The 80,830-nt window shown below is 66.9% G+C and carries 76 protein-coding genes and 1 riboswitch; of the genes, 30 read left to right on the forward strand and 46 right to left on the reverse strand.

The window, feature by feature from the left end:
- The 6 genes from PUN71_RS18450 to PUN71_RS18475 form a co-directional block, all read right to left on the reverse strand.
- On the reverse strand, positions 1 to 177 hold a 177-nt coding region (locus PUN71_RS18450), incomplete at its 3' end, for a putative quinol monooxygenase (RefSeq protein ID WP_277799632.1).
- A 54-nt stretch (positions 178 to 231) separates the two neighbouring features.
- Positions 232 to 1,245, reverse strand: a complete 1,014-nt coding sequence (locus PUN71_RS18455) for an aldo/keto reductase (protein WP_277799570.1) — start codon at positions 1,243 to 1,245, stop codon at positions 232 to 234.
- 61 nt (positions 1,246 to 1,306) lie between these two features.
- Positions 1,307 to 1,933 carry a nucleoside/nucleotide kinase family protein gene (locus tag PUN71_RS18460; protein ID WP_277799571.1) on the reverse strand — a complete coding sequence of 209 codons (627 nt, stop codon included), beginning with the start codon at positions 1,931 to 1,933 and terminating at the stop codon, positions 1,307 to 1,309.
- A gap of 9 nt (positions 1,934 to 1,942) precedes the next feature.
- Positions 1,943 to 2,305: a DMT family transporter gene (locus PUN71_RS18465; protein ID WP_043455771.1), complete on the reverse strand. Its 363-nt coding sequence runs from the start codon at positions 2,303 to 2,305 to the stop codon at positions 1,943 to 1,945.
- On the reverse strand, positions 2,305 to 2,628 hold the full coding sequence (locus PUN71_RS18470; RefSeq protein WP_277799572.1) for a DMT family transporter: 324 nt from the start codon (positions 2,626 to 2,628) through the stop codon (positions 2,305 to 2,307). The genes PUN71_RS18465 and PUN71_RS18470 overlap by 1 nt, the downstream gene beginning before the upstream one ends.
- Before the next feature lie 10 nt (positions 2,629 to 2,638).
- Positions 2,639 to 2,704: riboswitch (guanidine-III (ykkC-III) riboswitch) on the reverse strand.
- Between the two features lie 51 nt (positions 2,705 to 2,755).
- The gene (locus PUN71_RS18475; protein WP_277799573.1) at positions 2,756 to 3,937 is read right to left on the reverse strand and encodes an ROK family transcriptional regulator; all 1,182 of its coding nucleotides are present in this window, start codon (positions 3,935 to 3,937) and stop codon (positions 2,756 to 2,758) included.
- A 126-nt stretch (positions 3,938 to 4,063) separates the two neighbouring features.
- On the opposite strand from PUN71_RS18475, the gene PUN71_RS18480 reads away from it, so the two are divergent.
- From PUN71_RS18480 to PUN71_RS18505, 6 genes are read left to right on the forward strand one after another with little or no spacing between them, the layout of a single operon-like run.
- Entirely contained in the window at positions 4,064 to 5,392 is a 1,329-nt protein-coding gene (locus PUN71_RS18480; protein ID WP_277799574.1) for an ABC transporter substrate-binding protein, read from the forward strand.
- Positions 5,392 to 6,306, forward strand: coding sequence for a carbohydrate ABC transporter permease (locus PUN71_RS18485; RefSeq protein ID WP_277799575.1), 915 nt, complete (start codon positions 5,392 to 5,394; stop codon positions 6,304 to 6,306). The genes PUN71_RS18480 and PUN71_RS18485 overlap by 1 nt, the downstream gene beginning before the upstream one ends.
- The gene (locus tag PUN71_RS18490; protein ID WP_277799576.1) at positions 6,303 to 7,187 is read left to right on the forward strand and encodes a carbohydrate ABC transporter permease; all 885 of its coding nucleotides are present in this window, start codon (positions 6,303 to 6,305) and stop codon (positions 7,185 to 7,187) included. The genes PUN71_RS18485 and PUN71_RS18490 overlap by 4 nt, the downstream gene beginning before the upstream one ends.
- Before the next feature lie 23 nt (positions 7,188 to 7,210).
- On the forward strand, positions 7,211 to 8,299 hold the full coding sequence (locus PUN71_RS18495; protein WP_277799577.1) for an ABC transporter ATP-binding protein: 1,089 nt from the start codon (positions 7,211 to 7,213) through the stop codon (positions 8,297 to 8,299).
- Positions 8,296 to 9,651, forward strand: a complete 1,356-nt coding sequence (gene ggh / locus PUN71_RS18500; protein WP_277799578.1) for a glucosylglycerate hydrolase — start codon at positions 8,296 to 8,298, stop codon at positions 9,649 to 9,651. The genes PUN71_RS18495 and ggh overlap by 4 nt, the downstream gene beginning before the upstream one ends.
- Before the next feature lie 3 nt (positions 9,652 to 9,654).
- Complete coding sequence (locus PUN71_RS18505) at positions 9,655 to 10,971, forward strand: Gfo/Idh/MocA family protein (protein ID WP_277799579.1); 1,317 nt, start codon at positions 9,655 to 9,657, stop codon at positions 10,969 to 10,971.
- Here PUN71_RS18505 and PUN71_RS18510 read toward each other — a convergent pair.
- Positions 10,955 to 11,524 carry a HutD/Ves family protein gene (locus PUN71_RS18510; RefSeq protein WP_277799580.1) on the reverse strand — a complete coding sequence of 190 codons (570 nt, stop codon included), beginning with the start codon at positions 11,522 to 11,524 and terminating at the stop codon, positions 10,955 to 10,957. The genes PUN71_RS18505 and PUN71_RS18510 overlap by 17 nt on opposite strands.
- Before the next feature lie 104 nt (positions 11,525 to 11,628).
- Between PUN71_RS18510 and PUN71_RS18515 the strand changes: the two genes are divergently transcribed.
- Together PUN71_RS18515 and PUN71_RS18520 are read left to right on the forward strand one after the other, a co-directional pair.
- Complete coding sequence (locus tag PUN71_RS18515; protein WP_043455752.1) at positions 11,629 to 12,240, forward strand: phosphoribosylanthranilate isomerase; 612 nt, start codon at positions 11,629 to 11,631, stop codon at positions 12,238 to 12,240.
- A 91-nt stretch (positions 12,241 to 12,331) separates the two neighbouring features.
- Positions 12,332 to 12,748 (forward strand): YccF domain-containing protein, encoded by a 417-nt coding sequence (locus PUN71_RS18520; RefSeq protein ID WP_043455749.1) that lies wholly within the window; start codon positions 12,332 to 12,334, stop codon positions 12,746 to 12,748.
- Here the strand turns inward: PUN71_RS18520 and PUN71_RS18525 are convergent.
- From PUN71_RS18525 to PUN71_RS18535, 3 genes are all read right to left on the reverse strand, one after another.
- Positions 12,745 to 13,128: a VOC family protein gene (locus PUN71_RS18525; RefSeq protein WP_043455748.1), complete on the reverse strand. Its 384-nt coding sequence runs from the start codon at positions 13,126 to 13,128 to the stop codon at positions 12,745 to 12,747. The genes PUN71_RS18520 and PUN71_RS18525 overlap by 4 nt on opposite strands.
- A 74-nt stretch (positions 13,129 to 13,202) precedes the next feature.
- The gene (locus PUN71_RS18530) at positions 13,203 to 14,012 is read right to left on the reverse strand and encodes a 2-phosphosulfolactate phosphatase (RefSeq protein ID WP_277799581.1); all 810 of its coding nucleotides are present in this window, start codon (positions 14,010 to 14,012) and stop codon (positions 13,203 to 13,205) included.
- A complete protein-coding gene (locus PUN71_RS18535) occupies positions 14,009 to 14,878 on the reverse strand; it encodes a DUF4031 domain-containing protein (RefSeq protein ID WP_277799582.1) in 870 nt (289 codons plus the stop codon). The genes PUN71_RS18530 and PUN71_RS18535 overlap by 4 nt, the downstream gene beginning before the upstream one ends.
- A gap of 116 nt (positions 14,879 to 14,994) precedes the next feature.
- Between PUN71_RS18535 and PUN71_RS18540 the strand changes: the two genes are divergently transcribed.
- The 6 genes from PUN71_RS18540 to clpB all read left to right on the forward strand — a co-directional run bounded on the left by PUN71_RS18540 (position 14,995) and on the right by clpB (position 21,502).
- Complete coding sequence (locus tag PUN71_RS18540; RefSeq protein WP_277799583.1) at positions 14,995 to 15,405, forward strand: TOBE domain-containing protein; 411 nt, start codon at positions 14,995 to 14,997, stop codon at positions 15,403 to 15,405.
- Positions 15,402 to 16,220, forward strand: a complete 819-nt coding sequence (modA, locus tag PUN71_RS18545; protein WP_277799584.1) for a molybdate ABC transporter substrate-binding protein — start codon at positions 15,402 to 15,404, stop codon at positions 16,218 to 16,220. The genes PUN71_RS18540 and modA overlap by 4 nt, the downstream gene beginning before the upstream one ends.
- 121 nt (positions 16,221 to 16,341) lie before the next feature.
- Complete coding sequence (locus tag PUN71_RS18550; protein ID WP_277799585.1) at positions 16,342 to 16,776, forward strand: SRPBCC family protein; 435 nt, start codon at positions 16,342 to 16,344, stop codon at positions 16,774 to 16,776.
- A 29-nt stretch (positions 16,777 to 16,805) separates the two neighbouring features.
- The gene (locus PUN71_RS18555; RefSeq protein WP_277799586.1) at positions 16,806 to 17,648 is read left to right on the forward strand and encodes an ABC transporter permease; all 843 of its coding nucleotides are present in this window, start codon (positions 16,806 to 16,808) and stop codon (positions 17,646 to 17,648) included.
- The gene (locus PUN71_RS18560; protein ID WP_277799587.1) at positions 17,645 to 18,721 is read left to right on the forward strand and encodes a sulfate/molybdate ABC transporter ATP-binding protein; all 1,077 of its coding nucleotides are present in this window, start codon (positions 17,645 to 17,647) and stop codon (positions 18,719 to 18,721) included. The genes PUN71_RS18555 and PUN71_RS18560 overlap by 4 nt, the downstream gene beginning before the upstream one ends.
- A 138-nt stretch (positions 18,722 to 18,859) precedes the next feature.
- A complete protein-coding gene (clpB, locus tag PUN71_RS18565; protein ID WP_277799588.1) occupies positions 18,860 to 21,502 on the forward strand; it encodes an ATP-dependent chaperone ClpB in 2,643 nt (880 codons plus the stop codon).
- A gap of 46 nt (positions 21,503 to 21,548) precedes the next feature.
- Here the strand turns inward: clpB and PUN71_RS18570 are convergent, their stop codons facing one another.
- Positions 21,549 to 22,280, reverse strand: a complete 732-nt coding sequence (locus tag PUN71_RS18570) for a septum formation family protein (protein ID WP_277799589.1) — start codon at positions 22,278 to 22,280, stop codon at positions 21,549 to 21,551.
- A gap of 272 nt (positions 22,281 to 22,552) precedes the next feature.
- Between PUN71_RS18570 and PUN71_RS18575 the strand changes: the two genes are divergently transcribed.
- Both PUN71_RS18575 and PUN71_RS18580 read left to right on the forward strand, forming a co-directional pair.
- Positions 22,553 to 22,786 carry a DUF3073 domain-containing protein gene (locus tag PUN71_RS18575; RefSeq protein WP_082007139.1) on the forward strand — a complete coding sequence of 78 codons (234 nt, stop codon included), beginning with the start codon at positions 22,553 to 22,555 and terminating at the stop codon, positions 22,784 to 22,786.
- Between the two features lie 242 nt (positions 22,787 to 23,028).
- On the forward strand, positions 23,029 to 23,802 hold the full coding sequence (locus PUN71_RS18580; protein WP_277799590.1) for a VOC family protein: 774 nt from the start codon (positions 23,029 to 23,031) through the stop codon (positions 23,800 to 23,802).
- Positions 23,803 to 23,875: 73 nt separating this feature from the next.
- Here the strand turns inward: PUN71_RS18580 and purM are convergent, their stop codons facing one another.
- Genes purM through PUN71_RS18595 form a run of 3 tightly spaced genes read right to left on the reverse strand, consistent with a single transcriptional unit; the run spans position 23,876 to position 27,057 of the window.
- Positions 23,876 to 25,021: a phosphoribosylformylglycinamidine cyclo-ligase gene (gene purM / locus PUN71_RS18585; protein ID WP_043455725.1), complete on the reverse strand. Its 1,146-nt coding sequence runs from the start codon at positions 25,019 to 25,021 to the stop codon at positions 23,876 to 23,878.
- Positions 25,018 to 26,685 carry an amidophosphoribosyltransferase gene (gene purF / locus PUN71_RS18590; protein WP_043455722.1) on the reverse strand — a complete coding sequence of 556 codons (1,668 nt, stop codon included), beginning with the start codon at positions 26,683 to 26,685 and terminating at the stop codon, positions 25,018 to 25,020. The genes purM and purF overlap by 4 nt, the downstream gene beginning before the upstream one ends.
- Positions 26,686 to 26,742: 57 nt before the next feature.
- The gene (locus PUN71_RS18595; RefSeq protein WP_277799591.1) at positions 26,743 to 27,057 is read right to left on the reverse strand and encodes a hypothetical protein; all 315 of its coding nucleotides are present in this window, start codon (positions 27,055 to 27,057) and stop codon (positions 26,743 to 26,745) included.
- A 321-nt stretch (positions 27,058 to 27,378) separates the two neighbouring features.
- Here PUN71_RS18595 and PUN71_RS18600 point away from each other — a divergent pair, with 321 nt between their 5' ends.
- The 3 genes from PUN71_RS18600 (at position 27,379) to PUN71_RS18610 (ending at position 31,564) form a co-directional block, all read left to right on the forward strand.
- A complete protein-coding gene (locus tag PUN71_RS18600) occupies positions 27,379 to 28,485 on the forward strand; it encodes an S-(hydroxymethyl)mycothiol dehydrogenase (protein ID WP_277799592.1) in 1,107 nt (368 codons plus the stop codon).
- Positions 28,482 to 29,102 (forward strand): MBL fold metallo-hydrolase, encoded by a 621-nt coding sequence (locus PUN71_RS18605; RefSeq protein ID WP_277799593.1) that lies wholly within the window; start codon positions 28,482 to 28,484, stop codon positions 29,100 to 29,102. The genes PUN71_RS18600 and PUN71_RS18605 overlap by 4 nt, the downstream gene beginning before the upstream one ends.
- Before the next feature lie 107 nt (positions 29,103 to 29,209).
- Positions 29,210 to 31,564, forward strand: a complete 2,355-nt coding sequence (locus PUN71_RS18610; protein ID WP_277799594.1) for an FdhF/YdeP family oxidoreductase — start codon at positions 29,210 to 29,212, stop codon at positions 31,562 to 31,564.
- Between the two features lie 113 nt (positions 31,565 to 31,677).
- Here the strand turns inward: PUN71_RS18610 and PUN71_RS18615 are convergent, their stop codons facing one another.
- The 9 genes from PUN71_RS18615 to purU all read right to left on the reverse strand — a co-directional run bounded on the left by PUN71_RS18615 (position 31,678) and on the right by purU (position 45,555).
- A complete protein-coding gene (locus PUN71_RS18615) occupies positions 31,678 to 33,144 on the reverse strand; it encodes an HNH endonuclease signature motif containing protein (protein ID WP_277799595.1) in 1,467 nt (488 codons plus the stop codon).
- A gap of 129 nt (positions 33,145 to 33,273) precedes the next feature.
- Positions 33,274 to 35,781: a GcvT family protein gene (locus PUN71_RS18620; RefSeq protein WP_277799596.1), complete on the reverse strand. Its 2,508-nt coding sequence runs from the start codon at positions 35,779 to 35,781 to the stop codon at positions 33,274 to 33,276.
- A 559-nt stretch (positions 35,782 to 36,340) separates the two neighbouring features.
- Positions 36,341 to 37,813 (reverse strand): MFS transporter, encoded by a 1,473-nt coding sequence (locus PUN71_RS18625; protein ID WP_277799598.1) that lies wholly within the window; start codon positions 37,811 to 37,813, stop codon positions 36,341 to 36,343.
- 388 nt (positions 37,814 to 38,201) lie between these two features.
- Complete coding sequence (fdhD, locus tag PUN71_RS18630; protein WP_277799599.1) at positions 38,202 to 39,071, reverse strand: formate dehydrogenase accessory sulfurtransferase FdhD; 870 nt, start codon at positions 39,069 to 39,071, stop codon at positions 38,202 to 38,204.
- A complete protein-coding gene (locus tag PUN71_RS18635) occupies positions 39,059 to 40,399 on the reverse strand; it encodes a molybdopterin molybdotransferase MoeA (protein ID WP_277799600.1) in 1,341 nt (446 codons plus the stop codon). Before PUN71_RS18635 ends, fdhD begins: the two co-directional genes overlap by 13 nt.
- Before the next feature lie 174 nt (positions 40,400 to 40,573).
- Positions 40,574 to 41,479, reverse strand: a complete 906-nt coding sequence (locus PUN71_RS18640) for a bifunctional 5,10-methylenetetrahydrofolate dehydrogenase/5,10-methenyltetrahydrofolate cyclohydrolase (RefSeq protein ID WP_277799601.1) — start codon at positions 41,477 to 41,479, stop codon at positions 40,574 to 40,576.
- Positions 41,476 to 42,102 carry a cyclodeaminase/cyclohydrolase family protein gene (locus tag PUN71_RS18645; RefSeq protein WP_043455642.1) on the reverse strand — a complete coding sequence of 209 codons (627 nt, stop codon included), beginning with the start codon at positions 42,100 to 42,102 and terminating at the stop codon, positions 41,476 to 41,478. The genes PUN71_RS18640 and PUN71_RS18645 overlap by 4 nt, the downstream gene beginning before the upstream one ends.
- Before the next feature lie 4 nt (positions 42,103 to 42,106).
- Positions 42,107 to 44,599, reverse strand: coding sequence for a GcvT family protein (locus tag PUN71_RS18650; protein ID WP_277799602.1), 2,493 nt, complete (start codon positions 44,597 to 44,599; stop codon positions 42,107 to 42,109).
- Between the two features lie 50 nt (positions 44,600 to 44,649).
- Positions 44,650 to 45,555 carry a formyltetrahydrofolate deformylase gene (gene purU / locus PUN71_RS18655; RefSeq protein WP_277799603.1) on the reverse strand — a complete coding sequence of 302 codons (906 nt, stop codon included), beginning with the start codon at positions 45,553 to 45,555 and terminating at the stop codon, positions 44,650 to 44,652.
- 125 nt (positions 45,556 to 45,680) lie between these two features.
- On the opposite strand from purU, the gene PUN71_RS18660 reads away from it, so the two are divergent.
- Positions 45,681 to 46,361 carry a GntR family transcriptional regulator gene (locus PUN71_RS18660; RefSeq protein WP_043455634.1) on the forward strand — a complete coding sequence of 227 codons (681 nt, stop codon included), beginning with the start codon at positions 45,681 to 45,683 and terminating at the stop codon, positions 46,359 to 46,361.
- A 126-nt stretch (positions 46,362 to 46,487) separates the two neighbouring features.
- The gene (locus tag PUN71_RS18665) at positions 46,488 to 46,769 is read left to right on the forward strand and encodes a hypothetical protein (protein ID WP_277799604.1); all 282 of its coding nucleotides are present in this window, start codon (positions 46,488 to 46,490) and stop codon (positions 46,767 to 46,769) included.
- A gap of 90 nt (positions 46,770 to 46,859) precedes the next feature.
- On the opposite strand, the gene PUN71_RS18670 is transcribed toward PUN71_RS18665, so the two are convergent.
- The 11 genes from PUN71_RS18670 to PUN71_RS18720 form a co-directional block, all read right to left on the reverse strand.
- On the reverse strand, positions 46,860 to 48,782 hold the full coding sequence (locus PUN71_RS18670; protein WP_277799605.1) for a BCCT family transporter: 1,923 nt from the start codon (positions 48,780 to 48,782) through the stop codon (positions 46,860 to 46,862).
- A 291-nt stretch (positions 48,783 to 49,073) separates the two neighbouring features.
- Positions 49,074 to 50,054, reverse strand: a complete 981-nt coding sequence (locus PUN71_RS18675; protein WP_277799606.1) for an ABC transporter substrate-binding protein — start codon at positions 50,052 to 50,054, stop codon at positions 49,074 to 49,076.
- A 95-nt stretch (positions 50,055 to 50,149) separates the two neighbouring features.
- Entirely contained in the window at positions 50,150 to 52,177 is a 2,028-nt protein-coding gene (locus tag PUN71_RS18680; protein WP_277799607.1) for an ABC transporter permease, read from the reverse strand.
- Entirely contained in the window at positions 52,177 to 53,211 is a 1,035-nt protein-coding gene (locus PUN71_RS18685) for a quaternary amine ABC transporter ATP-binding protein (RefSeq protein ID WP_277799608.1), read from the reverse strand. The genes PUN71_RS18680 and PUN71_RS18685 overlap by 1 nt, the downstream gene beginning before the upstream one ends.
- A gap of 686 nt (positions 53,212 to 53,897) precedes the next feature.
- On the reverse strand, positions 53,898 to 54,707 hold the full coding sequence (locus PUN71_RS18690) for an IclR family transcriptional regulator (protein ID WP_043455622.1): 810 nt from the start codon (positions 54,705 to 54,707) through the stop codon (positions 53,898 to 53,900).
- 81 nt (positions 54,708 to 54,788) lie between these two features.
- On the reverse strand, positions 54,789 to 55,127 hold the full coding sequence (gene uraH / locus PUN71_RS18695) for a hydroxyisourate hydrolase (protein ID WP_043455619.1): 339 nt from the start codon (positions 55,125 to 55,127) through the stop codon (positions 54,789 to 54,791).
- Positions 55,124 to 55,621, reverse strand: coding sequence for a 2-oxo-4-hydroxy-4-carboxy-5-ureidoimidazoline decarboxylase (gene uraD / locus PUN71_RS18700; protein ID WP_277799609.1), 498 nt, complete (start codon positions 55,619 to 55,621; stop codon positions 55,124 to 55,126). The genes uraH and uraD overlap by 4 nt, the downstream gene beginning before the upstream one ends.
- Positions 55,622 to 55,817: 196 nt before the next feature.
- A complete protein-coding gene (locus PUN71_RS18705) occupies positions 55,818 to 56,243 on the reverse strand; it encodes an ATP-binding protein (protein WP_277799610.1) in 426 nt (141 codons plus the stop codon).
- Positions 56,236 to 56,568, reverse strand: coding sequence for an STAS domain-containing protein (locus PUN71_RS18710; protein ID WP_277799611.1), 333 nt, complete (start codon positions 56,566 to 56,568; stop codon positions 56,236 to 56,238). Before PUN71_RS18710 ends, PUN71_RS18705 begins: the two co-directional genes overlap by 8 nt.
- Positions 56,568 to 58,526, reverse strand: coding sequence for a glycosyltransferase family 2 protein (locus PUN71_RS18715; protein WP_277799612.1), 1,959 nt, complete (start codon positions 58,524 to 58,526; stop codon positions 56,568 to 56,570). Before PUN71_RS18715 ends, PUN71_RS18710 begins: the two co-directional genes overlap by 1 nt.
- The gene (locus tag PUN71_RS18720) at positions 58,523 to 59,635 is read right to left on the reverse strand and encodes a PP2C family protein-serine/threonine phosphatase (RefSeq protein WP_277799613.1); all 1,113 of its coding nucleotides are present in this window, start codon (positions 59,633 to 59,635) and stop codon (positions 58,523 to 58,525) included. The genes PUN71_RS18715 and PUN71_RS18720 overlap by 4 nt, the downstream gene beginning before the upstream one ends.
- 266 nt (positions 59,636 to 59,901) lie before the next feature.
- Here PUN71_RS18720 and PUN71_RS18725 point away from each other — a divergent pair, with 266 nt between their 5' ends.
- Positions 59,902 to 60,183, forward strand: a complete 282-nt coding sequence (locus tag PUN71_RS18725) for a hypothetical protein (RefSeq protein WP_043455603.1) — start codon at positions 59,902 to 59,904, stop codon at positions 60,181 to 60,183.
- A 198-nt stretch (positions 60,184 to 60,381) separates the two neighbouring features.
- Here PUN71_RS18725 and PUN71_RS18730 read toward each other — a convergent pair whose 3' ends face one another.
- Complete coding sequence (locus PUN71_RS18730; RefSeq protein ID WP_277799614.1) at positions 60,382 to 60,954, reverse strand: GNAT family N-acetyltransferase; 573 nt, start codon at positions 60,952 to 60,954, stop codon at positions 60,382 to 60,384.
- 9 nt (positions 60,955 to 60,963) lie between these two features.
- Positions 60,964 to 61,398 (reverse strand): hypothetical protein, encoded by a 435-nt coding sequence (locus PUN71_RS18735; RefSeq protein WP_277799615.1) that lies wholly within the window; start codon positions 61,396 to 61,398, stop codon positions 60,964 to 60,966.
- Positions 61,399 to 61,463: 65 nt separating this feature from the next.
- Between PUN71_RS18735 and PUN71_RS18740 the strand changes: the two genes are divergently transcribed.
- Positions 61,464 to 62,861 carry an MFS transporter gene (locus PUN71_RS18740; protein ID WP_277799616.1) on the forward strand — a complete coding sequence of 466 codons (1,398 nt, stop codon included), beginning with the start codon at positions 61,464 to 61,466 and terminating at the stop codon, positions 62,859 to 62,861.
- Positions 62,862 to 62,918: 57 nt separating this feature from the next.
- Here PUN71_RS18740 and bcp read toward each other — a convergent pair whose 3' ends face one another.
- The 7 genes from bcp to PUN71_RS18775 all read right to left on the reverse strand — a co-directional run bounded on the left by bcp (position 62,919) and on the right by PUN71_RS18775 (position 70,309).
- Positions 62,919 to 63,398, reverse strand: coding sequence for a thioredoxin-dependent thiol peroxidase (bcp, locus tag PUN71_RS18745; protein WP_043455593.1), 480 nt, complete (start codon positions 63,396 to 63,398; stop codon positions 62,919 to 62,921).
- A gap of 81 nt (positions 63,399 to 63,479) precedes the next feature.
- The gene (locus PUN71_RS18750) at positions 63,480 to 64,130 is read right to left on the reverse strand and encodes a winged helix-turn-helix domain-containing protein (RefSeq protein ID WP_277799617.1); all 651 of its coding nucleotides are present in this window, start codon (positions 64,128 to 64,130) and stop codon (positions 63,480 to 63,482) included.
- A gap of 9 nt (positions 64,131 to 64,139) precedes the next feature.
- Positions 64,140 to 65,483 (reverse strand): allantoinase AllB, encoded by a 1,344-nt coding sequence (allB, locus tag PUN71_RS18755; protein WP_110541891.1) that lies wholly within the window; start codon positions 65,481 to 65,483, stop codon positions 64,140 to 64,142.
- Positions 65,476 to 66,666, reverse strand: a complete 1,191-nt coding sequence (locus tag PUN71_RS18760; RefSeq protein WP_277799618.1) for a glycerate kinase — start codon at positions 66,664 to 66,666, stop codon at positions 65,476 to 65,478. The genes allB and PUN71_RS18760 overlap by 8 nt, the downstream gene beginning before the upstream one ends.
- A gap of 3 nt (positions 66,667 to 66,669) precedes the next feature.
- Positions 66,670 to 68,460, reverse strand: coding sequence for a glyoxylate carboligase (gene gcl, locus PUN71_RS18765; protein WP_277799619.1), 1,791 nt, complete (start codon positions 68,458 to 68,460; stop codon positions 66,670 to 66,672).
- 119 nt (positions 68,461 to 68,579) lie between these two features.
- A complete protein-coding gene (locus PUN71_RS18770) occupies positions 68,580 to 69,620 on the reverse strand; it encodes a 2-hydroxy-3-oxopropionate reductase (protein WP_277799620.1) in 1,041 nt (346 codons plus the stop codon).
- On the reverse strand, positions 69,509 to 70,309 hold the full coding sequence (locus PUN71_RS18775) for a hydroxypyruvate isomerase family protein (RefSeq protein WP_277799621.1): 801 nt from the start codon (positions 70,307 to 70,309) through the stop codon (positions 69,509 to 69,511). The genes PUN71_RS18770 and PUN71_RS18775 overlap by 112 nt, the downstream gene beginning before the upstream one ends.
- Positions 70,310 to 70,500: 191 nt before the next feature.
- On the opposite strand from PUN71_RS18775, the gene PUN71_RS18780 reads away from it, so the two are divergent.
- The gene (locus PUN71_RS18780; RefSeq protein ID WP_277799622.1) at positions 70,501 to 71,385 is read left to right on the forward strand and encodes a hypothetical protein; all 885 of its coding nucleotides are present in this window, start codon (positions 70,501 to 70,503) and stop codon (positions 71,383 to 71,385) included.
- 93 nt (positions 71,386 to 71,478) lie between these two features.
- On the opposite strand, the gene PUN71_RS18785 is transcribed toward PUN71_RS18780, so the two are convergent.
- Complete coding sequence (locus PUN71_RS18785) at positions 71,479 to 72,732, reverse strand: MFS transporter (protein ID WP_277799623.1); 1,254 nt, start codon at positions 72,730 to 72,732, stop codon at positions 71,479 to 71,481.
- 103 nt (positions 72,733 to 72,835) lie between these two features.
- Positions 72,836 to 74,089: a M20 metallopeptidase family protein gene (locus PUN71_RS18790; protein ID WP_277799624.1), complete on the reverse strand. Its 1,254-nt coding sequence runs from the start codon at positions 74,087 to 74,089 to the stop codon at positions 72,836 to 72,838.
- A gap of 114 nt (positions 74,090 to 74,203) precedes the next feature.
- On the opposite strand from PUN71_RS18790, the gene PUN71_RS18795 reads away from it, so the two are divergent.
- The 6 genes from PUN71_RS18795 to PUN71_RS18820 all read left to right on the forward strand — a co-directional run bounded on the left by PUN71_RS18795 (position 74,204) and on the right by PUN71_RS18820 (position 79,705).
- Entirely contained in the window at positions 74,204 to 75,241 is a 1,038-nt protein-coding gene (locus tag PUN71_RS18795; protein WP_277799625.1) for an Lrp/AsnC family transcriptional regulator, read from the forward strand.
- 160 nt (positions 75,242 to 75,401) lie between these two features.
- Complete coding sequence (locus PUN71_RS18800; protein WP_277799626.1) at positions 75,402 to 76,823, forward strand: cation:dicarboxylate symporter family transporter; 1,422 nt, start codon at positions 75,402 to 75,404, stop codon at positions 76,821 to 76,823.
- A 57-nt stretch (positions 76,824 to 76,880) separates the two neighbouring features.
- A complete protein-coding gene (locus PUN71_RS18805; protein WP_277799627.1) occupies positions 76,881 to 77,180 on the forward strand; it encodes a putative quinol monooxygenase in 300 nt (99 codons plus the stop codon).
- A gap of 92 nt (positions 77,181 to 77,272) precedes the next feature.
- Positions 77,273 to 78,151 (forward strand): Rieske (2Fe-2S) protein, encoded by an 879-nt coding sequence (locus tag PUN71_RS18810; protein ID WP_277799628.1) that lies wholly within the window; start codon positions 77,273 to 77,275, stop codon positions 78,149 to 78,151.
- 80 nt (positions 78,152 to 78,231) lie between these two features.
- Positions 78,232 to 78,867, forward strand: coding sequence for a GyrI-like domain-containing protein (locus tag PUN71_RS18815; RefSeq protein ID WP_277799629.1), 636 nt, complete (start codon positions 78,232 to 78,234; stop codon positions 78,865 to 78,867).
- A gap of 4 nt (positions 78,868 to 78,871) precedes the next feature.
- On the forward strand, positions 78,872 to 79,705 hold the full coding sequence (locus tag PUN71_RS18820) for an MBL fold metallo-hydrolase (RefSeq protein ID WP_277799630.1): 834 nt from the start codon (positions 78,872 to 78,874) through the stop codon (positions 79,703 to 79,705).
- A gap of 55 nt (positions 79,706 to 79,760) precedes the next feature.
- Here the strand turns inward: PUN71_RS18820 and PUN71_RS18825 are convergent.
- Positions 79,761 to 80,830 (reverse strand): HNH endonuclease signature motif containing protein (locus tag PUN71_RS18825; RefSeq protein WP_277799631.1); only part of this gene is annotated, 1,070 nt, incomplete at its 5' end.

Genomic DNA, 80,830 nt, shown 5'->3' on the forward strand with positions numbered 1-80,830 from the left:
GGTGGCCCAGGTTTCCACCACCAGGATGTGGCAGGGGTCGGCGTCGTCAACCAGTGCCTCGATGCCTTGGTTGCCTGGCCAGGCACGGGTGGCGGCGAGGGTTTCGGACAGGTACTTGGCGGCATCGTCCCGGCGCGCGGGGTCGATCCGGACTTCGAAGTGCACGATGGCAGTCATGGGGCTCCTTGGAGTTGCAGTCGAATACGTGGTTTCTGCTTACAGGGTGACGCGCTATTCGCGCCCCTCGGACACCCACGTGGGATCCGCGGAACGGGAGCCGACGACGGCGTCCGAGGCTGCGTCGAGAACCTCCAGGTGCGCCGGGGTGAGGTCCAGGGCCAGGGCGCCGAGGTTTTCGTCGATCCGTGCGGCCTTGCGGGTGCCCGGGATCGGGACGACCGGCAGTCCGAGCCGGCCGCCCTGGGCCAGCAACCATGCCAAAGCCACCTGCGCGGGCGTCGCATCCAGCTGGTCCGCCACGTTCCGGACCGCGTCCACCACTGCCTGGTTGGCGGCCGCCGCGTCCGGGGCGAAGCGGGGGATGTTCCGCCGGAAGTCCTTGGCGCCCAAGCTCGTGGTATCCACCGTTCCGGTGAGGAAGCCGCGGCCCAGGGGGGAGTAGGGGACGAAACCCGTGCCCAGGCCGGCGGCGGCCGGGACCACGTTGCGCTCCACGTCCCGGCTCCAGATGGACCACTCACTTTGGACGGCGGCGATCGGGTGCACCGCAGCAGCGTCCTGCAGCTCCTGTGCCGTCACCTCGGAGAGGCCCAGGTGCCTGACCTTCCCCTGCTTCACCAGTTCCGCCATGGCGCCCACGGTTTCCTCGATCGGAACCCGGACGTCACGGCGGTGCATGTAGTACAGGTCGATCACGTCGGTGCCCAGCCGCTGCAGGCTGCGTTCCACGGCCTGCCGGACGTACTCCGCGTCGCCCCGGATGTCCGTGTAGCCGTCGGTCGGCGTGCCCACCAGGGCGAACTTGGTGGCCAGCTGGACCTCGTCCCGCCGGTCCTTGAGCAGCTGCGAAATCAGTTCCTCGTTGCTGCCGCCGCCGTAGATGTCCGCGGTGTCGATGAAGCTGACACCGGCGTCCACCGCGTGGTGCAGCGTCCGCAGTGCCTCGGCCGGGTCGACGTCGCCGTACACGGGGGTCAGCGCCATGCCGCCGAAGCCGAGGGGGCTGACGGCCAGGCCATCGCCGAGCTGGACAGTGTTGCCGCGGTCAGTGGGTAGGTGTGCCATGGGTGCTCCTTGTCGTTTCGTGCATGAACTGCGTCGCTGGGTGCCTGTGCCGGACGGTCGGCTACAGCCAGGGGATGATGCGGCCGGCGGCCGCACGGGTGGCCTGGATCAGCCGGGCATTTGCCTCGTCCGGCCCGTTGGCCCAGGCTGCGGCGGCGTCCTGGTCCATCCCGAACGAGACGTGCCGGTCCACCAGGCGCTGCAGCCGGAGCTGCGGCGGGGTTTCAATGAACCAGGTCTCGTCCAGCTGGGCACGCACCTCTTTCCACGGCTCCCGGTCCACCAGCAGGTAATTGCCTTCGGTGATCACCAGCGGGACCTCGGCCGGGACTGCGATGGAGGCTGCCACCGGTTCGTCAAGGGTGCGCCGGAATTCCGGGGCGTACACCACTGCCTCGTCCCGCCGCGCCAGGCGGCGCAACAGCGAAAGGTAGCCGCCGCCGTCGAACGTGTCGATGGCTCCTTTCCGTTGCCGCAGCTCAGTCCCCTCGATGATGGCGTTGCCCAGGTGGAAGCCGTCCATGGGGACCACCACAGCGGTGCCGGGGCTGAACTGTTCCAGGAGCCAGGCGGCCAGCGTGGACTTCCCGGCCCCGGGCGCGCCGGCAATGCCAAGGATGGTCCGGGTACCGGGAGCCAGCCTGCGCCGCAGCGCGTCCACCGCCTGGGCAAGTTCGGGGGAGTCCATGTCCACAGCCTAGTCACTGCTGGGGGCGGGCGCCGGGTCCTTTGCCGGCAACGCCTTCAGGCCCGCCGCGCAGCCCACGATGCCGGCGATGAACAGCAGCTTCAGGACGCTGAACGGCTCCACGCCGGTGGCCATCGCCCAGCCCACGGTCAACGCCGCGCCGATCCCCACCCACACGGCGTAGGCCGTGCCCAGGGGGATGGTCCGGATGGCCATGCCCAGGCCCAGCATGCTCAGGGTTGCGGTGCCGGCGAAGACCAGCGTGGGCAGCGGCCTGGTGAAGCCGTCGGAAAGGCCGAGCGCCGTGGCCCAGACCGCTTCGAGGACCGCGGAGGCCAGCAGGACCAGCCACGGAACTGAACGCCTGATCATCACGCCACCACCTTCAGGCCCACGACGCACATGGCGATGCCGGAGAGCAGCAGGAGGCGCACCGCCGTCGGACGCTCCACCCTGCTGGCCATTGCGTAGGCCGAGGTGAGCACCACTCCGACCCCCACCCATACGGCGTAGGCGGTGCCGGTGGGGATGGTCTGCATGGCGACGGCAAGCCCACCGGTGCTGGCCGCGACGGCTACGAGGAAGAGAAGCGCCGGGCCGGTCCTGCGGGGGCCGGAGGCCTGTGAGGCGCGGTGCAGTGCCGCGGCCCAGACCGCTTCCAGCGCCCCCGAGAGAATGAGGATTAACCAAGACATGACCAGATCCTTTGGCCAGTCTTGTCGCGTGCCGGGTACTGAACCGTCGTCCGGAGGCTCGGGTGCGGAGCCTTGGCTTCCAAGGTAGCAAGGCACGACGGCGGCGAGCCACCCTTGGTGCCCAACCTCACCACCCGCGCTGGGCGAGCAGCCTTTCGACCCGCTCCGGCGCGTAGAGGCTCTCCTCCACCAGCCGGCAGAGGCCCACGGCCGTGGCCTTGCGGCTGTCCGCGGGAACGATCTCCAGGTCCACCAGGGACGGTTCAAAGGCATCCGCAAGGATCTGCTGCCGACAGGCCGCCAGGAAACCGGGCAGGACACCCACCAGCCCGCCCACGGCCACCCGGCCCGGGTTGAGCGTTCCCACCATCGCGGCGAGGGCCCGGCCCAGCACCTTTCCTGCCCCGGCGACGGCGTCCCGTACCTCCTGGTCTTCGGCCGCAGCCTCGACGAACCGGCGCAGCGTCCCGTAGTGCGCGAATTGCGGGGAAGCCAGCAGTGCGCGGCCCGAAGCCACTGCTGCCAGGCAGCCGTCCCTGCCGCAGCGGCACCGGCAGCCGGCGGCCTCCGGAATCCGCACGTGTCCGATATCCCCGGCCGCCCCATGCGCGCCGCGCACCAACGCACCCCGGACAATGATTCCGGAGCCGATTCCCGTGCTGACCTTCACCGCAACAATGGAATCCGTGGGGCCGCGGACCTCGCCCACTGCCATGGACCGTGCATCGTTTTCCAGCAGGACGGGGCAATCGAGCCGCGACTCCAGCGCATCCTGCAGGCTCTGCAGGTCCCAATGGGCAAGGACGGTCCGCTCCAGGCCCAGGCGGTGGAGGGGGTCCACGGGGGCGGGCAGCCCTGCTCCCGCTCCGACCGGCTGCCTGCCGTCGAGCAGCCGCAGCGCCTCGCCGACCACGTGGTCCACCACGGCATCCTGGGCGCTGGCGATGTCCACCGGGATGCGGACGGAGGCCAGCGCCTCCCCGCTGAGGGCGAGCAGGTTGATGCCTGCGTGGGTGTGGCCGATTTCAAGGCACACCACCACTTTGTCCCGGTCGTCGAACCGGAGCGAGCGGGGCGGCCGGCCGCGCTGGCCGCGCAGGGGTGTGGATTCGTAGACGAGGCCTGCGGCGAAGAGGGCATCGAGCCGCTCGTAGAGGGTGGACCGGGCCATTCCCGTCAGTTCAAGCAGGTCTGCCCGGCTGTATCCCGCGGGGTTTGAGCGCAGCAACTGAAGGAGGTGCCCGGCGCTGGTGGCGGGGCCTGCCGGTTGCGGTGCCGGCTCACCCATTAAGGTCCGCTGCTCCGTCATTGGCCCGGTTTCCTCTCCAGGGCGGGCGTGCGGCCGGCAGCCCTGGTCATTGACGTGATTTGCACCACACAATTATGATCGATCATCAGACAAAAAACCTAGCAGCCCTCACCCCAGGAGGCTCTAATGTCCGTTACCGCGCACCACGACGTGAGCCGGCGAGCGTTGCTGAAGGGGGGCCTGACGGTGCTGGCTGCCGGACCGGTGCTGGCAGCCTGCGGGGTCAACACCAGCGGAAGCGGCGGGAAGGGCTCGGTCAGCTTCCTCTCCACACAGTTCGCACCGGTGGAGGAACGCCAAAAGTACGAGGCCACCCTCAAGAAATTCGCGGGGGACATCAGCGTGGCCTACAACCCCGTCGACACGGGCGTCTTCAACACCACCCTGAAGTCCCAGCTCGCCGCCGGAAAGGTCGAAGTGGGGATCGCCGGCGGGCTGCACGGCGACCTGGCCCCCTTCGCTTCGCAGTTGGAGGACCTCAGTTCACTGATGAATGACCTGTCCTCGGCCGGCTACTCCAAGGACGTGGCCGAACTGGCCAAACTGGGCACCGACGTTCCCCGGTACATCCCCTGGATTCAGGCCACGTACGTGCTGGCCATCAACAAGAAGGCGCTGCAGTGGCTTCCCTCCGGAGCGGACGTCAACAAGCTCACCTACGACCAGTACCTGGCGTGGGCCAAGGCCGCCAAAGACGCCAGCGGACGCCCTGTCTTCGGCCTGCCGGCCGGCCCCAAGGGACTGCACCACCGCTTCTACCAGGGCTTCCTGCTGCCGAGCTTCACGGGCGGGCAGATCACTACCTTCCGCAACCCGGATGCCGTGAACGCGTGGACCTACATGCGCGAGCTCTGGGCCAATACAAACCCCGCCTCCACCAACTACGACTTCATGCAGGAGCCCCTGGGCAACGGCGAGGTCCTGGTGGCCTGGGACCACGTGGCGCGGCTGATCAACGCCGTCAAGGACAAACCGGACGACTGGCAGATGGTTCCCGCCCCCTCGGGGCCCAAGGGCAGGGGTTATCTCCTGATTGTCGGCGGCATGGCGGTGCCGAAGGGCTCCCCCGAGAAGGACAAGGCCTTCGAACTCATCAAGGCGCTGTCCAAGCCCGAGGCACAGATTGAGACGCTGAAGTCCAACTCATTCTTCCCGGTGGTGAAAACGGACATCGGCGGAGACCTCCCCGGCGGCGTTGCCCTCGAAGCTAAGGCCGTCAAGGCGCAGCAGGAAGCCTCCGATGCCCTGCTCGCGCTCCCGCCCGTGGGCCTGGGTGACAAGGACCCGCAGGTCTCCCAGCTCTTCAAGAACTGTTTCCAGGAAATCTGTTTGAACAACTCGGACGTCAAGGCCACCCTGGACCGGCAGGGTGCGGAACTGGCCAAGATCATGGACAGCCTCAACGTCCCGTGCTGGGCACCTGACCCCAAGATGTCTCCCTGCAAGGTCGCGTGATGGCCGCCCCGGATGCGCCGGCCGCCGCCAGGCCGCATGTTCCCCCTGCCGGCCCCAAAGCCCGTGCCCCCAGGCGGAAGGGAAACCCGGCGGCACTGCTGCTGATCGCCCCGTCGATCGTGTTCATGACGCTGCTCTTCGGCTGGCCGATGGTCAGCGGCATCCTGCAGGCCTTCGGCGGGCCGGAGGGCCTGACCACCGCCAACTTCTCCCGGATGGTCCAGGACCCTTACTTCTGGTCCTCCGTGGGCAACACGCTGCTGCTCATCGTGGTGATGATTCCCATCCAGTTCGTCCTGGCGCTGGCCATGGCCCTGCTGATCCGGGCCAAGCCGCGGGGGGCGTCTGCCTACTTCTACATCTGGGCCATCCCGCTGGCAGTCAGCGACCTCGCCGCCGGCCTGGTCTGGCTGACAGTGTTCACGGACCGCGGCTACCTCAACTCGCTCCTGGCGTCTGTTGGCATGCAGCCGGTTTCGTGGCTGGCCTATGACAACTACCCGTCCATGTTCGGTGCCGTGCTCATCGCAGAAGTCTGGCGCGCCACATCACTGGTGTTCGTCATCGTCGTGGCCGGGCTGCAGTCCATCCCGAAGGACTATGAGGAGGCGGCCGGTGTTTTCGGCGCCAGCTTCTGGAACCGGCTGTGGCACGTCACCTTGCCGCTGCTGCGCCCCAGCCTCCAGACGGCCTTGATCCTGCGGACCATCCTGGCCTTCCAGACCTTTGCGGTGGCACTCGCCCTCACGGGCCAGAACTTCCCGCTGGTGGTTGGCGAGACGTACCGGTGGTACACCGGGCTGCAGGACCCCAACGTGGCCTCGGCCCTTGCCCTGGTAGTCATGGCCGTGTCCATGGTGACCGCCGTGGGCTACCTGAAACTCCTGAGGGACCAGACGGAGGCGGCGCGATGAGCCACGCCACGACATCAAGGACTGCTGCTGCCGGGGCCCGGCCCGAGCCGGGGGTGGACCGCAGGCCCCTTGCGCGGCAGCGCCGCAACCGGGTGCTGCTGCAGGTGGCCTGCATCCTGATCACCCTGTTCATGGCCGTGCCCATCTACCTGATTGCCCTGGCCGCAATGTCCAGCCGGCAATCGCTGCAGAAGTTTCCGCTCAGCTTCATCCCGGACAACTTCTCCACCGAGACCATGCAGACGTTCCTGCAGTCCACCGGCATCCTGGGCGGCCTCATCAACTCCGTCCAGGTGGGCGTGTTCACCCTGGTGTTGTCGCTCCTGATCGGCGTTCCCGCAGGCTACGCGGTGGCCCGCTTCGCCTTCCGCGGCCGCGAGCCGTACCAGCTGTTCCTCCTGTTCACCCGGGCCCTGCCGATCGTCGTGCTGTCCGTGCCGCTGGCCCAGCTCTTCCTGCAAACGGGGCTGTATGACAGTGTGCCCGCCGTCGTCCTGCTCCACACCGCCCTGGCCCTGCCCACCACCATCCTGATCACCGCCTCGGTGTTCCTGGGCGTGCCCCGGGATGTGGAGGAGGCGGCGCGGATCTTCGGCTGCAGCCCCGTGCAGGCCTTCGTCAAAGTGGTCCTGCCCATGGCCATACCCGGCATCGCGGCCGCTTCCATCTTCACCTTCGTCATGTCCTGGAACGAAGTCCTGGGCGCATCGATCCTGACCCTGAACCAGCGCACCCTTCCCGCCCAGGTCCTTAGCTCCCTCTCCGAATCGCCATTGGCATACCGCTTCGCCGGCGGTTTCCTGCTGGTGGTCCCGGCCCTGGTGTTCATCTTCTTCATGCGCCGCTACCTCACCAACATGTGGGGCTCCACCATCCGCTGATCGCGTCCCAGAGAGGCCGTCCCATGGCTGACATCTCCATCAAGGGCCTGCACAAGACCTACCCGGGCAGCACAGAGCTGGCCACCAACAACGTTTCGCTGGAGGTGGCCGAAGGTGAGTTCATGGTGCTGCTGGGGCCCTCCGGCTGCGGAAAGACAACCCTGCTCCGCATGGTCGCGGGCCTGGACTTCCCGGACCAGGGCAGCATCGCCATCGGCGGCAGGGACGTGACCTACCTGCCGCCGCAGAACCGCAACCTTTCCATGGTGTTCCAGTCCTACGCCGTCTTCCCGCACCGCATGGTCCGGACGAACATCGCGTTCGGGCTGATGATGAAGAAGCTCCCGCGGGAGGAGATCGAACGGAAGGTGGCCTGGGCGGCGGACCTGTTGCAGCTCAGCCCCTACCTGGACCGGTATCCCGCCCAGCTCTCAGGCGGCCAGCGGCAGCGCGTTGCCGTGGCCCGGGCCATCGTCATGGACGCCGACGTGCTGCTCATGGACGAGCCCCTGTCCAACCTTGACGCCCTCCTGCGCCTGGACTTCCGTGCCGAGCTGAAGAAAATCGTCCAGCAGCTCGGTTCCACCACCCTCTATGTCACCCACGACCAGGTGGAGGCAATGAGCCTCTCGGACCGGGTTGCCGTGATGAAGAAGGGCCAGATCGCCCAGCTCGGCCATCCAATTACGGTGTACGAGGAGCCGGCAGACCGCTTTGTGGGCGGTTTCATCGGCTCACCGCCAATGAACTTCCTGGACGGACGCATCACCCCGCAGGGGGCCCTGGAAGTGGGCGGCCAAAGCATCGCGGCACCGGAATTCCTTGCCCGGGCAGCGGCGCGGACGGGTGGCACCCCGGTGATGGTGGGCATCCGGGCAGAGAACATTTCCCTTGCCCAGCCCGGCTCGGAGGGTACCCTCGACGCGGGCGTGGAGGTGGTGGAGCCGCTCGGGCACGCCACGCTGCTGACCGTGGACCTGGGCGGCCAGGCCGTCAAGGTCCAGGTGCCCTCCACGGCGCGGGTGTCGGCGGGCGATACCGTGGGACTGCTCTTTGAGCAAAGCGCCCTGCGCTTCTTTGATACGGAAACCCAACTGGGGCTGACGGCGTGACGGCAGAGGCGGACGCCACCCGCTATCCGGTCCGCGACCTGGCGGACATGGGCCGGCGGGCCAGGGATGTCCTGGCCGCGAATGACCTCGGCACCATGGTCACCGCAGCACCCAACCTCTACCCGCACATGTGGAGCTGGGATGCTGCCTTTGTGGCCACCGGCCTGTCCACCATGAGCGTGGAAAGGGCCCTGCAGGAGCTGGACCACCTGATCGCGGCGCAGTGGAAGAGCGGGATGATTCCGCACATTGTCTTCTCCGATGTGCCCGGCTACTTCCCGGATGTGGAGCGGTGGGGCACCCGCGGGGTCTCCCCCGAAGGCGTCCAGTCGAGCGGTATCTGCCAGCCACCCGTCCATGCCACGCTGCTGCGCCGCATCGTGGAGCGTGCGACGGCGGCCGGCGGCGGGGACGCCCGGCTCGCCGAAGACTTCATCCGGCGCACGTTGCCGCAATGGATCCGCTGGCACGCCTGGCTCCGCGGCAGCCGGGGCGCCGACGGCTCCGGGCTGCTCACCATCTATCACGGCTGGGAGTCCGGGATGGACAACTCGCCCCGGTTCGACGGCCCCTACTCGAGGGTCCGGCCCGGCGACATGGAGCCCTTCGTCCGGATGGACACGCTGAAGGTCACGGACCGGAGCCAGCGCCCCAGTGACGAGGAGTACGCCAGGTACCTCTGGCTGGTGAAGCAGATGGCCGATGTCCGGTTCGACGACGCCCGGCTTCCGGACGTGATGGACTTCCAGGTTAAGGACGTATTCATGTCCGCCATCTTCGCGGCGGCCAACGAGGACCTGGCCGTGCTGGCGGAACACATCGGCCTGCGCGGGGACGCGGCCCGGCTACGGGAATGGGCCCGGGAGTTCCGGGACGGCGTGGATGCCTCCGTCGATGAAGGAACAGGGCTGGCCCGGGACCGGGACGTGCTGACCGGCGAATGGATCGGGCTGCCCACCATGGCCGGGTTCGCTCCGTTGATCTCCACAGCGGACGGGCCCCTGCTGCGGCGCCAACTGGAGATCTTCGAGGGGCCGGACTGGACCGGAGACCCCCGGCTTGCCTTCCCGCTGCCCGCCTCAACTTCCACCACCTACGGGGGCCTCAGGCCACGGCAATACTGGCGCGGGCCCGTCTGGCCCGTCATGAACTGGTACCTGGCGGAATGCCTGCGCAGGCGCGGCGACGACATGCGGTACCGGCGGCTGCGGGAAGCCTCCCTTGCCCAGCTGATGGAAGGCCACTTCGCGGAGTATTACGAGCCGTTCACCGGCGAGCCGCTGGGCAGCATGGACCAGTCCTGGACGGCGGCCGTGGCGCTGGAGTGGCTCGCCGATCCAGGCGGCGGCTGACCGGTGGAGGCCCCGCCGCCGCCCGTTGCCCATCCCGGGCCACCCGTGCGCCTCCTGGTGGCCGGCGCAGGTGCGCGCGGCTCCGCCTACGCCCGGCTCGCGGTTGACACCGGCCATGCCACCATTGTGGGGGTCGCGGAGCCGCGCCGGCTGCTGCGCGAAAGCCTCGCGGCCGAGCTCGGCGTCCCGGACGGAGGGCTGTTCGTGGACTGGCAGGCCATGCTCCGCAACCGGCTGCCGGCCGATGGCGTCATCATCGCCACCCCGGACCGTGAACACGTCGAGCCGTTCGCCGCCGCCGCAGGGCACGGCTATCCGGTCCTCCTGGAGAAGCCGGTGGCCGGGGACGCTGCCGGCTGCGCGGATCTGGCACGGCTGCAGCGGGAATCCGGGATCACTGCAACCGTCTGCCACGTCCTGCGCTACACCCCGCAGACCGTGCTGCTCCGGCAACTCCTGTCCGCCGGCGCCATTGGCCGCGTCATCTCCGTCCAGCACCTGGAGCCTGTCGGGTTCTGGCATTTCGCGCACTCCTATGTCCGCGGGAACTGGCGGCGGGAGGAGGACTCCAGCCCCTTCCTGCTGGCCAAGTGCACGCATGACGTCGACTGGCTCTCCTTTATCATCGGGAGCCGGCCGGTGCGGGTGTCCTCCTTCGGAAGGCTCTCGCATTTCCGGCCGGAGGAGGCACCCGAAGGCGCCTCAGGGCGCTGCACCGGCTGCCCCGCAGAACCCCGCTGCCCCTATTCCGCCCTGCGGATCTATGGACCAGGCCGGCCGCCGGATGGCATCACAGCGGATCCGGCGAGGGCCTACTTTGCCGACGTCGTGGATCCCGGCGGAACCCGGGAATCGTTGTGGCAGGCGCTGGCAACAGGACCCTACGGACGATGCGTCTACTTCGCGGACAACGACGTGGTGGACCACCAGGTGGTGAACATCGACTACCAGGACGGCACCACAGCAGCCTTCACCGCGACGGCCTTCACGGCCGCGGGACCGCGCCGCACCAGGATCTTCGGCAGCCACGGTGAGGTCTCCGTCGAGGCGGGCAGCATCTCGGTCCATGACTTCCTCACCGGAACAACCACTGCTCACCCGGTCCCCGCGACTGCTCCCCGGCTGGCCGGTGAAAAGCATGAAGGGGGCGACAGGGGACTGGTGCAGGCCTGGGTCACGGCCCTCGCCCGGGGTGACTGGTCGGGGGTGGTGTCGGGGCTGGAGGAGTCGCTGGCCAGCCACGCCGTGGTGTTTGCGGCCGAGGAAGCGCGCCGGAAGGATGCGGTGGTACGGGTGGAGGAATTCAGTCCGCGGCCGTGACTGGATCGACCGAGACCACGGCCAGGAAGCCGCGGCCCAGGATCTCGGGAGAGGTGCTGTCCGAGCCTGCCACCGCGTCATACCTGCCCAGTTCCACCAGCTCCGCCCCGCCTTCGCTGGCCACTGCCTGTCCCTGCAGCAGCACCCCCAACTGCCCCTCGAAGAGCGGGTGGGCGCGCTTTTTGGACAGCTCAATGATGGAGGTGTAGCCCTTGCACGCGGCCGTGCGGGTGATGACGTTGAGGTCGCGGATGTCGCCGGTGGGGAGCTTCGCCGCGGTGGCCGCACCGCCATCGAACCGGAAAGGCCGGTACTTTTCCATCGGGTGCTCTGCCCCGTCCACGGTGAGGACCAGCAGTTCACCCTCAATGACCGTCAGCACCCGCTCCATGCCGGGGAAGGCGGAAAAGTCTCCTGCCTTGGCCACGTCTGCGATGCTCACCCGCCAGTTCCAGCCGCCGTCTTCGGATTCCTGGCGGGCGATTTCACGGGTCACCCCGCCGCCGTTGCGCCACGGTTCGGCCTTGAGCTCAGCGAAGCGGATGATCTGCATCAGCCCAGCCTAGTTCCCCTCCGTGGCCGGCATCGCAGATGCGCCCCGGCCCTGCTACTCTCCTCCGGGGGGTCAACACGAAAACAGCCTGAAGGAGCCCGGGAATGTTCGTCAAAGTGTGTGGTCTCAGTACGCCGGAATCGGTGCGCGAGGCAGTGGACGCCGGCGCGGACGCCGTCGGGTTTGTCCTCACCGCCAGCCCGCGCGTGGTCTCGCCGTCGCAGGTGGCATCCCTGCTGTCCGGGGTGCCCGCCGGAGTTTCCCCCATTGCCGTGTTCCGTGACGAGCCCGTGGCAGATGCCCTCGCCATCGCCCGGGCGGCCGGCCTGCAGTGGATCCAGCTTCATGGCACCCGGTCCCGTGCTGACGTGGCAACAGTGCACGACGCCGGCATGAAGCTGGTCAGGGCCATCACCATGGGTGCCGGCCCCGATGAGTTTGAAGACTGGGGCGAGGACCTGCTCCTGATCGACGCGTCCGTGCCCGGCTCGGGCGAGTCCTGGGACTACGCTTCCGTGGCTGCACTGCCGGCGCTGAAAGGCAGGGACTGGCTCCTTGCCGGCGGCCTCGACGCTGCCAATGTGGCCCAGGCCTCAGCGGCAGCACACGCGTGGGGAGTGGACGTGTCCTCTGGTGTCGAGGCCTCCCGCGGCGTGAAGGACCCGGCCAAGATCCGGGCGTTCGTGCATGCCGCAAAGGCGGCCGCAACGGTTTAGCACGGACCCGCCGGCAAGGACGCCGCGGATCAGGGCAGGATCAGGGACATCCCCCACCCATATGCCGCCGGGGTGGGGGCAGAATGGGTGCATGAAGACACTCCTGAACGTCATTTGGCTGGTTTTCGGCGGCTTGTGGCTCGCCCTTGGGTATTTCCTCGCCGGCGTGGTCTGCTGCCTGCTCATCGTCACCATTCCGTGGGGCATTGCCTCGTTCCGCATCGCCGCCTACACCCTGTGGCCCTTTGGCCGCATGGTGGTGGACAAGCCGGGCGGAACCGGTGTCTTCTCCCTGCTGGGAAATGTGATCTGGCTGCTGGTCGCCGGCATCTGGATCGCCATCGGGCACGTGGTCACGGCCTTCGCCATGGCAGTGACCATCATTGGCATCCCCTTGGCCATCGCCAACCTCAAGCTCATCCCGGTTTCCCTGATGCCGCTGGGCAAGCAGATCGTGCCCACCAGCACGCCCTTCGTGAGCAACTACCCCGCCAGGACCTACCGCTAGGCAGATTCCTCCGGATCCAGGGCGCGCAGCACGCAGAACTCGTTCCCGTCCGGGTCCGCCATGACCACCCAGGTGGCCGCTGCGCCCTGGCCAACGGAGATCTGCCGCGCGCCCAGCCCTTCCAGCCGCGCCACTTCGGCGTCCTGGTCCTGGGGCCGCAGGTCCAGGTGGAGGCGGTTCTTGAGTTCCTTCTGCTCCGGGACCCTGAGGAAGAGCAGGTCGGGCAGCCCGCCGTCCCCGGCGCTGCCTGCCGGCGGCTCCAGCACGATCTCGTCGTCCTCTTCATGGGTGCGGCGCCATCCGAGCGCCTGTTCCCAAAAGGCCGCGGGAACGCGGGGGTCGGTCGAATCGATGGCAAGGGCTTGGATGCGCAGGCTCATCGGAGCAGTTTTGCATCCTGTCCCCGCATCCGTAAACCGCCCGCCGCTGACCTGGCCGGCGGACCATCGGCCCATCAGAGCGGACGGAAGGCACCCTCCCGCAGGATGGCCACAGAGTCGCTCTGGTCCAGTTCCGCCGCGATATCCACGTCTTCCGCATAGCCGGCCCCTGCCAGCTCCCGGCCGCTGGAACACTGCTGCAGCATTTCGCGCAGCCGCGGTTCGGCGGACTCGAACACAGCCATCGCTGCCACGGCCTCCGGGGCGTAGCCGTGCCTGCCGTCCCCGGCCTCGTAGCCGCCCCGGCCGGCGGCCACCAGCCCCGCAATGAACGCCCCGGCGCCGATGTGGTCCTCCACGGCTGGCCGCAGCGTACCGTCCGGCCACCGCTCACCGGCGGCAACCACGGCTACTACCGCGTCATCCGCAAGGTTCGCGGCCACCCAGTCGGCCGTCGCGGCGGCGTTCCGCAGGCAGACTGCCGCCACCAGCGGTACTTCCCCGGCCAGCGCCCGGCACAGTTCGGACCCGTTGGGGGAGGGCAGCACCACCCTTCCCAACGATGCAGCATCCCGGAAGCTGGCGGGGGAGAGGCTCAAGCCGCCCCCGCCGCGCGGACCGGCCAGTTGCGCCCGGTGGTGGGCGGCGAAGTCCTCCGCACCCGTATCACGCCACCGGAAGGGGAACACTTCGGCGCCCCGGTCCAGTGCCACGCTGACGCAGGTGCTGAAGGACAGGACGTCCACCACCACCGCCAGGTCGGCACCCGCGGCCACGGTTCCGGCGCCGGCCACGCCCCAGTCCAGCCTGATGGTGAAGGGGAGCTGCCGGTGGGCGGCGTTGGCTGAGTAGGTGTGCCGCGGGCTGGAGCCTGGGGCGTTCACGCCAGTTCGCCGTTCAGGTTCCGGTGCGCGGCATCCAGCCACAGCTCCCGGGCCCGCGGATGGTGGAAGAGCGGGTCAAGTTCCAGCAGGTGCCGCACGACGGCGGCCCGCCCGGCCGCGAAGTCGGCGTCGCCGATGTGCGCGTAGTCTTTCCGCACGGCGGCTACATAGCGGGCGTATTCCTCCGGTCCGCTGCCGAGGATGGAAAGGTCCGCGTCGCAGAGCAGGGCCCCTGCGGCATCGCCCGCTTCCGGCCGGTGGTCCGACGTGACGCGTACCAGCCGGGCCACTTCGGCCACCTCGTCCTCCGGCAGGCCGGCCCCGGCAAGGCCGTGTTCGGCAAGCAGAGCGGACTCCTCTTCATCCCGGCCCGCCGCGCCCCGGTACACGGCGTCATGGAACCAGGCCGCCAGCAGTACGGTCCGGGGCGCCTCTGCCGGTTCGGTGAGCAGGTCCAGTGCCTCCAGGACGGAGAGGAGGTGGGTGCTGCCGTGGTAATGCCGGTGCGGTTCGCTCCACCGGTCCAAAAGGTCCAGGAAGAGGGCGTCGTGGCCGGGCATGACGGCCTCCCACCGGTTCAGGAGCGGGACTTTCAGCGACTTGTTGCGCCGGCGTGCCGGGATGCGCAGTCCGCTGGCGATGAGTTTACGGACCAGCACCCTGGCCTCCACCGAAACCGCCCCGGCCGCCACCAGTTCGTCAAAGCGGCGTTCCGGAACGTCGTAATGGTCGCCGTCGAACGCCCGCTCCGGAATCCCGGCGGCGGCGGCGAAATGGTGCAGCTCCTCCAGCGACGCGTCCGAGACCAGATGCGAAAAATGGGTTCCGTGTGCAGGCCACAGCGGCGGGTCGATGTAGATGGCCATGGAAGGAGTCTAGTGCCGCCCTCCCCGGGAAAGTCTGCTGCGGGCCGGAAGGTGGCGATTGGCAATTACGGAGCAAAACCAGCCGCCGTTCCGCATTTGCGGACTATAGTGAGTTCGTGACCCTTATCCGCGTCTCTGAGGCTGCCCGTTTCCTGGGTGTCAGTGATGACACGATCCGCCGCTGGACCGAGCATGGAACGCTGACCCCGCTCCGTGACGACTCCGGACGGCTCGCCGTGGACGGGTTGGAGCTGGCAGCCCATGCGCAGAAGCTGGCGCAGCTTCCGGATGATCCGAAAAGCGGCAGCAGTTCGGCCCGCAACCGGTTCGTGGGCCTGGTCACCAACGTCATCTCGGACAAGGTGATGGCCCAGGTGGAACTGCAGTGCGGGCCGTTCCGGGTTGTTTCGCTGATGAGCAGCGAAGCGGTACGTGAACTGGGCCTCGAACCGGGCTCGGTGGCCACCGCCGTGGTCAAGGCAACAACGGTCATCATCGAATCCCCGAAGGGACGGGCTGCCGCATGACCCGCCGCGTTTGCATCCCGAAGCCCAGGATCTTCGCAGCCCTGGTTGCCGTGGCCCTTCTCCTGCCGGCAGCCCTCAGCGGGTGCGCCGCGGAGGCCGGCATCGCACCGGACTCCGGCGCCGGCCCCGCGCCGCACGGCACCATCACCGTCTTCGCAGCTGCCTCCCTGAAGGCCACCTTCACCGAGCTCGCCCGCACGTTCGAGACTGGGCATCCGGGCACCACCGTCACGCTGAGTTTCGCCGGCTCCTCCGACCTGGCCAGCCAGATCAGCCAGGGGGCGCCCGCTGATGTCTTCGCCTCGGCAGATGCGGCCACCATGAAGAAGGTGCAAGATGAAGGCCTGGTGGATGGGACGCCGACGGATTTTGCCAGCAACACCCTGGCCATCGCAGTACCGCCGGGCAATCCGGCCGGGGTCGCAGGGCTGAAGGACCTCGCCCGGCCCGGCATCAAGCTGGTCACCTGCGCCAGGCAGGTCCCCTGCGGGGCTGCCACGGCCAAGGCTGCGGACGCGGCAGGTGTGGCGTTGAACCCCGTCAGCGAGGAAAACTCGGTCACCGATGTCCTGGGCAAGGTGGCCTCCGGCGAGGCCGACGCCGGGCTTGTCTACGGCACGGACATCAGCTCTGCCGGAACCCGGGTGGCGGGCATCCCGTTCCCGGAATCCGGAACCGCCGTCAACACCTATGCCATTGCTGCCGTTGCCAACGGCGGGAACAAGGCCACGGCCCGCGCCTTCCGGGACCTGGTCGCCGGTCCAGAAGGGCAAAAGGTCCTCGCCGCCGCCGGGTTCGGGCCCGGCCAGCAATAGTGCCGCGAATGACGGGCGCGGCAGTAGGGTGGGGCCAGGCGCGCACCGGCGGTACATCACGGGTACGTCCCCACAGAACCCGTCCAGCCCCCTTACCGCTTCAGCACACCGGAGGAAACGCATGGCCCACGCCGAGAACAGTGTCATCATCAACCGGCCTGCCCGCGAAGTCTATGACTTCCTTGCTGACGGACTGAACAACCCGGCATGGCGTGACGGGGTGAAGTCCATTTCCCTGCGGGAGGGCGCTCCCGGCCAAGTTGGAGCCATCTACAGCCAAACCCTCGCCGGGCCCAAGGGACGCCCCATCCAGGGCGACTACCGGATCACGGCAGCCCAGCCCGGCCGCCTGCTGGGCTTCGAAGTGGTGGCTGGCCCGGCCCGCCCCACCGGCGAGTACGCCCTCACCGAGGACGCCGGCGGGACCACCGTGCACTTCAGCCTGGATGCCAGGCTGCCGCTCCTGATGCGGGTCCTGGACTCGATGGTCACCCGGACCATGGAATCCGAGGTGGCCCAGCTGTCCCGGCTCAAGCAGGTACTGGAAAACCGTTGAGCCAACGAAACCCCGGGAGGTAGCACCAAATGCGGCAGGCGTATACCGGCATTCCCGGCTGGGTCCGTGCGCTGGCTGCCCTGGCCGCCGTCGTCGTCGTGCTTCCGCTGCTGGCGATGGTGCTCAGGGTGGACTGGGGCCAGTTCATCCCACTGGTCACCTCGGAGCCGTCGCTGACGGCCCTGGGACTGAGCCTTCGCACCTCTGCTGCCAGCACGGCGCTGTGCATCGTGCTGGGCGTCCCGCTGGCCCTGGTGCTTGCCCGGGACACCTTCCGCCTGCAGGGCCTGCTGCGCGCACTGGTGCTCCTGCCGCTGGTGCTTCCACCTGTGGTGGGCGGCATCGCCCTCCTCTACACATTTGGGCGCCAGGGGCTGCTGGGCCAGGCCCTGGACGTGCTGGGGCTGCGCATCGCCTTTTCCACAACGGCGGTGGTGCTGGCGCAGACGTTCGTGGCGCTGCCGTTCCTGGTGGTCAGTCTCGAGGGCGCCCTGCGGACCTCCGGCTCCCGGTACGAGGCCGTCGCGGCCACCCTCGGAGCCCGGCCGGGCACCGTGTTCCGGCGCGTCACGCTGCCGCTCGTCCTGCCCGGGCTGGCCTCCGGTGCCGTGCTTTCCTTCGCCCGCAGCCTGGGCGAATTCGGTGCCACGCTGACCTTCGCGGGCAGCCTCCAGGGGGTGACCCGGACCCTCCCGCTGGAGATCTACCTGCAGCGGGAAACGGACCCGGACGCCGCCGTCGCGCTGTCCCTGGTCCTGGTGGCCGTCGCCGCCGCGGTGGTGGCCCTTGCCTACCGGCGGCCGGCAGCGGGCCGGGCCGGAGCTGGACAGCGGACGACGGCGCCGGCCCCGGCAGGAGGGAACGTTCCGTGACGCTGTCCTTCCAGGCAGCCGTGGCCGGGCGCGGCTTCGACGTTGCCCTGACGGTCCAGCCTGGTGAAACCGTGGCCGTCATGGGACCCAACGGCGCCGGCAAATCGACACTGCTGGCCAGCATCGCCGGCCTGCTCCGGCCGGACAGCGGCGTGGCCGCACTCAATGGCAGCACCCTTTTTGACCTCAGGGACGGCAAGCGCAGCTGGGCACCTCCCCACCAGCGCGGCATAGCCCTGCTCGCGCAGGAACCGCTGCTGTTTCCCCACCTGACCGCAGCGGACAACGTGGCCTTCGGGCCCCGGAGTGCCGGCGTTCCCCGGCGGGAGGCAAACGCCCGGGCCCTGCGCTGGCTCGCAGAGGTGGAAGCAGAACATCTCGCCGGCCGCCGGCCTGCCGAACTGTCCGGCGGCCAGGCCCAGCGGGTAGCCGTTGCCCGCGCGCTCGCCGCCGATCCCGCGCTCCTCCTGCTCGATGAGCCGCTGGCCGCCCTGGACATCCATTCCGCGCCCCTGCTGCGGCGGCTCTTCAAGCGTGTCCTTGCCGGCCGCCAGGCCGTCATCGTCACCCACGACGTCCTGGACGCCCTGATGCTGGCGGACCGTGTGGTCATCCTGGACAACGGCAGGATCGTCGAGGAAGGCCCTACCCGGGCCGTACTGGAACGCCCCCGGAGTTCCTTTGCCGCCGGACTTGCGGGCCTGAACTTCATTCCGGGCATCCTGGACGGCGCCGGGGTGCGGGCCAGCGGGGGCCTGAGGATTGCCGGCCACGAGGAGGACGCGCGCGGCTCCGGGGAACCGGTCCAGGCGGCCCGGCCGGGCGCTGCCGGCGTCGCCGTGTTTCCGCCGTCGGCCGTTTCCGTGTTCCTCAACGACGCCCACGGAAGCCCGCGGAATTCGTTCGCCGTCACCATCACCGACCTGGAACCCCACGGCGACCAGGTCCGCGTCCGCGCCGGCAGCCTGGCCGCGGACATCACCCCTGCAGCTTCCGCCGACCTGGGCCTGGCTCCGGGCATGGCGGTGCACTTCGTGGTCAAGGCCGCAGCCGTGTCCGTGTACGCCACCTGACACACCGGGGCTGCCGGCAGGACCTCTGGCTCTGGACACCCGTTTCGCCGTGGGCAAACATGGCTAGTGGACCTCGCTGTGCAAAGTTGAGCGTAGTAGACTCAACTTAGTCAACCAGCCCCCCGAAAGGAGCTCTCTTTGGACGTCAAGTTCACCACCAAGAGCCAGGAGGCTCTTTCCGCCGCGGCAATGAACGCCTCGACGGCCGGCAACCCGCAGGTGGAGCCCGCCCACCTCCTGAAGGCGCTGATGGACCAGCGGGAGGGTGTCGCCGTCGCGCTCCTCCGCGCCGCCGGCGCCGATCCCGACTCCGTCAGCGTCCAGGCCAGCAGCGCCATCAAGGCATTGCCCGCCACGTCCGGCGGTTCCAGCCAGCAGGCCCAGCTCTCCCGGCCCGCCCTCCAGGCCATCCAGCATGCCAAGGAGGAAGCGGACCGGCTGGGTGACAGCTTCGTGTCCACCGAGGTGCTCCTGGTGGGCCTCTCGGCCGGCAATGATGCCGCCGCCCGCCTGCTGCGCGACGCCGGTGCGTCCCGCGAGGCGCTCCTCGCGGCCCTCCCGGGGGTCCGCGGCGACCGTAAGGTGGACAGCCCCGATCCCGAAAACACCTTCCAGGCCCTCGAAAAGTACGGTACGGACCTCACCGCCATGGCCCGCGCCGGCAAGCTGGACCCGGTGATCGGGCGCGACTCCGAAATCCGGCGCGTGGTCCAGGTCCTGTCCCGGCGCACCAAGAACAACCCGGTGCTGATCGGCGAACCCGGCGTGGGCAAGACGGCTGTGGTGGAAGGGCTGGCCCAGCGCATGGTGGCAGGCGATGTCCCGGAAAGCCTGCGTGGCAAGACCCTCATCTCCCTGGACCTTGGCTCCATGGTGGCCGGCGCGAAGTACCGCGGCGAATTCGAGGAACGGCTGAAGGCGGTCCTCGAGGAAATCAAGGGCTCAGAGGGCCAGATCGTCACCTTCATCGACGAGATCCACACGGTGGTGGGCGCCGGTGCCACCGGTGATTCCTCCATGGATGCGGGCAACATGCTCAAGCCCATGCTGGCCCGCGGCGAGCTGCGGCTGATCGGTGCCACCACCCTGGACGAGTACCGCGAAAACATCGAAAAGGACGCCGCGCTGGAACGCCGCTTCCAGCAGGTCTACGTCGGCGAGCCCAGCGTGGAGGACACCATCGGCATCCTCCGCGGCCTCAAGGAACGCTACGAGGCGCACCACAAGGTGTCCATCGCGGACTCCGCCCTGGTAGCCGCCGCCACGCTGTCCAACCGCTATATCTCCGGCCGCCAGCTTCCGGACAAGGCCATCGACCTGGTGGATGAGGCCGCGTCCCGGCTGCGCATGGAGATCGACTCCGCCCCGGAGGAAATCGACCAGCTGCGCCGGCAGGTGGACCGGCTCACCATGGAGGAACTGGCGCTGGAGGGCGAAACCGACGCCGCCTCGGTGGAACGGCTGGCCGCGCTCCGCGCCGACAAGGCCGACAAGGAAGAGGAGCTCTCGGCGCTGAACGCACGCTGGGAGGCCGAGAAGGCCGGGCTCAACCGGGTGGGTGACCTGAAGGCCAAGCTGGATGAACTGCGCTCCGCGGCCGACAAGGCCCAGCGCGAGGGCGACCTGGAGGCCGCTTCCCGGATCCTGTACGGCGAGATCCCGGCCCTGGAGCGCGAGCTGAACGCCGCCGCCGAGGCGGAGGCCGCCGTGACGGACAAGTCCGCGCAGATGGTGGCCGAGGAAGTGACCGCGGAAGACATTGCCGAAGTGATCTCGGCCTGGACCGGCATCCCCGCCGGCCGGATGCTGCAGGGCGAAAGCCAGAAGCTGCTGCACATGGAGGAGGAACTGGGCAAGCGGCTCATCGGCCAGTCCAAGGCGGTGGCCGCGGTGTCCGACGCTGTCCGGCGCGCCCGGGCCGGCATCAGCGACCCCAACCGGCCCACCGGTTCCTTCCTGTTCCTGGGCCCCACCGGCGTCGGCAAGACCGAACTGGCCAAGGCCCTGGCGGACTTCCTGTTCGACGACGAACGTGCCATGGTGCGCATCGACATGTCGGAGTACGGCGAGAAGCACAGCGTCGCCCGGCTGGTCGGCGCGCCTCCGGGATACGTCGGCTACGAGGAAGGCGGCCAGCTGACCGAGGCCGTCCGCCGTCGTCCGTATTCCGTGGTGCTGCTGGATGAGGTGGAGAAGGCGCACCCCGAGGTGTTCGACATCCTCCTGCAGGTGCTCGACGACGGCCGCCTCACCGACGGGCAGGGCCGCACCGTGGACTTCCGCAACGTCATCCTGGTGCTGACCTCCAACCTGGGCAGCCAGTTCCTGGTGGACCAGTCGCTGGACGCCGAGGCCAAGCGCAACGCCGTGATGGCCACCGTCAACGCGTCCTTCAAGCCGGAGTTCCTGAACCGGCTGGACGAGGTGGTGCTGTTCGACGCCCTGACGGTGGAGGAGCTGGCGCACATCGTGGACCTGCACGTGGCCGAACTGGGGCGCCGGCTGCACGAGCGGCGGCTCACCCTGGATGTCACCGATGGTGCCAAAGCCTGGCTCGCGTTGTCCGGCTACGATCCAGCCTACGGTGCCCGGCCGCTGCGCCGCCTGGTGCAGCGCGAGATCGGCGACCGGCTGGCCAAGGCCATCCTTGCGGGCGAGATCAGCGACGGTGACACCGTCCTGGTGGACACCGCGCCGGACTTCGGCGAACTCACCCAGGGCACCGTGGACACACTGACCGGCAGCCCAAGCTCAGGCCTGTCAGTGCGGCGGAAGGACTAGCCGCGGGGCGTTCCCTTGCAGCCGTGCTGCCCTGGCGGCTTGACCGTCAGGGCAGCACGCTTGCGTTAATCACATTGCCGCGGTCGGCGGTGACATAGCAGTCAACCCTGCGGTCACCCGACTGCCAGCTGGTGCTGCTGGGGAAGCTCCGCTGGTAGTTGAGCTGGAACTGGTTGGCGGCGGCCGTAAGCTTGGCCGCCTGGCAGACCTCCAGCGCCTTGGCCTTGAGTGGCTCCGCGCCCGGATATTCGGCCTTATCGGGGTAGAGGTAGGTGGCCACCAGCTGCGCCGAATGGCCCGTGTCACAAGCCACCACCGTGGAAGCCAGCCCCTGGGGGTCGAAGTCCGTGAAGCAGTCGCCCACCGCGTACGCCGCCGGGGCAACCCCTTCGCGGGGGAGCGGCTGGGGGGTGGCGGGCGGCGTGACGGTGGTCTGCAGGACGCCCGGCGCCGTACTCTTCGCCGAATCGGTCCCGGGGGAGGTATTCAGCCACACGGCAACCCACGCCAGCCCGCCCACGACGGCCAGGATCACGACGACGAACACCGCCTTCCACACCAGCGGCCCCCTGTTGGCGCGCTTCCCGGGTCCGGAATCACTGGGAGGTTGGGACCAGGTGACGGATTCCGGGGCAGGAGCGGGCACAGGGGCGGCCGGGCCAGGGCCGGCGGCCGGGCCGCGGGTGGCGTCCTGTCCGGGACGCTCCGCCGGGACCTGCGGAATGCTTCCGGTCCGCGGCGGCGAGGCAGGTTTCGGCGGGATGTCCTGGTGGTTCACGGGTGTGCATCCTCCTGGGTTTTGGTTCCGCGGCTCGCCAACGGCCAGATAAAAACGGCAGTTCCTGAACGACTCTACCGAAGAAAAATCCCGGAATCCCGCGGTTGGAGGTGCGCCATGGTACCCCACGCCGCGGTTTGGGCGGCCGGGCGGCAAGCAGGGCCAGCCGAAAGCATGTAATCTAGGTGTACGACAAATTGACCAAACATTCCGGGGCCTCACCGATCGCCAAGGTGACCACCTCCGGTCCAAGTACAAAAGGGGGTCACGCCATGGGGCGCGGCCGTCAAAAGGCAAAAGCTACCAAGCAGGCTCGGGACATTAAGTACTACTCCCCGAACACTGATTACTCGGCACTTCAGCGTGAGCTGACGGGCCCAGGCAGTCGTTCAACGAGCCATTATTCGAATGAACCGGTCGAACCGGACTATTCGGCTTATGTGGATAAGTACGCGGATGATTTGGATGACGATGACGACGAGGTTGACACCCGCCGCATCGGTTAGTTGTCGCAAGCCTGCCGTGGCCCGTGGCCCGGCTGTTATGGCGCCAACGCACACCGCTGGACTTCCGGAACCGCTGATGCGGATCCAGGAAGCGTGCGGAACTCCTTTGTGATACCCGCTTCCGGGTGACCGCTTGCTTTGCCGTGCCCGCTGCCGTTCCGTATACCGGTCCGGCAGCGGGCTTTCGGCGCTTTCCTTTCGGTGTTGCCCCAGGGATTCAGCCCCGTTGGTAACGTAACCCCATGACTGTTCGGACCACGTACGCTAGCGGAGAGCCCTGCTGGGCGGATCTGCAGACCCCCGATGTTGCCGCGGCCAAGGATTTTTACGGCACCCTTTTTGGCTGGACCTACCAGGACTTTCCCACCCCGGACGGCCGCAGTTACGCCCAGGCCTTCGCCGGCGGCCAGCTGGTGGCCACCATCGCACCGCAAAGCCCGTTGCAGCTGCAGGCCGGAACCTCCGCGGCGTGGAACATCTATCTGGCAGTTACGGATACTGCGGAGGTGCTGGAGGAAGCCCGGCACGCCGGGGGAACGGTGCAGTTCGGCCCGGAGCAGGTGGGCGACACCGGAGTCCTGGGCTTCCTGACCCCGCCCGGCGGCGGGACCACCGGAATCTGGCAGCCCGGCAGCCACTTCGGAAGCCACCTCTACAACGAACCCGGCGCGCTGGCCTGGGCTGAACTCTTCACGCCTGAGCCGCAGGCCGCCGTCGGCTTCTTCCAGCAGCTTTTCGGCCACGAGGTCACCGAGTACCCCCAGGACGACGGCGGCAGCTACAGCACACTGCTGATCAACGGCAGCGAGGTGGCCGGCATAATCCCTGCCGAGGCGGGCGAGGACGCGGACTGGCAGGTCTACTTTGGCGCCGCGGACATAGCTGCGGCGGCCGCGGCCGCGCTGGCAGGAGGCGGCAGGGTGCTGGTGGAGCCTGACGAGCACCCGTCAGAGGGGTCGCTGGCCACCATCGAGGACCCGCAGGGCGGAATCCTCAACCTGATCCAGGTCAGCTAAAACGCATCGAGTGCTCCGTAGATGTCGTTATCGGGCGTGAAAACGACAACTACGTAGCACTCGATGGAGGGTTTTAGGCGTACGCGTTGACCATCCGGACTGCGCCGCCGTCCACGCCCTTGGCACCCTGGACGTAGTCGGGTCCGGACTTCAGGATGGAATCCGAGTCCTGGGTGACGGTGCCCATGACCCAGGAGGGCAGACCGCGGTCGTTCAGCCGCGCGACGGCGGCATCCGCGGCCTCGGGGGACACGATGGCCACCATGCCCACGCCGAGGTTCAGCGTGCGCTCAAGGTCGGCCAGCGGAACGTTGCCGAGTTCAGACACCAGCTTGAAGATGGCGGGCAATTCCCAGGTGGCGCGGTCCACCGTGGCCACCAGGCCCTGCGGCAGGACCCGGGCCAGGTTGGCGGCCAGCCCACCACCGGTCACGTGGCTGAAGCCGTGGACGGCCGCGCCGGCGTTGACCGGGAAGGTCCGGGCCAGATCCAGGCAGTCAGCTGCGTAGACACGCGTGGGTTCCAGGAGTTCCTCGCCCAGGGTGCGGCCCAGCTCGGAGACCTGGCGGTCCAGGGCCCAGCCGGCGTGGTTGATGACGCGGCGGACCAGGGAGTAGCCGTTGGAGTGCAGCCCGGAGGAGGCCATGCCGATCACGACGTCTCCGGCGCGGACGCGGTCCGGGCCCAGCAGGGCGTCGGCCTCGACAACACCGGTGGCGGCTCCGGCAACGTCGTACTCGTGCTCGCCCAGCAGGCCTGGGTGCTCAGCGGTTTCGCCACCCACCAGGGCGGTGCCGGCCACCGAGCAAGCCGACGCGATGCCACGGACAATGCCGGCGATCCGCTCCGGAACCACCTTGCCGCACGCGATGTAGTCGGTCATGAAGAGCGGTTCGGCGCCCACCACCACGATGTCGTCCACCACCATGCCCACCAGGTCGAACCCGATGGTGTCGTGGATGTCCATGGCCTGGGCAATGGCAACCTTGGTGCCCACGCCATCGGTGGACGTCGCCAGCAGCGGCTTCTTGTAGGTCAGCAGCCGGGAGACGTCGTAAAGGCCGGCAAAGCCGCCCACCCCGCCGATCACCGAGGAGTTGTGGGTTGCCTTGACGGCATCCTTCATGAGCTCGACGGCGCGGTCCCCGGCTTCGACGTCCACGCCGGCGGAGGCGTAGGTGATGCCGGAGTTCTCTGCGGCGGTGTTGGCGGAAGTCATACGGAGTCCTTCTTGTCGGCGCTGGTGGCGGCGTGTACGTCGGGCACGAGGTCGGCTTCGGTCAGCAGGTTCTCGAATTCAGAGTCCGGGCCCGGATCGCAGCCGGTGGCGCCGGCCTTCTCTGCGGGGTCCTCGGTGGCGTCAACTGCCAGGGCGGCCGTTTCGCCGGGGAGCGCGGACGGCGACTTCAGGCCGCCGAGGTCGGTGCGCTCCAGCAGGTTCTTGCCCAGCTTGTCGGCGTCGGGAAGTTTGATGGGGTACTTGCCGGTGAAGCAGGCGGTGCAGAGCCGTTCGCGCGGCTGCCGGGTGGCGCCGATCATGCCGTCCTCGGAGATGTAGGCCAGCGAGTCCGCGCCGATGGCCTGGGAGATCTCTTCGATGGTGGCGCCGTTGGCAATGAGCTCGGCCCGGGAGGCGAAGTCGATGCCGTAGAAGCAGGGCCACTGGACCGGCGGGGAGGAAATCTTTACATGCACGGCGGCGGCCCCGGCCTCCCGGAGCATCCGGACGATGGCGCGCTGGGTGTTGCCGCGCACGATCGAGTCATCCACCACCACAACCCGCTTGCCGCGGATCACGGATTCCAGGGCGTTGAGCTTAAGCCGGATGCCCAGCTGGCGCAGCGTCTGCGACGGCTGGATGAAGGTGCGGCCCACATAGGAGTTCTTGACGAAGCCATGTGCGAACGGGATGCCGGATTCCTCGGCGTAGCCGACGGCCGCGGGCGTGCCGGATTCCGGAACGGGGATGACGATGTCCGCCTGCTGCGTGTTCTCCCGGGCCAGCTGGCGGCCCATCTCCACGCGGGATTCGTAGACGGAACGGCCTGCGATGGCGGCGTCAGGGCGCGCAAGGTAGACGTATTCGAAGACACAGCCCGCAGGCGTGGGCTCGGCGAACCGCTTGGACCGTACGCCGTCCTCGTCAATGGCAATGAATTCGCCCGGCTCGATTTCGCGGATGAAGCTGGCGCCGACGGTGGCCAGGGCGGACTGCTCGGAGGCGACAACCCAGCCGCGTTCCAACCGGCCGAGCACCAGCGGGCGAATACCGAAAGTGTCGCGCGCCGCGTAGAGGGTGCCTTCATCCATGAAGACAAAGCAGAAGCCGCCCTTGATCTTGGGCAGGAGTTCGGTGGCGGTTTCCTCGAGGGTCTTGCCTGGTTCGCCCTCCAGGAGCGCGGTGACCAGGGCGGTGTCCGAGGTGTTGCCCTGCTTCATTTCACCGGTCAGCTGGCCGCCGTTGCGCTCGGTGATCATCGCGTTGAGTTCGGCGGTGTTGGTTAGGTTGCCGTTGTGTGCCAGGGCAACCGTACCGGTGGCGGTCGCGCCGAGGGTGGGCTGCGCGTTGGCCCAGTGGCTGGCTCCGGTTGTGGAGTAGCGGCAGTGGCCAACGGCCAGATGGCCGGTGAGGGTGTTCAGGGTGGTCTCGTCGAAGACCTGGGACACCAGGCCCATGTCCTTATAGACATTGATCCGTTTGCCGTCACTGGTTGCTATGCCAGCCGACTCCTGACCGCGGTGCTGCAATGCATACAGCCCGTAATAGGTTAGTTTTGCTACTTCTTCGCCTGGGGCCCAGACGCCGAAGACGCCGCAAGCGTCCTGCGGGCCTTTTTCGCCGGGGAGAAGATCATGGGAAAGTTTTCCATCGCCGCGTGCCACTGGTCGATTATCTCACGACATGCGCTATGACTTTTCCGGCTGCCGCTTTGTGACCAGCTAGGGCTGGGGGTCGGTGTCCGGTTCAGAGTCGGGGACGGCCTCAACGGTGGCCCGTTCCTGGCGCTTGACGCTGCGGCGGTCCAGGACCAGGGCCAGCGCTGCGCCCAGGATGGCGCCGGCGGCGGCGAACATGACAAGGAAGAAGCCGAAGACCGCGCCCGGGTCGAAGGTGGCGTCGCCCGGCACTGCATAGGCCACCACCGCGGCGGCAACGACGCCCACCAGGCCGCCCAGAATCAGGAAGGGAAGATACTTGGGGGCGCGCCGGACGGTCACTTCCCGCCGCTCGACGGGATGTTCTTCAAAAGACATGACATCCAGCCTACTGCCCTGGTTTTTGCGGACATAACGGGGCAATGTGACGGAGATGGACAGTCTTCCCCCCGCGGAAGCGCGCTGCTGGGGGTACGGGATACACCTCGCCCGACTGCCCTGCAACTGATATATCTATTGACACGAAGTGTGGCCGCTGACATATTGCTACGTAGCGCTATGTGCAATCTGTTGTGTAATACGCAATTGAACGGGAATAGTCGGGTCCAGGGCTGCTTCCTCGGCCAGGCGCGTCAGCTAGATTGGCACACGTCGCCGACTTACCGGACTGCCAAGGTCCAGGAGAGGAACACAAGAACCATGGTGCATAAAGTTCAAGCTGTCGTTGTCCGGGAGAAGAACGCTCCGGTGTCGTTGGAGACGATCCTGGTGCCGGATCCGGGGCCGGGGGAGGCGCTGGTGGACATCCTGACCTGCGGTGTCTGCCACACGGACCTGCATTACAAGCAGGGCGGCATCGGCGATGACTTCCCGTACCTGCTGGGTCATGAGGCCACGGGTGTTGTGAGCGCCGTTGGTCCCGACGTGACGTCCGTGGCGCCCGGGGACAGGGTGATCCTGAACTGGCGTGCGGTCTGTGGCGAGTGCCGGGCGTGTGCCAAGGGCCAGCCGCAGTACTGCTTCAATACGCACAACGCCACGCAGAAGATGACGCTTGAGGACGGCACGGAGCTTTCGCCGGCGCTGGGCATCGGTGCCTTCGCTGAGAAGACCCTGGTTGCTGCCGGGCAGTGCACCAAGGTGGACCCGGACGTTGATGCTGCCGCGGTGGGGCTGTTGGGCTGCGGCATCATGGCCGGCATCGGTGCCGCGATCAACACCGGCGAGGTCAAGCGCGGCGAGTCCGTGGCAGTGATCGGCTGCGGCGGTGTGGGCATCGCCGCGATCGCCGGCGCCAGGCTGGCGGGCGCGACGACGATCATCGCCGTGGACATCGACGACAACAAGATCGGCATGGCCACGTCCCTCGGTGCCACCCACGGCGTGAACTCCCGGCAGGAGGACGCCGTGGAGGCCATCCGCGCCCTCACCGGAGGCCACGGAGCGGACGTGGTGATTGACGCCGTCGGCCGTCCCGAAACGTACAAGCAGGCCTTCTATGCCCGCGACCTTGCCGGCCGCGTGGTCCTGGTCGGCGTCCCGACGCCGGAAATGACACTTGAACTGCCGCTGCTGGACGTCTTTGGCCGCGGCGGGTCGCTGAAGTCCTCCTGGTACGGCGACTGCCTGCCCTCCCGCGACTTCCCCATGCTCGTCTCGCACTACAAGCAGGGCAACCTGGACCTGGACGCGTTCGTCTCCGAGCGCATCAGCATCGACCAGGTGGAAGAAGCCTTCGGCAAGATGCACGAGGGCAAAGTGCTGCGCTCCGTCGTCGAAGTCCAGCCGGCAGGGTCTGCCGCATGAGCGTCACCATCGAGAACCTGGTCACCTCGGGCACGTTCTCGCTCGACGGCGGCACCTGGGACGTGGACAACAACGTCTGGATCGTAGGCAACGACGAGGAATGCCTCATCATCGACGCACCCCACGACGCCGCCGCGATCATCAACCAGGTCCGCAGCCGGAAGGTCAAGGCCATCCTGCTCACCCACGCGCACAACGACCACATCGGCGCCGCCCGCGAAGTCGCCGACGCCCTCGGCGCCCCCATCTACCTGAACGCCGAGGACCTGGTGCTGTGGGAGCAGGTCTACCCCGACGCCAAACCGGACCGCTACCACTCCGATGGCGACGAGTTCCAGGTGGGCGGGGCAACGCTGAAGGCCATCCACACGCCCGGCCACTCGCCGGGGTCCACCTGCTTCTACCTCGAAAGCGAAGGAACGGTCTTCACCGGGGACACACTGTTCAACGGCGGCCCGGGAGCCACCGGGCGGTCCTACAGCGACTACCCCACCATCCTTGCCTCCATCCGCGAACGCCTCCTGACCCTCCCGGCCCAGACCGTGGTCCGCACCGGCCACGGCGACAACACCACCATCGCCGCGGAACAGGAAACCCTGGCGAAGGTCGCGCAGTAACCAGCGGCATATACAGAGAGTTACGTGCCGGAGGAAGGCGCGCCGGGAAGCCCTGGCGCGCCTTTCCTGCAGATTGAAGAATCCATGCCCGTAAGGAAGTTGGAACGATGAAGTTCGGTAAGCAGCCCGCCCCTGTCGCGGATATTAATGAGGACAACCTTGAAGTCCACAAGCCCAAGACCGAGGCCGCCGGCGTCAAGGCGGTCATGGTGGCGCTGGAACGCGCGGTGGCGCAGGCCGGGGTGGCCCGCACCGCGCAGTCGCTGCTGCGGCTGAACCAGCGCGGAGGCTTTGACTGCCCGGGCTGTGCGTGGCCGGAATCGGACAAGAAGCGCAAGGCGGCTGAGTTCTGCGAGAACGGCGCCAAGGCAGTGGCCGAGGAGAACACCCTGCGCACGGTGGGAGCCGAGTTCTGGGCCAAGCATTCCATTGCCGAGCTTTCCACCAAGACCGAGTATTGGCTGGGCAACCAGGGCAGGCTGTCCGAGCCGGTGGTCATCCGGGAGGGCGAGACGCACTACTCGCCGATCTCCTGGGCAGACGCGTTCGAGTTGATCGGTGAGCATATCCGCGCCAGCACCCCTGACCGCTGTGTCTTCTACACCTCCGGGCGCACCGCGAATGAAACGGCGTTCCTGTACCAGCTGTTCGCCCGGTCGATCGGGACGAACAACCTGCCGGACTGCTCCAACATGTGCCACGAGTCCTCCGGCTCGGCACTGAACCCGACGATCGGCATTGGCAAGGGCACGGTGTCCCTGGATGACATCCACGACGCCGAACTGATCTTCGTCGTCGGCCAGAACCCGGGCACCAACCACCCCCGCATGCTGTCGGCGCTGAAGGAGTGCAAGGACAAGGGCGGCAAGGTGGTGGCCGTGAACCCGCTGCCCGAGGCCGGCCTGTTCAACTTCAAGGACCCGCAGACGGTCTCCGGCGTGGTGGGTGGCGGCACGCCCTTGGCCGACGAATACCTGCAGATCAAGGTCGGCGGCGACCTGGCACTGTTCCAGGCGCTGGGCCACCTGCTCCTGCAGGCCGAAGAGCAAAACCCGGGGACCGTCGTCGACCATTCCTTCATCGCCGCGCAGACGGACGGCTTCGACGCCTACCGTGAAGCCCGCCGCAGCCTGGACTGGGACGAGACGGAAAAGGCCACCGGCCTGGACCGTGCCCAGATCGAGAAGGTCGCCGGGATGCTGGTGGCGTCGAAGGCCTCTATTTTCTGCTGGGCGCTGGGCGTGACGCAGCAGCCGCACTCGGTGGACACCATCAAGGAAATGGTCAACGTCCTGCTGCTGCAGGGCAACTTCGGCAAGCCCGGCGCCGGTGCCTGCCCCGTCCGCGGCCACTCCAATGTCCAGGGCGACCGGACCATGGGCATCTGGGAGAAGCCCAGCGAAAAGCTCCTCTCTGCCATCGACGCTGAGTTCGGGATCACGTCCCCGCGGCATCACGGCTACGACGCCGTGGAATCGATGGAAGCCTTCGAACGCGATGAGGTGGACGTGTTCGTGTCCATGGGCGGCAATTTCTCCCTCGCTTGCTCGGACACCGAGGCCCTGGAAGCCGGGATGCAGCGGATCGGGCTGACCGTGCATATTTCCACCAAGCCCAACCGCTCGCACATTGTGCACGGCCGCACTTCGCTGATCCTTCCCACACTGGGCCGGACGGACAAGGACGACAAGCACCCCAAGGGTGCGCAGTTCCTCTCCGTGGAGGACTCCATGTCCGTGGTCCACTCCACGCAGGGGCGCCTCACCCCGGTCTCGGAGCATCTGCTCGCCGAGCCCGTGATCGTGGCCCGGATGGCCGAGGCGACGTTCGGCCCGGACCACTCGGTGGACTGGCGGGCCATGGCCGAGGATTACGACGTGATCCGCGACCACATCGCCCGCGTGCTGCCCGGCTTTGAGGACTTCAACACCCGCGTCCGGACCAAGAACGGCTTCGTGCTGCCGAACCCGCCGCGCGACACCCGGTCCTTCGCCACCGACATCGGCCGGGGCCGGTTCACGGTCAGCCCGCTGGAGTACCTCACCCCGCCGCCCGGGCACCTGGTGCTGCAGACCATCCGCAGCCACGACCAGTACAACACCACCTATTACGGCCTGGACGACCGCTACCGCGGCATCTCCGGCGGCCGCCGCGTGATCCTGATCCACCCCGATGACCTCGCCGAATCCGGCTTCCAGGACCGGGAACTCGTGGACGTGGTCAGCACCTTCCACGGTGTGGACCGACGCGCGGACAAGTTCCGCCTGGTGGCCTACCCCACGGCCAGGGGCTGCGCCGCCGCCTACTTCCCCGAGGCCAACGCACTGGTGCACAAGGAAAACGTGGCCCGCGTGTCCAACACCCCCGGATTCAAAGCCATGTTCGTCCGCTTCGAACCACACAAAGGCGAGGCAGCGGTGTCCGAAGAGTCTGCAGGGGAGCTGGCAGGAACGCCCGCCTAGCCGCGCGAACCCCACCCCTCAACCAGAAGGCCCGCGACGGCGGCACACCGGCCCGCGACGGCGGCACACCGGCCAGCCCGGGTGCCGCCGTTGGCGTCGGGACGGTGCAGTTGTCATGCCGGGGCGTGCAGGAACCGCTCCAAGGCATCCTCCCAAGGGGACCCGCGGTGGCGGACGATGTCAACGGCGCCCGGCCTTACCCCCTTCGGCCAGCGTGGTGGTTCCCAGTCCTGGTGTTCGCTGGGGTAGTGCCGGCCGATGGGTGAGGTCCAGCCGGGTGGTTCGTTTTTGGTTGCGGGGGTGGGTGTCCAGCCGGTGGTGTGGCGTAGTTTGTGGTGTTTTGGGCAGGGTTGTCCCAGGTTGCTGATTCCGGTGGTGCCGCCGTTGGCCCAGGCGAGGAGGTGGTCGGCCTCGTTGTCGAGGGAGTGGTTGCTGCAGCCGGGGAACGGGCACTTGGCGTCGCGCATCCTTAGCCAGGCCCGCATGGCTTTCGTGAGGCGGTAGCTGGTCCTGCCGATCTCCAGCGGCGCCCCGTCCCGCGGGTCCACCAACACCCGGTGGAACGAGCCAGCTCCGTTTGCGATTAGTTCCCTCGCCATGGACGGCGGGACGGGCCCGTACCCGTCCAGCATCGCCGGTTCATCGGCCAGGCCCAGCAACGAGAACACGGGAACCGTGACCAGGACATGGGCCCTTATTGATGTCGGCGGGACATCTGTTTCTTCAACACTGCCCGCCGGGGTACCTCTGGCGTACGTGCGGTCTGATGTGCCGCTGCCCAGGACAGTGGCAGCAAACAGGTCCGCGCGGAGTTGGGTCAGGGTCCGGCGCTCGTCCGTGCCCTGCAGGGCACGGGCGACGCCGGTGAGCCGGTTCCAGCCCGCCACCGCCTGGTCCGCGGGCAGGCACGCGCTAAGCCAGGCCATCCCGTCCCGGTCCGGCCGGAACTCCACCCGCCGCTCCACCACCCCCTGGGCGTGCCGCTTCTCAATCGACTCCGCATGGTGGCGTTCCCGCCATGTCCGCGCCTTGACCCGGAACCGGTGCGCCGGCAACTCCCCCGCCGGGCACCCCCGCGCACCATCCGGTACATCGGGGTCCAGGAAATGCGCTTCCAACGCCGCAGCCCCCGCGGCATCAAGACACGCTGTCTCGTCCGCCATCACCACCGCGTGCTGCCATGAGATCGTCCCGGCCTGCAAAGCCTCCAAGGTCCGTGGCAATGAGGAAACAACGGCGTGCGAGGTGGCCAGGAACGACCCCGCCGCCCGCGGCCCCAACGCCAAAACGCACCCGATCTCGGCGGCGACCGCCATCTCCTGCGCCACCACCGGCGTGTCCGGTCCCGCCACGGCACAAGCAGCCTCCGTGTACGTCACCGCCGCCTTCGCCTTCAACGCCGCGAACCCGGCCTCCACCTCCCGCGCACCAGCCAGAATCTCCAGGCAACCATCCGCCAAACCACCGAGAGGGTCAGCCACAGAAAACGGCACCAACCCGGCCCCATCCAGCTCAGCATTCAGCACCGCAAGGGCCGCCCGGATCTCCCTGAACGCCTTCACCACCGCCGCTGTCCCCATAAACACATCATGACAAGGGGGTACGACATTCAGAGTGGACCGCAGGAGCGGGCACGAAAAAGGTGGTTGGGCCTGCCGGTCTCAAGCAGGCCCAACCACCAGATTTCGACGGCTCAACCGCCGGGCCGGTCAGCCGCGGAGGCGTTCCATCCCCGGATCGAAGAGCGGCTCGGCGGTGACGGTGGCGGCAACGCGCCGGCCGAAGTACTCGATCTCCACGGCGTCCCCTTCGGATACCGACGATGGCAGCCAGGCGTAGGCGATGGGCTTGCCGATGGTGAATCCGTACGCCGCGCTCGTGACGTAACCAGCGGCTTCCCCGGCCACGTACACCGGTTCCTTGCCCAGCACTACGGACGTGCCGTCGTCGACCGTCAGGCAGCGCAGGATCTTCGCCGCCGGCTGTTCGCGGAGCGACGCCAGGGCCTCGGCACCAACAAAGCCGGTCTTGTCCTTGGCCACCGAGAAGCCCAGACCGGCCTGGTAAGGGTGGTGCTCGGACGTCATGTCCGTGCCCCAGAGCCGGTAGCCCTTCTCAAGGCGCATGCTGTTGAAGGCGCCACGGCCGGCGGCGATAATGCCGTGCTCCTGGCCTGCCTCGAACAGCAGGTCCCAGAGCTTGAGCCCGTATTCGGCCGTGGTGTAGAGCTCCCAGCCGAGCTCGCCCACGTAGGAGAGCCGCATGGCCGTGACGGGGATGCCCCCAACGGAAATCTGCTTGGTGCGGAAGTACTTCAGGCCGTCGTTGCTGAGGTCGTCCGTGCTGACCTTTCCGATGACCTCGCGGGCCAGCGGACCCCAGAGCCCGATGCAGCAGGTGCTGCCCGTGATGTCGGTGACGTGGACCCACTGGGCAGGGTCGGCGGCCGACTGCTTCCGGGCTTCCACCCGGAGGTAGTCGAAGTCGACGTTGCTGTTGACGCCGAGCTGGAACTCCTCGTCGGCAAGCCTGGCCACCGTCACATCGCTGCGGATGCCGCCGTCGTCCGCGAGCAGCAGGCAGTAGGTCACCGCGCCCGGCTTTTTGGCGATGTTACCCGTGCTGAGCCGGTGCAGGAGCGCCTGGGCGCCGGGGCCGGCGACGGAGAGGCGCTTCAGCGGCGTCATGTCGAAAAGTCCGACGGCGGTGCGCGTCTTCCACGCTTCGGCGGCGGAAATGGGGGAGTGGAACATGGCGGACCAGTCGTCGCGTTCCGGGGTCCGCCATTCGGCGGGAAGTTCCTCGAGGAGTCCGCGGTTGGCCTCGAACCAGTGCGGGCGTTCCCAGGCGGCAGACTCCAGGAAGAAGGCACCGAGTTCCTTCTGGCGGACGTTGAACGGGCTGACGCGCAGGTCGCGCGGGGATTCCCGTGGCTGCAGCGGGTGCATGACGTCGTAGATCTCCACGAAGTTCTGCTGCGACGTTTCGCTGACGTAGGCGTCGGAGGTCTGCACCTTCTCGAAACGGGTCAGCTCGCAGCCGTGCAGGTCGGTCTGCGGCTGACCGTCGATGATCAACTCTGCCATTGCCTTGGCAACGCCTGCCGAGTGCGTGACCCAGACGGCCTCGGCCACGAAGAAGCCGTCGAGGTCCGGCGCCTCGCCCATCAGCGGGCCGCCGTCGGGGGTGAAGGAGAAGATGCCGTTGAAGCCATCCTGGATCCCGGTGCGGCGCAGTGCCGGCAGCAGGTCCTGGCTGTCCTCCCAGGCGGGCACGAAGTCTTCAAGGGTGAAGTCCAGGCGGGAGGGCATGCGGTGGTCGGACATCTCCCCGGCAGGGACCTTCGGCAGCGCCGACATGTCCACGGGCATCGGCCGGTGCGCGTAGCTGCCGATGCCGATGCGGTCGCCCCACTCGCGGTAGTACAGGTCCTTGTCCTGGTAGCGCAGGATGGGCTTGCTGGCGCCCTTTGGCAGTTCGTTGACGCCCTCGAGTTCGGCGAGGGGGGTGGTGACCACGTACTGGTGGGCGAGCGGCAGCAGCGGTACCTCCAGGCCCACCATCCTGCCCAGCTCACGGCCCCAGAATCCTGCGCAGGACACCACGATGTCTGCGGGGATCAGTCCTGAGGAGGTCTCGACGCCGGTGACCTTGCCGCCCTCCTGGGCGATGCCGGTGACGGTGGTGGAGCCGCGGTAGGTCACGCCCCGTTCGCGCGTGCGCTCGATCAGCAGCTGTACGGCGCGGGCGGCGAGGGCGAGGCCGTCGGTGGGGATCAGCAGGCCGCCCAGGACCTCCCGGCCACCGCTGAGCTTGCCCGTGTTCAGCAACGGATAGATCTTTTCGCATTCGTCCGCGTCAACGATCCGGCTCTCGACGCCCCAGGAGGTCATCACGCCCATTTTGCGCTTGAGGTCCGCCAAGCGCTCCGGAGTGGTTGCCAGTTCCAGGCCGCCCACCTGGTTGAAGCAGGACTGGCCGTCCTTGCTGAGGGCCAGCAGTTTGTTGACGGTATAGGTTGCGAATTCCGTCATGGTCCTGGACGGGTTGTTCTGGAACACCAGGCCCGGGGCGTGCGACGTGGAGCCGCCTGCGAGTTCCAGCGGGCCCTGCTCGACGACGGTGATGTCGGTCCAGCCGCGGCTTGCCAGTTCGTCGGCGAGGTTGGTGCCGACGATGCCGGCTCCGATGATGACGACGCGGGGTGATGCGCTCATAATTCGTGGTTCTCCTGGTTTGGTGCTGGGCTCCGGCGGTCCGGAAGGTTCTGGGCTAGGCGTGTCCGTCCACGGTCAGGCCCGGCGGGAGGCGGGATGCGTCGGTGGATTCGTTGACCAAAGTTCCCCGACCTTGGTACCGGACACCGGCATGACCCTGGGAGATGTTGAGCCGCAGGGCTCCAGTTGGTGCCGGTTCGCTGAGCGGGCAGGCCTGGTGCATTCGGAGTACCTCAGGTTTTCCGGGTTTGCGTTACATTGACAGCGACGCTTCGCTATCAGCAACGCGCATCACTATATGCAACAGGGTGTCGCAGCTCACATGAGATGTCAAGGCTTCGCTCCTTTTGTTGCAAGGTGCTGCAGCCCTGTGTCGGAATACAGAAAAGAGGCCTCCGCCGCTGTAGCGGCGAAGGCCTCTTTTGGGTCGGATCCGGTCACCTGTGCCGTGTGGCCGGGTGGTGCCAAGGGCGGCAGCCACACCATGAATTTGCCAACCGGCAATAATTCGTCCGAGGGCCTTGGCTCTCTGGCTCGAAGTGACCGTCCAGTCCCGGCGTCAGTGGGAAATATTTGTTGAAATCTCGGCCAGGGTGCGCCCCTTCGTCTCAGGCGCGAGCCATTGCGAGAGGACGGCGCCGAGCAATGCGACGACGGCGGCTACGACCATGCTTGGGCCCATGCCGATGTTGCTGATCGCCCACGGCAGGGCGAAGGTGCCGAGTGCGGCGCCGATGCGGCTGAAGGCCGCGGCAAAGCCCATGCCGATGCCGCGCAAGTGTCCGGGGAATACTTCAGCCGGATAGACCTGGGTCAACGTGGTGTAGCCGGCATTGAAGAAGGAGAAGGCGAGGAACAGTGCGAGCACGAGGATCGCCGGTGCGTCTGCCCAGACTCCGATGACCAGCAGGATGCCTGCGCAGAGCCACTGTCCGGGCACCGTGAGGATTCGGCGGCCCAGCTTGTCGATCAGAAGCACGGTGGTGACCACGCCCGCGGCTGCCAGGGCGGACAGGCCGACTCCACCGCCCCAGCCGCCGCCGAAGCCGAATTGGCTGAGCACGTCATCGGCGAAGGTCGCAATTGCGAAGTACGGAGTGACCGCGCAGAACCAAAAACCCGCGGTGAAGAGGGTGGTGCGCCAGTGCTGCTTCGAGAACAGCATTCCGAAGGAGGCGTTCTTGATTTTGGTCCGGCTCTTCGCGGCCTCGGCCTCCTGGACCATCCTCAGATCGATCTCCTCGGTGATGCTCTTGTGCATCTGTGGCGATTCGACGTACTTGTGCGCGATGGCAAGTGCTTCCTCGCGCCGTCCCTTCGTAATGAGCCAGCTCGGTGATTCGGGGAGCCCGAGGCGGGCGACGAACAGAATGAATGCGAGTATCGTGCTCGTGCCGATGACGACGCGCCATGGGGTTCCGGCGTCGTGCAGGAGCGTGCCAATGATGAAGGCCATCATGAAACCGACGTACCAGGCGATCAGGGTCAGGCCGAGCAGTCGCCCGCGCAGTTTTGGCGGGGAGAACTCGGACAGCAACGGGCCGCCGATGGAGTACTCGCCGCCGATCGCGACGCCCATCATGAAACGGATGATGGCCAGCTGGATGATGGCTCCGTCTCCGGTGGTTACGAAGAACTGGGCTGCTGAGGCGATCAGGAACAGGCCCATGTCCACGAGGAACATGGGCTTGCGTCCAAACTTGTCAGTAGCCCAGCCGGCCAGCGGGGAGCCGACGAAGATGCCGGCCAACGGGCCTGCAGCGATCATGCCCAGGGATAGGGCGTCGAGCTGGAGATCTGACCGCATCGGTCCAGTGACGGGGCCGATGATTCCGAGGATGTAGCCGTCGAGGAACATTCCGCCGATGAAGACGGCGACAAGCCGCACCATGAAGCGGCGTTTGAACTTGGAGCTGGTCTCATTGCCAGCCGGTATGGCCGCGCCGGACTCAAGGGATGTTTTTGGCACGGTCCCCAAGTTCCGGCGCTCCGCACTGCTTTGATCGATGGTGCTGCCACCTTTGGTTGTCATAAACAGTTTCCTTTAGTGATTTAACGCCGCCACGTGGACAGTGGCAACGTTGTGCGGCCAATGCGGGAGCGGGGGCTCCCCTCTGGATCGGCCAGCATGAATTCGTTCGTCTGTTTTGGGAACCATCACTGCGCGGAGCCCGGGGACGGGAGTGCAAATGTCCGGAGGAACTCGTTCCGTGATGATCAACAACGTTCGCCTTATGCAACAAAAGAGTGCTCCAGCTCACATCCAAAGTCAAGAGTGTGTCCTGTGAAAGTCGAAGTATGTAGCGTCCTTGCTTAGTGCTTGCGGGCATGCCGAAGGCCCTACCCGGTGGGATAGGGAGACCGGCCAGGTGGGTCGTCCCGAGTGCCTGGCGACGGGGTGGGCAGGGCAAAGCTGTGCGTCAGGCCGGGATGGGGACCCCCTGGCCTGGCCGGACCAGCCGGTCCCGGCCGCTGTAGACGTTCAGGCTGGTCCCGCGATTGAAACCCACCAGTGTCAGGCCGGTTTCGGCTGCGAGGTCGGCCGCCAGGCTTGACGGAGCGCTGACTGCGGAGAGGACCGGAATCCCGGCCAGGGCGGCCTTCTGGACAAGCTCGAACGAGGCCCTGCCCGAGACCTGCAGGACGGTGCCGCGCAGCGGCAGCAGGCCCTCCCGCAGCGCCCAGCCCACTACCTTGTCCACCGCGTTGTGCCGCCCCACATCCTCGCGCAGGCACAGCAGCTCCGGTCTGCCCGTGTCCACCCGGAACAGGCCGGCAGCGTGCACGCCCCCGGTCCGGTCGAACACCGCCTGGGCCTCCCGCAGCCGTTCGGGGAGCGCGGCAAGCACATCCAGGGGTATCTGGACGGGATCCCGGGATGGGTCGAAGTGCTGGGTCTTCCGGACGGCGTCAATGGATTCGGTGCCGCAGATGCCGCAGGAACTTGAGGTGTACACGTTCCGTTTGGTGTCCGGCAGTGCCACGTCGGGGCGGAGCTGGGCATCGACGACATTAAACGTCTGCTCGCCGTCCCTGGTACCGGCGCAGAAGCGCAGGGAAACCAACTCCGATGCGTGACGGACCACCCCTTCAGAGACGAGGAACCCCGCAACAAGGTCGAAGTCATCGCCTGGCGTCCGCATTGTCACAGCGAAGGAGTTGCCGTTGAGGCGGATTTCAAGGGGCTCTTCCGCGGCGAGCACGTCCTCCTTGAAGCGGACGGGATATTCAGTGCCGGTGTCGTCAAGACGGAAGCGGTGGATCTTCCGGCGCTGGGTCATGCGTGCCATGCGGTGTTCCGTCCTTGCATGCCGGGTGTCCCTGCGGTTTCTGGCTGTGCTGCCCAGGGAAGCGGGAGGACGGGAACCGGTTCCCCCGAGTCAACGCCCTGGGGAGGAACGGCCATGACCGCGTCTGCCCAGGCAAGCCCGCGCATCATGCCGGGCCCGGTGTGTTCGACCGGAAATGCAAGGCCGGACAGGAACCGGCAGGGGATCAGGCGTGTCCTCCCCGCGTCCCCGTCGACGTCGCAGCCGGACATCACGAGGTGCATCGGAGGCAGCTGCGCGCCTCCCAGCGAGGCCATCAGGGGTGCGCCCAGGGTGAGGAGTGCCATCATGGCCGCCAGGGGATTGCCCGGCAGGCCAATCACGAACCGGCCGCCCGGAAGCACAGCGAGCACTGCCGGATGACCAGGCCGCATCGCGATGCCGTCCACGAGCAGCCGTCCGCCCAGGGCGTCGATGGCGGCGCGGAAATGGTCCGTGCCGGATTTCCCGGTGCCGCCGGTGGTGATGATGACATCAGGGTGCCCGCCGGAGGGCATCCCCGGGTTTTCCAGGGCATCCAGCCACTCGCCGAACGAATCGCTGATTCGTTGCGGGGCGCTGGCAACACCACCGAGCAGGGAGACCACGCTTCCGAGCTGCGGGCCAAAGGTGTCCCGGACCTCTCCGGGGCCCGGAAGGCCCTGCGTGACCACTTCTGCGCCGGTCAGTACGACGGCGGCGGCGGGCCGGGCGCGGACCTGCACCGAATCGTGCCCTGCCGCCGCGGCCACGGCCACATGTGCTGGATTAAGGACAGTACCGGCAGGAATGAGGACGTCCCCCAACCGGGCTTCCTGCCCGGCGGGGCGGATGTGTTGGCCGCTGCGCGGCTCACCGGCCTTCGCATCGGCACGCAGAGCCAGGACCTGGCTCCCGTTGGGGTCCCGGACAGCCAGGCCGCTTTCCTTGCGGAGGACGGCGTCGGCACCGTGCGGTACCAGGCCGCCGGTGGCAATCACGGCAGCGCTGTTTGCAGGCAGGAATCTGTTGCCTGCAGGCAGGGAGCCGTGCTGGCCGGATCCGGCGAGCAGCCATGGACCTGGCCCGCTAACGGCCCAACCGTCCATTGCGGACGAGGCATAGTGGGGCATGTCCTGGAGTGCTGTGACGTCACGGCACAGTGTGTGGCCAATGGCTTCAACGAGCGGGACTGCCACAGGCGGGAGCGGGCCGGCGGCGCCGAAGGCGAGATGGCGCGCGTCTGACCACGGTATGCACCCCCGTTCCGGGACGCGACCCGGCGCAGCCGTGCTCCTGGAAATGGTGGCTGTCAGTCCATTGGCAGGCATCCGGGCCCCCTCCTTGTTAAGTCACCCGCTTGGTTAGGTCACGGGCATCATGCCGGTTGCGGGGCCCCGTTTTCCGAAAACGGTGCTTCGATGAGGAATACCTCCCCAGGTCTTAGGCCCATCGAAGCACCTTTCACGGAAAACGGGACACCCGTTGGAAACGCTGCGCCCTTCCTAGCCCGCGGCCTCCAGGACCTGGGCTTCCCGGGCCCCTGCCGGCAGCGGCAGGGATGACGCTTGCCGGCGGGCAGCCTCCACGGTGTGAAGGAGCAGCAGCGCAGTGGTCACTGAGCCCACGCCGCCGGGTACCGGCGTGAGCGCCGCTGCCGTCCCGGTGACACTTGCTGCGTCCACGTCACCCACCAGCGAGCCATCGGGAAGGACATTCGTGCCGACGTCGACCACCACGGTTTGCGGGGAGACATCGCTGCCGGCCAGCAGCCCGGCGCGCCCGGCGGCGACCACCACGACGTCGGCCTCTTTCGTGTAGCGTTCCAGCGGGCCCGACCTGGAGTGGCAGACCGTCACAGCCGCGTCCCGTGCCAGCAGCAGGAGGGACAGCGGTTTGCCAACGACGGCGGAACGCCCAACCACCACTACGTTCTTGCCCGCCACGGGGACCTGGTAATGGTCCAGGATTTCGACGACGGAACGCGCGGTCGCGGGCGCAAAGGCCGCCTGCCCCACGGCAAGGCGTCCGAGGCTCAGCGGATTGGCGCCGTCAATGTCCTTTTCCGGGGCGATGAGGCCCACCAGGTTGTCGGTCCGGACACCGGGCGGCAGCGGGGTTTGCAGGATGATGCCGTTCACGGACGGTTCGGCACTCAGGTCCCGCAGGACGCTGGCCAGCACCGGCTCCGTTGCATCATGCCCCAGGTCGATGATGCGGCAGCCCACTCCGGCACGCTCCGCTGCCCGTTCAATGGAACGGACGTACCAGCGCGTGGACTCATCGGCCGTTGCCATGACCACGGCCACCATTGGGCGGACGCCCGCCAGTTCAAGCGAGCGGACCTCCTCCTGGACCTCCTTTTGGAACAAAGAGGCCAAAGGCTTTCCGGAAAGTACTGCGGTGCTCACGCCAGGATCCTCTCCCGCACGCGGGCCGAGAGGGCATCAGCCGCCAGGACCACCTTTTCCTCGATGCCGTCCGTCTGCCGGGCAAGCAGCGCGCGTGCGTCCGGGTCCTTGACCGCCACGACATTGATGTCGATGTTGACGCGCGCCGTGGTGGCCGCTGCGCGGGCGGCATCGGCGGCCGCTGCCACGTCGCTGATGACGTTTGCATTGGCAACGTCGAACAGTTCGGTGGCAAGGTCCACGATGTCGCCCGCAACCCTGACGAGCTGGGCAGGGGTCTCTGCAGCCTGGATGAGCGCGGATTGGATCCCGGCAGCGCGCGCGGCCTTGGACTCATCCGTGCCGGACGGAAGCCTGTAGGCGTCGATAACTGCCTGGAACGCCTGTTCGTCCGCGTCGGCCAGGTGCAGTGCTTCGGTGACAAGGCCGTCTGCTGCCTGGGTAATGCGCTGCACCAGGGGTGCGTGCTCTTCGTACTTGGCGCCGGTGGTGTACCGCGCCACCATGGCCACCAGGGCTGCACCCTGGGCCGCGTGCAGGGCGGCGGCGGCCCCGCCACCCGGCGTCGGCTGCTTGGCGGCCAGCCGGGTGAGGTAGCTGCTGACTGTCTCTGAGCTGATCATGGCCTTACCCGCGAAGCCTGGTCATGGTGGGGTCGTACAGCGGGTCCTGGGTGACCGTGGCGACGATCCGGCGCCCGAAGTACTCAATCTCCACGGAGTCGCCGATCGATACTTCGGCGGGCAGGTATGAGTAGGCGATCGGTTTCCGGACCGTATAGCCGTAGGCGGCGCTGGTCACGTAGCCAACTGCCTGGTCCTTGTAGAACACCGGTTCCTTGCCGAGCACCAGGCTGCGGCCGTCGTCGACCGTGAGGCAGCGCAGGCGCCGTGCGGAGTTCTCCTCGGTGCGGCCTTCCAGGGCCGCCTTTCCGACGAAGTTGTCCTTGGCCATCTTCACCGCGAAGCCCAGGCCGGCCTCGAAGGGGTCGTGCTCGGTGGTCATGTCCGTGCCCCAGGAGCGGTAGCCCTTTTCGAGGCGGAGCGAGCTGAACGCGGCCCGCCCGGCCGCAATGATGCCGAACGGCTGGCCGGCCTTCCACAGTGCATCCCAGAGGCGCTGTCCGTTGTCGGCGCTGGTGTACAGTTCCCAACCCAGCTCACCGACGTAGGACAGGCGCATGGCCGTGACGGGGACGCCGCCGATGACGACGTTCTTGGAGCGGAAGTACTTCAGGCCGTCGTTGGAGAAGTCGTCGCTGCTGACCGCGCCGACGACCTCACGGGCGAGCGGGCCCCACAGGCCGATGCAGCAGGTGCCGCCCGTGGTGTCCCTGACCTGCACCCAGTCGCCGGCGGTTCCGCTTTCGGTCTGGTGTCGTGCGGCGCGTTCGAAGTAGGCGGTGTCGATGTTGCCGTTGGCGCCAAGCTGGAAGGTGTCCTCGGACAGGCGGGCCACCGTGATGTCGCTGCGGACCCCGCCGGCGTGGTCAAGCAGCAGCGTGTAGGTAACGGCGCCGGGCTTCTTGTTCAGGTCCGCGGTGGTGAGTTCCTGCAGCAGCTTCAGGGCACCGGGACCGGAGATTTCGAGGCGCTTGAGGGGCGTCATGTCGTACATCGCGACGGCGGTGCGCGTCTTCCATGCCTCGGCCGCGGCGATGGGGGAGCTGAACATCCCGGACCAGGCGTCACGTGCCGGCGGCTGCCACTCGGCCGGCATGTCCTTGAGGAGGTCGGCGTTGGCTTCGAACCAGTACGGGCGTTCCCAGCCGGCGCCTTCGAGGAAGTAGCCGCCAAGCTCCCGGTGCCGTGCGTGGAAGGGGGATACGCGCAGATTGCGCGGGGACAGCTTGGGCTGCAGCGGGTGCAGGACGTCGTAGATCTCCACGAAGTTCTGCTGCGAGGTTTCGCTGACGTACTCGGGAGTCAGCTGCACGTCCTCGAAGCGGTGGATATCGCAGTCGCCCAGGTCGATGGAGGACTTGCCGTCCACCAGGAGTTCGGCGACGGCACGGGCGATGCCGGCGGAGTGGGTGACCCAGACGGCTTCGGCGACGAAGAAGCCGTCCAGTTCCTTGGACTCGCCAACGAGGGACCCGCCGTCGGGGGTGAAGGAGAAGATGCCGTTGAAGCCGTCCTCAATCTCGCTTTCGCGCAGGGCGGGGAGCAGCTGCTTGGTGGCCTCCCAGGCGGGGAGGAAGTCTTCCACCGTGAAATCCAGCCGGGACGGCATGTTGTGTTCGCTGATTTCGTTCGGCTTGAAGGTGCCGAGCTCGTCCAGGTCCACGGGCATCGGCTTGTGGGCGTAGGAGCCGATGCCGTACCGGTCGCCGTGCTCGCGGTAGTAGAGGTCCTGGTCCTGGTGGCGCAGGATGGGCAGCGAGGCGCCGTTGGGCAGCTCGTTCCGTCCCTGTTGGGCAGGGACGGGGGTGGTCTTGACGTACTGGTGGGCCAGCGGGAGCAGCGGAACGGACATGCCGATCATTTCGCCGATCTTCGCACCCCAGAACCCGGCGCAGGAGACCACGATGTCTGCCGGGATCACGCCGTCGGAAGTCTGGACGCCGGTGACGTGGCGGCCGGACTGTTCGATGCCGGTCACCGTGGTGTTGCCCAGGTACTTCACGCCGGCCGCCTCGGTGCGCTTGATGAGCAGCTGCACTGCCCGAGCCGCGCTGGCGAGGCCATCGCTGGGGACGTGCAGGCCGCCCAGGATGTCCTCTTCGTTAATCAGGGGATACAGCTCCTTGCACTCCGCCGGCGAGAGGATCCTGCCGTCGATGCCCCAGGCAGCGGCGTAACCGAGCTTGCGCTTCAGGTCGGCGAGGCGGGTTTCGGTGGTGGCAACTTCCAGCCCGCCAACCTGGTTGAAGCAGCTGGTTCCGTCCTCGGTCAGGGACAGCAGCTTTTCCACGGTGTACTTGGCGAACAGGGCCATGGACTTGGACGGGTTGGTCTGGAAGACCAGTCCCGGGGCGTGGGAGGTGGAGCCTCCGGGCATGTTGAGCGGTCCCTGGTCAAGGACGGTGATGTTGTTCCAGCCCCGCGTGACGAGTTCATCCGCGAGGTTGGTGCCGACGATGCCGGCTCCGATAATGACAATGCGTGGCGACGATTCCAAGGGGGTTTCTCCTGCTGCTGTGCGGTTTGTGCCTGTGTACGCGCCGGCGCTCACCGGAACACCACGGTGCTGGTCTGGTCCAGCAGCACCCGGTGCTGGCAGTGCCAGCGGACGGCGCGGGAGAGCGCCAGCGCCTCGGCATCCTGGCCCACGGTGGACAGTTGCGCCGGGCCATAGGTGTGGTCCACGCGGATGACTTCCTGCTCGATGATCGGACCCTCGTCCAGGTCCGCCGTGACGTAGTGGGCGGTGGCGCCCACCAGCTTGACGCCGCGGTCGTAGGCCTGGTGGTAGGGGCGTGCGCCCTTGAATCCGGGGAGGAACGAGTGGTGGATGTTGATGGCCCGTCCCTCCAGTGCCCGGCAGAGATCGTCCGAGAGCACCTGCATGTAGCGGGCCAGGACCACCAGGTCGGCGTTGTACTCATCCACCAGCTCGAGGAGCCTGCGCTCGGCGTCGGCCTTCGTGTCAGGGGTAACGGGGACGTAGATGAAGGGCAGCCCCGCGGCTTCCGCCATCGCGCGGTGGGTCTCGTGGTTGGAAACGACCGCTACCAGCTCCCCACCCAGGCTGCCGCCGCGCCAGCGGAAGATGAGGTCGTTCAGGCAGTGGCCGAACTTGGAGACCATCACCAGGACGCGCTGCTTGGTCTCGTCATGGAAGCTGAACTTCATGTCGAACCGGCCGGCAATGGCGGCGAACTCATCTTCAAGAATGGCCGGGGTGAAGTCGGGGGAGCCGGAGAACGCGGTCCGCAGGTGCAGGGTCTCACGCAGGCTGTCGTCGAACTGCTGGTGTTCGTCGATGTTGAAGCCCCGTTCAAAGAGGAACGTGGTCACGGCCTGCATAATCCCTGCCTGTTCCCTGCAGGACAGGGTCAGCACGAACTTCTGCGGCTGCTCTTCCTTGAGCGCCGGCAGGGTGGCGGTTGCTGAGGCTGTTTCAATGAGGGTCATGTCCCTCCTCCTTCTAGATATATTCCAAAACATCGGACTGATATATTAGATTGGATGCCAGCGTATACTGGTCCATAGGCGAGGTCAATAGTTTTCTTTCCGGTTTCCGAAGAAGGGGCTCAAGCATGGCAATCGAAGCTTTGGCGGCGGCGGACGACGCCGGCAGGAAGTCGCTGGCGGACGTCGCCTACGAGGGCATCCGGGACTGGCTGCTGACCCTGGAAATCAAGCCCGGCGAACTCCTGAACGATGAGCTCCTTGCCAAGAGCCTGGGCATGGGGCGGACTCCCGTGCGCGAAGCCCTGAAGCGGCTGGAGCTTGACCGGCTGGTGAAGACCTATCCGCGGCGGGGCACCTTCGCCACCAGGGTGGACGTAACAGACCTTTCCTTCATCTCGGAAATCCGGGCCCAGCTCGAACCCCTCGCGGCCGCGCGGGCAGCGCGGGTGGCCTCCCCGGCGGTCCGGGCGGGGCTGCGTGCCACGCTCGAGCAGGTTGAGGCGTTCGACGTCGCCGCCGCCACCGTGACGGAGACGCTGAAGCTGGATGCCCGCGTGCACCAGGGCATCTACGCCGCCGCTGCCAACCCGCATCTGGAGGACATCCTGATCCGGTATGACAACCTGGCAACGCGGATCTGGTGCATGGTGATCGACCGCCTGCCGGATCTGTCGCACCACGTACGCGAACACCTCGATCTGCTCCGCGCTGTGATCGACGGCGACGAGGAGCGGGCTTCGGAACTCGCCAAAGTCCACGTGAGCGGGTTCGAGCACGCGGTACGCGAGGCGCTCTTCAACGCCTAAGCCTCCTGCGCGAGCCACCTGTTGACTCGGGTGTGACCTGCACCATACTCTGGGTCCAGATTGATATATCAATCAAATATCAGCGTTTCTTAGGAACGGCGATGGCGCCGGCGAACGGAGCAACCAGTGAATTTCCAGGCAACCCTTGAAGCCCCCTTGTGTGCCGCCGGCACCGACCCCGAACAAGGCGGCCAGGACGGCGGCACGGCGAAAAAGCGCCTCGGCCACCGGGCTGACTGGGCGCGGCTGCCCGGCCGCAGCGTCGAAGTGTGGCTGCTGGGGGAGCTCGTGGCCAGTGGGGTGGTGGACCAAGCCGCGGAGGATGGCTCGGTGCTCTGGATAGCCGCCGAGGGCATCAGTACCCGGCGGATCTTCGACAAGTCATCGGGGTACGAGATCTGGGTGTGACCAGCCCCGGCGCCCCCTAAATGACCTGAAATCGCAATAAAAGGCGATGGCCCGGGTGTAAGCGCCCGGGCCACCGCTTTGCTGGGTGTTCTATTGCCGGTTGACTGCTTTCCCGGAGTCCCGGCCGGCACCCAAACACGTGCTGCCTTCGGCGCAAGCCTCCGAACACTCGTGCTTGGTCACGAGTTCGAACTGGCCGCCGCGGTGCTGCTCGACGCCGGTACGGATGGCCCGCTCCACCACTGAGTCCGCCAGCCGACGGCGCAGGGACAACGGGTCCCGCCGCAGGTCCTTGGTGATGGCAAAGCAGAGCAATAGCATGACGACGATAAAGGGCAGGGCGGCCACGATGGTGATCCGCTGCAGGCCGGACAACGCTTCCGAAGGCTCGTCTCCGCCGGCGAGGAGCATGACCGCCGCCACGGCGCCGGTCAGGGCGCCCCAGAAGATGACCAGCGCACGCTTGGGCTCGGAGCTGCCGTTGGAGCTCAGCGACGCCATGATCAGCGATGCGGAATCGGCGCCGGTGATGAAGAAGATCGCCACCAGAACCATGGCAAGGACGATCACGGCCGCAGTCAGCCACGCGGGCAAGGGAAGGTTCTTCACCAGATTGAACAGGGCGCCGTCGAAATCGATGGTTGCCTTGCCGTCAACCACAGTCATGAGCCCGGGCGAACCGGCTTTATCCGCTTCCTGCTGGATTCGGAATGCGGTTCCGCCGAAGATGCCGAACCAGATCACGCTGACGATGCTCGGAACAAGCAGGACGCCTGTGACGAACTGTCGAATGGTGCGGCCGCGGCTGATGCGGGCGATGAACATTCCCACAAAGGGCGTCCAGGAAATCCACCATGCCCAATAGAAGATGGTCCAGCCGGACATCCAGGTGCGCAATGCTTCATCGCCGACGGCTTCCGTGCGGGAAGACATCTCCGCCAGATCGCGGAGGTAGTCACCGATGGCGGAGGGAATGAGGTTAAGGATGAAGAGCGTTGGCCCTGCCACGAACACAACGATGGCCAGCACGACGGCGAGGACCATGTTGATGTTGGACAGCCACTGGATGCCGCGGCTGATGCCGGAGACGGCGGAGGCAACGAAGCATGCTGTCAGGATGGCGACGATTGCCACGAGCACGGGGGTTCCGATTTCACCAGCCCAGCCGTTGGAGGTGAAGCCGCTGCCGATCTGCAGGGCACCCAGGCCCAGGGAGGCGGCGGTGCCGAAAAGGGTGGCAAAGATGGCCAGGATGTTGATGATCTTGCCCACCGGCCCCTCAACAGTCCTGATCCCGAACAGGGAGGTGAAGGCTGCGGAGATCAGCTGCTTGCGGCCCAGGCGGTAGGTGCCGTAGGCCATGGCGATACCAACGACGGCGTACATGGCCCAGGGGTGGAGGGTCCAGTGGAAGATTGAGGTGGCCATGGCCGTCTGGATGGCGGCGGGAGTGCGGCCGTCGACTGTTCCCGGCGGCGGAGAGATGAAGTGGTACAGCGGCTCGGCAACCCCGTAGAACATCAGGCCGATGCCCATGCCGGCGGCGAACATCATCGCGATCCACGAGACCGTGCGGAATTCAGGTTTCTCACCGTCCTTGCCCAGCGGAATGTTGCCGAACTTGCCCAGCGCCAGCCACAGCACGAAGACGACGAAGAGTGAGGCGAGGACCATGAACAGCCAGCCCGTGTACTCCATCACCCAGTCGAGGGCGTCTTTTGACGTAGCAGCGAGGCTGTCCTTGTCGAGGAAGCCCCATGCAATAAAGGCCACGGCTGTGGCACCCGTGATTCCGAACGTTGCTTTGTCCAGCGTCAGTTTGCGGTTGCGGCGCTGGGAGAGGGCATGCTCTTTCTTGCTGAGCCGCAGTTCCTTAAGGATCTGCTCGTGTTCATTATTGGCATGCGGGGAAGCTGCCCCATCCCCTGGAGCGGTGTCCAACGGTTCGGGGAGAAAGGGCTCCGACGGCGGCACCTTCGGATTAGGAGAAGTCAGTTCACTGTTGATGGCCATGAAAGCGGGTCCTTTGGCTAGTCCATGGGCTTGCGTTTGGTGCTGGTTTCGGCTTGTGCAATCCAGGGAAGAATTGCCGGAAGCCGTACGCCAGCGAGGGCAGGGCCGTGAGCCCCTCGGGGGAGGTGTTCCGCAAAGATCAACAGAGTTCGCGCTAGGCAACAAGAGTGCGGTAGATCACCTTCAAAAGTCAAGGCGGCGTACCGGTGCGGAAAGGTAAAACAAAGGGAAGCAGCCCGGGGATTGAGATCCTCCGGGCTGCTTCCCTTGATGTGGCATTGGGAATGCGTGTCAGCTAAGCCAACCATCCACGACGCTCTGGTGGGAATCCACCCACTTCTTTGCGGCCGCTTCAGGCGTCATGCCGCCTTGGATATCGGTGGCAACCGAGTTCTGGTCCTCGTTGGTCCAGCTAAATGCCTTGGCCAGCTTGGCGGCAGGCGAACCGCTGTCCTCCAGCTTCTTGGACATGATCTTGTTGAGCTTGTAGGTCGGGTAATCGCAGGCAACCTTTTCGGGGTTGGAGTCGCAGCCCTCGGTCCACGCCGGCAGGTTCACCTTCTTCAACGGAACCTCGGAAAGGAACCACTGCGGCTCGTAGAAGTAGCCGAGCAGGGGTGTCTTGTTCTGCTCCGCTGTCCGGAATGACTGGATGAGGGCCGCTTCCGAGCCTGCGAAGACCACCTTGTAGTCCAGGTTCAGGTTCTTCACCAGTGCCTCGTCATTGGTGACGAAGGCGGGGTCGCCATCGAGGACCTGCCCCTTTCCGCCGGACTCCGACGTGGTAAACATCGACGCGTATTTGTTGAGGTTCTGGCCGTCGGTGATGTCCGGGTACTTCTCTGCCATCCATGGCGGGACGTACCAGCCGATGTGCCCTTCGTTTCCTGTTGGGCCGGCATCAACGGCCACCTTTTGGTCGGTGATGTACTGCTTGGTCAGGTCGGCGTGGCCCCAGTTTTCGATGATGAGGTCCACTTCGCCTGAGGCGAAGCCCTGCCAGGAGACCTGCTCATTAAGGTCCTTCTGGACGACGCTGCAGCCGAGGTTGTTTTTCGCCACGTAGCTGTAGACGGCGGCGTCAGCGGTGTAACCGACCCAGGCGTTCATTGCTACGTTCACGGTGCCGCAGGGCGTTCCCGTGGCACCGCCTCCTGCCGCGGCGGCCTGGTTTACCGATGCACCGCCGCAGCCTGCGAGGAGCAGGGCGGCGGCAGCGGCTCCGGCCATTGCCGGCAAGGTGCGTTTTATCAGCCTTTCAGCTTTTTTCATGGTGGGTCTCCTTGTTGGGGCATACAGGACTTCTCGCCTGGGCGCAGGCAAGCTTTCAGGGGGAGTATTTCTGGGCGTAAAAAGGACTGGAAGGCTCACGCAGTGGACTTGGACACTGGGATTCTGCGGGCCGGAGCGGCGGCGGCAGCTTGGGTCATCCTGTCCATCATGATTCCGAGGAACACGATGGCCAGGCCGGCGGCGAGGCCCTTACCGAAAATGGAACTCTGGACGAATCCAGCGACGACGTCGTATCCGAGGCCGCCTGCCCCGACGAGGGCTCCCACTACCACCATGGCCAGGACATAGATCAGCCCTTGGTTGGCAGCGAGCGCCAGGGATTGCCTGGCCATGGGCAGCTGCACCTTGGTGATCACCTGCCACGGTGTCGAACCGCTGGCGATCGCGGACTCGACGACAGTCGGGGAGATCGCCGCGATTCCATCGGCGGTGATCTTGATGGCGACCGGGGCGGCGTAGATGATGCCCGCGATGATCGCAGTGAACCGTGTGGCTCCGAAGAGGCCAAGGAAAGGCACCAGGTAAACGAAGGAGGGCATGGTCTGGCCCGCGTCGAGCAGGGGCCGCATGAGCTGGTCGACGCGGCTGGACCGGCCCATGGCCACGCCAAAGACAATGCCCAAAACCATCACTACGGCGGTGGCAACGAGGGTTCCGGCGAGGGTGACCATGGCGTCACTCCAGAGCCCGAGGTAGATGATGACCCCCATGCAGGCGGTGGTTACGGCAGCGAGCTTCCAGCCGCCCAGTGCGTAGGCCACGATGGCGACCACTGCGACGAGGATGAAGAAGGGCGTGTCGGTAAGCAACGACTGGAAGGGGTTGAGGATGGTGCCGGTAACACCTTCACGCAGGGAAACCGTGAAGAGCGAGACATTCGATTGCAGCCAGTGGCTGGCGGTGTTCACGGCCTGAACGATTACCGGTCCAACGTTAAGGTCCTGGGGAAAAGCTGCTGCCCAAAGCATGGTCCTGGACAACTGCACCATGACCAGGACCACGGCCAGCGCGACCCCGAGGAGTCCGGCGCGGGTCTTGCGGCCCAAACGGCGTTTGCGGGCTGCGCCTGGCTCCGCGCGGCGGCTGGCCGCTGTGGTCACCCGGTCCAGCACGATGGCCAGCAGGACGATGGAGAGGCCGGCATTGACTGCGGTACCAACGTCCAGGGACTGCAGTGCCCGGACCACCGTCTGGCCGAGGCCGGGAGCAGCGATCAGGGCGGCGATGGTCACCATGGACAGGGCGGCCATGGTCCCCTGGTTGATACCCATCACGATCGTCCGGCGCGCCATCGGGAGCTGCAATGTCAGCAGCCGTTGCAGGCCTGTGGTGCCGAGCGAATCGGATGCTTCACGGGTGTTCTCCGGAATGCGGCGAATACCATGCGCGGTCAGGCGGATAACCGGTGGGGCAGCGTAGATCACCGTGGCGATCACTGCCGACGCCGGCCCGATCAGGAAGACCAGGGCAAGCGGGGCAAGGTAGACGAAGGTGGGCAGGGTCTGCATGAAGTCCAGCACGGGGGTGATGACCCCGGCTACCCTCCCGTAGATGCCGGACAGGACGCCGAGCGGGATGCCCACCAGCAGCGTCAGCAGCACGGAAGTAAGAACCAGGGCGAACGTATACGTCGCTTCTACGAACAGGCCTTGAAAACCGAAGAAGACAAAGACCGCAGCCGTCAACAGGGCTACCCGTACATTGCCGACCGCCAACGCGATCCAGGTGAGCAGGCCCACCGTTCCCAGCCAGCCGATTTCCGGAAGACGAAGGCCTGTGGGGGTTGCTGCGAAAGTGGTGGTGAACATGTTCGCCACCGCATCGACGGCGGTCTGAAGTGGTGTGAAGAAGTAGAGGAAAACCGGGTTGTCGGCCCGGTTTGCCGCGACCCAGGCATTGAATTGGTTCAGCGAGCGGTGCAGGTCCGTCAGTTCTGAGGCTGGCAACGCCAGGGTTGCCGTGCCGTTGAGGAGCAGGAATCCCAGGATCCAGAGTGCACCGGCGGCAAGCAGGAGGACTGTCCTTTGGCTGGGCCTGCGGCGCGCTTCAATTAGAACGGGGGCAGGCTGGACCGTTTGCTGTTGTTCGAGGAGAGCAGACATCAGGCCGCCGCTTCTGCCGGTTGCAGCACCGAAAGAATGCTGTCGCGATCGATCTGGCCAGTGATCCTGCCGCCCTCTTCGACAAGGACCGGGCAGGAGGAGTGCATGACAGCCGGGATGGCGTCGCGGATAATCATCCTCGAGTTGAGCACTGCTGCATCCCGGGGCGTGGTGTCGGCAAGCGGTCGAGTGATCCACTTGAGGGTCAAGACGTCGGCGCGGGGGACTTCAGAGACGAAGTCCTCGATATATTTGTCCGCCGGAGATCCTACAAGGTCGTCGCCGGTGCCGCACTGTACTGGCTCTCCGTTGCGCATGATCAGGATGCGGTCTCCGAGCTTCAGCGCCTCCGCGAGGTCGTGGGTCACGAACACCATGGTCTTGCCCATCTCCTTGTGGAGCCGGATGACTTCTGCCTGCATGTCACGCCGGATGAGCGGATCCAAAGCTGAAAAGGGCTCATCGAAGAGGATGGTGTCCGGGTCTCCGGCCAATGCCCGGCCCAAGCCAACCCGCTGCTGCATACCGCCGGACAGTTGGTCCGGGTAGTGCTGTTCATAGCCTTTGAGCCCAACCAGTTCGATGATTTCCCGGGCCTTGGTGTGCCGTTCGTTCTTCGCTGTTCCGCGAATCTGCAGGCCATAGGAGACGTTGTCCAGGACAGTACGGTGCGGCAGCAGCCCGAAGTGCTGGAAGACCATCGACACTTTCCGCCGGCGGAGCTCCCGAAGTTCAGCCACGCCTGCCTGCAGGACATCGTTGCCGTCCACCAGGACCTGTCCGGACGTGGGCTCGATGAGCCTGGTCAGGCAGCGGATCAGGGTGGACTTACCGGACCCGGACAATCCCATGACCACAAAGACTTCTCCTTTTGCGACGTCAAAGCTCAGGTTGCGGACCGCGGCAACGCAACTGGTGCGTTCAAGCAATTCTGCAGAGCTAAGGGCAGATAATTCGCGGTTTCCTGGGATCTTCTCTCCCCCTGGTCCGAAGACCTTCCAAAGGTCGCGAACTGATATGGCGGGGTTATTCATGGCTGTACTCCTGCTTGGGGGGAGGCTGGAACCGCATGCCTGGGTGGGGTGGAAACTTTGCCGGGCGCCGGCGCAGAGGGAATCGCTGTGGCTCAAGGGCCCAATGTCGGGAAACGTTTCGAATTGTGCTTGCAGCACGTAGTCAAAGCGGGGGGTAGGGCAGCCAGGCTGCGATCGACTTTTGCGTTTGGGCTGACGAAGCGAGTTGTGTTAGCAGCAACGCACTTCGTCTTACGCAACAGAGTGATTTACGCCACTCCCATTGTCAAGAGTTCTTTCTTGAAATCGGGAAGTTACGGAATTGGCAGCCACGTCCCTGGGTGCTCCTTGACACTGCTGATAGCATCCGTCAACCTGTTGCATAATGCGCCTGTTGTTGCGCAGCTGAGGAAGGGCAGGCCAGCCGTATCAGTCGCTGGCACAGGGATTTTTTGAGGAGGACTTTTGTCCGTTGAAGTGGTCGGCCAAAGTATGATCCCTGCGCTCACCTGCTCAACTGATGTCGACAAGTGGGTGTCCAGGGCGGACGGGCGGACCAAGGGCTGTTCCATCGGGTGAACAGGCAGGATTTCGGCGCCTGCCAACAGTTCCGGCCCGGGATAGCCTCGACGCCCTGGGCCAGCGGCGGCGGCCTGCTGCCGATTGACGCAGATGACCCCCGGGCCGGGCCCGGGGGTCACCGGCGCTTAGCGCTGGGTGTATCCCATGTTGGCGCTGACCTTGAGGCCGGCTTCCTTGAGGGTTTCCAGCAGCCCCGGAATCTTTTCAGGGTCGAACCGGAAGGCCGGGCCTGAGATGCTGACGGCACCGATCACCGTGCCTTGGTGGTTGTAGACCGGCACTGCCACGGCATTCAGGCCGATCTCGAACTCCTCGCGCACCACGGCGTACCCCTTGGCGGCGACGTCGAGCAGCTGTGCGTCCAGCTCCTTGCGGCTGGTGATGGTGCGGGCAGTGCGGGCGGCAAGGCCCGTTTCCTTCAGGATACGGTCCCGCTCGTCGGCCTCGAGGGCAGCCAGGAGGACTTTTCCGCTTGAGGTTGCATGCAGCGGGGTCAGGCTGCCCACCCAGTCGTAGGTGGCCAGGGTGGACGGGCCCATGGCCTGGTCCACGTTGACGGCGTAGTTGGAGCGCATGACGGCGAGGTTGACGGTTTCCTTGAACTCGTCGGCCAGGCTTTCCAGGACCGGCCGTGCCTCATGGACCAGGCTCAGCCGGCCGGGAATGGAGCTGGCCAGGCGCAGGATCCCGAAGCCGAGCTGGTACTTGCCCCGTTCGCTGTTCTGGTGGACCATCTCGCGGGTCACCAGCGACCCCATCAGCCGGGAGACGGTGGATTTGTGGATCCCCATTTCCTCGGCTATTTCGCTCACGCCCGCATGTCCTTCCCTGGCCAGGATCTCCAGGACTGTCAGGGCGCGCTCCACGGACTGCACGCCGCCGGACTGGCCGCCTTCGGCATCGGTATCGGATTCAGGGTCTCTATTCGAAGCCATACTTCCTGATCCTATGCCGGAAACTGTGACGGCAGTGACATTCGGGTAACGCGCTTGACATCCACGGACCCCCGGGGCGCGCTAGCTGCCGCGGTACGTGGAGTATGCGAACGGGCTCAGGAGCAGGGGCACGTGGTAATGCTCGGGTCCGGTGACTTCGAAGACCAGGTCCACTTCCGGGAAGAAGGTGGCCGTCTGCAGGCCGGCGTAGTACGTGCCGGTGGCGAAGTTCAGCTTGTAGTGCCCGGGTTCCAGCTGCTCCGGCCCCAGGTCCTTCGCCCGGCCGTCGGCGTCGGTGCTGGACGTTGCCAGCTCACGCCAGGTGCCGCGGTCATTCTTCAGGAGGACGACGGCGACCCCGGCCGCCGGGCGTCCGGCGCCGGTGTCGAGGATGTGGGTGGTGACGTGGGAGACGCTCATTCGCTGATCAGTCCTTCGAGCCGCAGGAGGGCAATTTCACGCAGCTGCTGGGCCACGATGCTGTCTTCTTCTTCGGGGGAGTTGGCCAGCCGCTGGTTCAGGGCCTGTAGGATTTCCGGCGCCGTGCGTCCGGCTGCCCGGATGAGGAAGACACGCCCGAACTTCTCCTCGTATTCCCGGTTTCCACGGGCGAGGGCCCCGGCGGCCTCCGCATCCGCCGGGTCCACCCCGGCCTGCTCGGAACGGGACATGGACGCCTCGGTGCTGGCCGCCGTCGGGCGTTCGCCGATCCTTGGGTGGTGGGCCATGGCCGCCTCCACCTCGGCGGGCGTGAACGGGTTGGCGGCCTGGGCGGCGAACGCCAGGAGCTCCCCGCGGCCGGCGAACGGCCTGGCCGCCGCCACTTCCTCGACCCAGCGGGCCACGTCGATGCAGGGCCGGAGGGTGGCGTGGGCGGCGGCCGGGTCCGCGCTGTTGAATTCGGCAAGCTTCATGCTGGTCGTAATCCTTGAAGGTCATGCTGGCATCCACGGTGACGGCTATGCGGGTTGCCGGACAGTCCGGCGCCTGCAGGAATCACCGGCAAGCTTCCGCATCATGGAACTGTTATTTCAGCATACGTAATATTCAAGAGCAGCCCCGGCGTGCTGTCAAGCAAGGACGCAGGGGCTGCGATGTGACCGGCAGCGCCTACCCCTGCGAGGACGTCCTGGACAGCACCCAGGTGTTGGTCCCGTCCTGCCGCTCGAAGGTCACGGTGGTCACCAGGGCCTCGATCAGGGCCAGGCCGCGTCCCGATTCCGCGTCGTCGTCCGGGATGGAGGCGTCCATGGGCCCGAACGGCGGCTTGGCGTAGTAGGCGCTGACCCGGGCCTGCAGCAGCGCCGGCTGCACGGTGGTTTCCACCCCGAGCTCCACCTCCTGCTCACCGGCCGGCTCAGCGTGCTGGACGATGTTCGACGCCGATTCGATGACCGCAGTCGTGAACGTCATCTGGTCCATGACGTCCACCAACGGGACGTCAAGCCAGAGGCTGTCGAGATCGTTGTGGACGGCTTCAATGGCGTCCTCGGCAGCCGGTCCCCGGAAGCTGCGCGAGGCCAGGACCTCAGTCATTGCTGAACGCTGCCTCGGCCGTGGGGTAGGCGGTCAGCACCCTGTCCATGCTGGTCAGTTTCAGCACCATGTTCACCTGTGGCTGCACGGCCGCGATCCGGAGGTCGCCCCCGGCCTGGCGGGCGGCCTTGAGGCAGCCAATCAGGGCGCCGAGGCCCGAGGAGTCCATGAAGGCTGTCTTCTCCAGGTTCACCACGATCCGGCTGGAACCCCCCGCGATCACGTCGGTGACGAATTCACGCAGCTTGGGCGCGGACACCATGTTGAGCCTCCCGTCCGCCTTGACCTCGGCGTACGAGTCTTTGACCTCGTAACTGAACTCCATCAGGATTCCTCTCTGTTTGCAGGTTCTGCGGCCGGTTCGTACCCCTTGTAGAGCACGGCACGGACCAGGATGCTCATGACCACCAGGTCAAAGACCACCCACACGACGTTGACCAGGGTGCCCAGCGGCTCCGCCAGGCCCGTCGCCAGGCGGATGATGCCGACGACGGCGGCCAGCGCCAGCAGCACGGACACCACGATCTGGGGCCGGATGAGGCTCCAGCTGGGTCCGCCGCTCTGGCGTGCCTTGGGGGTGACGGCAAATCCGAGGGGACGGCCGAACCAGACGTTGCGGGCCGCCGTCGTGCACGCTTTGATCCAGGTGGGGAACAGCGCCAGGCTGTACTGCTGGCCGCGCCAGGTGGGGATGCCGCGGCCGGCCACCGCGAACAGCAGCTGGTTGACCACCATGAATGGAATGAAGCGGATGAAGAAGTCCCAGCTCAGGCTGCTGACCGGCAGGATGCCCAGCAGCAGGTAGATGATGGGGGCCGCGAAGTAGATGACCGCGGCGAACCCGCTCAGGTAGGTCCACATGGTGGCGAAGTACATCAGGCGCTGGCCCAGCTTGAGCCCCTTCTGAACCAGCGGGTTTTCGCGCAGCAGCACCTGGATGGTGCCCTGCGCCCAGCGGAGGCGCTGGGTGAGCATGGTCTTCAGGTCCTCCGGCGCCAGGCCGTAGGCCAGGATCTCGTGATGGTAGACGCTCTCCCAGCCCATGGCGTGCATGCGCATGGCCGTGGCCATGTCCTCGGTGACGGAGATGGTGGCCAACGGCATCACGGGCTGTGCCTCGTTGGTTCGTTCCACGGTGAGCGCATCCAGGACTGCCTGCACGGATTCCAGCGCGCCCAGCGGCGACCAGTCGCGCGCGGACATCCGCTGGACGGCGTCGTCCGCCACCACCGGCACGCCGGACTCGCCCACGTGGGCCAGTTCCATGGCGGCGATTTCCTCAAGGTCCGCCTGCAGTGCTGCGACGTCCGCCTGGACCAGGGTCTGGACGGCGGCATCCACCCGGCGGCGGACCCGGTAAGTCACCTCGCTGAGGGGCCGGCCGGCATCCACTTCCTGCTGCGCCTCGCGGGTGGCTGCCTCCACCTCGTCGAGGACCTCCGCCACCAGGGGTGACTCCACATCCGCCGACTTACGGGCCTGCTTGATGGCTGCCCGGGAGGCGGCCAGGGCGCGGCGGATGCTCTTTTCGGTCTCCTTCACGTATCCCACCAGGCCCAGCTGCATCAGGGCCTCGCGGCGGAGGATGGCGTTGGAGCCGCAGAAGAAGGCGGCGTTCCAGCCGTCCTTGCCCTGCTGGATGGGTCCGTAGAACAGGGGTGCCTGGCTGCCCAGGGGATCGCTGTCAGGGACGTTGCTGAAGTACTGCGGGGTCTGGACCAGGGCCACCCGGCGGTTGTTGAAGTAGCCAAGAGTCTTTTCCAGGATGTCCGGCTCGGGGATCTGGTCCGCGTCCAGGATCAGCAGGAACTCGCCGTGGGTGACCATGAGGGCGTTGTTGAGGTTGCCCGCTTTGGCGTGTCGGGGAAGGTCCTTGGTCCAGTCGTCGCTGCGGGTCACATACCCCAGGCCGTGTTGTTCGGCGAGCGCCTTGAGCTCGGGCCGCGCGCCGTCGTCGAGGATCCAGGTGCTGTGGGGGTGCCGGATCTTCTGGGCAGCCAGCGCCGTGGTGAGCACCATGTCCAGGTCCTCGTTGTACGTGGTGATGAAGACGTCAACGGTGGCGTCATGGGGCGGCTGGGGCGCGGCCTTGCGGATCTTCAGTTTCCACACGGTCATGCCGAAGAGCATGACGTCGATGAGGCTGTAGGTTTCGGCGACCACCAGCGGCAGGGCGATCCACCAGGCGTCCCAGTTGAGGGACGCCGCCCAGCGCCATGCAATGTAGTTCAGGCCGGTGAGGACGGTGAGTACCACCACCACCCGGGTCCAGAACCGTGTCATGCCGCCTGCTCCAGGGGCAGGCGGCGCACCACGACCACCGTGACGTCGTCGTCGGCGGTTTCGGCAGGGGCCAGGGCCATGATGGACGTGCTGGCTTCATGTGCCGAGCCGGCCGCCTGGGTTGCGCGCTGCACCGCGTCCGTGAAGTCCTCCACGGATCCGAACACGTCCAGGACGCCGTCGCTGACCACCACCAGGGAATCGCCCGGAGCCAGTTCCAGGTCGGCCTGTGGCCACTGCGTCCCGGGCCAGGCGCCCACGGGCGGTCCTCCGGACGGAAGGCGGTCCGCCGGGCCCACGGGCTGGACGTGCAGCGCCAGGCCATGTCCGGCGTCGACATAGCTGACCTTGCCGGACGCCGCGTCCAGCCGGGCGTGGAACAGCGTCACGAAGGAATTGGAGGAATCGAGGTCCGCGGCGATGGCCTTGCTGGCGGACGCGAACCCGGCATCGAGGTCCTGGCGGAGTCCGGTGGATCGCATCACGGCGCGGACCGTTGCCGCGATCAGCGCCGCGCCCATGCCTTTCCCCATGGCGTCGGCGAATGTCAGGTGGAGCCCGTCGGGCGTCTGGTACCAGTCGTAGAAGTCGCCGCCTACGCTGCGGGACGGGCGGAAGAGGCCGGCCACGTCGTAGCCGTCTACCCGGATGTCCTCCTTGGGAAGGAGGCTTTGCTGGACTTCCGTGGCGCGTTCCAGCTCGCCCCGTGCAGCGGATTCCGCAGCGGCTGAAGGCCTGCGCCGGAACAGGGCATTGATGCGGGACTGCAGTTCGCGGGGGCTGAATGGCTTGCTGATGTACTCATCGGCGCCGTTGTCCAGGCCGGTCAGCTTGTCCAGTTCGTCTGCCCGCGCGGTCAGCATCACGATGAAGGCGTCCGAGAACTCCCGCAGGAGCTTGCACACCTCCAGTCCGTCAAGGTCCGGCAGGTTCAGGTCAAGCGTCACCAGGTCAGGCTTGCGGCGGCGGACCTCCTCCACGCCCGGAAGGCCGGCGCCTGCGTGGGTGACGTCGAAGCCCTGCTTCGCCAGGACGCGGACCAGCAGGCCGCGGATATCCGGATCATCTTCGATGACCACGGCGCGGCGGGTTTCGGGGGGAGAGACCATGACTCTACTTAACCGTATTAACCCGCACAGGGCATGTCGTGGGCTTCACAGTTTTCGGTGACGTCGCTGACAGGACTGTCGCCTCCCCATTCCGGAGTGCGGACGGCCACTCCACGCGGCAGATCTTGCGGAAATCTTGGCGTGCACTTGCCGGGACGTTGAGGAACGCGGACCACACTCGAAGCAACGCAGGAGCGTGCAGGCGGAAAGGCCCGACGACGGGCCGGCCCGCGCGCTGCAAGGTTTGCGGAAAGCGGGGAAGCAACATGGAACAGGTCACGAAGAGGGGAGCGGACAAGGCCAGGGCGCTGCTTCGCCTCTACTTCCACTCACGAAAGGTGCGTGCCGCCGCCAGGGAGCTGGAACAGGCACTGGCGGAATCCCGGGAGGTGTCCAGCTGGCCGGGTGACCGGCTCCAGGTGGGCGCCGACATGTCACGCCACGTGGAAAAGCTGACCCACCGGCTGAAACTCGAAACCGAGGCCCACCACCGGCTGGCAGCCCTCTTCAGGGCTGCGGGCGGAAGGCGTTCCGTACCGGCCCTTTAAGTGCCACACTTAGCAGCAATCGATTGGCTGGGGATAGTCAGGAGATTGCGGTGGGCTTGTTGGCAGGATGGGCATACCTTTTGGCCGGACTGATGACCATGGACGCGCTGCTGTTGGCGCTGTGGGCCATGGAAGTCGACTGGGGCAAGTACTGGCGCCGGAAGTAGCCCGCTGCGCTGGCAGGCACTGGTTCCGGTCCTACCGCAGCTGCAGGCGCATCAGCACCCGGGGAAAGCCGTTGAGCACCGAGGTTGTGTCTGCCGCCTTGGCGAAGCCTGCGTTCTCGAAGAGCTTGCGGGTTCCCACATACGCCATGGTGAGGTCCACCTTGCTGCCGCCGTTGTCCACCGGATAGCCCTCGACGGCGGGTGCCCCGTAGGAGCGGGCCATGTCGACAGCGCCGGCCAGGAGATGATGCGCAATCCCGGTGCCACGGTGGCCCGGGCGGACCCGGAAGCACCACACCGACCACACATCCTGGTTGTCCACGTGCGGGATCCTGCGGTTGCCGGCGAAGCCCGTGTCCGCGCGCGGGTGGACCGCCGCCCACCCAACCGGCTCACCGCCGTCGTAAGCCACCACGCCGGGCGGGGGATCCTGGCCCACCAGCTGCCTGGCCAACTCCCCGCGTTCGCCGCCCCTCAACGCCACGTTCTGCTTGGCCGGGATGCGGTAGCTCAGGCACCAGCAGACGGTGGCATCCGGGCGCTTGGGCCCCACCAGTGCCTTTACGTCGTCGAAGACCGTTGCCGGCCGCACCTCAATCACCATCGCGCGCCCCTAGTCTTCGGGGATCCGGCCGATGCTCCACGCAGCGACCCTGGAGGCATCCACCCTGGTTGCCTCCAGCGGCACCCTGACGCCTCCCGACAGCAGCACAGGAGCCAGGAAATGGATGTACCGGCCATCCCCCGCAGTCGGTGCACGGTCCCGGTCAGCCGCGTCCCCGGGTGCCCCGGATTCCAGGACACCGGCGATGGCCCAGCTGCCGATCCGGACCTGGTCGTTCTGCCGCTGCGTCCACGCCTGTTCGGACACCACCGATCCGGAAACCACCGTCCCGTCAACGACCACCGTGAGTTCCACCGTTGCCTCGGGGCCGGTGTCGAAGACGGAGGACAGCAGCAGCGCCAGGCGCGGATCCATCCTGTCGTCCGGATCTGCCCTCTCCACGTCGTTGGTGACCATGCCCGTCCCCTCCCGTTCCCGTGACATGCTGGATTCCTGTCAGCCCAGTTTCCCCCTGTTCGCCCCGGGTGCCCAGAACTACACTGAAACCCATGACCGGGCAGGAAGCGGGCAAGGCCGCCGCGGCTCCCGATACTGTCGGCACCTCCCTTCGCGGCCCGGCAGAACGTTCCCGCACCTTCACCGGGATCCTGGTCAACACCGCACTGGCCAACATCACCACCAGTTACCTCTGGTTTGCGCTGACGTTCTGGCTGTACCTGGAAACCCGCAACGTGATCGCCACCGGCGTGGTGGGCGGCGCGTACATGCTGTTGATCGCCCTCTCCAGCATCAGCTTCGGCACGTTTGTGGACCGCTGCCGGAAGCTGGCGGTGATGCGCTTCGCGGCCGGCTTTACCCTGGTGATGTTCACACTGGCCGGGGTGATGTTCCTCCTGACCCCCGACGAGGCCCTGCTGGACCTAGGGCGGCCCTGGTTCTGGATTTTCACCCTGGTCATCCTGGTCGGCGCCGTGGTGGAAAACCTGCGGAACATTGCGCTGTCCACCACGGTGACCATCCTCATCGAGCCGGAGCGCCGGGCAAATGCCAACGGGCTGGTGGGAATGGTGCAGGGGCTGATGTTCATCGTCACGTCCCTGCTGTCCGGACTGTCCGTCGGGTTGCTGGGCATGGGCTGGACCATCGCCGTCGCCCTGCTGCTCACGGCGCTCGCGGCAGCGCACCTGCTGACCCTCCGGATGCCCGAGGAGGTGCGGGTTGCGGCAAGCGATGCCAGCGGCGGTTTTGACCTTCGCGGTTCCCTGGCCGCGGTGCTCGCCATTTCGGGGCTGTTCGCCCTGATTGTCTTTTCCACGTTCAACAACTTCATCGGCGGGGTCTATATGGCCCTGATGGATCCGTACGGGCTGGAAATGTTCTCCGTGGAGATGTGGGGCGCCGTCTTTGCCATCGGGTCCACCGGCTTCATCATCGGCGGTGCCCTGATCGGAAAATTCGGGCTCGGCGCCAACCCGTTGCGCACCCTGCTGGCCACCGTGGCGGCCATGGGCGTGCTCGGCGCGGTGTTCACGCTGCGCGAGTGGGCGTGGCTCTACATCCTGGGGATCTGGCTGTACCTGCTGCTGGTCCCCTTCGCCGAGGCAGCGGAGCAGACAGTCATCCAGCGGGTGGTGCCGTTGGAGCGGCAGGGCCGCGTTTTTGGCTTCGCCATGGCGTTTGAGTCCGCGGCGGCACCCGTCACGGCCTTCCTTATCGCCCCGGCCGCGCAATTCTGGATCATTCCTTACGCACGGTCTGCGGACGGGGCCGCTTTCCTCGCGCCGCTGCTGGGCCAGGGCACCTCCCGCGGCATTGCGCTGGTGTTCCTCGTTGCCGGAATCGCGATGATTGCCGCAGCGCTGCTGGCGTTCCTCACGCCGGTCTACCGCAGGGTCTCGGCCTCCTATGCACAGGCGGCTGCGGAGGAGGAGGCACCGGCCGGTTAAGGGCCAGGACGCCCCCGCAAAGGATGCGGAGGCGTCCAGTCATGGAGCAGTGGGGAATCAGAGTCCCAGGGCTTCCTTCAGCTGCGCAACGTGGCCGTCTGCCTGCACCTGGTACTGGGCCAGGGCGACGTTTCCTTCGGGGTCCACCACCACGGTGGAGCGGACGATGCCTTCGTGGATTTCGCCGTTGACCAGTTTCTCGCCCCAGGCGCCGTAGGCCAGGGCAACCGCGTGGTCGGGGTCGGAGAGCAGGGGGAAGGTCAGGGAGAAGTCGCCGCTGAATCCGGCCAGGGCTTCCTGGGCGTCGGGGGAGACACCGACGACTTCGTAGCCCTTGCCCTGCAGGGAGGCGAGGCTGTCGCGGAAGTCGCAGGCCTCGGTGGTGCAGCCGGGGGTGGCGGCCTTGGGGTAGAAGTACACGATGACGTTCTTGCCACGGTAGTCGGCCAAGGAGGTCTCCCGGCCCTGGGCGTCCCGGAGGGTGAATTCAGGAGCCGGGGTGCCGGGCTGAAGCTTGGTGGTCAGGGTGGGGCTCATGGCGTTCCTTTGTAAGACTCGGTCAGTGATGGCCAAACATCAAGTGAAGCGGGTTGGCGCTTAGTGATACAAACCAGCGCGTCATATGCAGTATTCCGCCGGTCCCCGGACGGCGGCGTGCGGACCCGGAACAAACTGGTAGCCGCCGCCGCGCACGGTGGCCACGGCATGGCGCGCGTTGCCCAGTTTCTTGCGGATCCTGCCCACGTACACATCGATGGAGCGGGCCGTTGCGCCGGGGAAATCCAGGGACTCCAGGAATCCCTGCAGCTCCTCGCGGCCCACTGTCCGGGACAGGTGGGTCACCAAATAGCGCAGCACCTTGTATTCGACGCCGGTCAGTGCCACCGGCCTGCCGTCCAGCAGGACGGTGTCGGCGGCGAGGTCCACGGCGACCCTGCTGACGGGGCCGGCCGACGGCGGCAGGCGCGTGCCGCCGTCGTCCTTCGCCAGTGCCGGGCCGGGTGCCTCCGCCGCGGAAGGGGACGGAGAGGAGTCAGCTGCGGCTCCCTCCGCGGCGGACGTGGGGGCTCCGGCGGCAGGCCAGTGGACTTCCGCCTCCGGAGCAGTTTCGAGGGCCCTGGCAAGGACCATGTGGGCGGCGTGGCGCAGGAGCTCGGGGCTGGTTCCGTCCGCCGGGACCACCCACACGGCGAGGCCGCGGGCGGCGGCTTTGCGGGAAACAAATCCCGGCCGGGCCCCCGCCCCCGGATAGTGCGCTTCCACTGCCATGGCGTCTCCCTAGACGCCGCCGCGGCGGATCAGCCTGCCCGTTGGGGTCTGGCCGTCCACTGCGGCGCCGCGGAGGTAGGTCCTGCGCACCACGCCGGACAGGGCCTTGCCGTCGTAGGGCGTGATCGGGTTCTTGTGCTTGAGCTTGGACACGTCCACCACGAAGGCCTCGTCAGGGGCGAAGACAGCGAAGTCGGCGTCGTAGCCCAGCGCCAGCTGGCCCTTGTTGGTCAGGCGCGCCAGGTTGGCGGGCTTCTCCGCCATCCAGGACACCACCTGCTCCAGCGGGATGCCGCGGTGCCGCGCCTCGGTCCAGATCAGGGACAGGCCCAGCTGCAGGGACGAGACGCCGCCCCAGGCCACGGCGAAGTCGCCGTTTTCCAGGTCCTTCAGGTCCAGGGTGGAGGGGGAGTGGTCCGAGACAATGCAGTCGATGGTGCCGTCCAGCAGGCCCTGCCAGAGCAGTTCACGGTTGGACGCTTCCCGGATGGGCGGGCAGCACTTGTAGGCGGTGGCGCCGTCCGGGATTTCCTCCGCCATCAGCGTCAGGTAGTGGGGGCACGTCTCCACGGTGAGCTTGACGCCGTCGCGCTTTGCGCTGGCGATCATGGGCAGCGCGTCCGACGACGACAGGTGCAGGATGTGTGCCCGGGCGCCGGTCCAGCGGGCCCGTTCGATGACCTCGGCGATGGCCTTGTTCTCGGCGCCGCGCGGGCGGGAGGCCAGGAACGTGGAGTAGTGGTCGCCGCCGGGGTGCGGGGCACGGTCGATGGCGTGCGAGTCCTCGGCGTGGACGATCATGAGCGAGTCGAAGGACTTCAGCTCGGCCATGTCCTCCTCCATCTCGTCCGCGTCCAGGTGCGGGAACTCGTCCACGCCGGAGTGCAGGAGGAAGCACTTGAAGCCGAAGACGCCCTCGTCGTGCAGGGGGCGAAGGTCCGCCTTGTTGCCGGGGATGGCGCCGCCCCAGAATCCGACGTCGATGAATGCCTGGTCCTCGGCCACCTCGCGCTTGAGCTTGAGGTTTTCCACGGTGGTGGTGGGCGGGACGGAGTTCAGCGGCATGTCGATAATGGTGGTCACGCCGCCGGCTGCGGCGGCGCGGGTGGCGGAGGCAAAGCCTTCCCACTCGGTGCGGCCGGGCTCGTTGACGTGGACGTGGGTGTCCACCAGGCCGGGCAGCAGGGTTTCGTCGTCGGCGAGCTCGATCACTTCGGCGCCGGCCAGGCCGTTGCCCAGCGGCTCGATTGCCACGATCTTGCCGTTGCGCACGCCGACTTCACGCGGGGCGATGCCGGCGGTGGTCAGGATGCGCCGGCCCCGGATGACGAGGTCAAAACGTTCTTCAGACACGGAGGTCCTCCTTGGTATCGGCGGTGACGGGCCTGTTGGCCGCCAGCCCCGCACTGATCTGGGTGCCCAGCTGCTCCAGCAGCGGCCCTGCCTCTGCTATGCACCTGTCTACATCGGTTTCGAGCGCCGTCAAAGCGTGGATTTCCGCGAACCCGGCGGCAGCGGCCTGCGCGTGGTCCAGGGTGGTCCGGCCGCAGACGGCGACGGCGGGAACCCCCTGGGCGGCGGCGGCACGGGCAACGCCCATGGGCGTCTTGCCCAGCAGGCTTTGCTCGTCCAGGCTGCCTTCGCCCGTGATCACCAGGTCGGCGCCGGCCAGCCGGTCCGCCAGCCCGGTGAATTCCAGGACGACGTCGATGCCCGGCCGCCGCGTCGCGGCCAGGACGGCGATGGCGGCGTAGCCCACGCCGCCGGCTGCCCCGGCTCCGGGAGCCTCGGCGGCCTTCACCGCGCGGAATCCGATTTCCCTGGCCAGGACTTCGGCAAACCTGGCCAGGGCGGCGTCGAGCATGCCGACGTCTTGTGGTGTGGCACCTTTTTGCGGGCCGAAAACCGCTGCGGCGCCCTGGGCGCCCAGCAGCGGGTTGTCGACGTCGGATGCCAGCACAAACCGTGTGTCCACCAGGCGGGGTTCGAAATCGGTGAAGTCGATACTGTGCAGGTTGGCCAGTGCCGCCCCGCCCGGGGGAAGTTCGTTGTTCCTGTTGTCCAGGAACCGGGCGCCGAGCCCCTGCAGGACCCCGGCGCCGCCGTCGGTGTTGGCGCTGCCGCCGACGCCCAGGACAATCCGCCGGCAGCCTGCATCCAGGGCGGCGCGGATCAGCTGGCCCGTGCCCAGGCTGGTGGCCGTGGCGGCGGCCGCCGAATCCGGGCGTCCCTTGCCGGTCCGGGGCATCAGGGCGAGCCCGGAAGCGGTGGCCATTTCGATCACGGCCTCGTGCCCGCGGACCGCGAAGTTGGCCTCCACCGGCTGCCCGGTGGGACCGGTGACCGTTGCCGTCCGGCGGGTGAAGCCGGAGCCGACGGCGGCGTCGAGGGTGCCCTCGCCGCCGTCGGCCACCGGAATCCGGACTACGTCAAGGTTGCCGCCCGCACCGCGCTGCAGGCCCTTTTCCAGGTGGCTGCACACCTCCGGGGCGGACAGCGAGCCTTTGAATTTGTCCGGGGCAATGACCACACGCATGGGTTACGCCTGCAGTGCCAGGATGGCGGTGGGGGCGTCCGCGGCGGTTTCGGCCAGTTCCTCGAACTCGTTCACGGCGTTGATTTCCACGCCCATGGAGATGTTGGTGACCTTTTCCAGGATCACTTCCACCACCACGGGTACCCGGAACTCGCCCATCAGGGCCTTGGCCTTGTCGAACGCGGCAGCCAGGTCGCTGGGATCCTCCACACGGACGGCCTTGCAGCCCAGGCCTTCGGCCACCTTCAGGTGGTCCACGCCGTAGCCGCGGGTGTCCTCGGACAGGTGGGCGCTGTTGATGTTCTCGAACGCCAGGGACACATTCTGCTCCATGTTGAACCCGCGCTGGGACTGGCGGATCAGGCCCAGGTATGAGTTGTTCACCACCACGTGGATGTAGGGGAGGTTGAACTGCGCGCCCACGGCCAGTTCCTCGATCATGAACTGGAAGTCATAGTCGCCGGAGAGGGCCACCACGGTCTGGTCCGGGTTGGAACGGGCAACGCCGAGGGCGGCCGGGGCGGTCCAGCCCAGCGGGCCTGCCTGGCCGGCGTTGATCCACTTGCGCGGACCGAAGACGTGCAGCATCTGGGCGCCGGCGATCTGGGACAGGCCGATGGTGGACACATAGGTGGTGTCGCGGCCGAAGGACTTGTTCATCTCCTCGTACACGCGCTGCGGCTTGATGGGGATGTTCTCGAAGTGCGTCTTGCGGTGCAGGGAGGCCTTGCGGTCCTGGCATTCGGCAACCCAGGCGCTGTAGTCCGGCAGGGAACCTGCCGCAGCCCGTTCCTTGGCGAGCTCAACCAGCCCTGCCAGCGCCGCGCCTGCGTCGGACGCGATGCCCAGGTCCGGCGAGAACACCCGGCCGATCTGCGTGGGCTCGATGTCGATGTGCACGAACTTCCGGCCGGCGGTGTAGGTTTCCAGGCCGCCGGTGTGGCGGTTGGCCCAGCGGTTGCCGATGCCGATCACGAAGTCGCTCTGCAGGTAGTTCTCGTTGCCGTAGCGGTGCGAGGTCTGCAGGCCCACCATGCCGGCCATCAGCTGGTGGTCGTCCGGGATGGTGCCCCAGCCCATCAAGGTGGGGATGACCGGAACGTTGAGGGTCTCGGCTAGTTCCACCAGCAGCGCGGAGGCGCCGGCGTTGATGATGCCGCCGCCGGCCACGATCAGCGGGTGCTTGGCGGCGAGCAGCATGTCCAGGGCTTTTTCCAGCTGCTTGCGGGAGGCCTTGGGCTTCTCAACGGGGAGGGGCTCGTAGGTGTCGATGTCGAATTCGATTTCCGCCATCTGCACGTCGATGGGCAGGTCCAGCAGCACCGGGCCGGGGCGGCCGGAGCGCATCAGCTGGAAGGCCTTCTGGAAGGCGCCGGGAACCTGGCCGGGCTCCAGGATGGTCATGGCCATCTTGGTGACCGGCTTGGCGATGGACTCGATGTCCACAGCCTGGAAGTCTTCCTTGTGCAGCTTGGCCACCGGGGCCTGGCCGGTGATGCAGAGCATGGGGATGGAATCGGCCCAGGCTGCGTACAGGCCGGTGACCATGTCGGTGCCGGCAGGGCCGGAGGTGCCGATGCAGATGCCGATGTTGCCGTCCTTGGCGCGTGAGAAACCGTCGGCCATGTGGCTGGCGCCCTCAACGTGGCGTGCCAGCGTGTGCCGGATGCCGCCGTGGGCGCGCATTGCGGAATAGAGAGGGTTGATGGCGGCGCCTGGCAGGCCGAACGCCTCGATGGCGCCTTCCTTTTCCAGGATGGCCACCGCTGCATCAACGGTACGCATCTTGCTCATGGGGTGCTCCTTGAAAGCTTTGAAAGTCTGTTTTTGGGTGTGGTGAGGGAACCGCCGTCGTTTTGATGGACGACGGCGGGTTCCCTGCTTGTGTTGCCTGGTGCCCTTCGGGGCCTTGGTTATTTCCTGCCGCTGAGCTGCAGGACCTGCTTGAAGAGTCCGGAGTGGTCCAGTGCGCCGTCGCCCTGGTTGACGGTGGCGGCGACGAGCTGGGCGACGACGGCGCCGAGCGGGATGGCCACGTTGGCCTCGCGGGCGGCGGAGGTGACGATGCCCAGGTCCTTGTGGTGCAGGGCCAGGCGGAAGCCGGGGTCGAAGTTGCGGTCCAGCATCTTCTGGCCCTTCTGGTCCAGGACCTTGGAGCCGGCCAGGCCGCCGCCGAGGACCTTGAGGGCGGCGTCGGTGTCCACGCCGTAGGCCTCGAGGAAGGCGATGGCTTCGCCGAGGACCTCGATGTTGACGGCGACAATGAGCTGGTTGGCTGCCTTGACGGTCTGACCGGAGCCGGAGGGGCCGACATGGACGATGGTCTTGCCGACGGCGTTCAGGACGTCCTGGGCGTCATCGAAGTCGGCTTTGTCGCCGCCGACCATGATGGAAAGGACGGCGTCGATGGCGCCCTGTTCGCCGCCGGAGACCGGTGCGTCGAGGGGGCGGATGCCGGCCTCCTTGGCGTCTGCCGCGAGGCGGACTGCCACGTCCGGGCGGATGCTGGAAGCGTCAATCCACAGGGCACCCTGCTTGGCGTTGGCGAACACGCCGTCCTTGCCGCTCACCACACCCTCGACGTCCGGGGAGTCCGGCACCATGGTGATGACGACGTCGGCGTCCTTGACCGCGTCAGCGATGCCCGAGGCGCCCTTGCCGCCCTCGGAGACCAGCTTGTCGATCTTGTCCTGGCTGCGGTTGAAACCCGTGACGGTGTGGCCGGCCTTCACCAGGTTGATGGCCATGGGCAGGCCCATGATTCCGAGGCCGATGACTGCAACGTTGCTCATGTTGGTTCTCTTTCTGAAAGTCTGTTGGTGGTGCCGGTGTGCTGCTGGAGTCAGCCTGCGACGCGCTCGCGGATGGCCCAGCTGAAGGCCGTCTCCTGCGGTTCCTTGTACTCGAGGCCGATGTAGCCCCCGTACCCGAGTTCGCGGCTGCGGGCGATCCATTCGCCGAGGGGCAGGGTGCCGGTGCCGGGGGCGCCGCGGCCGGGGTTGTCGGCGATCTGGATGTGGCCGAAGTCATTGGCGTGGTTCTCGATCACGGCCGGGACGTCGTCGCCATTGACTGCCAGGTGGTAGAAGTCGGCGAGGAGCTTGATGTTGGCGGCGCCGGTTTCGTCCTTGACGCGGGCGATGACCTTGAGCGCGTCGTTGGCGGTGAGGAGCGGGTACCTGGGCGCGCCGCTGACCGGTTCGAGGAGGACGGTGCCGCCGATCCGGGCGACGCCTTCAGCTGCCGCGGCCAGGTTCTTGACGGCGAGCTCGTCCTGCTCTTCGGGGGTGAAGCCGTCCTGCCGGTTGCCGTAGAGGGCGTTGAAGGCCTTGCAGCCCAGGCGCTCGCCGATGCCGGCCACGACGTCGATGTTGTCCTTGAACTCGGAGCAGCGTCCCTTCCAGGAAACCAGGCCGCGGTCGCCGCCAGGCATGTTGCCGGCGTTGAAGTTCAGGCCGGTGAGCTGGACCCCGGCGTCCGTGATGGCGTTCTCGAACGTGGTGATCTCGCTGTCCGCCGGGACCGAGCTTTCGAAGGGCCACCAGAACTCGACGGCGTCGAAGCCTGCTGCCTTGGCGGCGGCGGGGCGTTCGAGCAGGGGCAGCTCCGTGAGGAGGATGGAGCAGTTCACTGTGTACGTCATCGTAGGTCCTTCCGGGGAGGGCTTTGATCTATCTTCCCTTGCTGCCGGCTTCGTCGCCGGTTTCCGCTTTGTGGAATTTAGATTCTGCTTTATGAAAAGTGTAGGGAAGGTGGGGTGGGGTAGTCAAGGGGAGGCGCGGGCAGGAGACTGGTAGGGAACAACCCGCGTGGCAGGAACAGTTGGGAGTGATTGTGACCGGCAGCCGTCTGCGCCTTGTGGCCTGGCTCCTGGCCCTGGCCGGATTCCTTTCCGCCTGCACGCAGGGAACGGCAGCGGACCAGTCCGCCGGCGCTCCGACGTCCGCGGCGGCCACCGCCATGGCCACCGCGGACGGCGCGGCCGGCCCGCAGCAGGGAGCGCCCGGCGCCGCCCCCGCCCGGCCGGAGGCTGCCATTCAGACGGAGGTGCCCGCACCGGCAGCTGTTCCGGTTCCAGCGCCCGCACCAGCCCAAACACCGGCCCCCGCTCCGGTGCCGCAGCCGTTTGCCCTCAACCTGTACCGGGAGGGTGACTTTGTTCCGCAGTACACCTTCGACTGGTGCGTGGCGGCAAGCATCCAGATGGCCCACAACCTCATCGATGACACGGGCGGCGGCACGTGGGCGGACTCGGTGCAGCAGGGCCAATTGTGGGAGATGGCCCGCGCCCGCTCCTCAGACTCCTTCAATGGAGCCAATCCGTTCGGCTGGGCCCAGGTCCTGACCGAATCCGGGATGGGGCCGTACCGGGTGGTGAGCATTGCCGACTATGGCGAGGCAGTCCGGACGGCGGCGCGGGCCATCGCGGAGACGGGCAGGCCGGTGGGCCTGGTGATGTGGAGCGGGCGCCACGCCTGGGTGATGAGCGGCTTCGAATCCCTTGGCGACCCGCGGCAGTCCGCCGACTTCTCGGTAACCGGCATCCACGTCCTGGATCCCCTGTACCCGTACGGCAGCGGGCAGTGGGGGCCATCGCCGGTTCCCAACAGCCTGCTGACTCCGGAGGAACTGGCAACCCAGTTCGTGGTGCGGGAGCCTCGCCGCTGGAGCAGCAGCCTGCCTGCCGGGTATCTCCTGGTGCTGCCGGTCGCCGCCTGATTGGAAGAGTATTGCCGGCGCCGGACGCGGCAGGAAACGCAAAAGGTCCCCTGCGCGCTCGATGGCGCCGGGGACCTCCTGCGGAGGGGCAAGCTAGTGCGTCAGGTCCTTGCCCTTGGTTTCGGGGATGGTGAACACGAACGCGGCGCTGATCACCAGCAGCAGCACGGCGTAGATGTTGAACACCTGCGGCGCGCCCAGCGAGGATCCCAGCCACTGCTGCAGGTAGGGCGCGGTGCCGCCGAAGAGGGCCACGCAGATGGAGTAGGGCACACCGACCCCGACGGTGCGGATGGACGTCGGGAACAGCTCGGCGTACACGGCGGGGACAATGGCGGCGCTCGCGGCGATGAACACGAGCATCACGGACATGCTGACCGCCAGCTGCCAGGCGGAGTCCTTCAGCAGCCAGGTCATGGGGAAGTGGAACGCCGCGGAGCCGATCGCACCGGCCCACAGGACCTTCTTGCGGCCGATCCGGTCCGAGAGTTTGCCCCACACCGGCAGCGCGGCGATGAAGACGATGTTGGCGATGACGCCGGCCCACAGTGCCTCGCCGCGGTCGATCTTCAGGGCAGTGGTGGCGTAGCTGGGCGCCACGACGCCCCAGATGTAGTAGATCACCGTCAGGCCCACGGTCAGGCCGATGACCTGCAGCGCCTGCTTGCGGTACCGGACGATCTGGGGCCAGATCGGGGCGCGCCGCTGGGAAGTGGCTTCGCCTTCGAAGGCTTCGGTCTCATGCAGGCGCGAGCGCATGATCAGTGCGTAGAGGCCCATAGCGGCGCCGATCAGGAACGGGATCCGCCAGCCCCACGCGTTCATGGCCTCGGTGCTGAGGGCCATGTTGAGGACCGCGCCCAGCAGGGTGCCGAACAGGATGCCTACGGTGCCGGACGTGTAGATCAGGGTGGCCCAGAAGCCGCGGTGCTCCCTGGGTGCCATCTCTGAGAGATACGTTTGCGACGACGGCAGCTCGCCGCCGTGCGCCAGGCCCTGCACCAGCCGGGCCACCAGGAGCAGCAAGGAGGCGAATGCGCCGACGCTGGCAAAGGTGGGGGCGATGCCGATCAGCAGGCTGCCCAGTGACGCGAGGCCGACTGCCATGGTCATGGAGGCTTTCCGGCCCACCCTGTCACCGATCCAGCCGAACAGGAAGCCGCCGAAAGGCCGTGCCACGAAGCCGACGGCGAAGATCGCCAGGGTGGACAGCACCGCCGACGCCGGGTCCGCCTTGCTGAAGAGCTGGCTGGCGATGAACGGCGTGAAGGTGGCGTAGATTGCCCAGTCGTACCATTCAACGGCGTTACCGATGCCGGTGCCGACAATGGTTTTCGCGGTGGACATGCGTCCAGTCTGGGGCTTGCTAACTGCAACGGGCATGGTCTTCTTCCTGCTGGGTGGGGTGGAGGGGGTGGCAGCGGCGCTGCTGCCGGTGACGAAGGGGGGCTTAGGCGGCCCGGGACAGTGCGGCCAGCCGCGATATGGCGAGTTCCGCGTAGAGGGCTGCCCCGTCAGCCAGCACGCCGTCGTCGAACGTTGCATACGGTGAGTGGTTGAAGGGCGAGGTGGCGGGATCGCCGCCGGGGGCCACGGCACTGAGTCCCACGAAGGTCCCGGGAACCTCGGCGAGCACCCTGGAGAAGTCCTCCGACCCGCTCAGCGGAGTGGCCCAGCGCGAGAGGCGGCCCTCGCCGAAGAGTTCGGTGATGACCTTTTCGGCGGTGTGGGTTTCGTCCGCGCTGGTGATGGTGAGGGGGTACTCCTGGAGGTAGTCGACGGCGACCTCCACCCCGTGTGCGGCCGCGATGCCCTTGAGCAGGCGTGGAACGGCGTCCATCATCTTCAGGCGCGACGCCTCGGAGAACGTCCGGATGGTGGCCTCGATGCGGGCCGTTTCGGGGATGACGTTCCGCTTGGTGCCGGCATGGAGCACCCCGACGGAGAGGACAACGGGATCGAACATGTTGAACTGCCGGGTGACCATCACCTGCAATGCGGTGACCATTTCCGCGGCCACCGTGACGGGGTCCTTTGCCGAGTGCGGGGCCGATCCATGGCCGCCGGCGCCGAGGACCGTGACTTCCAGTCCGTCCGAGGCGCTGAGCATGACGCCGGGCTTGGTGCAGAAGGTGCCGTGCGGCTCCAGGGAGGAGAAGACGTGCATGCCGTAGGCTGCCTGGACGCGGGGACCGGCGGCGTCCAGGACGCCTTCGCGGAGCATGTAGCTGGCACCGTCGAAGCCTTCCTCGCCGGGCTGGAACATGAGGACGACGTCGCCCTGGAGCAGGTGCCTCTTCCCGGCCAGCAGGGTGGCGGCGCCGGCGAGCATGGACGTGTGCAGGTCGTGGCCGCAGGCGTGCATGGCGCCGTCGGCACGGGACGTGTAATCCACGCCGGTCTTTTCCTGGACGGGGAGTCCGTCCATATCGGCGCGGAGCAGGACGGCTGGGCGTGCGGCGGAAGGCTGCGCGCTGGTGTCGCCTGCGCCGTTCCCGGCGGCGGCCCCTCCTCCGCGCAGGACCGCGGTGACCGACGTCGTGTCCTTGCCCAGCGTGATCTCGTACGGAAGTCCGTCCAGGGCCTGGAGGACCTTCTCCTGGGTGCGGGGAAGGTGGAGTCCGATTTCCGGTTGCCGGTGGAGGTCGTGGCGAAGCCGGGCCAGGTCGTCCTGCAGGTCTTTGGCGTCGTCGGTGATGGGCACGTGCTACTCCTTGTAAGTCGGCGGCGGGGCTTGTGGACTATTCTGAAGTGGCGCAGTTCACATGCTGCAAAAGCGCAGGAATTATTCTGAAAAGTGGCAAATGGAGCAGGATTCATGCAGGAAGACGCCTCAGTGGAGCTCAGCGAGGAAGACCTGGCCCTGATCCAGGTCCTGCAGGCCGCTCCCCGGATTGGCTGGGCGGACGCAGCCAAGGTGCTGGGAATGCATGCCACTACGCTGGCGGCGCGGTGGGAACGCCTCACGTCTAGCGGCTCGGCATGGGCCACGGCGCATCTGGCCGGCGACCCCAAGCAGATGCTGCTGGCCTATGTGGCGGTGGACTGCGAGATGAACCGGCGGGACAGTGTGACGGCGGAGCTGGCCGCTGTCCCCGAGATCGTCACCGTGGAGGAGGCGGCCAGCAACCGTGACCTGATGCTGACGGTCATTACGCGCTCCCTGGAGGAGTTCAGCGAGAAGATCATCTCCCGGCTCAAGTCCGTAGAGGGGCTGACGAAGTACCAGGTGGCCCTCTGCACCCGGCTGCACAGCAGCGGCGACGACTGGCGCCTCAACGTCCTGAGCCGTTCCCAGCTGGCACTGCTCCGGACCCTCGCCTCCCCGGCGGTTCCGGAATCCCTGCAGGCAGCCCAACTGCCGCAGAGCCACCTGGACCTGCTGCCCTTCCTCGCCCGGGACGGCCGGGCCACGGCGGCAGGCATTGCCCGTTCCCTGGGCCGGCACCCGGCCACCGTCCAGCGCCAGTTGAACCGGGTGCTGGCCAGCGGCATCCTGTCGTTCCGCTGCGAAATCGCCCAGCGGTACTCGTCCTTCCCCGTCACCTGCCAATGGTTCGTCAACGTTCCGGCCGGACAGCACGAAGCTGCAGCCGCCGAGATCCGCACCATCAGCAATGTGCGGCTCAGTGCCTCCACCACCGGGGCAACCAACTTCGTGATCATCATGTGGCTCCACACGCTGGCCGACGTCATGTCCGCCGAGCTCGCGCTGCAGCAGAAGGTGCCCGGCATCGAGATCGTGGAAAGCGCGGTGATGCTGCGGACGGTCAAGCGGGTGGGCTGGATGCTGAACGAAGACACGACGGCGAGTGGCGCCGTCGTCCACGCTGGAAGCCTGGGTGCCGCCGAATGAAGCGCCGCCTGCTGGAAGCTTAATAGTTCCGCATTATGGATTTATCTTTCCGGAAACATGCGGTTCGTACCTTTGTGGTGATCCGGCGGCGCCCATGATGCCGCCCTGCCCACAGGGACCCGCATTCAAGCGGCATCCCTCCAAAGGAACAGGCCTAAGCATGAAGACCACCGCAACTGCGGCGCCACAGCCAGCGGCAACCCATGGACGCAGGAAGCCCCTCTATAAATCACTGTTCGTCCAGATCCTGGTCGCGGTGGTGGCAGGTATCCTGGTCGGCCATTCGTGGCCGGACCTCGGGGCAGGGCTGCGCCCGCTCGGCGACGGATTCATCCAGCTCATCAAGATGATCATTGCTCCACTGATATTCCTGGTGATCGTCACCGGCATCGCTGCAGTCAGCGATGTCAAGGCGGTTGGCCGCGTTGGTGTTAAGGCCTTGGCCTATTTCACCGTCGCCACGCTTTTTGCCCTGGTCTTCGGGCTGGTGGTGGCCAACCTGGTGCAGCCCGGGGCGGGCCTGAACATCGACCCCGCATCGCTGTCCCAGGACGCTCTCAACGCCAAGACCAGTACGGCCCCGCCCAAGGACGCCGGCGCTTTCCTGCTGGGCATCATCCCCACCAGTGTTGTAGGGGCATTTGCCGGCAACAATCTCCTGCAGGTTCTGTGTTTCTCCGTGTTCTTTGGAGCAGCGATCGTTGTCGTCGGACGTGAAAGGTGCCTGCCGGTCATCACCTTGATGGAAACCGTGCTGGAACTGTTCTTCAGGATCATGGGCTGGGTGATGCGCTTGGCGCCGGTCGGGGCGTTCGGGGCCATGGCCTTCATCATCGGCCAGTATGGGCTTGATTCCCTCAGCACGTACGCCGTGCTGATCGCCGCCTGCTACGGGGCCGCCGTGGTGTTCATCGGGCTCCTGTTTGTCGTCGCATGGGCGTACCCCCGCGTCCCGCTGTGGCAGTTCCTGAAGTACACCAGGGAGGAGTTCCTCCTGGCCCTGGGCACTGCATCCACCGAGTCTGTCCTGCCGCGGATCATGACAAAGCTGACTAACGCCGGCTGCTCCCGCGCCACCACCGGCCTGGTGGTTCCCACTGGCTACTCGTTCAATCTCGACGGCGCCGCAATCTACCTGTCCATTTCGCTGCTCTTCCTGGCGCAGGCATTCGGCTACAGCCTGGACCTGGGCCAGCAGCTCGCCGCCCTTGGAATCCTGATGCTGACGTCCAAGGGCATGGCCGGCGTTCCGGGATCGGCCTTCCTCGCCCTGTCTGCCACGGCAGGCGCCTTGGGGATCTTCCCGGTCGCCGGTGTTGCGCTGCTTCTCGGGGCCGACCGGCTGATGGACTCCATGCGGGTTGTGGTCAATCTGCTGGGGAACTGCGTTGCCACCTTTGTGGTGGCCAAATGGGAAGGCCAGTTTGATCGCCAGGCGATGCTCGACGCCTTTGCTGCGGAGGGGGCCGCCACGACTCCGGCGCCGCAGCCCGTGGCGGCCGTCGGGCCCGACGGCGGCCCGGCCCCGGGTGCGGCCGCCCTGTCCCAGCAGGGAACGGCAGTTGTTGACGCCGCGCGCTGAGCAGGCCGTACCTGGTACGTTCAGCGCTGTTGTCCGGGTGTGCTGCACACTGTCCCTATGACGTTTGCCAATGTTGGACTGCTCGGAACCAAACCGGGGCAGCGGGACGCCCTGGTGGCCATACTCGTCCGGCCCAAGCCCGGAATGAAGGAAGCCGGGTGCCTCCTCTATGAAGTGGGCATCAATGATGACATGCCGGACACGGTGTTCGTTTCCGAACTATGGGAATCTGCCGACGCGCACCAGGCCTCGCTGCAGCTGGAAAGCACTCGTGCGGCGATCGCCGAGGCCATGCCGCTGCTTTCCGGGGACATGGGCGGGCACCGGTTCGCGGTGGTGGGGTCACCGCTGCGATGATGCCAGAGGCGCGGATTGCCCGCAGGCAAGGGCCGGTCCTTTAAGAAGCCCTTGCCTGCGTGGATTGCGGCGATCGGGGTAAGGGAGGACACATGAAACCCTTGCCCGCACTTGAGCTTGTAACCCGTCTCGAGGATGCCGAATGGCTTGACCCGCTGGCCAAGAGCGTCCGCAAAGCCGTTAAGAAGGTCATCAAACCGCAGTGGGCCCGCGACGTCCTGCACGGCGTACCGATTGGCCACCCCGTGCACCCCCTCGCGGTCCAGGTTCCGATCGGGGCCTGGCTTTCGGCCGGTGTCCTCGATGCCGTTCCAGGGGCCGAGAAGGCTGCGCGGCTGCTGATCGGGGTGGGCGCAGCCAGTGTGCTCCCGCCAGCGCTCGCGGGGTTCACTGACTGGTCCCAACTTCATCCGCAGCAGCAGAGGGTGGGCCTGGTTCACGCGGCGGCCAACATCACCGCCACCGGCCTTTACCTCGCGTCGCTGGTGCAGCGGGCCCGGGGCAGCCAGGGCAGCGGCAAGGTCCTGGCCTACCTGGGTCTCGCGACAGTCAGTGCCGGCGGGTTCCTGGGCGGCCACCTGTCGTACCGGCAGGCCGCAGGCGTCAATCACAGCGAGGAAATCCCACACCGCTTCCCGTCCGGCTGGCACCGTCTTGCGCCGCTGGTTGAGCTGCCGGAGGGCGGGTTGCACAAACGCGAGGTCGCCGGGATACACCTGCTGGTTCACCGCCAGGGCAACACCGTCAATGTGCTGTCCAATGTCTGCAGCCACCTTTCCGGCCCGCTGAACGAGGGCAAGATCAAGGACAAAGGCGGGGAGGCATGTGTCGTCTGCCCCTGGCATCGAAGCACTTTCTCCCTCCACACCGGCGAAGTGAAGGCCGGGCCCGCTACGTCCAGGCAGCCGGTCTTCCAGACGCGCGTGACCGGGGAAGTTGTGGAAGTGTGCCTGCCAGGGGCCGACGGGTAGAGGGGCCGTTAGCCCCTACTGGGTGAGGTTGGGCAGCGGAAGACTGGGTCCGTGGAGGGGTCCAGGGGAGTGCATTCCAGGTGAGCGATCTTCGCGAGGACATTTCGGTTTTCTACAAGGGGCGGAAGGGGTCGGTGGATTTCGTCGACGTTCCGTCCTTGCTCTTTGCGGTGGTCCGGGGCCAAGGCGACCCGGAGGGGCCGGACTTCGCCGCGGCGCTCCACGCTCTTTTTACGGTGAGTTATGCCGCGCATTTCGGGCTCAAGAAGCAGACGGGCGAGATCACCAAAGTCATGCCGCTGGAAGCCCTATGGTGGTTCGATGCACCCGGACAGCCGCAGGGCATGCAGGGCGTGGCCGCGGGATTCAGCGGTCTTTCAGGAATCGACAGGGAGTCCTGGCAGTGGCAGGCCATGATGGTGCAGCCCGCCCCCATCGATGAAGGAGTGCTCGAGCGGGCCACGGAGCAATCCCGGGCGAAGGGACTCCCATCATTGGACCTCCTGCGGTTCGAGCGGTGGGAAGAGGGCCGGTGCGCGCAGACGCTCCACGTTGGGCCCTACGCTGACGAAGGTCCAACAATTGCACTGCTTGACTCGGTAATTACGGCAGCAGGGCTGCAGGTCCGCGGCAAGCATCACGAGATATACCTGGGTGATCCCCGGCGGAGCGCGCCTGAAAAGCTGCGCACGTTGATTCGCCACCCCGTGGTGTGAGGGCATGACCATGCATGTCACCGAACCACGGGAAATTGCCGACGGCGTGGTGCTCATCACCACCGGCAGGGGACCCATGGCCTCAAACCTCTACCTAGTCCGCTCGGGCCCCGCGTGGGTGATGGTTGACTGCGGCTGGGCCGGCAGTGCGGAACCCGTCCGGCGGGCAGCCGCGGAAGTCCTCGGGCCCGGAAAGTCACCTGACGCCATCCTGCTGACGCATATCCATCCGGACCACTCGGGCGCTGCCGGTGCCTTGGCGCGGGAGTGGAAGGTGCCCGTATTCGTTCACCATGCCGAGATGCCTATGGCGGCCGGGCGCTACGTACCAGGCTTTTCGATGCCGCTGGACCGCTGGGTCGTCGCCCCGCTCCTGTGGTCCCTGCCGGGCCGGGCGCGCCGGAAGATTGAAGTGGCCGGGGATATCACGGACGTCGTCCATAGCCTGCCCAAATCAGGAGAGGCGCCCGGTCTTCCGGGGTGGGCGGTCATCGCCACCCCCGGCCACACTCCAGGACACGTTGCCTACTGGCGTTCCCGGGACGGTGTCCTGATCACGGGTGATGCAGTGGTCACGGTGAACCTGAATTCGGTCAGCGGAATCCTGATGGCAGCGCCCGACCTCTCCGGGCCACCCCGGTACACCACCTGGAACTGGAAGCAGTCCATGGACTCTGTATCACGGCTGGCCGAACTGGGCCCCAGGTTGATCGCGCCCGGCCATGGCCAACCACTCGCCCTTGGAGTTGTTCCACGGCTCCGCGCCCTGGCTGGGCGGGAGCGGGTGCAGCGCGTGTCGCTTCGCCGCCGCCTCGCCGGAGCGCCCCGCCCTATCTGACAAGGGCTGCCTGGGCAGGCCCGTCTGACCACAGTGGGTTATGGGGCCGCGGCAGTCATGGTGAGAGGGCGAAGGGCTGCGTGGGTGATAGGGCGTGTGTGAGGAACTCTGTCCAGAGGGGGTCGTCTGGTGGGAGGTGGTCGGGGTCGATGGGGGTGTCGTCGTCCGGTTCCCAGGGCGGGAGGTCTTCGGGGCTGACTTGTTCGCCGTGGAAGCACGCGGGCGGCGCAGCACTACCCGCCGGGAGGATGCCTGGTGGCCAGTGGGTTGGTTCGGGGGTGGGGTGTTCGGGGGTGTAGTGCCGGCCGGTGGGTGAGGTCCAGCCCGGGGGCTCGTCCGGGGTCGCCGGATCCGGGGTCCAGTGGCTGTGGTGTTTGAGCCGATGGTGCTTGGGGCAGAGCTGCGCCAGGTTGCTGACATCCGTTGCGCCGCCCTGGTGCCAGGCGGTGAGGTGGTCGGTGTCGTTGTCCGGGGTGTGGTTGCTGCAGCCGGGGAAGGTGCATTTCCGGTCGCGGACCCTGAGCCATTGTTTGATGGCCGGGGTGAGCCGGTAGCGGGTGCGGCCGATCTCCAAAGGTGCCCCGTCGCGGGGGTCGACCAGGACCCGGTGGAACGAGTCCGCCCCGTCCGCGACGAGTTTCCGGGCCAGGAATGCGGGGATGGGGCCGTAGCCGTCCAGCTCGGCGGGTTCGTCGGTGAGGCCGAGCAGGGCGAACACCGGCACCGTGACCAGGACGTCCGCGCGCGGGGTGGGGACCTTCCCGATGTCAGTGGTCTTCCCCGCGCCTGGGCTGGAACCACTGTCGCTGGTGGTGTCCGCGCCCGCCGCAAGGCTCCCGGCGCCGAGGAGGAGGCTGGCGGCGATGTCGGGGCGGAGTTGGGTCAGGGTGCGGTGCTCGGTGGGGTTTTGGAGGCCGCGGGCGGCGGCGGTGGTGCGGTTCCAGATCGCCGATGCGGTGTCCCCGGGCAGGTAGAGCGAGAGCCAGGCCATGCCGTCCCGGTCGGGGGTGTAGTCCATCCGCCGGTCCGCGGTTCCTTTGGCGTGGCGTTTCTCGAGGGTTTCGGGGTGGTGGCGTTCGCGCCAGGACCGGACCTTGGCCCGGAACCGGGAGGGCACGAGCTCGC

Source organism: Arthrobacter sp. NQ7 (assembly GCF_029581595.2).
Classification (GTDB): domain Bacteria; phylum Actinomycetota; class Actinomycetes; order Actinomycetales; family Micrococcaceae; genus Arthrobacter; species Arthrobacter phenanthrenivorans_B.

Excerpts from the sequence above, each read along its gene's own strand:
- PUN71_RS18705 (WP_277799610.1), bottom strand. The coding sequence starts at position 56,243 with ATGACTGAGGTCCTGGCCTCGCGCAGCTTCCGGGGACCGGCTGCCGAG.
- PUN71_RS18795 (WP_277799625.1), top strand. The coding sequence starts at position 74,204 with ATGCAGGAAGACGCCTCAGTGGAGCTCAGCGAGGAAGACCTGGCCCTG.
- PUN71_RS18515 (WP_043455752.1), top strand. The coding sequence starts at position 11,629 with ATGTTCGTCAAAGTGTGTGGTCTCAGTACGCCGGAATCGGTGCGCGAG.
- PUN71_RS18820 (WP_277799630.1), top strand. The coding sequence starts at position 78,872 with ATGACCATGCATGTCACCGAACCACGGGAAATTGCCGACGGCGTGGTG.
- bcp (WP_043455593.1), bottom strand. The coding sequence starts at position 63,398 with ATGAGCCCCACCCTGACCACCAAGCTTCAGCCCGGCACCCCGGCTCCT.
- PUN71_RS18485 (WP_277799575.1), top strand. The coding sequence starts at position 5,392 with ATGGCCGCCCCGGATGCGCCGGCCGCCGCCAGGCCGCATGTTCCCCCT.
- PUN71_RS18490 (WP_277799576.1), top strand. The coding sequence starts at position 6,303 with ATGAGCCACGCCACGACATCAAGGACTGCTGCTGCCGGGGCCCGGCCC.
- PUN71_RS18555 (WP_277799586.1), top strand. The coding sequence starts at position 16,806 with ATGCGGCAGGCGTATACCGGCATTCCCGGCTGGGTCCGTGCGCTGGCT.
- PUN71_RS18750 (WP_277799617.1), bottom strand. The coding sequence starts at position 64,130 with ATGGCAGTGGAAGCGCACTATCCGGGGGCGGGGGCCCGGCCGGGATTT.
- PUN71_RS18735 (WP_277799615.1), bottom strand. The coding sequence starts at position 61,398 with ATGTCACGGGAACGGGAGGGGACGGGCATGGTCACCAACGACGTGGAG.
- PUN71_RS18610 (WP_277799594.1), top strand. The coding sequence starts at position 29,210 with ATGAAGTTCGGTAAGCAGCCCGCCCCTGTCGCGGATATTAATGAGGAC.
- PUN71_RS18575 (WP_082007139.1), top strand. The coding sequence starts at position 22,553 with ATGGGGCGCGGCCGTCAAAAGGCAAAAGCTACCAAGCAGGCTCGGGAC.
- PUN71_RS18635 (WP_277799600.1), bottom strand. The coding sequence starts at position 40,399 with ATGCCTGCCAATGGACTGACAGCCACCATTTCCAGGAGCACGGCTGCG.
- PUN71_RS18645 (WP_043455642.1), bottom strand. The coding sequence starts at position 42,102 with ATGATCAGCTCAGAGACAGTCAGCAGCTACCTCACCCGGCTGGCCGCC.
- uraD (WP_277799609.1), bottom strand. The coding sequence starts at position 55,621 with ATGAAGCTTGCCGAATTCAACAGCGCGGACCCGGCCGCCGCCCACGCC.
- PUN71_RS18605 (WP_277799593.1), top strand. The coding sequence starts at position 28,482 with ATGAGCGTCACCATCGAGAACCTGGTCACCTCGGGCACGTTCTCGCTC.
- PUN71_RS18595 (WP_277799591.1), bottom strand. The coding sequence starts at position 27,057 with ATGTCTTTTGAAGAACATCCCGTCGAGCGGCGGGAAGTGACCGTCCGG.
- purU (WP_277799603.1), bottom strand. The coding sequence starts at position 45,555 with ATGACCCTCATTGAAACAGCCTCAGCAACCGCCACCCTGCCGGCGCTC.
- PUN71_RS18460 (WP_277799571.1), bottom strand. The coding sequence starts at position 1,933 with ATGGACTCCCCCGAACTTGCCCAGGCGGTGGACGCGCTGCGGCGCAGG.
- PUN71_RS18685 (WP_277799608.1), bottom strand. The coding sequence starts at position 53,211 with ATGAATAACCCCGCCATATCAGTTCGCGACCTTTGGAAGGTCTTCGGA.
- PUN71_RS18670 (WP_277799605.1), bottom strand. The coding sequence starts at position 48,782 with ATGGCCATCAACAGTGAACTGACTTCTCCTAATCCGAAGGTGCCGCCG.
- PUN71_RS18495 (WP_277799577.1), top strand. The coding sequence starts at position 7,211 with ATGGCTGACATCTCCATCAAGGGCCTGCACAAGACCTACCCGGGCAGC.
- PUN71_RS18770 (WP_277799620.1), bottom strand. The coding sequence starts at position 69,620 with ATGGATCGCCCGCAGCCGCGAACTCGGGTACGGGGGCTACATCGGCCT.
- PUN71_RS18550 (WP_277799585.1), top strand. The coding sequence starts at position 16,342 with ATGGCCCACGCCGAGAACAGTGTCATCATCAACCGGCCTGCCCGCGAA.
- purM (WP_043455725.1), bottom strand. The coding sequence starts at position 25,021 with ATGACTTCCGCCAACACCGCCGCAGAGAACTCCGGCATCACCTACGCC.
- uraH (WP_043455619.1), bottom strand. The coding sequence starts at position 55,127 with ATGAGCGTCTCCCACGTCACCACCCACATCCTCGACACCGGCGCCGGA.
- PUN71_RS18715 (WP_277799612.1), bottom strand. The coding sequence starts at position 58,526 with ATGACACGGTTCTGGACCCGGGTGGTGGTGGTACTCACCGTCCTCACC.
- PUN71_RS18800 (WP_277799626.1), top strand. The coding sequence starts at position 75,402 with ATGAAGACCACCGCAACTGCGGCGCCACAGCCAGCGGCAACCCATGGA.
- PUN71_RS18470 (WP_277799572.1), bottom strand. The coding sequence starts at position 2,628 with ATGTCTTGGTTAATCCTCATTCTCTCGGGGGCGCTGGAAGCGGTCTGG.
- PUN71_RS18455 (WP_277799570.1), bottom strand. The coding sequence starts at position 1,245 with ATGGCACACCTACCCACTGACCGCGGCAACACTGTCCAGCTCGGCGAT.
- PUN71_RS18730 (WP_277799614.1), bottom strand. The coding sequence starts at position 60,954 with ATGGTGATTGAGGTGCGGCCGGCAACGGTCTTCGACGACGTAAAGGCA.
- PUN71_RS18810 (WP_277799628.1), top strand. The coding sequence starts at position 77,273 with ATGAAACCCTTGCCCGCACTTGAGCTTGTAACCCGTCTCGAGGATGCC.
- PUN71_RS18600 (WP_277799592.1), top strand. The coding sequence starts at position 27,379 with ATGGTGCATAAAGTTCAAGCTGTCGTTGTCCGGGAGAAGAACGCTCCG.
- PUN71_RS18580 (WP_277799590.1), top strand. The coding sequence starts at position 23,029 with ATGACTGTTCGGACCACGTACGCTAGCGGAGAGCCCTGCTGGGCGGAT.
- PUN71_RS18620 (WP_277799596.1), bottom strand. The coding sequence starts at position 35,781 with ATGAGCGCATCACCCCGCGTCGTCATCATCGGAGCCGGCATCGTCGGC.
- PUN71_RS18510 (WP_277799580.1), bottom strand. The coding sequence starts at position 11,524 with ATGCAGATCATCCGCTTCGCTGAGCTCAAGGCCGAACCGTGGCGCAAC.
- PUN71_RS18740 (WP_277799616.1), top strand. The coding sequence starts at position 61,464 with ATGACCGGGCAGGAAGCGGGCAAGGCCGCCGCGGCTCCCGATACTGTC.
- fdhD (WP_277799599.1), bottom strand. The coding sequence starts at position 39,071 with ATGGCACGCATGACCCAGCGCCGGAAGATCCACCGCTTCCGTCTTGAC.
- PUN71_RS18680 (WP_277799607.1), bottom strand. The coding sequence starts at position 52,177 with ATGTCTGCTCTCCTCGAACAACAGCAAACGGTCCAGCCTGCCCCCGTT.
- modA (WP_277799584.1), top strand. The coding sequence starts at position 15,402 with ATGACCCGCCGCGTTTGCATCCCGAAGCCCAGGATCTTCGCAGCCCTG.
- PUN71_RS18625 (WP_277799598.1), bottom strand. The coding sequence starts at position 37,813 with ATGACAACCAAAGGTGGCAGCACCATCGATCAAAGCAGTGCGGAGCGC.
- PUN71_RS18690 (WP_043455622.1), bottom strand. The coding sequence starts at position 54,707 with ATGGCTTCGAATAGAGACCCTGAATCCGATACCGATGCCGAAGGCGGC.
- PUN71_RS18525 (WP_043455748.1), bottom strand. The coding sequence starts at position 13,128 with ATGAGCCTGCGCATCCAAGCCCTTGCCATCGATTCGACCGACCCCCGC.
- PUN71_RS18725 (WP_043455603.1), top strand. The coding sequence starts at position 59,902 with ATGGAACAGGTCACGAAGAGGGGAGCGGACAAGGCCAGGGCGCTGCTT.
- PUN71_RS18465 (WP_043455771.1), bottom strand. The coding sequence starts at position 2,305 with ATGATCAGGCGTTCAGTTCCGTGGCTGGTCCTGCTGGCCTCCGCGGTC.
- gcl (WP_277799619.1), bottom strand. The coding sequence starts at position 68,460 with ATGAGCAAGATGCGTACCGTTGATGCAGCGGTGGCCATCCTGGAAAAG.
- PUN71_RS18760 (WP_277799618.1), bottom strand. The coding sequence starts at position 66,666 with ATGCGTGTGGTCATTGCCCCGGACAAATTCAAAGGCTCGCTGTCCGCC.
- PUN71_RS18785 (WP_277799623.1), bottom strand. The coding sequence starts at position 72,732 with ATGTCCACCGCGAAAACCATTGTCGGCACCGGCATCGGTAACGCCGTT.
- PUN71_RS18475 (WP_277799573.1), bottom strand. The coding sequence starts at position 3,937 with ATGACGGAGCAGCGGACCTTAATGGGTGAGCCGGCACCGCAACCGGCA.
- PUN71_RS18675 (WP_277799606.1), bottom strand. The coding sequence starts at position 50,054 with ATGAAAAAAGCTGAAAGGCTGATAAAACGCACCTTGCCGGCAATGGCC.
- PUN71_RS18710 (WP_277799611.1), bottom strand. The coding sequence starts at position 56,568 with ATGGAGTTCAGTTACGAGGTCAAAGACTCGTACGCCGAGGTCAAGGCG.
- PUN71_RS18805 (WP_277799627.1), top strand. The coding sequence starts at position 76,881 with ATGACGTTTGCCAATGTTGGACTGCTCGGAACCAAACCGGGGCAGCGG.
- PUN71_RS18775 (WP_277799621.1), bottom strand. The coding sequence starts at position 70,309 with ATGACGTACACAGTGAACTGCTCCATCCTCCTCACGGAGCTGCCCCTG.
- PUN71_RS18720 (WP_277799613.1), bottom strand. The coding sequence starts at position 59,635 with ATGGTCTCTCCCCCCGAAACCCGCCGCGCCGTGGTCATCGAAGATGAT.
- PUN71_RS18535 (WP_277799582.1), bottom strand. The coding sequence starts at position 14,878 with ATGGCCATCTACATCGACCCGCCGCTGTGGCCTGCACACGGAACCCAT.
- PUN71_RS18660 (WP_043455634.1), top strand. The coding sequence starts at position 45,681 with ATGGCAATCGAAGCTTTGGCGGCGGCGGACGACGCCGGCAGGAAGTCG.
- PUN71_RS18480 (WP_277799574.1), top strand. The coding sequence starts at position 4,064 with ATGTCCGTTACCGCGCACCACGACGTGAGCCGGCGAGCGTTGCTGAAG.
- PUN71_RS18520 (WP_043455749.1), top strand. The coding sequence starts at position 12,332 with ATGAAGACACTCCTGAACGTCATTTGGCTGGTTTTCGGCGGCTTGTGG.
- PUN71_RS18615 (WP_277799595.1), bottom strand. The coding sequence starts at position 33,144 with ATGGGGACAGCGGCGGTGGTGAAGGCGTTCAGGGAGATCCGGGCGGCC.